Source organism: Amycolatopsis sp. NPDC049688 (assembly GCF_040674975.1).
Lineage (GTDB): Bacteria > Actinomycetota > Actinomycetes > Mycobacteriales > Pseudonocardiaceae > Amycolatopsis.
The window spans coordinates 166,985-263,813 of record NZ_JBFANY010000012.1; the positions used below are offsets into that span (position 1 = coordinate 166,985).

Annotated in this window: 101 protein-coding genes (1 of these 101 only partly in view); 51 read left to right on the forward strand and 50 right to left on the reverse strand. The window is 71.9% G+C overall.

What is annotated here, in order from left to right:
- Positions 1-245 carry the final stretch of an ABC transporter ATP-binding protein gene (locus AB0J55_RS31905; protein ID WP_364256782.1) on the forward strand. It extends 502 nt beyond the left edge of the window, so the window shows 245 of its 747 coding nt (coding positions 503-747); its start codon lies off the left edge, out of view; its stop codon occupies positions 243-245.
- On the opposite strand, the gene AB0J55_RS31910 is transcribed toward AB0J55_RS31905, so the two are convergent.
- Genes AB0J55_RS31910 through AB0J55_RS31920 form a run of 3 tightly spaced genes read right to left on the reverse strand, consistent with a single transcriptional unit; the run spans position 231 to position 4,779 of the window.
- On the reverse strand, positions 231-1,316 hold the full coding sequence (locus AB0J55_RS31910; RefSeq protein WP_364256785.1) for a glycosyltransferase family 1 protein: 1,086 nt from the start codon (positions 1,314-1,316) through the stop codon (positions 231-233). The genes AB0J55_RS31905 and AB0J55_RS31910 overlap by 15 nt on opposite strands.
- Positions 1,309-3,810 carry a glycosyltransferase gene (locus AB0J55_RS31915; RefSeq protein ID WP_364256787.1) on the reverse strand — a complete coding sequence of 834 codons (2,502 nt, stop codon included), beginning with the start codon at positions 3,808-3,810 and terminating at the stop codon, positions 1,309-1,311. Before AB0J55_RS31915 ends, AB0J55_RS31910 begins: the two co-directional genes overlap by 8 nt.
- A gap of 33 nt (positions 3,811-3,843) precedes the next feature.
- The gene (locus tag AB0J55_RS31920) at positions 3,844-4,779 is read right to left on the reverse strand and encodes a glycosyltransferase family 2 protein (RefSeq protein ID WP_364256790.1); all 936 of its coding nucleotides are present in this window, start codon (positions 4,777-4,779) and stop codon (positions 3,844-3,846) included.
- A gap of 9 nt (positions 4,780-4,788) precedes the next feature.
- Here AB0J55_RS31920 and AB0J55_RS31925 point away from each other — a divergent pair, with 9 nt between their 5' ends.
- The 3 genes from AB0J55_RS31925 (at position 4,789) to AB0J55_RS31935 (ending at position 8,216) form a co-directional block, all read left to right on the forward strand.
- Positions 4,789-5,865 (forward strand): glycosyltransferase family 1 protein, encoded by a 1,077-nt coding sequence (locus AB0J55_RS31925; RefSeq protein WP_364256793.1) that lies wholly within the window; start codon positions 4,789-4,791, stop codon positions 5,863-5,865.
- Positions 5,866-6,027: 162 nt separating this feature from the next.
- Positions 6,028-7,158, forward strand: coding sequence for a glycosyltransferase family 1 protein (locus tag AB0J55_RS31930; RefSeq protein WP_364257068.1), 1,131 nt, complete (start codon positions 6,028-6,030; stop codon positions 7,156-7,158).
- Positions 7,159-7,355: 197 nt separating this feature from the next.
- Complete coding sequence (locus AB0J55_RS31935) at positions 7,356-8,216, forward strand: glycosyltransferase family 2 protein (RefSeq protein ID WP_364256796.1); 861 nt, start codon at positions 7,356-7,358, stop codon at positions 8,214-8,216.
- Here the strand turns inward: AB0J55_RS31935 and AB0J55_RS31940 are convergent.
- The gene (locus AB0J55_RS31940) at positions 8,213-8,665 is read right to left on the reverse strand and encodes a hypothetical protein (protein ID WP_364256798.1); all 453 of its coding nucleotides are present in this window, start codon (positions 8,663-8,665) and stop codon (positions 8,213-8,215) included. The genes AB0J55_RS31935 and AB0J55_RS31940 overlap by 4 nt on opposite strands.
- 141 nt (positions 8,666-8,806) lie before the next feature.
- On the opposite strand from AB0J55_RS31940, the gene AB0J55_RS31945 reads away from it, so the two are divergent.
- Both AB0J55_RS31945 and AB0J55_RS31950 read left to right on the forward strand, forming a co-directional pair.
- Complete coding sequence (locus tag AB0J55_RS31945) at positions 8,807-9,895, forward strand: NDP-sugar synthase (RefSeq protein WP_364256801.1); 1,089 nt, start codon at positions 8,807-8,809, stop codon at positions 9,893-9,895.
- 3 nt (positions 9,896-9,898) lie between these two features.
- The gene (locus tag AB0J55_RS31950; protein WP_364256804.1) at positions 9,899-10,795 is read left to right on the forward strand and encodes a DNA-3-methyladenine glycosylase 2 family protein; all 897 of its coding nucleotides are present in this window, start codon (positions 9,899-9,901) and stop codon (positions 10,793-10,795) included.
- A 181-nt stretch (positions 10,796-10,976) separates the two neighbouring features.
- On the opposite strand, the gene AB0J55_RS31955 is transcribed toward AB0J55_RS31950, so the two are convergent.
- The 7 genes from AB0J55_RS31955 to AB0J55_RS31985 are packed head-to-tail and all read right to left on the reverse strand — an operon-like array spanning position 10,977 to position 15,743.
- Positions 10,977-11,270 carry a hypothetical protein gene (locus AB0J55_RS31955; protein WP_364256807.1) on the reverse strand — a complete coding sequence of 98 codons (294 nt, stop codon included), beginning with the start codon at positions 11,268-11,270 and terminating at the stop codon, positions 10,977-10,979.
- Positions 11,270-11,635, reverse strand: coding sequence for a GntR family transcriptional regulator (locus AB0J55_RS31960; RefSeq protein ID WP_364256810.1), 366 nt, complete (start codon positions 11,633-11,635; stop codon positions 11,270-11,272). Before AB0J55_RS31960 ends, AB0J55_RS31955 begins: the two co-directional genes overlap by 1 nt.
- Positions 11,632-12,048, reverse strand: coding sequence for a hypothetical protein (locus tag AB0J55_RS31965; protein ID WP_364256813.1), 417 nt, complete (start codon positions 12,046-12,048; stop codon positions 11,632-11,634). Before AB0J55_RS31965 ends, AB0J55_RS31960 begins: the two co-directional genes overlap by 4 nt.
- A gap of 27 nt (positions 12,049-12,075) precedes the next feature.
- Positions 12,076-12,621, reverse strand: a complete 546-nt coding sequence (locus tag AB0J55_RS31970) for an NUDIX hydrolase (RefSeq protein WP_364256816.1) — start codon at positions 12,619-12,621, stop codon at positions 12,076-12,078.
- Positions 12,618-14,012 carry a coenzyme F420-0:L-glutamate ligase gene (locus AB0J55_RS31975; protein WP_364256819.1) on the reverse strand — a complete coding sequence of 465 codons (1,395 nt, stop codon included), beginning with the start codon at positions 14,010-14,012 and terminating at the stop codon, positions 12,618-12,620. Before AB0J55_RS31975 ends, AB0J55_RS31970 begins: the two co-directional genes overlap by 4 nt.
- A complete protein-coding gene (cofD, locus tag AB0J55_RS31980; protein ID WP_364256822.1) occupies positions 13,948-14,937 on the reverse strand; it encodes a 2-phospho-L-lactate transferase in 990 nt (329 codons plus the stop codon). The genes AB0J55_RS31975 and cofD overlap by 65 nt, the downstream gene beginning before the upstream one ends.
- Complete coding sequence (locus AB0J55_RS31985; RefSeq protein ID WP_364256825.1) at positions 14,934-15,743, reverse strand: GNAT family N-acetyltransferase; 810 nt, start codon at positions 15,741-15,743, stop codon at positions 14,934-14,936. The genes cofD and AB0J55_RS31985 overlap by 4 nt, the downstream gene beginning before the upstream one ends.
- Positions 15,744-15,796: 53 nt before the next feature.
- On the opposite strand from AB0J55_RS31985, the gene AB0J55_RS31990 reads away from it, so the two are divergent.
- The 4 genes from AB0J55_RS31990 to AB0J55_RS32005 all read left to right on the forward strand — a co-directional run bounded on the left by AB0J55_RS31990 (position 15,797) and on the right by AB0J55_RS32005 (position 17,850).
- Complete coding sequence (locus AB0J55_RS31990; protein ID WP_364257086.1) at positions 15,797-15,976, forward strand: hypothetical protein; 180 nt, start codon at positions 15,797-15,799, stop codon at positions 15,974-15,976.
- Positions 15,977-16,085: 109 nt separating this feature from the next.
- On the forward strand, positions 16,086-16,406 hold the full coding sequence (fdxA, locus tag AB0J55_RS31995) for a ferredoxin (RefSeq protein ID WP_003083029.1): 321 nt from the start codon (positions 16,086-16,088) through the stop codon (positions 16,404-16,406).
- Complete coding sequence (gene dapC / locus AB0J55_RS32000) at positions 16,403-17,497, forward strand: succinyldiaminopimelate transaminase (protein ID WP_364256828.1); 1,095 nt, start codon at positions 16,403-16,405, stop codon at positions 17,495-17,497. The genes fdxA and dapC overlap by 4 nt, the downstream gene beginning before the upstream one ends.
- A gap of 41 nt (positions 17,498-17,538) precedes the next feature.
- The gene (locus AB0J55_RS32005) at positions 17,539-17,850 is read left to right on the forward strand and encodes an antibiotic biosynthesis monooxygenase (protein WP_364256831.1); all 312 of its coding nucleotides are present in this window, start codon (positions 17,539-17,541) and stop codon (positions 17,848-17,850) included.
- Here the strand turns inward: AB0J55_RS32005 and AB0J55_RS32010 are convergent.
- The gene (locus AB0J55_RS32010; protein WP_364256834.1) at positions 17,844-18,488 is read right to left on the reverse strand and encodes a TetR/AcrR family transcriptional regulator; all 645 of its coding nucleotides are present in this window, start codon (positions 18,486-18,488) and stop codon (positions 17,844-17,846) included. The two genes, AB0J55_RS32005 and AB0J55_RS32010, sit on opposite strands and share 7 nt — an antisense overlap.
- A 44-nt stretch (positions 18,489-18,532) precedes the next feature.
- On the opposite strand from AB0J55_RS32010, the gene AB0J55_RS32015 reads away from it, so the two are divergent.
- Complete coding sequence (locus AB0J55_RS32015) at positions 18,533-19,939, forward strand: FAD-dependent monooxygenase (protein ID WP_364256837.1); 1,407 nt, start codon at positions 18,533-18,535, stop codon at positions 19,937-19,939.
- 213 nt (positions 19,940-20,152) lie between these two features.
- On the opposite strand, the gene AB0J55_RS32020 is transcribed toward AB0J55_RS32015, so the two are convergent.
- Genes AB0J55_RS32020 through AB0J55_RS32030 form a run of 3 tightly spaced genes read right to left on the reverse strand, consistent with a single transcriptional unit; the run spans position 20,153 to position 22,533 of the window.
- Positions 20,153-21,082 carry a CHAD domain-containing protein gene (locus AB0J55_RS32020; protein WP_364256840.1) on the reverse strand — a complete coding sequence of 310 codons (930 nt, stop codon included), beginning with the start codon at positions 21,080-21,082 and terminating at the stop codon, positions 20,153-20,155.
- A gap of 28 nt (positions 21,083-21,110) precedes the next feature.
- Entirely contained in the window at positions 21,111-22,094 is a 984-nt protein-coding gene (gene dapD, locus AB0J55_RS32025) for a 2,3,4,5-tetrahydropyridine-2,6-dicarboxylate N-succinyltransferase (RefSeq protein ID WP_364256843.1), read from the reverse strand.
- Positions 22,095-22,122: 28 nt separating this feature from the next.
- Positions 22,123-22,533: a hypothetical protein gene (locus AB0J55_RS32030; protein WP_364257071.1), complete on the reverse strand. Its 411-nt coding sequence runs from the start codon at positions 22,531-22,533 to the stop codon at positions 22,123-22,125.
- 44 nt (positions 22,534-22,577) lie between these two features.
- On the opposite strand from AB0J55_RS32030, the gene dapE reads away from it, so the two are divergent.
- The 3 genes from dapE to AB0J55_RS32045 all read left to right on the forward strand — a co-directional run bounded on the left by dapE (position 22,578) and on the right by AB0J55_RS32045 (position 25,697).
- On the forward strand, positions 22,578-23,648 hold the full coding sequence (gene dapE / locus AB0J55_RS32035) for a succinyl-diaminopimelate desuccinylase (RefSeq protein WP_364256846.1): 1,071 nt from the start codon (positions 22,578-22,580) through the stop codon (positions 23,646-23,648).
- A gap of 126 nt (positions 23,649-23,774) precedes the next feature.
- A complete protein-coding gene (locus AB0J55_RS32040) occupies positions 23,775-24,572 on the forward strand; it encodes a DUF3152 domain-containing protein (protein WP_364256849.1) in 798 nt (265 codons plus the stop codon).
- Positions 24,573-24,593: 21 nt separating this feature from the next.
- Positions 24,594-25,697 (forward strand): NADAR family protein, encoded by a 1,104-nt coding sequence (locus AB0J55_RS32045; protein ID WP_364256851.1) that lies wholly within the window; start codon positions 24,594-24,596, stop codon positions 25,695-25,697.
- Positions 25,698-25,740: 43 nt separating this feature from the next.
- Here AB0J55_RS32045 and AB0J55_RS32050 read toward each other — a convergent pair whose 3' ends face one another.
- The 9 genes from AB0J55_RS32050 to AB0J55_RS32090 all read right to left on the reverse strand — a co-directional run bounded on the left by AB0J55_RS32050 (position 25,741) and on the right by AB0J55_RS32090 (position 38,443).
- Positions 25,741-26,784: a chitinase gene (locus AB0J55_RS32050; protein WP_364256853.1), complete on the reverse strand. Its 1,044-nt coding sequence runs from the start codon at positions 26,782-26,784 to the stop codon at positions 25,741-25,743.
- 137 nt (positions 26,785-26,921) lie between these two features.
- Positions 26,922-28,526, reverse strand: a complete 1,605-nt coding sequence (locus AB0J55_RS32055; protein ID WP_364256856.1) for a M28 family metallopeptidase — start codon at positions 28,524-28,526, stop codon at positions 26,922-26,924.
- Positions 28,527-28,611: 85 nt separating this feature from the next.
- Positions 28,612-30,876, reverse strand: a complete 2,265-nt coding sequence (locus AB0J55_RS32060; protein ID WP_364256859.1) for a M4 family metallopeptidase — start codon at positions 30,874-30,876, stop codon at positions 28,612-28,614.
- A gap of 309 nt (positions 30,877-31,185) precedes the next feature.
- A complete protein-coding gene (locus AB0J55_RS32065) occupies positions 31,186-32,451 on the reverse strand; it encodes a helix-turn-helix transcriptional regulator (protein ID WP_364256862.1) in 1,266 nt (421 codons plus the stop codon).
- Between the two features lie 69 nt (positions 32,452-32,520).
- Positions 32,521-34,551, reverse strand: a complete 2,031-nt coding sequence (locus AB0J55_RS32070; RefSeq protein WP_364256865.1) for a M4 family metallopeptidase — start codon at positions 34,549-34,551, stop codon at positions 32,521-32,523.
- Between the two features lie 250 nt (positions 34,552-34,801).
- Positions 34,802-36,085, reverse strand: coding sequence for a helix-turn-helix domain-containing protein (locus AB0J55_RS32075; RefSeq protein ID WP_364256868.1), 1,284 nt, complete (start codon positions 36,083-36,085; stop codon positions 34,802-34,804).
- Between the two features lie 98 nt (positions 36,086-36,183).
- A complete protein-coding gene (locus AB0J55_RS32080) occupies positions 36,184-37,005 on the reverse strand; it encodes a class I SAM-dependent methyltransferase (RefSeq protein ID WP_364256871.1) in 822 nt (273 codons plus the stop codon).
- 8 nt (positions 37,006-37,013) lie between these two features.
- On the reverse strand, positions 37,014-37,466 hold the full coding sequence (locus AB0J55_RS32085; protein WP_364256874.1) for a transcriptional regulator: 453 nt from the start codon (positions 37,464-37,466) through the stop codon (positions 37,014-37,016).
- Positions 37,467-37,492: 26 nt separating this feature from the next.
- Positions 37,493-38,443 carry an alpha/beta fold hydrolase gene (locus AB0J55_RS32090; RefSeq protein ID WP_364256877.1) on the reverse strand — a complete coding sequence of 317 codons (951 nt, stop codon included), beginning with the start codon at positions 38,441-38,443 and terminating at the stop codon, positions 37,493-37,495.
- Between the two features lie 205 nt (positions 38,444-38,648).
- Here AB0J55_RS32090 and AB0J55_RS32095 point away from each other — a divergent pair, with 205 nt between their 5' ends.
- Positions 38,649-39,434, forward strand: coding sequence for a TIGR00730 family Rossman fold protein (locus tag AB0J55_RS32095; RefSeq protein ID WP_361085418.1), 786 nt, complete (start codon positions 38,649-38,651; stop codon positions 39,432-39,434).
- Positions 39,434-40,018 (forward strand): TIGR00730 family Rossman fold protein, encoded by a 585-nt coding sequence (locus AB0J55_RS32100; protein ID WP_364256879.1) that lies wholly within the window; start codon positions 39,434-39,436, stop codon positions 40,016-40,018. Before AB0J55_RS32095 ends, AB0J55_RS32100 begins: the two co-directional genes overlap by 1 nt.
- Here AB0J55_RS32100 and AB0J55_RS32105 read toward each other — a convergent pair.
- Positions 40,015-40,689 (reverse strand): lysophospholipid acyltransferase family protein, encoded by a 675-nt coding sequence (locus AB0J55_RS32105; protein WP_364256882.1) that lies wholly within the window; start codon positions 40,687-40,689, stop codon positions 40,015-40,017. The two genes, AB0J55_RS32100 and AB0J55_RS32105, sit on opposite strands and share 4 nt — an antisense overlap.
- Positions 40,690-40,740: 51 nt before the next feature.
- Between AB0J55_RS32105 and AB0J55_RS32110 the strand changes: the two genes are divergently transcribed.
- Positions 40,741-41,643: a glucosyl-3-phosphoglycerate synthase gene (locus AB0J55_RS32110; RefSeq protein WP_364256885.1), complete on the forward strand. Its 903-nt coding sequence runs from the start codon at positions 40,741-40,743 to the stop codon at positions 41,641-41,643.
- Here AB0J55_RS32110 and cydC read toward each other — a convergent pair.
- The 4 genes from cydC to AB0J55_RS32130 are packed head-to-tail and all read right to left on the reverse strand — an operon-like array spanning position 41,579 to position 46,855.
- A complete protein-coding gene (gene cydC / locus AB0J55_RS32115) occupies positions 41,579-43,159 on the reverse strand; it encodes a thiol reductant ABC exporter subunit CydC (RefSeq protein ID WP_364256888.1) in 1,581 nt (526 codons plus the stop codon). The genes AB0J55_RS32110 and cydC overlap by 65 nt on opposite strands.
- Positions 43,156-44,712: a thiol reductant ABC exporter subunit CydD gene (gene cydD / locus AB0J55_RS32120; RefSeq protein ID WP_364256891.1), complete on the reverse strand. Its 1,557-nt coding sequence runs from the start codon at positions 44,710-44,712 to the stop codon at positions 43,156-43,158. The genes cydC and cydD overlap by 4 nt, the downstream gene beginning before the upstream one ends.
- Before the next feature lie 10 nt (positions 44,713-44,722).
- Complete coding sequence (locus tag AB0J55_RS32125) at positions 44,723-45,691, reverse strand: cytochrome d ubiquinol oxidase subunit II (RefSeq protein WP_364256894.1); 969 nt, start codon at positions 45,689-45,691, stop codon at positions 44,723-44,725.
- 3 nt (positions 45,692-45,694) lie between these two features.
- Positions 45,695-46,855 (reverse strand): cytochrome ubiquinol oxidase subunit I, encoded by a 1,161-nt coding sequence (locus tag AB0J55_RS32130; RefSeq protein WP_364256897.1) that lies wholly within the window; start codon positions 46,853-46,855, stop codon positions 45,695-45,697.
- Positions 46,856-46,915: 60 nt separating this feature from the next.
- On the opposite strand from AB0J55_RS32130, the gene AB0J55_RS32135 reads away from it, so the two are divergent.
- From AB0J55_RS32135 to AB0J55_RS32155, 5 genes are read left to right on the forward strand one after another with little or no spacing between them, the layout of a single operon-like run.
- A complete protein-coding gene (locus AB0J55_RS32135; RefSeq protein ID WP_364256900.1) occupies positions 46,916-47,233 on the forward strand; it encodes a helix-turn-helix transcriptional regulator in 318 nt (105 codons plus the stop codon).
- Positions 47,230-47,898, forward strand: a complete 669-nt coding sequence (locus AB0J55_RS32140) for a permease prefix domain 1-containing protein (protein ID WP_364256903.1) — start codon at positions 47,230-47,232, stop codon at positions 47,896-47,898. Before AB0J55_RS32135 ends, AB0J55_RS32140 begins: the two co-directional genes overlap by 4 nt.
- Positions 47,895-48,218: a DivIVA domain-containing protein gene (locus tag AB0J55_RS32145; protein ID WP_364256906.1), complete on the forward strand. Its 324-nt coding sequence runs from the start codon at positions 47,895-47,897 to the stop codon at positions 48,216-48,218. Before AB0J55_RS32140 ends, AB0J55_RS32145 begins: the two co-directional genes overlap by 4 nt.
- Positions 48,215-48,673 carry an SRPBCC family protein gene (locus AB0J55_RS32150; protein ID WP_364256909.1) on the forward strand — a complete coding sequence of 153 codons (459 nt, stop codon included), beginning with the start codon at positions 48,215-48,217 and terminating at the stop codon, positions 48,671-48,673. Before AB0J55_RS32145 ends, AB0J55_RS32150 begins: the two co-directional genes overlap by 4 nt.
- Entirely contained in the window at positions 48,666-49,229 is a 564-nt protein-coding gene (locus AB0J55_RS32155; protein ID WP_364256912.1) for a DNA-3-methyladenine glycosylase I, read from the forward strand. Before AB0J55_RS32150 ends, AB0J55_RS32155 begins: the two co-directional genes overlap by 8 nt.
- A 41-nt stretch (positions 49,230-49,270) precedes the next feature.
- Here the strand turns inward: AB0J55_RS32155 and AB0J55_RS32160 are convergent, their stop codons facing one another.
- A complete protein-coding gene (locus AB0J55_RS32160) occupies positions 49,271-50,065 on the reverse strand; it encodes an enoyl-CoA hydratase-related protein (RefSeq protein WP_364256915.1) in 795 nt (264 codons plus the stop codon).
- A 199-nt stretch (positions 50,066-50,264) separates the two neighbouring features.
- Between AB0J55_RS32160 and AB0J55_RS32165 the strand changes: the two genes are divergently transcribed.
- Both AB0J55_RS32165 and AB0J55_RS32170 read left to right on the forward strand, forming a co-directional pair.
- Positions 50,265-50,432, forward strand: coding sequence for a DUF3117 domain-containing protein (locus AB0J55_RS32165; RefSeq protein ID WP_013222969.1), 168 nt, complete (start codon positions 50,265-50,267; stop codon positions 50,430-50,432).
- 90 nt (positions 50,433-50,522) lie between these two features.
- The gene (locus tag AB0J55_RS32170; RefSeq protein WP_364256918.1) at positions 50,523-51,974 is read left to right on the forward strand and encodes a M17 family metallopeptidase; all 1,452 of its coding nucleotides are present in this window, start codon (positions 50,523-50,525) and stop codon (positions 51,972-51,974) included.
- A gap of 94 nt (positions 51,975-52,068) precedes the next feature.
- Here the strand turns inward: AB0J55_RS32170 and AB0J55_RS32175 are convergent, their stop codons facing one another.
- Positions 52,069-52,965: a LysR family transcriptional regulator gene (locus AB0J55_RS32175; protein WP_364256921.1), complete on the reverse strand. Its 897-nt coding sequence runs from the start codon at positions 52,963-52,965 to the stop codon at positions 52,069-52,071.
- 62 nt (positions 52,966-53,027) lie between these two features.
- On the opposite strand from AB0J55_RS32175, the gene AB0J55_RS32180 reads away from it, so the two are divergent.
- Positions 53,028-54,206 carry an MFS transporter gene (locus AB0J55_RS32180; protein ID WP_364256924.1) on the forward strand — a complete coding sequence of 393 codons (1,179 nt, stop codon included), beginning with the start codon at positions 53,028-53,030 and terminating at the stop codon, positions 54,204-54,206.
- 3 nt (positions 54,207-54,209) lie between these two features.
- Here the strand turns inward: AB0J55_RS32180 and AB0J55_RS32185 are convergent, their stop codons facing one another.
- On the reverse strand, positions 54,210-54,854 hold the full coding sequence (locus AB0J55_RS32185; RefSeq protein ID WP_364256927.1) for an O-methyltransferase: 645 nt from the start codon (positions 54,852-54,854) through the stop codon (positions 54,210-54,212).
- Between the two features lie 211 nt (positions 54,855-55,065).
- Between AB0J55_RS32185 and sigE the strand changes: the two genes are divergently transcribed.
- Together sigE and AB0J55_RS32195 are read left to right on the forward strand one after the other, a co-directional pair.
- On the forward strand, positions 55,066-55,656 hold the full coding sequence (gene sigE / locus AB0J55_RS32190) for an RNA polymerase sigma factor SigE (RefSeq protein ID WP_364257074.1): 591 nt from the start codon (positions 55,066-55,068) through the stop codon (positions 55,654-55,656).
- Positions 55,653-56,303, forward strand: a complete 651-nt coding sequence (locus AB0J55_RS32195; protein ID WP_364256930.1) for a hypothetical protein — start codon at positions 55,653-55,655, stop codon at positions 56,301-56,303. Before sigE ends, AB0J55_RS32195 begins: the two co-directional genes overlap by 4 nt.
- 102 nt (positions 56,304-56,405) lie before the next feature.
- Here AB0J55_RS32195 and AB0J55_RS32200 read toward each other — a convergent pair whose 3' ends face one another.
- Together AB0J55_RS32200 and AB0J55_RS32205 are read right to left on the reverse strand one after the other, a co-directional pair.
- Positions 56,406-57,623, reverse strand: a complete 1,218-nt coding sequence (locus AB0J55_RS32200; RefSeq protein WP_364256933.1) for a DUF6596 domain-containing protein — start codon at positions 57,621-57,623, stop codon at positions 56,406-56,408.
- Positions 57,620-58,012, reverse strand: coding sequence for a YciI family protein (locus AB0J55_RS32205; RefSeq protein ID WP_364257077.1), 393 nt, complete (start codon positions 58,010-58,012; stop codon positions 57,620-57,622). The genes AB0J55_RS32200 and AB0J55_RS32205 overlap by 4 nt, the downstream gene beginning before the upstream one ends.
- Positions 58,013-58,250: 238 nt before the next feature.
- Here AB0J55_RS32205 and AB0J55_RS32210 point away from each other — a divergent pair, with 238 nt between their 5' ends.
- Both AB0J55_RS32210 and tatB read left to right on the forward strand, forming a co-directional pair.
- The gene (locus AB0J55_RS32210; RefSeq protein ID WP_364256936.1) at positions 58,251-59,768 is read left to right on the forward strand and encodes a trypsin-like peptidase domain-containing protein; all 1,518 of its coding nucleotides are present in this window, start codon (positions 58,251-58,253) and stop codon (positions 59,766-59,768) included.
- Between the two features lie 76 nt (positions 59,769-59,844).
- Positions 59,845-60,291, forward strand: coding sequence for a Sec-independent protein translocase protein TatB (gene tatB, locus AB0J55_RS32215; protein WP_364256939.1), 447 nt, complete (start codon positions 59,845-59,847; stop codon positions 60,289-60,291).
- Positions 60,292-60,478: 187 nt separating this feature from the next.
- Here tatB and AB0J55_RS32220 read toward each other — a convergent pair whose 3' ends face one another.
- From AB0J55_RS32220 to AB0J55_RS32235, 4 genes are read right to left on the reverse strand one after another with little or no spacing between them, the layout of a single operon-like run.
- Positions 60,479-61,624, reverse strand: coding sequence for a P-loop NTPase (locus tag AB0J55_RS32220; protein ID WP_364256942.1), 1,146 nt, complete (start codon positions 61,622-61,624; stop codon positions 60,479-60,481).
- Positions 61,625-61,634: 10 nt separating this feature from the next.
- Positions 61,635-62,135: a DUF1003 domain-containing protein gene (locus AB0J55_RS32225; protein ID WP_364256945.1), complete on the reverse strand. Its 501-nt coding sequence runs from the start codon at positions 62,133-62,135 to the stop codon at positions 61,635-61,637.
- Positions 62,128-63,405, reverse strand: coding sequence for a CBS domain-containing protein (locus tag AB0J55_RS32230; RefSeq protein WP_364256948.1), 1,278 nt, complete (start codon positions 63,403-63,405; stop codon positions 62,128-62,130). The genes AB0J55_RS32225 and AB0J55_RS32230 overlap by 8 nt, the downstream gene beginning before the upstream one ends.
- A 10-nt stretch (positions 63,406-63,415) precedes the next feature.
- Complete coding sequence (locus AB0J55_RS32235) at positions 63,416-64,390, reverse strand: aminoglycoside phosphotransferase family protein (RefSeq protein WP_364256951.1); 975 nt, start codon at positions 64,388-64,390, stop codon at positions 63,416-63,418.
- Between the two features lie 92 nt (positions 64,391-64,482).
- Here AB0J55_RS32235 and AB0J55_RS32240 point away from each other — a divergent pair, with 92 nt between their 5' ends.
- The gene (locus tag AB0J55_RS32240) at positions 64,483-65,340 is read left to right on the forward strand and encodes a slipin family protein (RefSeq protein ID WP_364256954.1); all 858 of its coding nucleotides are present in this window, start codon (positions 64,483-64,485) and stop codon (positions 65,338-65,340) included.
- Here AB0J55_RS32240 and AB0J55_RS32245 read toward each other — a convergent pair.
- Positions 65,337-66,125, reverse strand: coding sequence for a DUF4190 domain-containing protein (locus tag AB0J55_RS32245; RefSeq protein ID WP_364256957.1), 789 nt, complete (start codon positions 66,123-66,125; stop codon positions 65,337-65,339). The genes AB0J55_RS32240 and AB0J55_RS32245 overlap by 4 nt on opposite strands.
- Before the next feature lie 175 nt (positions 66,126-66,300).
- Here AB0J55_RS32245 and AB0J55_RS32250 point away from each other — a divergent pair, with 175 nt between their 5' ends.
- The 6 genes from AB0J55_RS32250 (at position 66,301) to ugpC (ending at position 72,690) form a co-directional block, all read left to right on the forward strand.
- On the forward strand, positions 66,301-67,497 hold the full coding sequence (locus tag AB0J55_RS32250) for an acyl-CoA dehydrogenase family protein (protein WP_364256960.1): 1,197 nt from the start codon (positions 66,301-66,303) through the stop codon (positions 67,495-67,497).
- 81 nt (positions 67,498-67,578) lie between these two features.
- Positions 67,579-68,136: a general stress protein gene (locus AB0J55_RS32255; protein ID WP_364256963.1), complete on the forward strand. Its 558-nt coding sequence runs from the start codon at positions 67,579-67,581 to the stop codon at positions 68,134-68,136.
- A 244-nt stretch (positions 68,137-68,380) separates the two neighbouring features.
- The gene (locus AB0J55_RS32260) at positions 68,381-69,703 is read left to right on the forward strand and encodes an ABC transporter substrate-binding protein (RefSeq protein WP_364256966.1); all 1,323 of its coding nucleotides are present in this window, start codon (positions 68,381-68,383) and stop codon (positions 69,701-69,703) included.
- Complete coding sequence (locus tag AB0J55_RS32265; protein WP_364256969.1) at positions 69,700-70,671, forward strand: sugar ABC transporter permease; 972 nt, start codon at positions 69,700-69,702, stop codon at positions 70,669-70,671. The genes AB0J55_RS32260 and AB0J55_RS32265 overlap by 4 nt, the downstream gene beginning before the upstream one ends.
- The gene (locus AB0J55_RS32270) at positions 70,671-71,510 is read left to right on the forward strand and encodes a carbohydrate ABC transporter permease (RefSeq protein ID WP_364256972.1); all 840 of its coding nucleotides are present in this window, start codon (positions 70,671-70,673) and stop codon (positions 71,508-71,510) included. Before AB0J55_RS32265 ends, AB0J55_RS32270 begins: the two co-directional genes overlap by 1 nt.
- 4 nt (positions 71,511-71,514) lie before the next feature.
- Complete coding sequence (gene ugpC / locus AB0J55_RS32275) at positions 71,515-72,690, forward strand: sn-glycerol-3-phosphate ABC transporter ATP-binding protein UgpC (RefSeq protein WP_364256975.1); 1,176 nt, start codon at positions 71,515-71,517, stop codon at positions 72,688-72,690.
- A 62-nt stretch (positions 72,691-72,752) separates the two neighbouring features.
- On the opposite strand, the gene AB0J55_RS32280 is transcribed toward ugpC, so the two are convergent.
- On the reverse strand, positions 72,753-73,640 hold the full coding sequence (locus AB0J55_RS32280) for a hypothetical protein (RefSeq protein WP_364256978.1): 888 nt from the start codon (positions 73,638-73,640) through the stop codon (positions 72,753-72,755).
- A gap of 252 nt (positions 73,641-73,892) precedes the next feature.
- Between AB0J55_RS32280 and AB0J55_RS32285 the strand changes: the two genes are divergently transcribed.
- Positions 73,893-74,087, forward strand: coding sequence for a PspC domain-containing protein (locus AB0J55_RS32285; protein ID WP_364256981.1), 195 nt, complete (start codon positions 73,893-73,895; stop codon positions 74,085-74,087).
- A 54-nt stretch (positions 74,088-74,141) separates the two neighbouring features.
- Here AB0J55_RS32285 and AB0J55_RS32290 read toward each other — a convergent pair whose 3' ends face one another.
- Positions 74,142-74,807: a TetR/AcrR family transcriptional regulator gene (locus AB0J55_RS32290; RefSeq protein WP_364256984.1), complete on the reverse strand. Its 666-nt coding sequence runs from the start codon at positions 74,805-74,807 to the stop codon at positions 74,142-74,144.
- Positions 74,808-74,925: 118 nt separating this feature from the next.
- Here AB0J55_RS32290 and AB0J55_RS32295 point away from each other — a divergent pair, with 118 nt between their 5' ends.
- On the forward strand, positions 74,926-76,425 hold the full coding sequence (locus AB0J55_RS32295; RefSeq protein ID WP_364256987.1) for an MFS transporter: 1,500 nt from the start codon (positions 74,926-74,928) through the stop codon (positions 76,423-76,425).
- Positions 76,426-76,455: 30 nt separating this feature from the next.
- On the opposite strand, the gene AB0J55_RS32300 is transcribed toward AB0J55_RS32295, so the two are convergent.
- The 3 genes from AB0J55_RS32300 to AB0J55_RS32310 are packed head-to-tail and all read right to left on the reverse strand — an operon-like array spanning position 76,456 to position 79,090.
- Positions 76,456-77,115, reverse strand: coding sequence for a response regulator transcription factor (locus tag AB0J55_RS32300; RefSeq protein ID WP_364256990.1), 660 nt, complete (start codon positions 77,113-77,115; stop codon positions 76,456-76,458).
- Positions 77,112-78,257 (reverse strand): histidine kinase, encoded by a 1,146-nt coding sequence (locus tag AB0J55_RS32305; protein WP_364256993.1) that lies wholly within the window; start codon positions 78,255-78,257, stop codon positions 77,112-77,114. The genes AB0J55_RS32300 and AB0J55_RS32305 overlap by 4 nt, the downstream gene beginning before the upstream one ends.
- Complete coding sequence (locus AB0J55_RS32310) at positions 78,254-79,090, reverse strand: CPBP family intramembrane glutamic endopeptidase (RefSeq protein WP_364256996.1); 837 nt, start codon at positions 79,088-79,090, stop codon at positions 78,254-78,256. Before AB0J55_RS32310 ends, AB0J55_RS32305 begins: the two co-directional genes overlap by 4 nt.
- A 180-nt stretch (positions 79,091-79,270) precedes the next feature.
- Between AB0J55_RS32310 and AB0J55_RS32315 the strand changes: the two genes are divergently transcribed.
- Positions 79,271-79,765 (forward strand): SigE family RNA polymerase sigma factor, encoded by a 495-nt coding sequence (locus AB0J55_RS32315; protein WP_364256999.1) that lies wholly within the window; start codon positions 79,271-79,273, stop codon positions 79,763-79,765.
- Positions 79,766-80,509, forward strand: a complete 744-nt coding sequence (locus AB0J55_RS32320) for a hypothetical protein (protein ID WP_364257002.1) — start codon at positions 79,766-79,768, stop codon at positions 80,507-80,509.
- Here the strand turns inward: AB0J55_RS32320 and AB0J55_RS32325 are convergent.
- From AB0J55_RS32325 to corA, 3 genes are all read right to left on the reverse strand, one after another.
- The gene (locus AB0J55_RS32325; protein ID WP_364257005.1) at positions 80,506-81,345 is read right to left on the reverse strand and encodes a chromosome partitioning protein ParB; all 840 of its coding nucleotides are present in this window, start codon (positions 81,343-81,345) and stop codon (positions 80,506-80,508) included. The genes AB0J55_RS32320 and AB0J55_RS32325 overlap by 4 nt on opposite strands.
- Positions 81,342-81,992: a metallophosphoesterase gene (locus tag AB0J55_RS32330; protein ID WP_364257008.1), complete on the reverse strand. Its 651-nt coding sequence runs from the start codon at positions 81,990-81,992 to the stop codon at positions 81,342-81,344. Before AB0J55_RS32330 ends, AB0J55_RS32325 begins: the two co-directional genes overlap by 4 nt.
- A 172-nt stretch (positions 81,993-82,164) precedes the next feature.
- Positions 82,165-83,247: a magnesium/cobalt transporter CorA gene (gene corA / locus AB0J55_RS32335; protein WP_364257011.1), complete on the reverse strand. Its 1,083-nt coding sequence runs from the start codon at positions 83,245-83,247 to the stop codon at positions 82,165-82,167.
- Positions 83,248-83,561: 314 nt separating this feature from the next.
- Here corA and AB0J55_RS32340 point away from each other — a divergent pair, with 314 nt between their 5' ends.
- Positions 83,562-84,065 (forward strand): MaoC family dehydratase, encoded by a 504-nt coding sequence (locus AB0J55_RS32340; RefSeq protein ID WP_364257014.1) that lies wholly within the window; start codon positions 83,562-83,564, stop codon positions 84,063-84,065.
- A gap of 7 nt (positions 84,066-84,072) precedes the next feature.
- Positions 84,073-85,167: a DUF2332 domain-containing protein gene (locus AB0J55_RS32345; protein ID WP_364257017.1), complete on the forward strand. Its 1,095-nt coding sequence runs from the start codon at positions 84,073-84,075 to the stop codon at positions 85,165-85,167.
- On the opposite strand, the gene AB0J55_RS32350 is transcribed toward AB0J55_RS32345, so the two are convergent.
- On the reverse strand, positions 85,168-85,581 hold the full coding sequence (locus AB0J55_RS32350) for an NUDIX domain-containing protein (RefSeq protein WP_364257020.1): 414 nt from the start codon (positions 85,579-85,581) through the stop codon (positions 85,168-85,170).
- Between the two features lie 186 nt (positions 85,582-85,767).
- Between AB0J55_RS32350 and AB0J55_RS32355 the strand changes: the two genes are divergently transcribed.
- The 7 genes from AB0J55_RS32355 (at position 85,768) to AB0J55_RS32385 (ending at position 92,121) form a co-directional block, all read left to right on the forward strand.
- Positions 85,768-85,932 carry a hypothetical protein gene (locus AB0J55_RS32355; protein WP_162146229.1) on the forward strand — a complete coding sequence of 55 codons (165 nt, stop codon included), beginning with the start codon at positions 85,768-85,770 and terminating at the stop codon, positions 85,930-85,932.
- A 21-nt stretch (positions 85,933-85,953) separates the two neighbouring features.
- Positions 85,954-86,514, forward strand: coding sequence for a PH domain-containing protein (locus AB0J55_RS32360; protein WP_003095467.1), 561 nt, complete (start codon positions 85,954-85,956; stop codon positions 86,512-86,514).
- Between the two features lie 38 nt (positions 86,515-86,552).
- Entirely contained in the window at positions 86,553-87,425 is an 873-nt protein-coding gene (locus tag AB0J55_RS32365; protein ID WP_364257024.1) for a PHP domain-containing protein, read from the forward strand.
- 1 nt (position 87,426) lies between these two features.
- On the forward strand, positions 87,427-88,056 hold the full coding sequence (locus AB0J55_RS32370; protein WP_364257027.1) for a MarC family protein: 630 nt from the start codon (positions 87,427-87,429) through the stop codon (positions 88,054-88,056).
- 124 nt (positions 88,057-88,180) lie between these two features.
- Positions 88,181-90,643, forward strand: a complete 2,463-nt coding sequence (locus AB0J55_RS32375; protein ID WP_364257030.1) for an alpha-L-rhamnosidase C-terminal domain-containing protein — start codon at positions 88,181-88,183, stop codon at positions 90,641-90,643.
- A 146-nt stretch (positions 90,644-90,789) separates the two neighbouring features.
- Positions 90,790-91,641 carry a PD-(D/E)XK nuclease family protein gene (locus AB0J55_RS32380; protein WP_364257080.1) on the forward strand — a complete coding sequence of 284 codons (852 nt, stop codon included), beginning with the start codon at positions 90,790-90,792 and terminating at the stop codon, positions 91,639-91,641.
- A gap of 12 nt (positions 91,642-91,653) precedes the next feature.
- Positions 91,654-92,121 (forward strand): hypothetical protein, encoded by a 468-nt coding sequence (locus tag AB0J55_RS32385; protein ID WP_364257033.1) that lies wholly within the window; start codon positions 91,654-91,656, stop codon positions 92,119-92,121.
- 222 nt (positions 92,122-92,343) lie between these two features.
- Here the strand turns inward: AB0J55_RS32385 and AB0J55_RS32390 are convergent, their stop codons facing one another.
- Together AB0J55_RS32390 and AB0J55_RS32395 are read right to left on the reverse strand one after the other, a co-directional pair.
- Positions 92,344-93,657 (reverse strand): hypothetical protein, encoded by a 1,314-nt coding sequence (locus AB0J55_RS32390; protein WP_364257036.1) that lies wholly within the window; start codon positions 93,655-93,657, stop codon positions 92,344-92,346.
- 25 nt (positions 93,658-93,682) lie between these two features.
- On the reverse strand, positions 93,683-95,278 hold the full coding sequence (locus tag AB0J55_RS32395; RefSeq protein WP_364257083.1) for a DEAD/DEAH box helicase: 1,596 nt from the start codon (positions 95,276-95,278) through the stop codon (positions 93,683-93,685).
- Positions 95,279-95,695: 417 nt separating this feature from the next.
- Here AB0J55_RS32395 and AB0J55_RS32400 point away from each other — a divergent pair, with 417 nt between their 5' ends.
- Together AB0J55_RS32400 and AB0J55_RS32405 are read left to right on the forward strand one after the other, a co-directional pair.
- Positions 95,696-96,349 carry a ferritin-like fold-containing protein gene (locus tag AB0J55_RS32400; protein WP_364257039.1) on the forward strand — a complete coding sequence of 218 codons (654 nt, stop codon included), beginning with the start codon at positions 95,696-95,698 and terminating at the stop codon, positions 96,347-96,349.
- Between the two features lie 119 nt (positions 96,350-96,468).
- Positions 96,469-96,699: a DUF3107 domain-containing protein gene (locus AB0J55_RS32405; protein WP_013223016.1), complete on the forward strand. Its 231-nt coding sequence runs from the start codon at positions 96,469-96,471 to the stop codon at positions 96,697-96,699.
- Positions 96,700-96,829: the final 130 nt, after the last annotated feature.

Below are 96,829 nucleotides of genomic sequence, written 5' to 3' on the forward strand. Positions count from 1 at the left end.
TCGACCCCGAAATCCTCATCCTCGACGAAGGCCTCGGCGCGATCGACGCGGCCTTCCTCGCCAAGGCCCGCGAACGCCTGGTGGACCTCGCCCGCCGGTCCGGGATCCTCGTCTTCGCTTCGCATTCCGACGAGCTGCTCAGGGAGTTGTGCACCGACGCGGTGTGGATGGACGAAGGCCGGATCCGCGGGGCCGGCCCGCTCGAGGAGGTCCTGGCTGCCTACAAGGGATCAGTGCCGTCCTGAGGCCAGCCGGTACGCGCCGACCGTCAGCTCCGCGCACGTCCGCCAGGTGAAGTTCGCCGCGTGGGCTCGCCTCGATGCCGAGGTCGCCACCGCGTGCGGGTCCGTCACCGCCGTTCGCAGGGCCTCCGCCAGGCCGTCCACGTCGCCGTACGGGACCAGGCTGGCGCACTCGCCCGCCACCTCGCGCAGGGCCGGGATGTCCGTGCAGACCACCGGGACGTCCGAGGCCATCGCCTCCAGCACCGGCAGGCCGAAGCCCTCGTCGCGGGACGGCAGCACCAGCGCCGACGCGCCCGCGACCACCGTGCGCAGGTCCACATCGGACAGATAGCCGGTCTGGGACCGCCGGGGGCCGCGGGGGAACGGGCCCGGGCCCGCGAACACCAGGTCCGGCAGGTCCGGGGCCGCGTCGTGGGCGCGGGTCAGCCAGTCCAGGCCCTTGCGCGGCCCGGCCGCTCCGGCGAACAACAGGTAGCGCGACGGCAGGCCGAGGCGGGCCCGGCGCTCGTCGTCCGGGGGACGCGCGGTGAACCACGCCGGGTTCACGCCCAGCGGGGTCACCACGATCTTCTCGCGGGAGACGTCCAGGCGCTCCGCCACCGCGTCGGCCACCGCCGACGTCGGGGTGCAGATGACGTTCGCGCGGCGGGCGCCGCGGCGGACCAGCTCCGGCAGGCCGCGGTCGCTCGGGGCGAGCTCCGCGGGGTTGTCCAGGAAGGCCAGGTCGTGGATCGTCACCACGCCCGCCGCGCGGAACCGGCCCGGCAGCACGAAGTTCGTGCCGTGCACCACGTCGGTGGGGCCGGCGAACAGCTCCACCGGCGGGAAGTCCGACCGCAGCCACGCCGCCCGCAGCAGGCGCGCCGCCACCGGCATCCCGCGCGCCCGGGCGCCGTACGGGAGCACGTGCCGCAGCCGCCGCCAGCCGCGCAGCGTGAACGCCACCGCGCGTATGTCGACCTCCGGGATCGACACCAGTTCTTCGCTCAGCGCGGCCGTGTACCGGCCGATCCCGGTGCGCGCACCGAGTAGGGGAGTGCCGTCGAGGAGGACGCTCAGTGACCTAGCCACGGCGGAGCCGTTGCTTCGCGACCTTCAGCGCGCGGCCGGCGACGCGCCGCGCCAGCTCCGACGCGCCGCCCGCGGCGAGGTACTCGCGCACCAGGTCGACGTCCCGCCGCAGCATCGCCCGGCCGCGCACCGCCGGCGTCGTCACCAGATCCGCCGACCCGGGCAGCCGGTCGGCCGCCGGCCGCGGGTCGCGGCAGAACTCGACCAGCGGCTTCAGCGCTTCCGGCCACGCGAACCGCTGTGCGACGACGGCGAGCCGTTCGACGCAGCCCGCGGCGAACTCCTCGTCGTACAACGCCTTCTCGAGCGCGTCCGCCAGCGCGGCGTCGTCTTCGGCCGGGACGACCACGCCGAGCCGCTCGGCCCGGACCAGGTCGGCGAAGGCGTCGCCGTCGGTGGTGACGATCGGCAGCCCCGCCCACAGGTAGTCGAGGACGCGGGTGCGGAACGCGAACGTCGTCTCGACGTGCTCGTAGTGCGTCGTGACGCCGCAGTTCGCGTCGAGCAGCCAGTTCTGGCGCTCGTGGTAGGGCACCCACTGCTCGTTGAAGTAGACGTGCTTGCCGGTCAGCCCCAGCGAGTCCGCCAGCCGGATCGTCCGCGTGCCGATGTCCATCTCGGCGACCTCGGGGTTCGGGTGTTTCATACCCAGGAACACGAGCCGGACGTCGCCGCGGTTGCGGCGCAGCCGGTCGATCGCGCGGACCAGCGTCAACGGGTCGAACCAGCTGTACACCCCGCCCGCCCAGAGCACGACGTGGTCGGTGCCGCCGATGCCGAGCGACGAGCGCAGGCCCGGCCCGGTGCGCACCGGCGGCTCGGCCGGCAGGCCGAAGGGGACGACCGCGAGCAGCGACTGCGTCGTCGGGTCGGCGTCGTAGAGCCGCGGCGAAAGCCGGCCCATCGCGGCGAGGTGGCCGAGCCAGAAGTGCCGCTGCCGTTCGGACGCGCAGAGGAAGAAGTCGCCGCGTTCGAGCTGGGCGTCCAGGACGCGCGTGACGCCCGCGAGGTCGGCCGCGCGCTTGTCGTCCGCGACGCCCTTGCCCTGCTCCAGCAGCTCGAGGTGCATCGGGTCGTACAGGTCGGCGACGACGATCTTGCCGCTGTGCTGCTTCTTCAGCGAGGGCGCCAGTTCGAGCACGTGCCCCTGCAGGACGACGACGTCGGCCCAGGCGATCGGCGCGTCGAGCTCGCGGAACTTGCCCGCGCTGACCCGGAACGGCGCCGGCGGCGGGGTCGCCAGGGGGTTGGTCGTGACGAGGTGGACGTCGTGCTCCGCGGCCAGGGCCAGCGCGATGTTCCAGGCGCGGATCGCCGGGCCCGCCATCCGCTCGGTGAGCGCGTCGCCGGTGAGCACGAGGATCTTCCGGCGCTGCCCGAACGCCTTGGCGATGCCGAACGCCTCGACGAGGATGTCGTGCGCGGCCAGGTAGCGCGGGAGCGGGTAGGCGGGCTCCAACGCCTTGCGCAGCAACGGAAGCAGGTCAGCGTCGGTGCGGACGCGGGCGGCCTGCTCGGCCGCGCGGGACTCCGCCAGCGACGGCAGCTGCTCGACGAACTGGTCGATGGCCAGCAGCCCGGCGAGCGTCGTGCGCGGGATGGCGACGTCGCCGGATTCGATCGGGCCGACGCCGTGTTCGAGGTCCAGCTGGGTCGGGTCGAGCTCACCGCGGGCGGTGGCACGGCGCACGGCCAGCGCGAGCGCCGCGGGCAGCGCGCGGGCCAGGGTCTCGTCGGAGAGGTTCTTGTACAGCGCGGCCAGGGCGTTGCGCTCCAGGAGGAACGTCTCGCGGCCGGTCTCGGGGGCGTCGACCGACGCCATCGTGGCGTGGTGGCGGTGATACGTCAGCGACTCCGGGACGTACCGGACGCGCCAGCCGCGGAGGTTGAGCCGCCAGCCGAGGTCGACGTCCTCGTAGAACATGAAGAACCGCTCGTCGAAGCCGCCGAGCTCGGCGAACACGCTCGCCCGGACGAACAGCGCCGAGCCGGTGCCGAACAGGACGTCCTTCGCGACCTCGTGCTCCGCGGCCGGGACGTCGGCCAGTGGCGAGCCGGCGTGGCGCTTGTAGCCCATGCCGAACCAGGTCAGGCCGCCGTCGACGAAGTCGGTGCCGGTGCCGTCCCAGTCGAGGACCTTGCTGGCCACGGCGGCGACCCCGGGCTGGGCGCGCAGCTCGGCGACCGCGGCGGAGACCCAGCCGGGCGCCGGGCGGGCGTCGTTGTTGAGAAAGGCGAGGACGGTTCCCTTGGCGTGCCTCGCGCCGAGGTTGCAGCCGCCGGCGAAGCCGGTGTTACGGCCGGCCTCGATCACCCGGGCCCCGGGAACGGCTTCGCGGATGCGCGCGGCCTCGTCCGAGTTGTCGACGCAGAGCAGCTCGAGCTCGGGGTAGTCGTGCTCGGCGAGCGCGCGCAGGCAGGTGATCGTGTCGTCGGCGCCGTGGTAGTTGACCACGATCACCGAGACGAGCGGTTGCGGATCCCCCTGCGCCAAAGCCAGCTCCTCGTCGTCGATCCTGGCGCAAGCTTAAAGGCCCGCCCATGCCTCCCAGACCGCGCCTCGGCCGAGCGCCGCCCGGCGGGTGATCTTGCGGCGCATCCGCAACGTCGCTGGTAGCCGCAGGGCCACCTCGGCGAGCACCCGGCAGCGCAGGCCGAACCGGAAGTTGGCCGCGGCAGGGCGCCCGGGGCGCAGCGGCAGCACGGCGGTGAGCGCCGCGAACCTGATCAGCTGTTTCACGGCGACGTCGCGGGGTGCGCAGCGCAGCAGCATGAGCAGCCGGTTGCGCTCGTTCCAGCGATGGAACAGGGGCGAGCCCAGTTCGCTGCTGACGCCGTGGGCGTGCCGGACGCGGGCGTCCGGTGCCGCGACGACGTCCCACCCGGCCAGCCGCAGCCGCCACGCCGTGTCGGTGTCCTCGTAATAACAGAAGAATCCGGCCGGAACGCCGTGCACGCTCTTCAAGGCGTCGGTGCGCAGCAGGGCCGCTCCGCCGCAAAAGCCGAACACCTCGCCGGCGGGCTCGGTGACGTCGGCGCCGTGGCCGTCGGCGGTCAGCCGGACGCCGGCGGACTGCGTGCCGCCGTCGGGCCGCACGAGCAGCGAGGTCGCCGCGGCGGCCAGCGGCGCCTTCTCCAGGGTGTCCTCCAGCGTGGCGAGCCAGTCCGGCGCCGGTTCGGCGTCGTCGTTCAGCCACGCCATGAACGGCGTCCCGACTGTTTCGAGGGCCACGGCGAGCGCGCCCGCGTAGCCGGTGTTGCGCGGGAGGCGGAGCACTTCCGGGCGCGAGGGATGGGCCGCGAGCAGGGCGGCGGTGCCGTCGTCGGAGGCGTTGTCCACCACGAGCGTCCGATGTGGACGCGTCTGCGCGGCGAGCGCGTCGAGGCAGGCCGTGACGTGCGGGGCACCCCGCCAGGTCACGACTACCACCGTGGTGGCGGGATTGACGGTCACGTCCCGCACAATAGCCGCGTGCCCGAACTGGTCGTGCTCGCCGAGCAGCTCCTCGCGCCCGTGCCCGGTGGCACCGGGCGCTACACGGCCGAGCTGCTCCCCGCGCTCGCGAAGACCGCGCCGCCGGGCTGGACGGTGTCCAGCGTCGTCGCGCGGCATGCCGACGTGGCCGCGGCCCGGCTGGACGGCGTCGACGGGCCGCGGGTGCTGCGGATCCCGCCGCGCGCGCTGGTCGCCGCGTGGCAGCTGGGCCTGCGCTGGTGGCCGGGCGGCGACGCGGTGCACGCGCCGACGCCGTTCGCGCCACCGCGCGCCCCGGCCGGGAAGACGCTGAGCGTGACCGTGCACGACACCGTGCCGTGGACGCACCCCGAGACGCTCACCGCGCGCGGCGTGAGCTGGCACCGGTCGATGATCGCGCGGGCTGCGCGAAGGGCGTCCGGGCTGGTCGTGCCGACGCGGGCGGTCGCCGACGAGCTGGCCGTGCTGATCGACGTCGACGTCCCGGTGCGGGTGGTCCCGCACGGCGTGCGGGTGCCCCAGGGCTCGGCCGAGCTGGACCTCCCGGTGCAGTACGTGCTGGCGGTCGGCACGATCGAGCCGCGCAAGGGCATCGACGTGCTGGTCGACGCGGTCGCGGCGCTGGACGGCACGGCGCTGGTGCTGGCCGGCCAGCCGGGCTGGGGCGGCGTCGACCCGGTGGCGCTGGCGGCCGAGCGCGGCCTGCCGGCCGACCGGCTGCGGGTGCTGGGAAAGGTGACGGACGCCCAGCTGGCGACCGCGCTGCGCCGGGCGGACGTGCTGGCCGTACCCAGCCTCGCCGAGGGATTCGGGCTGGGCCTGATCGAGGCGATGGCGGCCGGGGTCCCGGTGGTGCACACCGACGTCCCGGCGCTGGCCGAGGTGGCGGGCGGCGCGGGGGTGATGGTGCCGCGCGGGGACGCGGCGGCGCTGGCGAAGGCGCTGCGCGAGGTGCTGGGGTCGCCGTCGCTGGCCGCGGACCTGGTCCGGTCGGGCCGGGAGCGGGCGCGGACGTTCACGTGGCGTCGCGCGGCGGAAGCCGTCTGGGCGATCCACCGCCGCGCGCACGAGTGAACCTTGTTCTGGTCAGGCCGGCGCTGCGGACCGCCGCCCGGCCGCCTGCAGTGATCTCCGGCGCCGGCCGACGGCTGAACCTGCCTCCTGCCCGGTTTGCCAGTTCCTCACCAACGCGCGGGGGTGCCGCCGTACTCTGCTGGGGTGAGCGATGACCCCCGGGTGCTGATCGACGCGACCGCGGTGCCCGCGGACCGCGGCGGGGTCGGCCGGTACGTGGATTCGCTCGTCGCCGCCCTCGACGCGGACGGGGCGCGGATCACCGTGGTCTGCCAGCCCCGCGACCTGCAGCTTTACGATCGGCTGGCGCCACGCTCCCGCGTCGTGCCCGCCTCGCCGGCAACGACCACCCGCACGGCCCGGCTGACCTGGGAACAGGCGACCCTGCCGCGCCTGGCCCGCCGCCTCGGCGCGGACGTGGTGCATTCACCGCACTACACGATGCCCCTCGCGACGTCGGCGGCCTCGGTGGTGACGCTGCACGACGCGACGTTCTTCACCGACGCGGTGCTGCACTCGTCGGTGAAGGCCCGCTTCTTCCGCGCGTGGACGGCGACGGCGTTGCGGCGCGCGACGCTGTGCGTGGTGCCCTCGGCGGCGACGGCCACGGAGCTGGCCCGCGTCGGCCCGGTGCGGCACGCTTCCCTGGAAGTGATTCACCACGGCGTCGACAGCGAGCGCTTCCACCCGCCGTCGCCGGCCGAGGTCGCGGCGGCGCGGGCCGCGATCGGCCTGGGCCGGACCCCGTACGTGGCGTTCCTGGGCGCGCTGGAGCCGCGGAAGAACGTGCCGGCGCTGATCCGCGGCTTCGCCCGCGCGGTCGCCGGCCGCCGGGACGCCCCGGCGCTCGTCCTGGCGGGCCAGCCGGGCTGGGACACGCAGGTGGAGCGGGCCCTGGACGCGGTCCCGCACCGGCTGCGCGTGATCCGGGCGGGGTACCTGCCGTTCGGCACGCTGGCCGGCTTCCTGGGCGGAGCGGAGCTGGTGGCGTACCCGTCACTGGGCGAGGGGTTCGGGCTCCCGGTCCTGGAGGCGATGGCGTGCGGCGCGTGCGTGCTGACGACGCGCCGGCTGTCACTACCGGAGGTGGGCGGCGACGCGGTGGCGTACTGCGGCGTGGGCGCCGGCGACGTGGCGGCGGCGCTGGGTGAGCTGCTGGACGACCCGGGCCGCCGGGCCGAGCTGGCGACGGCGGCGCAGCAGCGCGCGAAGGAGTTCTCGTGGGCCACGACGGCGGAACGGCACCGGGAGGCGTACGCCAAGGCCTGGTCCCGCCACCTCCGCACCCGCTGAACCGTGATCGAAGGGTCGACACGCGTGATTGGAGGGTCGACACGCGTGATTGGAGGGTCGACACGGTGGCGACCGGCCCGCGGGGTGTGTCGACCTCGCAATCACGCGTGTCGGCTTCCTGATCACGCGAGTCGACCGTTCCGTCACGGGCTGCGGGGTGGCGGGGTTGCCCTGCGTGACGAGTGGACAATGGCCGGGTGACTGAGCATTCCCGCTATGGCGACGATGTCGGCGTCGTGACCGTGACCTACTTCTCCGAGGACACCATCGAGCGGTTCCTCGACACCCTCGAGAAGGCCACCGAGCGCGAGGTGAAGGTGGTCGTCGCGGACAACGCGTCCGTTGAAGGGGCCCTCGAGCGGGTTGTCGCCGGCCGGAAGAACGTGCAGCTGCTCACCATCGGGGAGAACGTCGGCTACGGGACCGCCGCCAACCGGGGCGTGGCCGAGCTCGACGACTCCTTCGGCTGGGTCGTCGTCGTCAACCCGGACCTCGAATGGGAGCCCGGGTCGCTCGACGCGCTGCTGGAGGTCACCAAGCGGTGGCCGCGCGGGGGTGCCTTCGGGCCGCTCATCCACGATCTCGACGGCACCGTCTACCCCTCGGCGCGGCTGCTGCCGTCCTTCGGGCGCGGGATCGGGCACGCCGTCTTCGCGAAGGTCTGGCCCGGCAACCCCTGGACCAGGCAGTACCGGCAGGAGACCGGCGCCCCGGCCGAGCGCGTCTCGGGCTGGCTGTCCGGCTCGTGCCAGCTGTTCCGCCGGGAAGCCTTCGACTCCGTCGGCGGCTTCGACACGCGCTACTTCATGTACTTCGAGGACGTCGACCTCGGCGACCGGCTCGCCAAGGCGGGCTGGCTGAACATCTACGCGCCGTCCTCGCGGGTGACGCACGAAGGCGGGCACTCGACGTCGCAGGCGTCGAAGAAGATGCTGGCCGCGCACCACGCCAGCGCCTACCGCTACCTCGCCGACCGCCACCAGGGGCTCGCCTGGAAGCCGGTGCTGGCCGCCGTGAAGCTCGGCCTCGCGCTGCGGCTGAAGCTGGAAACCCGCTAGATCCCGTCGAGCCGGCGCGAAAGGTCGGACTTGCCGATGTTCTGCGTCACCGTCGGCACCAGGCCGGTGTCCTCCGGATCGGGCTCCTTCAGCGGGCTCGTGATCTGCTCGGCCTGGGGCCGGCGGGACAGCGGGGCCGGCATCGGCGTGGTCGGCGACGGCGTGCTCAGCGGCGTCGTCTGCTGCGGCCGCCGTCCGGCCTGGACCTCCATCCGCCGGGTCGGCGAAGAGCCGGCCAGCGGGTGGTCGTTCTCCTCGATCAGCGACGCCGGCAGCTGCGTGGTCGTGTCGGGGTCGCGGCTGCGGTCGAGCCCGTCGATCTGCGCGCGCGGGATCTGCTGGGTGTTCGACGAGTCCATCGGTGACGTCGCGCTGTCGGGTGTCACGACGAACACACCGCGCGCCTGGGCTCGTGCGAGCAGGGCGTCCGCCCGATCGCGGGGGTCCATCCCCTCGGCCTCCCGACTGACCCGGGGCCCTCTGGGGAAAGGCCCGCCTGTTTCCTGTCTAGGGTAGGCCCTCCGGGCGACCTCCGTCAGGGTTTCCCGCGGCTTGTCGCTCAGCGGTGCGTGATAAAAGAGGAGATTTCCGTGACGTCCGAGGTCCGAACCGACGCTGTCGACGCCGTCGTGCTGGTCGGGGGCAAAGGCACGCGCCTCCGGCCGTTGACCCTGTCGGCGCCGAAGCCGATGCTGCCCACGGCCGGGACGCCCTATTTGAGCCACCTGTTCTCCCGCATCCGCGAGGCCGGGATCCGGCACGTCGTGCTGGGCACGAGCTACCGGGCGGAGGTGTTCGAGGAGTACTTCGGCGACGGCAAGTCGATCGGTCTCGAGCTCGAGTACGTGGTCGAGGAGGAGCCGCTCGACACCGCGGGCGCGATCCGGAACGTCTACGACAAGCTGCGCGCGGAGCAGGTGATCGTCTTCAACGGCGACATCCTCTCCGGCGCGGACCTCGGCGAGCAGCTGCGCGTCCACCGCGAATCCGGGGCCGACGTCACCCTGCACCTGCAGCGCGTGCCGGACCCGAGCCGGTTCGGGTCGGTGCCGACCGACGAGACCGGCCGCGTCCAGGCGTTCCTCGAGAAGACGCCGAACCCGCCGACCGACCAGATCAACGCCGGCTGCTACGTCTTCCGCCGCCCGGTGATCGAGGCCATTCCGGCCGGGCGCCGCGTGTCGGTGGAGCGCGAGACGTTCCCGCAGCTGCTGGAGCAGGGCGCGCACATCCAGGGGTTCGTCGACGCCTCCTACTGGCTGGACGTCGGCACGCCGGAGGCGTTCGTGCGCGGCTCGGCCGACCTCGTGCGCGGCCTGGCGCCGACGTCGGCGCTGCCCGGCCGTCCCGGTGACTTCCTGGTGCTCGACGGCGCGTCGGTGGCGGAGGACGCCCAGCTGTCCGGCGGTTCGACGATCGGCGTCGCCGCCGTGGTCGGCTCGGGCGCGAAGATCGACGGCTCGGTCCTGTTCGACGGCGCGGCCGTCTCCGAGGGCGCGGTGGTCGAGCGCTCGGTGCTGGGCCACGGTGCCCGCGTCGGGGCCGGCGCGGTGCTGCGCGGGGTGGTGCTGGGCGACGGCGTGTCCGTCGGGGCGGGCTGCGAGCTGCTGGAAGGCGCCCGGGTCTGGCCGGACGTCGTCCTGCCCGACGGTTCCGTCCGCTTCTCGAGCGACGCTTAGCCGATGTTCTGGCGTCCCGCGTTCGAAGTCGACCTGGACCGGGTCCTGCGTCCGCTGAAGCGCGGGCGCGGGTCGCTCAACATCTTCACCGACGAGCGTGGCATCACCTGGCTGGCGACGAACACCGTGGACGGCCAGGGAACGCTGGCGCTGCGCCGCCACACGGACGGCCGCATCGAGGCGGCGGCCTGGGGCGACGCGAAGGACCGCCTGCTCAGCGGCGTGCCGGCCCTGCTCGGCGCGGACGACGACGACTCGGGCTTCGTCGCGCACCACGACGTCGTGGCGCGGGCGCGCCGGGCGGTCCCGGGCCTGCGGCTCGGCGCGACGGGGACGGTGTGGGACTGGCTGGTGCTGGCGGTGCTGGAGCAGAAGGTGGCGGGCAAGGAGGCGATCCGCTCGTGGGCCGAGCTGTGCCGCCGCTTCGGGTCCCCCGCGCCGGGCCCGGCCCCCGCACGGCTGCGCGTGCCGCCGACGCCGACGCAGATCCGGGCGCTGCCGGACTGGCACTGGCACCGGGCGGGCGTCGACATCAAGCGCCGGACGGCCCTGTTCAACGCGGCGGGCATGGCCCACCACCTGGAGCACGCGGTTTCGCTCGGCGGGCTCGCGGGCCGGCATTGGCTGCGCCAGGTGCCGGGGATCGGGGTGTGGACGGCGGCGGAGATCGCGCAGCGCGCGTGGGGCGACCCGGACGCGGTGAGCTTCGGCGACTACAACATCCCGTCGATGGTGGGGAACGCGGTGCTGGGCCGCAAAATCGACGACGCCGGGATGGCGGAGGTGCTGGCACCGTATGCGCCGCAGCGGCAGCGGGCGGTGCGGTACCTGGAGGCGGCCGGCCACCGGCGGCCGCGGTTCGGGCCGCGGATCGAACTGCGGGACTACCGCGCGATGTGAGGGCGGCTACACGGCTGGCAGGTGCGCGGGGCCGGGGGATCGAGCCGCGCCTGGCTTGGCGGCCGTGCGGCTCACGTGGCCGGGAGAGCCGCACGCTGCGGCAGCCCCGCCTACCGGGAGCCCGGCCCTGCACCGCGCAGGCCGCCGGAGTACTGCGCGCCGGCCGAAGGGGACCTTTCCCTTACTGCTGCGGGGGATAGCCGCCCGGCGGGGGCGGGTACGGCGGCTGGCCCGGGTACGGCGGCTGCTGGCCGGGGTAGCCCTGCTGCCCCGGATACCCCTGCTGCGGCGGGTACCCCGGCGGCTGCTGCCCCGGAAACCCTTGCTGCGGCGGATATCCCGGCTGCTGGTACCCCGGGTACGGCGGCGGGTACGGCGGCGGCTTCGGCTTGTTCGCATTCACCACGGCCAGCACCACGGCGACGATCCCGCCGATGACCACCAGCAGGATCAGCAGCGTCAGGACGCTGAGCATCAGCCGTTCCCCTCGTCGAGTGCCGCGCGGACGATCGACAGCGCCTCCGCGTCGTCGAGGCCGAGCCTACGGGTGGTCTTCGCGTACTCCGCCGCCGCCTGCTGGGCTCGGCGGCGGGTCTGGTCGCCCGCCGCCGCCACGAAGCTGCCTGCGCGGCCGCGGGTCTCGATCAGGCCCGCCTCCTCCAGCTCGCGGTACGCCCTCGCCACCGTGTTCGGGGCGATGCCCAGGTCGGCCGCGAGCTGCCGGACCGTGGGCAGCTTCGTGCCCACGGCCAGGCTCCGGTCGTTGATCCGCGTCGCGAGCCCCGACCGGACCTGCTCGTACGGCGGGACCGGCGAACCGCTGTCGAAGGGGACGATCACCAGCTCTGCGGACCCGCTCCCGGCCCCGGCAACTGCTGTTGCGGGAACGACGGCCCCTGCGGCGCGTACTGCTGCGGCGCCGGCGGGTAACCCGGCTGCTGCTGCGGGAACCCCTGCGACGGCGGCGCGAACCCCGGTGGCGGGGACCCCGGCGGCGGCGCGAACCCAGGCTGCGCATAACCCTGCGGCGGTGGCGCGAAGCCCTGCTGCGGCGGGAAGTTCGGGTTCGGCGGGAACTGCCTGCCCCGCTTCATCGCCTCTTCGCGGCGCATCTTCGACACCCGGACGATCACCGCGATGACGAACACGATGATGCCCAGGACGATCAGCCCGAGCACGATGTACCCGAACACGCCGGTGTCGCCGCCACCGCCGGAGTGGTAGTGCACCCGCTCCGGGAACTGTGTAGCCATGTGGTCCCTCCCTGTCCGCGGACCAGGTTATCGCCCGGCACCGACAGGAACTGCTGCTTTCACCAGATCGGCGAGATCCTCCGACCCCGCCGGGAGCGCGTTCACCGGCCACCACCGCAGGTCATCGGACTCGTCGCTGCGCACCGGCGACGCGCCCGGTGGAGCGTGAACCGCGAACCGGACGTCGAAGTGGCGCGTCGGCACGCCCAGCGAGCAGGTGATCGGGTGGACGTCCAGGTGCACCGGCTCGGGCGAGAGCCGCAGCCCGGACATCCCCGACTCCTCGGTCGCCTCCCGCAGCGCCGCGCCGGCCAGCGACGCGTCCGACGGCTCGCAGTGGCCGCCGAGCTGCAGCCAGCGGCCGACCCGCGGGTGCAGCGTCAGCAGCACCCGCGTGCCGGTGTGGTCCAGCACCACCGCCGACGCCGTCAGGTGCCCGGCCTCGCAAGAGCGCTGACAAGCGTCCTCGCGCGCGGCCAGGAACCCGAGGAACGCCTGCCGCAGCGACTCCTGGGACGCGACAGCAGGCCGCCACGACGAAAGCGTCGCGACGGCGTCCGCGTGCAGGCTCACAGCTCCAGCAGCCCTTCCCCGGCCAGCGCCGGGCCCCGCGGCTCCGGCTCGGTGAGCGGGACGCCGATGGCCACCGAGCCCAGCGGCTGCCAGCGCTCGTCGAGGCCCAGGACGTCACGGACGACGTCCGCGGCGAAGATCGTCGACCCGATCCAGCACGACCCCAGGCCCTCGGCCGCCAGTGCGACCAGCAGGCCCTGCACCGCCGCCCCGCCGGCCACGGTGAACATGGTCTTCTCGCAGTCGTTGCGGCGGTCGTCGCGGTAGGTGTGCGCGCCGTCCGGCACCAGGAACGGGATGACGATTTCGGGCGCCCGGTACAGGATGTCGCCGCGGCTGAGCCGCTTCGCGATCTGCTCGTAGGTGAACTCGTCGGACTCGAGGTCGGCCTGCCACGACTCGCGCATCGCGTCGAGCAGCTTCTTCCGGACGCCGGAGTCGCGCAGCCAGACGAACCGCACCGGGTGCGTGTGGTGCGGCGCGGGGGCGGTCAGCGCGGAGCCCACCGCCCGGCGGATCGAGGTGGGGGAGACCGGCTCGTCCGCGAACTGCCGCACCGAACGGCGCGCCGGGACGGCTTCCCGGCGGCCCTGCGCGACGGCTTCGTTGGCGCCCAGCCGGAACAGGTCCTCTTCCAGCGGGCGGATCAGGTCCCGCGCGGTCGAGCCGTCGTCCTCGATGCGGATCCCGCGGACGACCGCGACCGGCGTCCCGCCCAGCTTGCCCTTGACCAGGTCGGCGGCCGCGGCGAGCTCGTCGGCGACGGCGACCTCGGTGACCGCCAGCTCGTTGCCCTGCCCGTCGACCGCCCCGCGGTAGGCGTGCAGCACGCGCAGCCCGGAGGAGCCGATGGCGGCGTCGGTCTGCCCGACCCGCCAGGCGCGGCCCATGGTGTCGGTGACGACGACGGCGACCTCGACGCCGAGCCGTTCCCGCAGCCCGTTGCGCAGCGCCAGCGCCGAGGCGTCCGGGTCGGCGGGCAGCAGCGCGACCTCGTCACCGGCCACATTGGACGCGTCGATGCCGGACGCGGCCTGCACGATCCCCAGGTGGTTCTGGGTGATCACGGTGCGGGCGATCCGCGCGACGATCCGCACGGCCTCCTGCTCGACGAGCTTCCGGCGTTCGGCGTCGCGGGCCTCGGGGTCCGACGGCACGCGCACGAGCCTGCCCTCGGCCTTGGAGACGATCTTGCTGGTCACGACCAGGACGTCGCCGGAACGCAGCCAGGGCGCGGCGGCCGCGATCGCGCCGGTCAGGTCGTCGCCCGGGCGGAACTCCGGCAGCCCGGTGACGGGCAGGATCTCCAGCTTGGGGGAAGCGTGGTCACTCAACGGGGGCTCCAGCCAGTTCGAGGGCGGCGCGGGCCATCGCCGCGGTCGCGTCCACATCGGACATCAGCAGCGGGACGTCGCGGACGGTCACGCCCGGCACGTCGGCGGTCTCACCCTCGGCGATCAGCCAGCCGTCCAGCACGCCGCCGTCCTGGCGCGAGCCGTAGTGCCGGCCGACGGCCTCCGCCGACGTCTCGACGCCGATCGCGGTCAGGCACGCGTCGGCCATCCCGCGCAGCGCCTTGCCACCGATGATCGGCGACACCCCGACCACGCCGGCGGACGTCTTGCGCAGGGCGTCCCGGACGCCCGGCACGCCCAGCACGGTGCCCACCGACACGACCGGGTTCGACGGCGCGAACAGCACGGCGTCGGCCTCCTTGATCGCGTCCAGCACACCCGGCGCCGGCTTGGCCTCCTCGGCCCCGACCGCGACGATCGAGTGGGCCTTCGGCTCGGCGCGGTAGCGCACCCACCACTCCTGGAAGTGGATCGCCTTCTGCTGGCCGTCCTGCTCCGGGTCGTCGATCACGACGTGCGTCTCGACGCGGTCGTCGGACATCGGCAGCAGCCGGACACCGGGCTGCCAGCGGTCGCACAGGGCCTCGGTCACCGCCGAGAGCGGGTAGCCCGCGCGCAGCATCCGCGACCGGATCAGGTGGGTGGCGATGTCCTTGTCGCCGAGCCCGAACCAGTCCGGGTCGGCGCCGTAGGCCGCCAGCTCCTCCTTGACCACCCAGGTCTCGCCCGCGTGCCCCCAGCCGCGTTCGGAGTCGATCCCGCCACCGAGGGTGTACATGCAGGTGTCCAGGTCAGGACAGATCCGGAGGCCGTGCATCCAGACGTCGTCGCCGGTGTTGACCAGCGCCGTCACCTCGTGCTCCGACTCGGAGGCACCCTCGGGTGCCATGCCCAGCGCTGCCTTGACACCCAGCAGGAAGCGGGCCCCGCCCACTCCGCCGACCACTACCACGATCTTCACGACGTCGAATCCTTGCACGAGCCGGGTGCGGGCACCCAGTACCGGTATCTGTGGTGCGGGGCGTAGCCGAGCCCCGCGTAGAGCGCGAGCGCGCCCGAATTCCCCTCCGCGACCTGCAACACCGCGTGGGGCGTCCCGTGTTCCACGCCCCACGTCTGCACGGCGCCCATCAGCGCCGACGCCAGCCCGCGGCGGCGGAAGCCCGGGGCGACTTCGAGGCGGCCGACGTGCAGCCAGTCGTCGACCAGCGCGCCGCGGACGACCCCGGCGACGCCGTCGTCGACCGTTGCCACCCCGTAGCCGACCTTCCCGCCGGCCAGGACCTGCCGCGCGGCCGGGGAGTCCTCACCCGGGCGCAGGGTGAGCTCCCACCAGCCGGGCGGCGGTTCGTCGTGGACGGCGAAGCGCGGGGCGGTGACATCCGGGCCTTCGGCCCGAGCCGGGGGCTCCGCCACCCGGAACCCCCGCAAGCGTGCGGCCGTGGTCAGCGGGGCGGTGAAGACGGCGACCTCGTGGCCGGCGCCGTGGTGGGTCGCCGGCACCCAGCCCGTGGCCGCGATCGCGCGCTCGTTCGGGCTGTCGCGGACGACCTGGACCATAGGGGCGATCCCCCTATCGTGGGCGAAGTCACACACCGCGCGCAGGGCGTCGCCGATCGGGCGACCGGCGTCGCCGACCGCAAGTGCGCTGTTCGCGCGGCCGGTGAACCCGTCCGCCCAGCGCAGGGACCACTCACCTAGGGGTTCCTCGACCAGTGGCGGCCATGCTCTGCTGCAGGTGGTTTCGAGCCTTTCGGGGGCGTTCACCGCTAGATTGTGACGGAGGCGGTGAAAGTCGCGGGAGCGGATTTCTTCTGGAGGTGGCGGTGGGCATCCAGCGCAAGGACGAGCGGCACAACGAGAAGCTCGTCGACGAGATCTCCGAAGGGTTCAACCGGGCCGTGGGGGAGCAGAAGAGCGAGGACGAGGCCCCCAAGCCCCGCTTCGTCATCACCGGTGACGCCCGGGCCACCCCGCCCTCGCGCCGCCGGGACCGGTGAGCCCCATACCCGGGGTATGGCTAAGGCTTGCCTCACCGACCGAACGGGTGCCGACGCCGCGTAATGTCGGCACGGACTGGCTGTTTGCAGAGAAAAGCAGGAGTGCGCAGTGACCTACGTGATCGCCGAGCCCTGCGTCGACGTGCTCGACAAGGCGTGTATCGACGAGTGCCCCGTGGACTGCATCTACGAGGGCGAGCGGATGCTGTACATCCACCCCGACGAGTGCGTCGACTGCGGCGCCTGCGAGCCGGTCTGCCCGGTCGAGGCGATCTACTACGAGGACGACGTCCCGGACAACTGGTCGGACTACACCAAGGCCAACGTCGACTTCTTCGACGAGCTGGGCTCGCCCGGCGGGGCGTCCAAGGTGGGCAAGACCGCGCACGACCCGGCCTTCATCAAGGCGCTGCCCCCGCAGGGCGAATGAGCCCGGTCGCGCTGCCCGACTTCCCCTGGGATTCGCTCGCCGAGGTCAAGGCCACGGCGCAGGCGCATCCCGGCGGGGTCGTCGACCTCTCCATCGGCACGCCGGTCGACCCGGTCCCGGACCGCATCCGCGAGGCGCTCGCGTCGGTCTCGGAAATCCCGGGCTACCCGACCACGCACGGCATCCCGGCCCTCCGGGAAGCCGCGCGCGGTGCGCTTTCGCGACGGCACGGCGTCGACGGCATCGAGCCGGACGCCGTCCTGCCGACGATCGGGTCCAAAGAGGCCGTGGCCTGGCTGCCGCGGCTGCTCGGCTTCGGCCCCGGTGACGTCGTCGTCATCCCGGAACTGGCGTACCCGACGTACGAGGTCGGGGCGCTGCTGGCGGGCGCGTCGATCCTGCGGACCGACGGCCTGACCGCGCTCGGCCCGCAGAAGCCGGCGATGATCTGGCTGAACTCGCCGTCCAACCCGACCGGCAAGGTGCTGCCCGTCGAGCACCTGCGCAAGGTCGTCGAGTGGGCGCGCGAGCGGGACGTCGTCGTGGTCTCCGACGAGTGCTACCTGGCGCTCGGCTGGGAGACCGACCCCCTGTCGGTGCTGCACCCGGACGTCTGCGACGGCCGGACCGACGGGCTGATCGCGGTGCACTCGCTGTCGAAGTCGGCGAACCTGGCCAGCTACCGCGCCGGGTTCCTGACCGGCGACCCCCGGCTGATCAAGCGGCTGCTCGACGTCCGCAAGCACGCGGGCATGATCGTGCCGCGCCCGGTCCAGGAGGCGATGGTCGCCGCACTGGCCGACGACGAGGCCCTGGAAGTCCAGCGCGAGCGCTACGCCCGCCGCCGGCTCGTGCTGCGGAAGGCGCTGCAGGACAACAGCTTCCGCATCGACCACTCCGAAGCCGGGCTCTACCTCTGGGCCACCCGCGACGAAACTGCCACCGCGACGGTCCAGTGGCTGGCCGAGCGCGGGATCCTGGTCGCGCCCGGGACGTTCTACGGCCCGAAGGGCGGCAAGCACGTCCGCGTCGCGCTGACCGCGACGGACGAGCGCGTGGACGCCGCTGTGGAGCGGCTGACCGCGGGCTGAGCCGTCCGGAACTGTCGGTGGCCCCGGCTACGGTGTCGACCATGACCATGACGATCGAACTGGCGCGCTTCAAGGTCGACGAAAGCGCCGTCACGCAGCTGGTGGCGGAGCGCCCGGCGATGGTCGAGGCGATGCGCCGCCGGTTCCCCGGCTGTCTCGCCGCCTACCTGACCAGGGAAGAAGACGGCGGCTGGCTCGACATCGTGCTGTGGCGCAGCCGGGCCGACGCCGAGGAGTCGGCCCGGCTGATCACCACGGTGCCGGAGTGCGCCGCCTGGTTCCGGCACATCGCCGAATCCTCGGGACTGCGGCACGTCGAAGTCGTGGACTCCTGGCCGGAGCCCGGTCAGTAGTCCCGGCCGGTCAGGCCCCGGTAGACGAACCGGGTGAGCATGTCGACCGCCTCTTCGTCCGACGGCGGCGTCCAGCCCGTCGGCACGCCGTGCAGCCAGCTCGCCGCGAAGGCGTCCACGAGGTTGTAGATGAGCATGCCGCAGCGGTCCGGGGTCGCCGGCAGCCGCAGGCCGGCGCGGGTGATGTGGGCGAGGTGGTCGTCGAGGTCGGCGGCCTGCGACGCACCGAACTGGGCCAGCGTCCGGGCGAAGGACTCGCTGACCATCGCCGCCTGGCGCAGCGCCAGCATGGTCGCGGCGTTGTCCCGGTAGAAGTCCCAGTACTGCTTGACGTGCCAGCGCACGGCGCCCGGATCGCTGAAGTCGGCCAGGTGGTCCTCGCTGTCGGCGCTCTCGTCGCCTGAGGCCGCGATGTCGGCCAGCAGCGCCTCGAGCAGCTCTTCCTTGCCCGCGAAGTGGTTGTAGAACGACCCCGCGGCGCGGCCCGCCTCGGCGGTGATGTCCGTGATCTTCGTGTTCAGGTAGCCCTTCCGGGCGAAGACGCGCTTGGCCGCGGCCTTGAGCGCGCTCTCCGTCTCCGCGGCCTTCTCCCTGCGGTTCACCGCCACCTCCTTGACAGGGGACGCTAGCAGCGCCATTCTGAATCCAGATTCACTGAATCACAATTCACTGGGAGGACGGCATGGACACACGGGTGCTGATCGCGGGAGCGGGGCCGACCGGGCTGACGCTGGCCATCGAGCTGGCGCGGCGGGACGTCCCCGTGCGGATCGTCGACAAGGCGTCGGAGTACTTCGTCGGCTCGCGCGGCGACGGGATGCAGCCGCGCACGCTGGAGGTGTTCGAGGATCTGGGCGTGCTCGACGCGGTGCTGGCCGCGGGCATGGCCCCGGTCCCGATGAAGATCCACCTCGGCGGCGAGGTGGTCGGCGAGCGGGTGATGTTCGACCCGGTCGAGCCGACGCCGACGACGCCGTACCCGACCGGCTGGTTCCTCGGCCAGTCGCAGACCGAGGGCATCCTGCGCGACCGGCTGGCCGAGTTCGGCGTGCACGTCGAGCTGAACACCGCGCTGACCGGCTTCGAGCAGGACGGCGACGGCGTCACGGCGACCCTGAGCACGGGGGAGACGGTGCGTGCGGAGCACCTGGTCGGCGCGGACGGCGGCAAGAGCTTCGTGCGCAAGACGCTGGGCATCGCGTTCGAGGGCACGACCGACGAGTCGATCCGGATGCTGCTCGGCGACGTCGTGGCCGAGGGCATCGACCGCAACTACGGCCACTGGTTCGCGACGCCGGACGAGCCGATGAACGGCATGATGTTCAGCCCGCTGCCGGGGACGCCGCACTTCCAGTTCGGTGCCTCGCTCGGTGACGGCGAGACCGACGTCGAAACGGCGTTGCCCGCGGTCCAGGCCCGGCTCGACGTGCTCAGCGGCGGCACGGTCAAGCTGTCCGGCCTGGCGTGGTCGACGGTGTGGCGGCCGAACGTCCGCCTGGCGGCCCGCTTCCGCGACGGCCGCGTGTTCCTGGCCGGCGACGCGGCGCACGTCCACCCGCCGACGGGCGGGCAGGGCCTGAACACCGGGATCCAGGACGGCTACAACCTGGGCTGGAAGCTCGCGGACGGTGCACCGGAGCTGCTGGACAGCTACGAGATCGAGCGGCGCACGGTCGCGGCGAGGGTCCTGGGGGTGACGGCCGGGCTGCTGCAGAAGTACGTCGACGGCGACGAGGACGCCCACCGGCGCGGGGAGGACACCCAGCAGCTGGACATCAGTTACCGAGGCGGGCCGCTGTCGCCGGAGGGGACCGGGCAGCTGCGGCCGGGGGACCGGGCGCCGGACGCGCCGCTGGTGGACGCGAACGGCAAGCGGGTGCGGCTGTTCGAGCTGTTCCGCGGCCCGCACGCGACGGAGCTGCTGTTCGGGGCGGGGGCGACTTCGGGCTACCGGATCCTGCCGGCGGGCAGCGTGGCGACGGGGACGGACCTGGTCGATGAGGGCGGCCACGCGTACGCGGCTTACGAGGCTGAAGGCGGCCGCCGGGTGCTGATCCGCCCGGACGGCTACGTGTGGTCGATGTCGTGAGTGGTAAGGCGAGTTAGAACGCGCTTTTCCACTCACGACCGGGGGAGGGGCCGCGCGGTGGGCGGGGTCGGGCTGAGGGGCGGATGGGCATCCGGGGCACGGAAGGCGGGGGCGGAGTTGCGTGTGTGGCGGGGGCGGGAGCGGGGCGAGTGGGGGCGGGGGCGAGTGGGTGGGGCGCGGGCGGAGCGGCCGCGAGTGGTGGCCGTGCCTGGCTCAGGCGTGGAGGGCCTTGGCGGCCGCGTCCACCGCCTTCCAGGACTTCCGCCAGGTCGCCCGGGCCTCCGCGCGGCGGGCCAGCTCGCGCTCGGCTATCCGGCCCGCGACGAACCCGACCGGGCCGTCCGCCGAGTCCAGGACCGACCGCATCCGCTCGGCCGCGATCACCGCGTCCTGGTGGTCGCCCAGCACCGTCTGGAAGTGCTTCGTCGCCTTCAGCAGCGCCTTGATCCGCGCCGCCTGCTTCTTCTTCGCCGATGTCTGGGCCAGCTCGGCCGCGTAGCGCAGCTTCTTGCCGTGGATGCGCAGCGCGTGCAGGTCGTCGTCCGGTGGGTCGGCCGGCAGGGCGCCGACCGCCTTCGCGAGCTTGCGGTGCGGCTTCGCGAGGCCGGTCACCAGGTTGTGCGGGGCCTCCTCGGGGACCTCCTCGGCCCGCGTCAGCAGGCTCACCTCGCGCAGCAGCGCCGAATACCGCGCACTGGACAGCGCGCGGGTCAGGCGCCGCTTCGCCGCGGCGCGCTCGGTGACGAACTTCGAGACCAGGCGGCGGCCCGCCGCCTGGTCCCGGACCTCGAAGTCGGCGATGACCTCGCGCAGGTGCCCGATCAGCACGTCGTAGTCCCGCACCTCGCCGAGGGACTGGCCGAGCCAGCCCAGCTCCGCGCGCACCGGCTCGGCGCCGTCGCCGACCAGCGAGCCGGACAGCTTCAGCACGCTGCGCATCCGCCGCAGGGCCACGCGCATCTGGTGCAGGTCCTCCGGATCCGCCCCCGAGCGCGTGCCGGGTTCGTGCGCGAGCAGGGCGCGGATCTCCCGGTCGAGCTTGGCGCGGACGTGGTGGACCGCCGGATCGGCCGGGCGCACCTCGACCGGGAGCTCCGGCAGGCCCAGCTCGACCGGCGTGCGAGGCAACGATTCGGTGGTCACACCGTGAATACTAGGTGAACAACCAGCCTCAGTCGTTGGCGTGCAGGGCCGCGTTCAGCTCGACGCCGGCACCGGTCCGCGGCACGACCTCGACCGCGCCCGTGCCCGAGTTGCGCCGGAAGACCGCGCCCGAGATGCCGTTGAGCTCGCGGGCCTTGACGACCTTGCCCTCGACGACGACCTTCGTGCCCGCCGTGACGTACAGCCCCGCCTCGACGACCGAGTCGTCGCCGAGCGAGATCCCGACGCCGCCGTTCGCGCCGATCAGGCAGCGCTCGCCGAGGGAGATCGTCTCCTTGCCGCCGCCCGAGAGCGTGCCCATGATCGACGCGCCGCCGCCGACGTCCGAGCCGTCGCCCACGACCACGCCGGCCGAGATCCGGCCCTCGACCATCGACGCGCCGAGCGTGCCGGCGTTGAAGTTGACGAAGCCCTCGTGCATCACGGTCGTGCCGGACGCCAGGTGCGCGCCGAGCCGGACGCGGTCGGCGTCACCGATCCGGACGCCGGACGGCATCACGTAGTCGACCATGCGCGGGAACTTGTCGACGCTGTAGACGGTCACCGGGCCGCGCGCCCGCAGCCGCAGCCGGGTCGTCTCGAAGCCTTCGACCGGGCACGGGCCGTGGTTGGTCCACACGACGTTGGCCAGCAGGCCGAACATGCCGTCGAGGTTCTGGCCGTGCGGGCGGACCAGGCGGTGCGAGAGCAGGTGCAGCCGCAGGTACATGTCGTGGGTGTCCGCGGGCGCGTCGGCCAGCCGGGCGATCGTGGTGCGCACGGCGACGACCTCGACCCCGCGGTCGGTGTCCGGGCCGAGCAGGGCCGCGGCGGCCTCGCCGAGCAGCTCCTTGGCCTCGTCCGCGCTCAGCCGCTCCGTGCCGGCGGTGCCACCGTCGATCAGCTTCGGGTGCGGGTACCAGGTGTCGAGGACCGTCCCGTCGGTGGTGACGGTGGCCAGCCCGACGCCGCTGGCGCCGGTCGTTTCGGGGTTCGGGCTCTGCTCGCTCACGGCCTTCACCGTAGTGGAGTGACGCGGATCAACCACTCGTGGGCCGCGCGTCTACCTGCTTCTTCAGGCCCGCGAGGGCACCGGCGATGTCGACGAGCGCCTGCGAGCACGGACCGCCCGCGGCCGGCACGGTCGTGCAGCCCGCGCTGCGGAACGACCCGACCGCCTGCTCCAGCTTGGCGGCCTCGGCGACCAGCTGCGGGTCGCGGTCGTCGGCGCGCTTGCGGGCCGCGCCGGGCACGTTCGCGACCTCCGTGACGTACTTCTCACAGCCCTTCGGCAGCTGCGTGCGCGGGCTGGCGTAGCACTGGTCCGCGGACAGCGCGTCCAGCTTCGTCGGGAGCGCGTCCGGGCCGGGCTCGCCCGCCTGCGGCTTCGGCGCCGGGCCGGCCTCGTTCCCGCAGGCCGACAGGACCAGGACCAGCACCGCGCCACCCACAGTGACTCCGAACCTACGCACACCCCCACGGTAGCGTGCGGAGCATGAGCCTCGACCTGCACGCCGACCCCGTGGACCTGACCGCAGCGCTGGTGGACACCTTCAGCGTGTCCGGCGCCGAGGCCGAGATCGCGACGGCGGTGCAGGAAGCGCTGCAGGCGCAGGCCCCGCACCTCGAGGTCGTCCGCAACGGTGACGCCGTCCTCGCGCGGACGAACCTCGGCCGCGGGTCGCGGGTCGTGCTCGCCGGGCACCTGGACACCGTGCCGGAGAACGGCAACCTGCCTTCGCGCCGCGAAGGCACCGGTGACGAGGAGTTCCTGCACGGCCTCGGCACGGTCGACATGAAGGGCGGCGACGCGGTCTTCCTGCACTTGGCGGCGACGCTGCCTTCGCCGAAGCACGACGTGACGTTCATCTTCTACGACAACGAAGAGGTCGAGGCGGTCAAGAACGGCCTCGGCCGGATCGAGCGGGAGCTGCCGGAGTGGCTGGCGGGCGACCTGGCGATCGTCGGCGAGCCGTCGAACGGCGTGATCGAGGCCGGCTGCCAGGGCACCATGCGCGTCGAGCTGCGGCTGCCGGGAAAGCGGGCGCACACCGCGCGGGCGTGGATGGGCGAGAACGCGATCCACGCGCTCGCCGAGCCGCTGCGGCGGCTGGCGGAGTACACGCCGCGGATCGTCGACATCGACGGGCTGACCTACCGCGAAGGCCTCCAGGCGACGTCGATCAGCGGCGGCGTGGCGGGCAACGTGGTCCCGGACGCGGCGGTGCTGACGGTGAACCACCGCTTCGCCCCGGACCGCGACCCGGCGGCGGCCGAACGTCACCTGCGCGAGGTGTTCGACGGTTTCGCACTGTCCGTTGTGGACCTGTCCCCGGGCGCGCTGCCGGGCCTGTCGGCCCCGGCGGCGGCGGAACTGGTGGCGGCGGCCGGCGGCCGCGCGGCGGCGAAGCTGGGCTGGACGGACGTGGCGCGGTTCGCGGCGCGGGGCATGCCGGCGGTGAACTTCGGCCCGGGCAACCCGACGTTGGCACACACGAAGCAGGAGAACGTCCGGACGGCGGAGATCCGCCAGGTCACCGAGGTGCTGCGCAAGTTCCTGAGCTGAGTCCTGTGGTCGTCGTCACACCCGGGGGTCCTGAACTGCGGTGACGCTCCGCCACCGCAGGTCACCGCAACTTTTCCCGCCCGCGGCCCGTATGTCCTTCTGAAGCCGCGCACCCCGGGAGGACCCATGCCGAAAACCGCGAGACGGGCCGCGGCTGCCGCCGTGCTCGCCCTGGCGGTGGGCGGGTGCGGGGCGGAACGGCAGCCCGTGGCCGCGCCGGCGGCCGGGCCGATCCTCACCGCCATCGGGGACGCCACCGCGGTCCCGCCGCCGCCGGACGAGCGGGCTCCGGTGACGCAGGCCGCGCCCGCCGAGGCGGCGATCAGCTTCCCGCGGACCGGGTCCGGCCAGTGGATGTTCACCCCCGGCAGCGACGAGGTCGCCGGGAAGTCGGGCCGGCTGATGCGGTACCGGATCGCCGTCGAGACCGACATCGACGGCGTCGGGCCCGCCGAGTTCGCCAAGAGCATCCGGGCCATCCTCGGCGACCCGCGCGGCTGGACCGCCGGCGGGCAGTGGCGGCTGCAGCAGGCCGGCCCGGCCGACAGCGCCGACTTCACCATCTACCTGGCCACCCCGGCCAGCCGCGACAAGCTGTGCGGCGGCACGCCGGACAGCTACACCTCCTGCCGCAACGGCAGCAACGTCGTGCTCAACGTCGCCCGCTGGGCCAACGCCGTGCCGAACTACGGCGCCCCGCTGGACGTCTACCGGCAGTACATGGTCACCCACGAAACCGGGCACCGGCTCGGCCAGGGCCACGAACTGTGCCCCGGCCCCGGCAAGCCGGCGCCGGTGATGGAGCAGCAGACGCTGGGGCTGCACGGCTGCGTCCCGAACCCGTGGCCGTTCCCGGACGGTGCCCGCGAATACGCCGGCCCACCGGGCGAGTACAACGACCCGATTCCCGCCGGCGACTCCTGATCTGCCGTTAGGCTCGCCGGCATGCCTGACAGCACTCCGACTTCGCGCGTGGTCGGCGGCGATGTCGTCGAGGGGCGGCAACGTCTCGTCTTCGTCCGCAACAATGGTCATTACGCGCTCGGCCCGCTCGCCGTGTTCGCGGACGGTGCCGTCCGCTGGCGGTACGAATCGACTGATTTCGAGGGTCTCCGCGCCGCGTTCGACGACGGCACGCTGACCCTGAGCCCGCCCGAGGGCGCACCGCTCGTCATCACCGGCACGGCCACGGGAACCGTGCCGGCACTGGAGTCGTGGCTGACCCCGGAGCTGGTGATCGGCGAGCTCGCCGACGAGGTGGACGACCTCAACGACCGGCCGGACTCCTCCGGGCGCTGCCGGAACGCGCTGGCGGTGTATGCCGCGGATCCGACGCCGGCGAACCTCGAGATCGTCCGGGAGGCGTACCACGCCGTGCCCGAGCACCGCCGGATCTTCATGCTCGGCGACATGGACCAGAACGACGTCCCGGTGCGGATCCTGCTCGCCGAGGAGGGCGAGACGATTCCGGCTCGGCGCCCGGACCGGACGCTCACGGTGACCCCGGAGAACCGGAAGTGGGCGCTCGGCTACTTCCGGCGGAGCGAGGCCGGTGTCGCCCGAGACCGGGTACGGCGGGTGGCGGACGGACCGGAGACGACCATTCCGCTGGTCGTGGGCGGGCACGTCTACCCGAGCGGCTGGCCCGATCCGGCGGGCCTGGAGGTCCTGCAGATCGACTACCCGGCGACGGTGGTCCACGGCGGCCGGGAGTACGCGAGCGTCATGCACGCCTACTGGGCGCTGTCCACCGACGACGCCGGTTGGCACGACCGGATCGCCGCCGCCTCCAGCGGCGTCGACGCCCGGCGCCTCGGCGAGGAGGCGCCCCGGCGGGCGGCCTGGCCGGCGGCCCGGCTGGGCGTGATGGCCGCGTTGCTGCGGGACAAGTTCGAGCGTCACCCGGCGATCGCGGCGACGTTGCTGGACACGGGCGACGCCCGCCTGCTCTACGGCGACTGGGCTTCGAAGTACTGGAGCTCCGGCGGCGCCAACTGGCTGGGCCGGCTCCTGGAACTCGTCCGCTCCGAGCTGGCCGCCGACTCGTGAGTGGGAAACAGTGTTCTAACCCTGTTTCCCACTCACGAGCGCGTCAGCGGCCCTGCAGGGACTTGACGTTGTTGCCGAACGTCCAGCCCTTCGAGCCGTCCCAGTTGATCGACCAGTCCATCAGGCCCTTCAAACCCGGAACCGACCGCCACGCCTGGGAAACCAGGCTCGGCGACATGTACCCGCCGCCCGCGCCCGGCTGGGCCGGCAGGCCGGGGACCTGCTTGTCGTAGGGCACGCGGATCGTGGTGCCCTGCACGACGAGGCCGTTGTTCAGGCACTGCGTCTGGACGGTGAAGCCCTGCACGGTCCCGGCCTGGTACGAATCGCCGGCGCAGCCGTACATGGATCCGTTGTAGTACTGCATGTTCAGCCACCACAGGCGGCCGTTGTCCGCGTACTTCTTGATGATCGGCAGGTACGCGCCCCAGATCGAGCCGTAGGTGATGCTGCCGCCGGTCACGTACGCGGTCTCGGGCGCCATCGTGAGCCCGAAGTTCGACGGCATCTGCGCGAGCACGCCGTCGATGATCCGGATCAGGTTCGCCTGCGACGCCGAGAGCGTCTTGATGTTGCCGCTGTTGGTCAGCCCGGTCTCGATGTCGATGTCGATCCCGTCGAAGTTGTACTTCTTCAGGATGGGCACGACCGTGGCGACGAACCGGTCGGCCACCGCCGAGGAGGACAGGTCGATCCCGGCGGCCGCGCCGCCGATGGACAGCAGGATCGTCGCGCCCGCATCCTTGGCGGCGCACATCTCGGCGGGGGTGGACACCTTGACCCCGGCGTCCATCCCGTTCTCCCACAACACCGTCCCGTCGGACCGGATGACCGGGAAGGCGGCGTTGACGACGTTGTACCCGTGCTGGGCCATGCGGCTGTCGGTGATCGGGATCCAGCCCATCCCGGGGTGGACGCCGTTCGCGGCGCCGTCCCAGTTTTCCCAGTATCCCTGGAGGACCTTGCCCGCGGGACGCGATTTCACCGCGCACGTGTCGGCCTGCACCGCCCCCTGGGCGGGGACCGGCACGAACAGCGGGATGGCCAGCGCGGCGGCCAGCAGGGTTCCGAACAAGCGACCGGGCATACCGGCTCCCATCGTCGTTGAAGGGCGAACGCGGCGTGTCCGCCCAACATAAGCGCCGCGGGGAACCGGTGACTACCTACGAACGGGTGGTCTAGACAACTCCGGGGGCGTCCCGCAGGACGCCCCCGAGCAGTGCGTCAGACGGTCAGCGTCCAGGAGGAGAGGTAACCGGTGTCGGCCGGGCCGACGTCCCGCAGCCGCAGCTGCCAGGCGCCGTTCGCGGCCTCCGAGGAGGCGTTGACGGTGTAGGTCGTGTCGAGGTTCGGCGTCGAGTCGCTGCTGGAGTTCTTCAGCCGGTACGCCGTGCCGTCGGGGGCGACCAGGTCGATGACGAGGTCACCGCGGTAGGTGTGGGTGATGTGCACCTCGACCTTCGTGGTGCCGGACGCGTTGCGCGCGCAGCCGGCCACGTTCGCGGTGCTGTTCACCGCGGCACCCGGGTAGTCCGGGATGTCCAGCCGGGCCGGGTTGGTCACCGGACCGCACGTCGAGCTGCCGACGCCGAGGGAGAACGACGCCGTGTGGTCGGCACTCGCGCCGTCCGCGGTCACCGTGACCGGGAAGGTGCCGGTCGGGGTCGAAGCCGACGTCGTGATGGTCAGCGTCGAGCTGCCGCCGGACTGCACGGTGGCCGGGCTGAAGGACGCCGTCGCCCCCGCGGGCAGTCCCGAGGCCGACAGTGAGATCGACTGCGCCGAGCCGGACGTCGTCGCGGTGTTCACGGCCACCTGGAGTGACTGTCCCGGTTGGACGGTGCCGGACGCCGGGTTCAGCGAAACGGAGAAGTCGTTGCCCTGCGCCGGGGCGACAGCCAGCTTCCACAACGCGTACCCGATGGCGTCGGAGTTCTTCTCCAGCGGCGGGTCCGGGATGTTCGCCGTGGTGTCGCAGGCGCGGTGGTAGCAGTTGTCGAACGGCGACCCGGCGGTGCCGCCCCACTTCTGCGCCTGCGCCGAGCTCTTGATGTCGCCGGCGCCGGTGGCCAGGCCGCCGACCGGGATGCCCGCGCTCTTGAAGGACGCGTGGTCGGACCGGCCGTCGCCTTCGCTGTCGCCCTCGGTCTGGATGCCGATGGAGGCGAAGTACTCGTCGAAGATCGCCTTGACCGAAGCGACGTCGTCGTAGACGAAGTAGCCCCAGTTCTTCGAGCCGATCATGTCGAAGTTGAGGTAGGTCTTGATCTTCGTGCGCTCGGTGCTCGGCAGGTTGTTGACGTAGTACTTGGAGCCGACCAGGCCGGACTCTTCGTCGGCCCACCAGCCGAACCGGACGCGCTTGGCCATCGCCGGGTTCGTCCGGGCCAGCGTCAGCGCGACTTCGAGGATCGACGCGCTGCCCGAGCCGTTGTCGTTGATGCCGGGGCCGGCGCTCACGCTGTCGAGGTGCGCGCCGAGCATGATGACCTGGCTCGCGTCACCCTGCGGCCACTCGGCGATCAGGTTCTGCGACTGCCCGAGGCAGCTGGTGCAGGTCTGCCGGGTCGTGGTGTACCCGGCGTTCTTCAGCAGGTTTTCCACATAGGACACCGATGCCGCGTACCCGCCGCCGCGGGCCGAGCGGGTGCCTCCGTTGTTGTTGGCGATGGTCTGCAGCTGGTTGAGGTGGGCCTTGATGTTGGCCAGCGAGATGTCCGGCGCGGCGAGCGCCGCGGCGGGTGCGGCGGTGGCCGCCGGCGCGCTGACGACGCCCAGCACGGCGGCGAGGGCGGTGACCCCGGCGCCGAGTCGTGTCTTCCACTTCATGGCGGTGAATTCCTTCGGTGGGGGTTGGGGACAACGCCCGTGAAGGCCGCACCTGGCGGGTGCGGCCTTCACGGGGTGGGGAGTGCTACACGGTCAACGTCCAGGAGGACAGGTAACCGGTGTCGGCCGGGCCGACGTCTCGGATGCGGAGCTGCCACGCGCCGTTCGCGGCTTCCGAAGAAGCGTTGACGGTGTAGGTGGTGTCGAGGTTCGGGGTGGCGTCGCTGCTGGAGTTCTTCAGCCGGTAGGCGGTGCCGTCCGGCGCGACCAGGTCGATGACCAGGTCACCGCGGTAGGTGTGGGTGATGTGCACCTCGACCTTGGTGGTGCCGGACGCGTTGCGGGCGCAGCCGGAGACGGTGCCGGTGCTGCTGACCGCGCTCGCCGGGTAGTCCGGGATGTCGAGGCGGGTCGAGTTGGTCACCGGGGCGCACGACCCGGTGGTGCCCACGCTCAGCGTGTACGTCGCCGTGTGGTCGGTGCTGGCCCCGTCGGCGGTGATGGTGACCGGGAAGCTGCCGGCCGGGGTCGACGCGGAGGTCGCTATGGTCAGCGTCGAGGAGCCACCGGAGGAGATCGTGGCCGGGTTGAACGTCGCGGTCGCGCCGGCGGGCAGGCCCGAGGCGGACAGCGTGATCGACTGGGCCGCGCCCGAGGTGATCGCGGTGCTGATCGTGGTGGTCGCCGAGGCGCCCGGCTGAACGGAACCCGAAGCCGGGTTCAGCGCGACCGAGAAGTCCGGCCCGCCACCGCTGCACGAGGTGGGCTCACCGGTGGCGGCGGTGACGGAGACGGCGTCCCACGCGGCCTTGGTGGCGTTGTACTCGGTGCAGCTGCCCGGGAAGAGCGCGATCGCGGCTTCGAGGGTCGCCTTGCGGGCGGCCTTGTGGTTCCACGACGAGGTCTTCTTCAGCAGGCCGTTGTAGAAGATCTTGCCGGCCTTCTGGATGCCGACGCCGGTGACGCTGGAGTTGTTGCACGTCGGGCTGGCCGGCTTGCCGCCACCCGGGTTCGAGCCCTCGGCCAGCAGGTAGAACCAGTGGTTCTGCGGGCCGGCCGCCGCGTGCACCTCGGTGCTCGGGATCGACGACGAGTAGCAGTTCGGGTCGCCGACCTTGGACGGCTGGTACATGTAGCGGATCGGGCCCTGGCCGACCAGGTTGACGCCCTCGCCGACCTCGTAGTCCGGGGTGTCCTTGGCGTTGTTGGCGTACGCCTCGGTCAGCGCGCCGAAGATGTCACCGGTCGACTCGTTCATGCCGCCGTTCTCGTTGCCGGAACCGGCACCGCCCGGAGTGAACTGGAAGATGCCGTGCCCGAATTCGTGGCCGACGACGTCCATCGAGGTGGCCTGGCGCTGGTTGTCCTGCGAGTGGCCGAAGTGCGTCGACGAGCCGTTCCAGTACGCGTTGACGTCGGACAGGCCGACCGAAGCCGGGTAGCCGGTGCCGCTGCCGTTGATGCCGTTGCGGCCGAGCCAGTCGGCGAGCATCTTCCACTCGGTCTGGACGCTGTAGAGCACGTCGACGCAGCCGGTCTCGAGGTCCGTGCCGGAGCCGTTGCCCCAGTTGTTGTCCGGTCCACTGTAGACAGAACCGCCCTCGCGGCCGCAGCTGATGCCGGTGCGGCCCGGGTCGCGCATCGTGTACGTGCTGCCGGACTGCGTCGTGTCGATGGAGACGTTCCCGACGTAGTAGCTGTTGCCGGTGCCGGCCACGTTCACCGTGGCGGGCTGGGCCTGCGTGCGAGCGTCCGAGGCGAACGTCTTCACGTCGTCCCGCTTGTCGAGCACCGCGCCGGTCGCCGCGTCGACGAACACGTGCAGGTTGCTCGGCGCCGTGGCGGTGCGCCCGGCGACGACGACCTCGTAGGCCAGCTTCGGGCTCGCCCCGGCCAGCACCACCTTCTCCGGCGTGCTCACACTGTCCACAGTGGGCAGTTGAGCGCGCGCGGTGGCGGCGGCCTTCGCCGCGTCGAGGGGCGCCTGCGTCCCGACGGTGATCGGGGCGGTGGCCGCGGCTTCGGTGCCGCGGACGCGCCCGGCGCCGTCGGCGACGACGACCGCGTCCCCGCCCACGACCCGCAGGCCCTGGTAGGTCCGCTGGTAGGCGCCGTAGAAGAGGCCACCGCCGCCGGCGGTGAGGCCGACGCGCTGGAACGATTCGGCCGGGCCGCGGCGCAGGGCGTCGAGACCGCTGGCGGCCGCCTGGTCGGCGGCGCGGGCGGCCGCCGCTTCCGGGGCGGCGGGCTGTGCTGCGGGCGCTGCGCTCGCCGGGGCCACCGGTAACGCGAGCGTCATGGCGAGCCCGGCGGCAGCCGCCAAGCCCGTGCTGAACCCACGATGGGTCATCGAGGTCTTCCTTCCATGAAGGCAGAATCGAGGTCCGGTAAGGGAAAGGGGAGACGTGTCCGGCGGGCTAACTGCAGGTATGCGTCCGGACGCATCCGAGTAAAGGATCAGCACATCCGCCGCGTCAATGCGCCGAACGGACCAACGGCACGTTCCGGATTATCGAATCAATTCGTACAAACCCCGCCGCAACAGGGGATTCTCGCCGTGTTCCGTCCCGGAACGACTTTCGTAGGGATTGTCCGGGACACCATCCGAACGCCGGACGATCTCGATCACCGGGATTCGTTGGTACGGATCGGAATCGCTTCAGCCGTCTTCCGCGCCCAGCGCGATCAGCCCGTTCCGCAGCACGTCCGCCGCTTCCGTCTGCTTCCCCGTCTCGCCGAGCAGCTCGCTCAACGGCCGCAGCGCGCGCACCAGTAGCCCGCGCGCGCCCAGCCCGGTGGCGAGCTCGACGGCCGCCCGCAGGTCCTCGGCCGCGCGCCGGGCGTCGCCGCGGGCCCTGGCCAGCGACCCCAGCTGCAGGCGCAGCTCCGCGGCCAGCGGCGTGCCCGCCACGACGGCCGGGCGGACCTGGTCGAGCAACGCGGCCGCGGTCTCCAGCCGGCCCGCCGCGAGGTACTCCCCGGCGAGCTCGACGGTGATCGCCGGGACGTCGTCCGGCCACGCCGTCTCCCGGGCCGCGCCGAGGTCGGCCAGCGCGCCCTCGACGTCACCCGCGCGGCCGCGGACCCGGGCCCTGGCCAGCAGGCAGTACGCCATCGCCGGGTGCAGCGCCCGTTCCTGCATCAGGTCGTAGGCCGCCGCGACCGACGCGGCCGCGTCGGCGAACCGGTCCGCCGCCAGGTGACTGCGGCACACTTCGACGTGGCTGCGGGTCAGTTCCGCGAGCACCGCCGGGCCGCCCCGGGTGAGCCGCAGCGCCGAGCCGGCGTACTCGGCCGCCCGCTCCAGGTCGCCCTGGCGCAGGTGCCGCTCGGCCAGGCAGGCCCGCAGCGTCAGCAGGATGGACGGCTGCGGGTAGCCGTCGCGCAGCAGCTCGGCGTGGCAGGTTTCCAGCAGGTGCACCGAATACTGCACCTCGCCCCAGGCGGACAGCACGGCCGCGCGCAGCGGGACGACCATCGCCCGCACCGGCGGCGGCTCATCCGACAGCGCCGTTTCGGCGTCCGCGACGTACTTGGTGCGGACGTCGCCGGTCGAGTACCCGGCCAGCCACAGCAGCGCGATCCCGGCCTGCCGCGGCCGGTCGAGGCGTTCGGCGCGGCGCCGGATCCGCTGCATCCGCGGGGTCGCGCGGCGGGCGTCGCCGGCCAGGAACCGTTCCGCCGTTTCGATCAGTTCGAGGTCCAGCTCGATCAGCTCACGCGGCGACCGGCCGCCGAGCAGCTCGCCCGGGTCGATGCCCAGCTGCTGGGCGAAGAACCGCAGGGCGTCGCCCGACGGCGTCCGGGCGCCGGTCTCGACCGACGACACGTACGCCGCCGAGTACTGCGGCCCGGCGAGCTCGCGCTGCGTGAGGCCGCGTTCGGTGCGCAGCTCACGCAGGCGTTCGCCGACGCTCTCGCTCACACAGCCCGCCTTTCCACCGGTTCAGGGTAGGCCGCGCGGTGGCGTGGTCCACCACCGCGCGGCCGGGTTTCAGCAGGCGCCGCTGTCGCTCCACACGGCCCAGGAGCCGGGCGCACCGGGCTCGGCCCCGGTCGAGTACCACAGCGACGTCCACTTGTGACCGTTGTGGCCGACGACGTCGTTGGGCACGTACGCCTTCGCGGAGTCCCACTCGGCGAGCCCGTCGCAGCCGGTCGGCGGCGGGCCGCCGCTGCCGACGGTCAGCGTGAACTGCGCGGAGTGGTCGGCGTCGGTGCCGTCGCCGCTGACCGTCACCTGGCTGGTGCCCTCCGGCGTGGTCGCCGACGTGGTGATGGTCAGCGTCGCCGAGCCGCCGGAGGAGATGCTCGCCGGGCTGATCGTCGCCTTCGCGCCCTCAGGCAGGCCGGACGCCACCAGCTGCACGGTCTGGGCGTTGCCCGAGGTGATCCGGGTGGTCACCGTGGTGGTCGCCGTCTGTCCGGGTTGGACGGTCGCCGACGTCGGCGAAAGCGTCAGCGAGTAGTCGTTGCCGGCGGGCGGCTGGCCACTGCAGGTCGGCTCACCGCTGACCGCGGGGACGCTCACCGCGTCCCAGGCCGCCTTGGTCGAGGCGAACTCGGTGCAGCTGCCCGGGAACAGCGCGATCGCGGCCTCGAGGGTGGCCTTGCGGGCCGCCCGGTGGTTCCACGACGAGGTCTTCTTCAGGAGGCCGTTGTAGAAGATCTTGCCGGCCTTCTGGATGCCGATGCCGGTCACGGCCGAGCCGTTGCACGTCGGGCTGGCCGGCGAGGCGTTGCTGCCCTGCGAGAGCAGGTAGAACCAGTGGTTCTGCGGGCCCGCGGCCGCGTGCACCTCGGTGCTCGGGATCGACGACGAGTAGCAGTTCGGGTCGCCGACCTGGCTGGGGTTGTACATGTAGCGGATCGGGCCGTTGCCGACCAGGTTGACGCCCTCGCCGACGGTGAAGTCCGGCCGGTCCACCGGGTTGCCGGCGTAGAACTCGGTCAGCGCGCCGAAGATGTCGCCGGTGGACTCGTTGAGCCCGCCGTTCTCGTTGCCCGAACCCGCGCCGCCCGGCGTGGTCTGGAAGATCGCGTGGCCGAATTCGTGGCCGACGACGTCCATCGGCGTCGCCTGGCGGCGGTTGTCCTGGGAGTGCCCGAAGTGCGTCGAGGAGCCGTCCCAGTAGGCGTTGACGTCGTTGAGGCCGACGCTGGCGCGGAACCCGCCGCCTGCCCCGTCGATGCCGTTGCGGCCGAGCCAGTCGCCGAGCATCTTCCACTCGGTCTGGACGCTGTAGAGCGCGTCGACGCAGGCGGTCTCCAGGTCGGTGCCGGAGCCGTTGCCCCAGGTGTTGCTGCTCTTCGTGAAGATCGAGCCGCCCTCGCGGCCGCAGGCGATGCCGCGGCGTCCGGGGTCGGTCATGGAGTAGGAGCCGCCGGAGCCGGACGTGTCGATCGGGACGGTGCCGGCGTAGTAGGAGTTGCCGGTGCCGGCTTCGCGGACGTCGTCGCGGGTGTCGAGGACGGCGCCGGTCGCGCTGTCGACGAACACGTGCAGGTGGGTCGGCTTGGTGCGGGCGTGGCCGCTGACCACGACCTCGTAGGCCAGCTTCGGGGCGTCCCCGGCCAGCACGACCAGCTTCGGCGGGGTGGTGTTGTCCACCTTGGACACCTGGGCGGTGGCGATCTTCGTGGCCTGCTCGGCCCGGAGCGTGGCCTGCGTGCCGACGGTGATCGGGGCGGTGACCGCGGCTTCGGTGCCGCGGACCCGGCCGGCGCCGTCGGCGACGACCACCGCGTCGCCGCCGACGACCGGCAGGCCGTGGTAGGTGCGCTGGTAGGAGGCGTAGTAGAGCCCGCCGCCACCCGGGGTGACTCCGGTGCGGACGAAGGCCTCCCCGGCACCCTTCGCGAGCCGGTCGGCGCCGGTGAGGGCGGCCTGGTCGGCGGCGCGGGCGGCGAGCGCCTCGGGCGGGGTGGCGGCGGGAGGTGCGGGAGCGGCGGCGGCCGGGATCGCCGGCACCGCGAAGGTCAGGGCCAGGCCGGCGATCGCCGCCAGCCCTCGTGGGGATCTCATGGGGAACCTTTCCGGGGACCGGGAGGAGTGTGCCCGGAGTAATAACTGCTGTTATTGCGCCGGACGCGTCCGAGTAAAGGTTCCGCCCGCGGGCGGGTCAATGGGCCGAACGGCGCAGCGGGCCGGCTCGGCGATCGCGTTGCTCGGGGCAAACGGGCAGGTCAGCGCACTGACAGTGACTGGTCTGAACCAATTCACCGACTTTAGTAGGAAAGTTGCTTTGGTTCGGACCACCGAGCTCGCTGGTCCGCTACCCCTCGCCCGCGGCCGAGTCGAGGCCGCGGCGGTACGCCTCGATGGCGTCCTCGAGATGACCACGTTGTCGGAGCGCGTCGCCGAGCCGCAGGGCCGTCGAAACCGCCGCGCCGTGCAGGGACGCCCCGGTCTGGATCCCGAACGCTTCGCGCAGCAGCCGGGTCGCCGTCTCCAGGTCGCCCCGGGCCTGGGCGACCTGCCCGAGCAGGCTCGTCGCCTCGCCGAGCGATTCGACGTCGCGGGACAGCAGTTCGCGGACGCCGGAGACGAGCGCCGCGGCCTCCTCCGGGGCACCCTGCCGGAGCCGGACCTCGGCCAGTTCGAGCGTCGCCCCGGCGAAGCCCTCCTCCGCGCCGATCGCCGCGAGCTGGTCGCGGGCCGCCGTCAGCTCCGCGCGGGCCTCGTCGAGGCGGCCGAGGTGGCGCAGCAGGTAGCCGCGGGCCCAGCGGCAGCGGGCCGCGTCGCGGTCGAACCCGGCCGAGGCGAACAGCCGGCACGCCTCGGTCAGGTCCTCGTCCGCCCGGTCCGCGCGGCCGATCGCCTGCCAGACCTGCGACGCCTGCCGGTGGAACCGCGCGACGAAGTCCGGCCGCGTCGCCGCCCGGGCCAGCCGCCGCCCGTCCTCGGCCGCGCGGCGGGCCCGGTGCAGGCCGCCCATCTCCATCAAGGGGTGGATCAGGGCGGTGAGCAGGCACAGCTCGGCGTCCGGGTCCAGCGGGCGCCCGGCCAGTTCGGCTTCGATCCGCGCGATCGCCGGGCCCGGGTCGCCGTTCTGGAACCGGCAGTTCGCCCACCGGTGCACGATCATCGCCCGCAGCCACGGCGGCGCCGTGCCGGCCAGCTCCTCCGCGTGCTCCAAGGCCCGCTGTGCGCCCGAGACGTCGAACAGCTGCCACTTCACCTCGGCCTGGCAGAACCGCGCGTAGCACTCGACGTCGTCGAGGTGGTAGCCCGCGGCCTGCTTCGCCACGTCGGCGAACCGCGCCTCCGCCTCGGCGACGCGGCCCTGTTCCAGGTCGCGGTAGCCCTCGTCCAGGGCGGCGCGCAGCTCGTCGGCGACACCCGGCGGACGGCCGAACCGCAGCTCGTCCACGGTGAGGCCGAGCCGTTGCGCCAGGTAGGCCAGCATCTCTTCCGACGGCGGGCGGCTGCCGGTCTCCACCTTCGCCAGGAAGCCCCGGTCGTAACCCGGCTCGGCCAGCTCGCGCTGGGTCCAGCCGCGGCCGGTGCGCAGCCGCCGGATCCGCGCGCCGAGCGGTTCGGCGGGTGCGCTGGTCATCTCCTTACGGTAGGTCATCGGCGCGGGGACCGGGAAAACCGCCGACGGGTACGCCGGGACAGCGCTTTCTCCCCGGCCACCGTGCCGTTCCGCCGGCGTCAGAACCGGTAGCGGAGGATGCGCGCGCCCTGGCGGGACAGCGCGGTGCTGCGGGCCACCAGGCGCGTAAGGGCCCGTACCGGCTGCGGGAACGCGGCCACTTCCGGGGCTCGGGTGAGGAGCTGCTCCTCGGTGAGGGTGAGGCCGGCGTCCCAGCGTTCCGGTTCGTGCGGGTCGTCGAAGCCCTGGGCGGCGCCGATACCGAGGGCCTTGATCGCGGGGTGGTACTTCATCGCCCACGCGGCGAAGCGGGTGTAGCCATTCAGCGCGAGTTCGCCGGACCGAAGCCGGTCGGTCAGCCGGCGGACCATGGTCCGGAACGAGTCGCCGGGCAGGAACGGCAGCAGGCCGTCGGCCACGATCACGGCGGGTCGGTCATCAGGCAGGGTCCGGACCCAGCCGGGCTCGGTGACGTCGGCGGCCACCGGGTGCGCCGGGTCCGGGAGGTACCGCTGCCGGAGGTCCAGGACTTCCGGGAAGTCGACGTCGTACCAGGCGACGCCGTCGGGTGGCGCGCAGCGGGACCACCGGGTGTCGAGGCCGCAGCCCAGGTCGACGACGACCGCATCGGGGTGCGCGGCGACGAACCGGCGGACGACGTCGTCCAGCTTCCTCGCGCGCAGCGCGGTACTGGTGACGAGGCTCGGCTTGAGCTTCAGCTTCGCGAAGTCGTAGCCGGTGTCCTCGGCGATCCGGGCGGCGAGGGCCGCGGACCGGGTGTCGCCGAGGATCGGGGCCGGTGCCGTGCTGTCGAGTGCTCGGGCGTACAGGGTGAGCAGCAGTGTTTCCTGGACCGGGTCCAGGCGGAGCGGGTCCGGCATGGGAGTTCCTAGTGGTTCGGGGGATTGCGGGCGGCGATGTCCCGCAGCCAGGTCAGCGATTCCCGGGCCGCCTTGATGCGCTCGGTGCCGGGTCCTTCGTGGCCGGTGATGGCGAAGCCCTCGTCGGCGATGTCGCCGAACGCGCTGAGGCTGTCGAGCTTGCGTTGGACGACCTTGTGCCAGGCGTCGTCCTCGATGCGGTAGTAGGCGGTGCGGTCGCCGGGGTGGCGGACCTTGCGCACCAGCCCGATGGTGGTGAGCAGGCGCATGTTGGAGGTGAGCGACGCCCGGCTGGCCTGGATCGTGTCGGCGATCGCGCCCGCCGACTGCTCGGGCGGGTCGCAGATCATGAGCCAGCCGAGGACGCGCCCGGTGATCGGGGGCAGCCCCCACTCCTCCACGCAGAAGGTGGCCACCCGTTCCACCCACCGCATGAGCCGGTCCTGCCGGTCGTCGCCCATGGCGCCTCACTCCCTGTGTCCGCTGCTCACCGTTTCATAGCGGCGACGGACTCGGCGGTGGGTGCCGGGGTGGTGGTCGCCAGGCGGGTCCGGCGCAGGTAGCGGTCGAACCACTCGACGGCCAGCGCCATGGCCTCCTCGAGACCGGGACCGGTGTAGAGGCCGAGCACGTCGTAGGGCAGGACTTCCAGCCGCTTGGGCTCCCCGGCCTTGGCGAAGGCGGTCTGGGCTTCGTCGAGCATGTGGTACGGGTCGTGGCCGCCGTTGGCGATCATCAGCAGCGGCGTCGGCGCGAGCCGGTCGATGAGGTTCTCCGGGGCGAACGTGAGCAGGTGCTCGGTGGAGTCGAGGGTCTTTTCGTTGCGGTAGGTGGGGTACAGCTCGAGCGAGAGGTCCTGGGCGCCCTTGGCGTTCTCGTGGTCCAGGTTCAGGTGCGGGACCCGGGCGCTCTCGCCGGTTTCGTAGCGGCGTTGCCAGTCCTCGCTGAGCCGTTCGCGCAGCGCGTGCAGCCCGTTCCGGCCGAGCAGCCGTTCCAGGTACCGCCAGCCGTTCCACACGCTCGGGCTCTGCACGACGACGCACCGGGCGCGCCGGTCGAGCACGGCGGCCTGGACGGCGACCGAGCCGCCGATGCTGACGCCCCACAGGCCGATGCGTTCCGGCTGCACCTCCGGCCGGGTCTGCAGGTAGGAGATCGCGCTGCGGAAGTCCTCCACCTGCCGCTCGGGGTAGTCCAGCCCGCGCGGCTCGCCTTCGCTCGACCCGACGGTCCGGTAGTCGATGGCCAGCACGACGAAGCCCGCCGCCACGAAGTAAGGCGCGAAGTAGGCGAGGGCCTCCTTCACCATCACGCCGCTGTGCCCGAGCACCAGCGCGGGGGCCGGTGCGTCCGCGGACACCGCGTCCGGCACGTAGAGGTCGCCCGCGCAGCGAGTGCCCAGGCTGGTGAACGTCACGGATTCCGGCGGCATGGTCATGACCGCCGGTCCTTGCTACTATTTTCAGTCACGACTGAAATATATGGCAAGTTGTCCGGCGTTGTCCAGCGGCGACCGGGACCATCCACAGTGGAGGGAATGATCCGGTGCCCGGGGTTCACGGCCCGGCCACCCGCTCGCCACCGGCGTCCCCGCCACGGCGTTGCCGCCCTTTCCGCCGGCGGTCAGGCCGTAACATGGCGTAGTGAGCGAACAGTCTGAATGGCCGGACGGCCAGTACCCCGAACGCCCGGTGGAGCGGCACAAGGGCCCGGTCGTGCTGCGCCGCGACCGCCGCGACCAGGGCAGCACCACCGACCAGCGGCTCCTGGACTCGCGCGGCCCGAGCGACTGGGTGCACACCGACCCGTGGCGCGTGCTGCGGATCCAGGCCGAGTTCGTCGAGGGCTTCGGCGCCCTCGCCGAGGTCCCGCGCGCGGTCACCGTGTTCGGCTCGGCCCGCACCAAGCGCGACAACCCGGAGTACGAGCTCGGCCGCAAGATCGGCGGCGCGCTGGCCAACGCCGGGTTCGCGGTGATGACCGGCGGCGGCCCGGGCGCGATGGAGGCGGTCAACCGCGGTGCGGCCGAGGCCGGCGGCTTCTCCGTCGGGCTCGGCATCGAGCTGCCGTTCGAGCAGGGCCTGAACCCGTGGGTCGACCTCGGCGTCAACTTCCGCTACTTCTTCGCCCGCAAGACGATGTTCATCAAGTATTCGCAGGCCTTCATCTGCCTGCCCGGCGGCTTCGGCACGCTCGACGAGCTGTTCGAGGCGCTGACCCTGGTGCAGACGAAGAAGGTCACGAAGTTCCCGGTGGTGCTGTTCGGCAGCGCCTACTGGGGCGGCCTCTACGAGTGGATCAAGAACTCGGTGCTGGCCGAGGGCAAGATCAGTCCGCACGACCTCGACCTGCTGTACGTCACCGACGACATCGACGACGCCGTCCGCGTGGTCCAGGAGTCCTACCAGGCGTGGGAGGACACGCACTGATGCGGCGGATCTGTGTCTTCTGCGGCTCGTCGATGGGCTTCTCGCCGCGGTACGCGGAGCAGGCGGCCGCCCTCGGCAAGCTGCTGGCCCAGCGCGGTATCGGCCTGGTCTACGGCGGTGCGAGCGTCGGCACGATGGGCGTGGTCGCCGACGCCGCGCTGGCCGCGGGCGGCGAGGTGATCGGCGTGATCCCGGAGGCGCTGTCGTCGGTCGAGATCGCCCACGCGGGCCTGTCCGAGCTGCACGTGGTGGCGGACATGCACGAGCGCAAGGCCAAGATGGCGGCCCTGTCCGACGGCTTCCTGGCCCTGCCGGGCGGCGCGGGCACGCTGGAGGAGCTGTTCGAGGTCTGGACGTGGGCCCAGCTCGGCCTGCACGGCAAGCCGATCGGCCTGGTCGACGTCGACGGGTACTACGCGCCGCTGATGACCTTCGCCGACCACATGGTGGCGGAGGGGTTCGTCAAGGAGGACTACCGGCAGCTGCTGCTCACCGACGCCGACCCGGCCGCGCTGCTGGACCGGTTCGAGACCTACGAACCGCCCGCCCCGCCGAAGTGGGCGAAGGAACCGCCGGGCATTTAGGCCACGCCCTCGCTCGGGCGCTTGTGGTAGGTGTCGACGTATTCCTGGCCCGAAAGCTCCAGGATCGCGTACATCACCTCGTCGGTGACCGACCGGCGGATCGCCGGCGCGTAGTCCTGGCCTTCGTAGCGCGAAAAGTCCATCGGCTTGCCGAACGTGATGCCGATCTTCGCCAGGCGGGGGATCTTCGCGCCGCCGGGCTGGAGCTTCTCGGTGCCGGTCAGCGCGACCGGCACCACCTTCGCGCCGGTCGCCAGGGCCAGCGCCGCGACGCCGGTGTGGCCGCGGTGGAGCCGGCCGTCCAGGGAGCGGGTGCCCTCCGGGTAGATCGCGAACACGCCGCCCGCGTCGAGCACCTTGCGCGCCGCCTCCAGGGCCGCCAGCCCGGCCTGGGCGTTGCCGCGCTCGACCGGGACGTACCCGAGGCCGCCGAGGAACCCGGCCAGCGCCCGGCCCTTGAGGCCCTTGCCGGCGAAGTACTCCGCCTTGCCGAGGAACTTGACCTGCCGGGGCGTCGCGAAGGTGATGACGCCGGTGTCGAGCGCCGCCCGGTGGTTGGCCGCCAGGAGCACCGGGCCCGTGGCAGGCACGTTCTCCACGCCGTGCACTTCGGGCCGGTACACGGCCCTGGCCAGCGGCCCCAGCACGAACCGGACAAGCAGCGCGATCAAGAGGTCCTCCTCCTCGGTGGCGGTGTCACCAGCATGGCACGATCGTTACTCGTGAGTTGGTTCGAGCGGCGTACGTGGCAGGAGCCCGGGTGGACGCCCGGGGACATCCTGGCCGCGAAGGGTGACCGGACGGTTTCGGTCGTGCTACCGGCCCTGGACGAAGAGCGGACCGTGGGTGACGTGGTCGCCTCGGTCCGGCCGCTGCTCGGTTCGGTCGTCGACGAGCTGATCGTCATGGACTCGGGTTCCACGGACGCCACGGCGCAAACCGCCGAAGCCGCGGGCGCGCGGGTGGTCCGGCGCGAGGACGTCCTGCCGGAGCTGCCGCCGGTGCCCGGCAAGGGCGAGGTGCTGTGGCGGTCGCTGGCCGCGACCAGCGGCGACTTCGTCGTGTTCCTCGACTCCGACCTGGTCGATCCGGACCCGGCGTTCGTGCCGTCCCTGCTCGGGCCGCTGGTTTCGGAACCGGGCGTCCACCTGGTCAAGGGCTTCTACCGCCGTCCGCTGCGGCTGGAGAGCACCGGCGGCGGCCGGGTCACCGAGCTGCTCGCCCGGCCGGTCCTCTCGGCGCTGCGTCCGGCGCTCGGCGGCCTGGTCCAGCCCCTCGGCGGCGAGTACGCGGGCACGCGCGAGTTCCTCGAGTCGGTGCCGTTCGCCGCCGGCTACGGCGTCGAGATCGGGCTGCTGCTCGACGCCGAGGCGCGGTACGGCCTCGACGGGCTCGCGCAGGTCAACCTCGGCGTCCGCAAGCACCGGAACCGGTCGCTGCGCCAGCTGGGCGTGATGTCCCGGCAGATCCTCGGCACGGCCCTGGACCGCTGCGGCGTCGCGGCGGCGGACGCGCCGTTCACGCAGTTCGTGCCGGTCGACGAGGAGTGGCTGCCGGACGTCACGGACGTCCGGGTGGCCGACCGCCCGCCGATGCGGGAAGTGCTCGCCCGTCCTCGAGGGTGAGCACCTCGTCGAAGCCGTCGACGTGCTCGGGGCGGTGGGTGACGAGGACCACGCTGCCCTTCGCCTGCGCGAGGACCCGCTCGAGGACGGCGTCCCCGTGGGCCGGGTCGAGGCCTTCCACGGGCTCGTCGAGCACGAGAACCGGCGGCGCGGCCAGCACGGCCCGGGCGAGCACCAGCCGCTGACGCTGACCGCCGGACAGCGCCTCGCCGTCCGGCCCGGTGTCGCGGTCGAGGTCCAGGTCGAAGCCGGCGGTGTCGCAGGCGGCCCGGAGCTCTTCGTCGGTCGCGTCTTCCTTCGCGAGCAGCAGGTTTTCGCGGACGGTCGTGTGGAAGACGTGGGCGTCGGCCTCGGCGCCCGAGATGACCTCCGACAGGTCGGCGTACTCGGTGAGCGGGTGGCCGTCGAGGGTGACCCGGCCTTCGGTGGGGGTTGCGCTGCCGAGCAGGAGACGCAGGACGGTCGTCTTCCCGGCCCCGCTGGGGCCGAGGATGCCGACGCGCTTGCCGGGCGGCAGGTCGAGGTCGAGACTGCGCAGCGCCGGCGGCCGGCCGGGGTGGCGGAGGCCGGCGTTTTCGAGCCGGAAATGGCCTTCGGCCACGGTGCGGGTCCCGGCGGGGACGGCGGGTTCGCTCAGCACGGCCCGCACGCGCGCGGCGGAGGCGCGGATCTCCGGCACCCGCCGCGCGGCGCCGATCAGCGGCAGGACGACTTCGAAGGCCGTCACGGCGGCCAGGGTGAGGGCCGCGGTCACCGGCACGGAGGCGTGGCAGAGCAGTCCGACGGCGACGGCGGTGACAAGCTGGACCAACACCCCGGCGGCGGTGGGGAGGGCCGACGTCCCTTCACCCCGGGTGAGCTCGTCGACGACCCGGGTCGCCTTCTGCTTCTGCTCTTCGAGCGCCCCGGCCGCGACGAGCTCGCGGTGCCCGGTGACGAGTTCGACGGCCCGTTCGGCGAGTTCGGCTCGTTTCGGGGCGTTCTCCCGCGCCGCCCGGCCGGTGGCGCGGATGACGAGCCACGGCAAGAGAACGCCGGCGACGAGCAGCCCACCGGCCAGCACGACGGCGGCCTGGGCGGACGCGGTGGCGGTGACGGCGACCGCGGCGACGCCCACGACGGCGGCCACCCCGGCGGGCAGCAGCCACCGCAGGACGGCGTCCTGCAGAGCGTCCACATCGGACACGAGCCGGGTGACGAGGTCGCCGCCGGAGTACCCGGTCCCGGGCACGAGGGCCTGGTAGATGCGGGCGCGGAGGTCGCCGAGCCAGCGCAGGACGACTTCGTGCCCGGCGAGCCGTTCGGCGTACCGCAGACCACCGCGGAGCAGGGCGAGCGTCCGGACGGCGACGATGGCGAGGGTGAGAGCGCCGAGCGGAGGCCGTTCGGCGGCCCGCAGCAACAGCCAGGCGGCGGTGGCCATGAGCGCGAGGGCGGCGAGTTCGGCGCCGGCGCCGAGCAGGGCGGCGCGGAGGAGGCGGAGGCAGTCCCTTGTGGACACACCCAAGGCGGTCATGCCGTCACCGCCGTGAGAACCCGGCCGGCGCGCAGCTCCACCACCCGCTCGGCCAGCGCGACCATCGCCGGCCGGTGCGCCACCAGCACCGCCGTCCGGCCCGGCAGCAACCGGCGGGCCGCCGACAGCACCACGTCCTCCGTCCGGGAGTCCAGCCGCGCCGTCGGCTCGTCCAGCAGCACCAGACCCGCCGACGTCCGCGCCAGCGCCCTGGCCAGTCCGACCCGCTGCCGCTGGCCCGCCGACAGCGCCTCACCCAGCTCGCCCACCGGCGTCGAAAAGCCCCCGGGCAACCCCGCCGCCACCGAATCCAAGGCCGCCGCCCGGGCCGCCGCGGGGACGTCGGCCGACGGGTCACCGAGGGCCACGTTCGAGGCCAGCGTTCCCCGGAACAACGTCGGCCGCTGGGGGACCCACGCCACGTCGGCCAGCCAGTCCGGCGACGACAGCGAACGCAGGTCCACCCCGTCCACCAGGACACGTCCCGACGTGGGCGTCACGAAGCCCAGCAACACGGAAAGGACCGTGCTCTTGCCCGCACCGCTCGGTCCCACCAGGGCGATCCGTGAACCGGCCGGCACCACCAGGTCCACATCGGACAGAGCCGGCACCCCGTCGTAGGCCACCGAAACCCGGTCGAAAACCACGGAAGGCGCGCCTCGCCGTCGCGTCAAGACCGCCGTCCGGGATGACACCACGGGCGCCGCCAAAGCCTCCCGCAACGCCGTCAACCCTTCCGCCGCCGCGTGGAACTTCGTTCCTGCCGCCCGCAGCGGCAGGTACGCCTCCGGGGTCAGCAGCAGGATCAGCAACGCCGGGCGCGCCGCCATGGCGCCCGAAAGCAACCGGAATCCGATCGGCACCGCCACCAGCGCCACCGACAACGTCGCCACCAGTTCCAGCACCAGCGCCGACAGGAACGCCACCCGCAGCGTCTTCACGGTCGCGTCGGCATGGGCGGACGCCATCGACCGCACCGCCGAAGCCTGCGACGCCGCCCGGCCGAACACCTTCGCCGTCCCAAGGCCCCGGACGGCGTCCAGGAAGTGGCCGCCCAGCTTGGTCAGCAACTGCCACTGCGCCGAAGCCCGGCTGTGCTTCCCGACCAGGACCGCGAACACCGGGATCAGCGGCAGGGTCAGCACGACCACGAGCGCGGCCGCCAGGTCCGTCGTGAACAGCCGCACGACCACCGCCACCGGCACGACCGCCGACACCACCAGCGACGGCAGGTACCCGGTCAGGTAGCTGTCCGTGGCGTCGACGCCGCGCGTGATCTGCGTCGCGACCACCCCGGCCCGGTCCGAAATGGACGAAAGCAACCGGCGGCGCAGGGCATTCCGGACCGAGGCCGCGAACCGCCCGCCGGCGAAACCGTGGCCCCAGGCCAGGACCACCCGCCCCGCGACGGCCACGACCAGGAACCAGGAAACCCCGCCGCCGGTGAGCAGGGTGGCGAGCCCCTCCGCCTGGAGGAGCACCGCCGCCGCGGTGAGCACCGCGAGCAGGCCGAGAACGAACAGGTACCGCCGGAGTCCGGGCAGCGCAGGCACGGTGTCCCCCCTAGAAGTGCAGCAGCGAGTGCTGGTCGACGGGACCGCGGTGGGCGCGCCAGGTCAGCCACTGCACCACCAGCAGCACCAGCAGCGACGGCGGCGCGAACCAGGCCAGCACGGCGAACGTCTCCGGCGCCGTCGCCGCCTGCGCGAGCGTCAGCGTGTCCTGCGCCGACACCAGCACGGCCGGGAATCGCACGGTGCCGGCGAGCAGCGCCGGGCAGGCCGAAAGCACCATCGACCCGACGAGCGTGAGCCGGTACCGCCGCACGGCCAACCCGAGGCGCATGACAGCGAAGGCCGCGAAGGCCAGGAGGGCCGCCCCGGCACCGAGCACCGAACCGCCGTCGAGCGCGAAGTAGCCCCATACCGAGGCGATCACGAGGAAGGCGAACACCGGCGGCGAGAAGGCACGAGCCAGCCGCACCGCGCGGCCGGTCAGCTCGGCCGGCGCGCGCACCGCCAGGAAAGCCGCGCCCTGCAGGCAGAACAACGCGACGAACCCGAGGCCCCACAGCACCGCGTACGGGTTGAAGAGCGCGAGCACGTCGCCGACCGGCGGCAGCCCGATGACCAGGTTGCCGAGGAACAGGCCCCACGACAGCGCCGTCACCAGCGCGCCGCCGACGATGCCCGCCGTCCACGCGCCGCGCCGGGCGTCCGGGCGGCGGCTGCGCAGCTGCATCGACGCCGTGAACGTGACCAGGCCGAGCAGCAGCGTCACGACCAGGACGTACGCCCCGGCGAACACCCGGCCCTCCAGGTGCGGGAACGCGCCGAACAGCAGGCCGACCGCGGCCACCAGCCACACCTCGTTGGCCAGGAAGAACGGCCCGAGCGCGCCGAGCAGCCGCCGTCGCCGCCGCTCGCCGGATTCGAACCCGGGCAGCAGCATCCCGACGCCGTAGTCGTACCCCGCCAACGCAAAGTAGCCGCAGGTCAGCAGGCCGAGTAAGCACCACCAGAAGGTCACCATCGGTCAGACTCCGCTCAGGACGGGCAGTTCGGCGGGCTCGCCGGCCGGTTCCGGGCCGCGCTTGGCGACCCGCGCCATGAGCACCCAGTCGGCCACCGCGAGCCCGGCGAACAGCAGGGTGAAAGCGATGAAGGAGAACAGGATCTGGCCCGCCGGGACGCCCGCGACGGCGTCGGCGGTCCGCAGCTTCCCCCAGACCAGCCACGGCTGACGGCCGAGCTCGCGCACCAGCCAGCCAAGGATGGCGGCCACGAACGGCAGCGGGATCGCCGCGACCATCAGGTAGTGCAGGAACCGGGCCTTCGTGAGCCAGTTCCGGATCAGCAGCAGGGTGCCCAGCAGCGCGCAGAGGAACATGACGAACCCGAGCATGATCATCATGCCGAGCGGCAGCCCGACCCCGCCGGTCTTCAGCTTGTCCGGCTGGTACTTCGCGAGCTCCCCGAACTGCGCGAAGCCCTGGTTCACCACGAAGATCGAGCCGGCCAGCGCGGTGACCACGCCGAGGCGCATCGACCGGCGGAAGAACTCGACCTCGGTGGTGCACTTGAGGAAGTGCCACGCGCTGACGCCGACGACGAAGAACCCGCCGGTCACCAGCGCGGCGCCGAGCACGTGCGGCAGCGACGCGGCCAGCGCCGGGTTGGCGAACAGCGCGCCGAAGTCGTCGAGGCGCAGCGTGCCGTGCTCGAGGTGGCTGCCGACCGGGTTCTGCAGGAACGAGTTCGCCAGCATGATGAACAGCGCCGACGCGTACGCGGTCAGCGTGACCAGCCAGATCAGCGCCAGGTGCAGCCCCTTCGGCAGGCGGCCGAAGCCGAAGATCCACAGGCCGAGGAAGGTCGACTCCAGGAAGAACGCGACCAGCGTCTCGATGGCCAGCGGTGCGCCGAAGACGTCGCCGGCGAACGCCGACAGCCCGGTCCAGGTCAGCCCGAACTGGAACTCCATCACGATGCCGGTGACGATGCCCAGCGCGTAGTTGATCACGTACAGGCGGCCCCAGAAGCGCGTCATCCGCAGGAGCTCGGGCTTGCCGCCGAACGTCCAGCGCGTCTGCGCCACGGCCACCAGCGTGACCAACCCCAGCGTGAGCAGCACGAACAGGAAGTGGAACGAAGTCGTCGTCGCGAACTGGAGTCTCGCGATCGGAAGGGCGTTCATGTAGACAGGCTACACATAGGCTGGCTACATGTAGCAAGACGACGTGTAGACTGCATACCCATGAAGGCGGACACCCTGCGCGGGCACCTCGACGCGTTGCTGCTGGCCGTGCTCGACGGCCGGAAACTGCACGGCTACGCGATCATCGAGGCGCTCCAGCTGCGCAGCGACGGCGCGCTCGACCTGCCGACCGGCACCGTGTACCCGGCACTGCGCCGGCTCGAGCGGGCCGGCTGGCTGGCCAGCGAGTGGGACGTCGTGTCCGGCCGCAAGCGCCGCACGTACCGGCTGACCCGCTCCGGCGAGCAGGCGCTGGCCGCCGAACGCGCGGACTGGCGGGAGTTCACCGCGGTCATCGGGGGAGTGCTGGAAGCATGATCGACGAGTACCTGGGGGAGCTGGACCGCAGGCTGCACGGCTGCGGCCGGTTCAAGGCCGACCTGCTGGAAGAGGCGCGCGACGGGCTGCACGACGCCGCCGACGCCTACCGCGCGGGCGGCTGGAGCGACGAGGACGCGCAGCGCCGGGCGGTCGCCGACTTCGGCCCGGCGGCCGTCGTCGCCCGCGACTACCAGGCCGAGCTGGGCATGCTCAGCGGTGTTCGCACGCTGTGGAAGCTCGTGCTGGGCGTCCCGGCGATGCAGATCGCGTGGGACTACGCGCGGATCCTCACCTTCGGCGAGTGGACGAAACTTTCGACGCCGACCCCGGAGTGGTACCGCGTGATCGCGCACGCCACGCACGGTGCCGTGTTCGTCGTGCCGGTGATCGGGGTGATCGCCCTGGTCGGCATCCGGTGGCTGTCCCGCCGGCTCGACGCCGTCCGGCTCGCCCGGTTCTGCGGCGCGCTGATCGCGCTGGCGGTCGGCATCAACCTCGCCTCGGTGGGGCTGGTGATCGGCTCGACCGGCCTCGTCGACGTCTCGCGGCTGTTCCTGAGCGTTCCCTGCGTCCTGCTGATGGTGGCCTGGGTGCTCCTTTCCGTCCGGCTCGTCGTGCTCGCGAGACGATCCTGGGGTGGGTATGCCACGATCGTCGCGTGACGACCGCGCTGATCTACCTCGTAGTCATGCTGCTGGTGGCGGCCGTGGTGTTCCTGCTCGCCGCGGTGGTGTTCGGCCGGGGTGAGGAGCTCGCCCCGCTGCCGCCGGGCAGTTCGCCCACGCGGCTGCCCGCCGAGGACATCACCGGCGAGGACCTGGCCGACGTCCGCTTCCAGCTGGTGTTCCGCGGCTACAAGATGTCCGAAGTGGACTGGGTGGTGCGACGGCTCGGCGTCGAGATCGACGAGCTGCGCGCCCGGGTCGCCGAGCTGGAGCAGCGCGAGCAGGAGCGGGAGAGCTCGCCCGAAGGCACCTCGTGACTGATCTGATCCTCTCGGTCGACGTCCGCGCCCCGGCCGGGACGACCTGGCTCGCGCTCACCGATTGGACCCGCCAGGGCGAGTGGATGCTCGGCACCGAGGTCGAGGTCGTCGAGGGCAACGGCCGCAGCGTCGGGTCGCGGCTTTCGGCGTTCACCGGGGTGGCCGGCATCGGCTTCACCGACACCATGGAGATCACCAGCTGGGAGCCGCCGGTGCGGTGCGCGGTCCGGCACCTCGGCAGCGTCGTGCAGGGCACGGGCACGTTCCAGGTGGTGCCCAAGGGCGCGACGCGCTCGACGTTCGTCTGGGCCGAGCACCTGCGGCTGCCGTTCGGGCCACTGGGCAGGCTCGGCTGGCCGGTCGTGCGGCCGGCGTTCGCGCTGGGGGTGCGCCAGTCGCTGCGGCGGTTCGCGCGGTTCGCGGAGGACTATTCGGTGGGTGGGGATGAGTGAGCTTCTCGGCGCCGACGGCGTCGCGCGGTGCAGCTGGGGCAATTCGGCACCGGACTACATCGAGTACCACGACACGGAGTGGGGTGTCCCGCTCCACGGGCAGGACGAGCTGTACGAGCGGCTCTGCCTGGAGTCGTTCCAGTCGGGGCTGTCGTGGATCACGATCCTGCGCAAGCGCGAGGGGTTCCGGAAGGCGTTCAAGCAGTTCAAGCCGGCGAAGGTGGCCAAGTTCGGCGACGCCGACGTCGAGCGGCTGATGCAGGACGCGTCGATCGTGCGGAACCGGGCGAAGATCCTGGCCGCGATCAAGAACGCTCAGGCCATCGCCTCGCTGGACCAGCCGCTGGACGAGCTGCTGTGGTCGTTCGCGCCCGCGTCGCACAAGCGTCCCGCGACGATGGCGGACGTCCCGGCGATCACGGACGAGTCCAAGGCGATGGCGAAGGAACTGAAGAAGCGCGGCTTCGTCTTCCTCGGCCCGACGACCTGCTACGCGCTCATGCAGGCGACCGGCATGGTCGACGACCACGTCTCCGGCTGCTTCCGCGCCTCGTGAGTGAGAAACAGTGTTAGAACACTGTTTCTCACTCACGAGGGTCACTTGCCCTGGAAGGTGGGCTTGCGCTTGCCGACGAAGGCTTCCACGGCTTCGGCGTGGTCAGCCGTCGCGCCGAGTGCCGTCTGGGCGGCGTCCTCGGCGTCGAGGGCTTCCTCGAACGTCGACTGCGCGGCCAGGTTGAGCACGCTCTTGATCTTCGCGTAGGCGACGGTCGGGCCGGCCGCGAGCTTCGCCGCCACCTGCTGCGCGCGGCCGGCGAGCTCCTCGTCCGGGACGACCTCGCCGACCAGGCCGAGCCGCAGCGCCTCGGCCGCGTCGACCGTCCGGGCCAGCAGCATCAGCTCGGCGGCGCGGCCGTAGCCGACCAGCCGCTGCAGCGTCCAGGACGCGCCCGAGTCCGGGCCCAGCCCGACGTTGGCGAAGGCCATCAGGAACGACGACGACTCGGCGGCGATCCGCAGGTCGCTGGCGTAGGCGAAGGCGGCCCCGGCACCGGCGGCGGTGCCGTTGACGGCGGCGATCACCGGCTTCTCCATCGCCACGATCGCCTTGACGATCGGGTTGTAGTGCTCCTTCACGGTGTGTAGCGGGGCGGGGTCACCCGCTTGCAGCAGTCCCACGTGCTCCTTCAGGTCCTGGCCGGCGCAGAACGCCTTGCCCGAACCGGTCAGCACGACCGCGCGGACTCCCTCGTCGCCGGACGCCTCGCGCAGCGCCGCGAGCAGTGCTTCCTTCAGCTCCACGGTCAGCGAGTTGTACGCCTGCGGCCGGTTGAGGGTGAGGGTGCGCACCCCGTCGGCGTCGGCGGTCAACAGGACGTCGGATGTGGTCACGTCTTCTCCTTGCGCGGAAAACTTCGGTCGGCCGAGAGTCTTTCACCTCGCGCGGGCCGCATACCAGCACCGATACGGCGGCAAAAGATCCCCTCCGCTGATGCGCCCGGCCGCTGATGAGGGACAATGGACACCAGACCCGGCTGGCTTTCACGCGAGCGCGACCCGGGCGCGCCGGTTGAGACGGAGGGAGCACGCTATGGCGGCCATGAAGCCCCGGACCGGAGATGGTCCCCTCGAAGTGACTAAGGAGGGGCGGGGCCTCGTGATGCGCGTACCGCTCGAGGGTGGTGGGCGACTCGTCGTCGAACTCTCCGCGGAAGAAGCGAAGGACCTCGGCGCCGCACTGGCGGAGGTCACCGGCTGAGCCTGCCTTCCCGAACCGTCCTTCCGTCGCACCCCGGTCTCCCTTCGGAGGCCGGGGTCGCGGTTCCTCTGCGCCCGAAGGTTGCTCACTGTGCGTAATCCGCTACCGCCCGTTCCGGCTACCCTGCTCGACATCGAGGTCGCGACGGAGTTCCGCCGCGGCGTCCCGGCGGCCCGGCTGGTGGCCGCGCCCGACAACGATGACGTCGAGCCCTTGGAGATCGAGGGCGTCCGGATCAGCGGCAAGGCGGGTGACGTCCAGACGGTTCCCGGCGCCGGCCCGCGCTGGGTGGCGGGGCTGGGCGACGGCGAGCCGAAGCAGTACCGCAAGACCGGCGCGGCGCTGGTCCGTTCCGTGCACTCGTCGCTGGCCGAGGACGTCGACCACGGCGGCAAGCCGTTCCGCGCGGTCCAGCTGGAGCTGCCCGAGGAGGCGTCCGGCGAGCACGTGACCGAGCTGGTGCTGGGCCTGCTCCTCGGCGGCTACCGGTTCAAGGTGACCGGCGAGGACCCGAAGCCGGTGGTGCGGACCATCCGGCTCGTGTCCGAGGACCCGGCGCTGCCTTCGCTGGTCGAGCGGGCTTCGGCGCTGGCCGCGGCGACGGCGCTGACCCGCGACCTCGCGAACACGCCGTCCAACGTGAAGACGCCGGCGTGGCTGGCCGACACGGCCGCCCGCGTGGCCGGCCCGCGCGTCGAGGTGACGGTGCGGGACGAGAAGTGGCTGGCGGCGGAGGGCTTCGGCGGCGTCCTGGCCGTCGGCGGCGGTTCGGCGCGGCCGCCGCGACTGGTCGAGATGACGTACCAGCCGGCGGGCGCGTCCCCGCACCTGCTGCTGGTGGGCAAGGGCATCACGTTCGACACGGGCGGCCTGTCGATCAAGCCGGCCGACGGCATGCACCTGATGCGCACGGACATGGCGGGCGGCGCGGCGGTGATCGCGGCGACCCGCGCGATCGCGGCGCTGGGGCTGCCGGTCCGGGTGACGGCGCTGGTCCCGTGCGCGGAGAACCACGTCTCGGGCTCGTCGTACCGCCCGGGCGACATCGTCCGCCACTACGGCGGCAAGACGACCGAGGTGGGCAACACGGACGCGGAGGGCCGGATGGTCCTGGCCGACGCGCTGGCGTACGGCATCCGCAAGTTCGCCCCGGACTACGTGGTGGACGCGGCGACGTTGACGGGCGCGATGAAGGTGTCCCTGGGCCTGCGCACGGGCGGGCTGTTCGCGTCGGACTCCTCGCTGGCGGCCGCGGTGATCTCGGCGGGCGCCCGGGTGGGCGAGGCCTGGTGGCGGATGCCGCTGGTGGAGGACTACGCGGAGAACGTCCGCGGCGAGTTCGGCGACGTCCGCCAGACCCCGGGCGGCCCGGGCGGCATCACGGCGGCGTTGTTCCTGCGCGAGTTCACGGCGGGGCTGCCGTGGGCGCACCTGGACATCGCGGGCCCGGCGCGGTCGGAGAAGAACTACGACGAGGTGGTCCCGGGCGCGACGGGCTTCGCGGCGCGGACGCTGGTGGAGCTGGCGGCGTCGCTGGGCTGAGCTCCCAGTTGCCCACAGTTCGGCTGGGCTGTGGAGTGGAGCATCGCGCACCTCCTGGAGATCGACGCGGCTCGCGCGGCCTACGACGCCGCCGTCAGCGCTGCCCGGCCAGGACGTGGTCGCGGAAGCCAGTGACCGCCGGGGTCATCGGCTCCTCCGCCCGCCACACCAGCCCGATCGTCCGGTAGGGCGGCGGCGACAGCGGTACCTCCGCCACGCCCGCCGGGCTGCCCGGGCCGAAGCGCGGCAGCAGCGCCACCCCCAGGCCCGCCGCCACCAGGCCGCGAACGGTGTCCGACTCCTGGCCCTCGAACGCGATCCGCGGCGTGAAGCCCGCTGCCGCGCAGAGCTCGTCCGTCAGCGTCCGCACGCCGTACCCCTGCTCCAGCAGCACGAACTCCTCGTCCGCCAGCTCGGCCACGCGCACCGACTCCCGGCCGGCCAGCCGGTGGCCCGCCGGGACCGACAGCAGGATCTCCTCGTCCACCAGGCCCGCGCAGGCCAGCGCCGGAACGGCCGGCAGCGGCGCCACCAGCGCGAGGTCGAGTTCGCCGCCCACCAGCCGGTCGACCATGTCCTGCCGCGAGCCCTGCACCAGCGTGAACCGCACCCCCGGGTAGCGCGCCCGGTACCCGCGCAGCAGCGAAGGCACCAGTGACCGCCCGAGCAGGTGCAGGAACCCCAGCACGACGTGCCCCGACTCCGGCGATACCTCTTCGCGCGCCAGCCGGACACCGGTGTCGACCGCCGCCATCCCGCGTTCGGCCGCCTCGGCCAGGAGTTCGGCCACGCGGGTCAGCCGGATGCCGCGGCCGTCGGGCACGGTCAGCGGCGCCCCGAGCGCGTCGGCCAGCGCGGCGAGCCGGCGGCTGACCGTCGGCTGCGGCACGCCCAGCAGCTCGGCCGCGCGTGTGACGTTCCTCGTCTCTCGGAGCGCGGCGAGCAACGGCAGGTGCGGCACGACCTGCGCGGACAGCGAGTCATACGTCATCGCATCGATTCTGCCGCATGGCTGCATTGGACGTATTGATTAGCGCTGCTTACTTTCGGGTGGTGACCTCCACCCGCCGAGTCAAGACCGCCGTCGCCGCGGCGGGGATCTCCTCGTTCGCCCTGCTCTACGCGCCGCAGCCGGTGCTGCCGCAGCTCGCCGCGCAGTACCACCTCGATCCCGGCGGCGCGGCGCTCGCGGTCAGCGTCGCGACCGGTGCGCTCGCCGTCGCCGTCCTGCCGATCGCGGCGCTGTCCGAGGTGATCGGACGGCGTCCGGTGATCCTGACGTCGGTCATCGCGTCGGTCGTGCTCGGGCTGCTGCTGCCGCTGATGCCGACGTATCCGGCGTTGCTGGTGCTGCGCGCGCTTCAGGGCGTGGCGATCGCCGGGTTTCCGGGGGTGGCGGCCGCGTACCTGGCCGAACGCCTCGGGCGCGCGGGTGTCGCGGCTGCGGTCGGCGCGATGATCGCGGGGAACACGATCGGCGGCATGCTCGGGCGGCTGGCCAGCGGGTTCAGTGCCGGTCCGCTCGGGTGGCGGGGTGCGCTGTTGGCCGTCGCGGCGGTGGGGGCGGTGTGCTCGGCGGTCACGGTCCTGACGCTGCCGCCGGGGCGTCGTGCGGGGCGTGCCGGGGGCGTCGGACGGGGGTTGCTGACGGCGTTGAGCAAGCCGGTGCTGCTGGCCCAGTACGCGGTGGCGTTGCTGGCGATGGGATCGTTCGTCGCGCTGTACAACGCAGCCGGGTTCCGGCTGACCGGCCACCCCCTCGACCTGTCGCCGGCGATCGCGTCCCTGGTGTTCCTGGCGTACGCGACCGGCTCGGTGTCCTCGGCGGCGGCCGGGCGGCTGGTGGCCCGGGTGGGGCGGCGGCGGGCCTTGATCGGCGCGTTGCTGCTGACGGCGGCCGGGGCGACGCTGACGCTGCCGGACTCGTTGCCGCTGGTCATCGCGGGTTTCTTGGTGCTGACGTGCGCGTTCTTCGCGGCCCACGCGGTGGCCAACGGCTGGGCGGCGGCGGACGCGCCGGAGAACGCGCGCGGCCAGGTGGGCGGCACGTACACGGCGACGTACTACCTGGGCAGCAGCGTCGGCGGGGCGGCCGGGGCGTGGGTTTACGGACACGCCGGCTGGCCGTGGCTGGTCGCTGTCGTGGCGGTGTGGCTGCTGCTCGCGGTGGCGGCGGTGGGAGCCGGGACGCGGGTGCGGGCGGAGCGGCTCGAGCTGGTGAGGGCCGGCTGAGACTCAGGTAGCCGCGCCCACCAGCAGGCCGCCGCCCACCGGGAGCAGGGCCGGGACCAGGCGTTCGTCCTCCCGGAACGCCCGGGCCACCTCCCGCAGCGCCATTGTCTCCGGATCGCGGTGGGCCGGGTCGATCACCCGGCCGCCCGCCAGCACGTTGTGGAACGCGATGATCCCGCCGCGCCGCAGCAGCGAAACGCCCAGCTCGTAGCACCCCGGGTACTCGATGTGCGCCGAGTCGACGAACACCAGGTCGTAGCCACCCGGGGTCAGCCGCTGCAGCACGTCCAGCGCGCGCCCGATGATCAAGCGCGTCCGGCCCGGGGCGAACCCGGCCTCGCGGAACGTCGTGCGCGCTGCTCGCTGGTACTCCGGCTCGACGTCGATGCTGGTCAGGACGCCGTCCGGGGCCATTCCGCGCAGCAGGCTCAGGCCGCTCACCCCCGCGCCCGTGCCCACCTCGACGACCGCCTTCGCGCGCAGCGTCGCGGCCAGGAAACGCAACGTCGCGCCCGCACCCTCGCTCAGGGGGGTGCAGCCCAGGTCCTCGGCCCGTGCTCGGGCCGCGGACAGCACCTCGTCGTCGGGCAGGTACCCGTCGACGAACCCGGAATCGGCCGGTGCGGCCGCAGGGGTGGGCGTGTTCACGCACGGAGGTTAGCGTTGGTTGTCGATAAATCCGCGCAGGCTCCCTGGTAAGCACCCGGGAAGAAGTTCTCAGCCTGCTCTCAGTCCAGTCTCACTAGAACCATAAGGAACCCGGAGAGACTGAAATCCGACCACACGGGAACACCGTGCCGAAGGCCCGCGTTGGGTGGAGCAGACAGGAGAAACGCAGATGGAGGTGCCTGCTCCCGCTATGCAGAACGCCGTTGCCGATGCCGGGGCCCAGCCGGTGACCCTGGACGAGGCGACCTGGACGCCGCCGTCCTGGGACGAGGTCGTGCGCGAACACGGTGACCGCGTCTACCGGCTCGCCTACCGCCTGACCGGCAACACCCACGACGCCGAGGACCTGACGCAGGAGACCTTCATCCGGGTGTTCCGCTCGCTGGCGTCCTACAAGCCCGGCACGTTCGAGGGCTGGCTGCACCGGATCACCACCAACCTGTTCCTGGACATGGCCCGCCGCCGCTCGCGCGTGCGGATGGAAGGCCTGCCCGACGACACCGACCGCATCGTGGGCGACGACCCGAGCCCCGAGCAGGTCTACTCGGACACCCACCTGGACCCGGACCTGCAGGCGGCGCTCGACGAGCTGCCCCCGGAGTTCCGCGCCGCCGTCGTGCTGTGCGACGTCGAGGGGCTGTCCTACGAGGAGATCGGCGCCACCCTGGGCGTCAAGCTGGGCACCGTCCGCAGCCGCATCCACCGCGGCCGTCAGGCGCTGCGCGCTTCGCTGGAGCGCCGTCGCGCCTACGCACCGCAGTCTGCGAAGGTGACGGTATGACCGCACCGCGAGGCTGGGGACTCCCCGAGTCGCACCTGCTGCCGGACGTCGTGGTGGCGTTCGTCGACGGCGAACTGACCCACGGCGCCCGCGACCGCGCGGCGTCGCACATCACCCGCTGCCCGGCGTGCGCCGCCGAGGTGCGCGCGCAGCGGCAGACCGGCGAGACGATCCGCCGCGCCGGAGCGCCGTCGATGTCGGCGGGGTTCCTGGCGAGCCTGCAGTCCATTCCCGAGCACACCGAGCTGCCGAGCAGCCCGGACAACCTGGCGATCACCGCGGACGGCCAGCTGGTCGCGGTCCAGCGCCCCGATCGGGTCGCCGGCCTGCGCGACGCGGGCGTCCTGGGCGGCGTGGCACCGCTGGGTTCGTCGGCCCCGCTGGGCCAGTCCCCGAACGTCCTGGGCGGCGGCCGCTTCAAGCGCCGCGCGGCGCAGGGCGCGGGCGTGGTGGTGTCCGGCCTGGTGCTGAGCGCACTGGCCCTGGTGGGCACGTCGGCCGACGGCGACGGCACGCCGGAGACGGGCGGCGGGGCGCCGCAGCCGGCGAACCTGCTGCCGGCCCAGATGGCGGTGCCGCAGCAACCGGCCGCCGTTTCGACGGCGCCGAGCACGACCCCGGTGGCGGTGCCGGCCGGCATCCGCTGAGCGCAGCCCCGCCCTCCCTGGTCCGGTGACCACCGAGAGTCGAGCTGATCCACGGGATGGCCTTGCCGGCCGAGGGCAGCGAGCTGAAGGACCCGCCGCGCTTCACCCGCCTGCTGGCCGGCCGTCTCGCGCACACCTTGTGGCGCGGGCCTGGAGATAACGCTGCTGAGGCAGGCTCATGGTGAGGCGGGCGGCGTGTTCGTAGGACACCCGGGCCGCCTCGCGGTCGCCGGACATTTCGAGCAGGTGCGCGCGGACCGAGTGCAGCCGGTGGTCCTTGGCCAGCGTTGTCTGCAGTGGGCCGAGCAGGTCCAGCCCGGCCTGGGGACTGTCGGCCATCGCGACCGCGACGACGTGGTTGAGCCGTACCACCGCGTTGTCGTTGATGCGCAGCAGTACTTCGTACAGGGCTTTGATCTGCGGCCAGTCGGTGTCCGCGGACGTGGGTGCCTCGTCGTGGACGGCGGCGATGGCGGCCTGCAACTGGTACGGGCCGGTCGGCCCGTGGGGAAGCGCGCCGCTGAGCAACGCGACGCCCTCGGTGATGAACCCGGTGTTCCACCGGCTCCGGTCTTGTTCGTCCATCGGGATCATGCCGCCGTCCGGGCCCGTGCGGGCCGGCCGGCGGGCGTCGACCAGCAGCATGAGCGCCAGCAGCCCGGTGACCTCGGGGTCCTCGGGCAGCAGGCGGTGCACGATCCGGGTCAGCCGGATCGCCTCGGTGGACAACTCGGTGCGGTGCAGGTCCGGGCCGGCCGTGGTGGCGTAGCCCTCGTTGAAGATCAGGTACAGCACGTGCAGGACGGCGCCGAGCCGTTCGCCGCGGTCGGCCGGCATGCCGAAGGGGATGCCGCTGTCCTTGACGGCCTGCTTGGCGCGGGTGATCCGCCGGGTCATCGTCGACTCCGGTACCAGGAACGCGCGGGCGATCTCGGCCGTGGTGAGACCGCCGACCGCGCGGAGCGTCAGCGCGATCTGGGACGCCGGGGACAACGCCGGGTGACAGCACAGGAACAGCAGGATCAGTGTGTCGTCGAAGTCCGCAACGGGTCCGGTGGGGACCGGCCGCTGGTCGAGTTCGCGGCGGTGCCGGGCCTGCTCCGCCCGCAGCAGGTCGGTGAGCCGGCGCGACGCGGCCGTGATCAGCCAGGCCTTCGGGTTGTCCGGGACCCCCTCGGCCGGCCACTGCCGGGCGGCCGCGATCAACGCCTCCTGCACGGCGTCCTCGGCGGTGTCGAAATGGCCGTAGCGCCGGACGACCGCGCCGAGGACCTGCGGCGCCAGCTCACGCAGCAGGCCCTCGGCGAAACGGTCGTTCACTCCAGCGACTCGGCCGCGGACCCGGCGATCGGCCGGATGTCCACGTGCAGGTCGTGCACGAACGTGGCGCCTGCCGGGTGGGGGGTGTTGACGAGTCGGGCGGCGATCTCGGTGGCCCGGTCGTAGCTGACGCAGTCGACGATGGTGTATCCGCCGAGCACCTCCTGGGTCTCCGCGTAGGGCCCGTCGGTGACCACCGGGACGCCGTCCTTGAGCGAGACCCGCCGCGCGTGGACGGGCGGGGTGAGGCCGTGCGCGTCGACGAACTCACCGGACTCGACCAGGTCGTTGTTCCACTTCGCCATGAACTGGTGCAGCGCGGCCGCGTCCTGGGGGGACCAGCCGGCCATCATGTCCAGGTCCTGCTGGGTCAACGACAACATGATCATGTACTTCACGTTCGTGTCCTCTCCACTGGGAACCATTCAGCGGAGACGTCGGAGTCGAGCCGCCGGTCCGGACACGAAGTCTAGTGACGGGGACCACGGTTGATCCCCGACGAAAACCGCCGCTGACGGCGGTGGGCAACCGACCCAAGAAACAGCCACTTCACCCGCCGACCGGCAGACTCGGAGCACTGGGCTTGGGTATCGTCACGCCCAGCCACCTGATCTTCTGCACCGGGGAATGATGACCGAGCCGAACGTGAATCCCGAGCAGCCCGGCGCGCGCGAAGCCGACCGGCTGGGCCCGCGGCCGCTCGCGCGGCCGGCCGTCGATCCGGCGCAGGCCGCCGTGTTCGGCAGGCCGCAGGGGGTCGACGGGGCGTTCGACAAGCTCTACACCCCGCAGAAGACCAACGGCGTCAACCTCGCCCCGCCCGCGCCCGAATCGCTCGCCGAGGCGTTCCGGCGGCCGCCCGGGGCCGAGGGGGTCCTGCTCGAACGTCCGCGGGAAGCCACCGGTGACGCGCCGGACGCCGAGCCGCCGCTGTGGACCGGCACCCGTGATCCGTGGCGCGATCCCGGGGCCGCCGCGGTGCTCTCCGGGCCCGCCGTGCCCGCCGAAGACGACGAGAAGCCCGTCAAACGGCCGCCCGGGGCGCTGCTCAGCCTGCCCGAGGTGCTCTTCGGGCGGCGCGTGCAGCCGAAGGCGCTCGTCCTGCTCGGCGTCGTCGCGCTGCTCGTCGGCGCGGCCGGCGGCTTCGTCGGCTGGTGGGTCGGCGACACCGGCACCGAGCTCACCGGCTCCGCCACCATCTCCGAAGCCGAAGCGGGCAAGGAACGGCCGGCCGGCTCGGTCGCCGACATCGCCAAGCGCGTCGCGCCCGCCGTCGTCTCGCTCGAGGTGTACAAGCCCGGCGCCGAATCCGGGGAGCAGGGCTCCGGCGTCATGATCGACCCGCAGGGCTACGTCCTCACCAACGAGCACGTCATCGCCTCCGCCGCCGCGGACCCGGGCGTCAAGGTCACCGCCGTCTTCATCGACGGCACCCGCACCGAGGCCAAGCTGGTCGGCGCGGACCAGAAGACCGACCTCGCCGTCGTGAAGGTGAACGTCACCAACCCGACCGTGCTGCAGATCGGCAAGTCCGCGGACCTGCAGGTCGGCGACACGGTGATGGCGATCGGCTCGCCGCTGGCCCTGCAGAATTCGGTGACCGCGGGCATCGTCAGCGCCCTGAACCGGCCGATCACCGCGGGCGGCGACAACGGCGCCCCGCCGGTGACCTACGAGGCCATCCAGACCGACGCCGCGATCAACCACGGCAACTCGGGCGGCGCTCTCGTCGACTCCACCGGCGCGCTGGTCGGCATCAACTCGTCGATCCGCTCGGCCGGCGCGGACGGCGGCAGCATCGGCATCGGCTTCGCCATCCCGAGCGACTACGCGATCAAGATCGCCAAGGCCCTGATCAAGGACGGCAAGGTCCAGCACGCCGACATCGGCATCAACGCGTCCTCGACGGTCGCGGGCTCGTCGACGATGGGCGCCCAGGTGAAGAACGTCGCCCCGGGCGGCCCAGCGGCGAACGCGGGCATCAAGGAGGGCGACGTGATCACGAAGATCGGCAACCGCCTCGTACGCGACTCCGCGGAGTTGACGGTCGCGGTCCGCGCGCACGACGTCGGCGAAGTGGTCCCGGTGTCCCTCGCCCGCGACGGCGCGAGCTTCGTCGTGGACGTAACCCTGGCTTCCGACTGAGTTCCCGCGTTCGGCCTGCCGCCGCGCAGGCCGGGACGGGTAACCTGAGCGGGTAGGTTCCGAGCGGAGGTAGACGGTGTTCGACAGTGTCGGATGGGGGGAAATCCTCGTCCTCATCATCGCCGGTCTCTTCATCCTCGGCCCGGAACGGCTGCCGGAGGCAGCATCCTGGCTCGCGAAGAGCGTGCGCAAGGTCCGCGAGTTCGCCACGGGCGCAAAGGAGCAGCTCCGCGAGGAGATGGGCCCGGAGTTCGACCAGCTGCGCAAGCCCCTGGAGGACCTGCGCGGCCTGCGCAACTTCGACCCGAAGCGAGTGGTGACCCAGCACCTCTTCGACGGCGACGCAGACCCCCTGGGCCTCAAGGGCATCACAAACGGCAGCCCCAACCTGACCGGAACCAACGGGACCAACGGCTCGAACGGAACCAACGGCTCAAACGGCTACCTGGCCGGCCAGACCCAGTCCGCCCCAGAGCCCCTGAAGCCAGGCGAGCGCCCCCCAATAGACCCGGACGCCACGTAAAAAAAGGCGAGCCGCCCGAGCAAACCGCACCACGGCGCCACCGAGGCCCTCCCGCAACCCCGATCCGAAGCCAGAACACGGCCGGTAGTACCGGGTCAAGGCACGCTTTCCCGCCTTGACGCGGTGCTACCGGCCGTAGTCACAATCGAGCTTCGGGGTGGAGAAAACAGAACTCCCCAAGGGCCGCTCAGCGGCCCGCAGGAGTCACGTTCAGCATCATCCCCGCCAACCCACGAGCCTTAACGGTCAGCTTCTTAGCCGCATCCTTCAGCACAACCGCAGCCGGAGCCTCAGGATCGGAAAGCACCAACGGCTCCCCCGCATCACCCTGGGCAACCATCCGCGGGTCCATCGGCACCTGACCGAGCAGCGGAACCTCCGACCCGATCGACTTCGTCAGCGAATCAGCCACGGTCTGACCCCCACCGGACCCGAACAGCTCCAGCCGCGACCCATCCGCCTGCTCCAGCCACGACATGTTCTCGATGACCCCGGCCACCCGCTGCCGCGTCTGCAACGCGATCGCCCCGGCCCGCTCGGCCACCTCGGCGGCAGCCTGCTGCGGAGTCGTCACCACCAGAATCTCCGCGTTCGGAATCAGCTGAGCCACCGAGATCGCGATGTCACCAGTACCCGGCGGAAGGTCCAGCAGCAGGATGTCCAGATCCCCCCAGAACACATCAGCCAGGAACTGCTGCAACGCCCGGTGCAGCATCGGCCCCCGCCACACCACCGGCGTGTTCCCCGGCGTGAACATCCCGATCGAGATCACCTTCACACCGTGAGCCTGCGGCGGCATGATCATCGTGTCGACCTTGGTCGGCTTCTCACGCGCACCCAGCATCCGCGGAATCGAGTGGCCGTAGATATCCGCGTCCACGACACCCACCGACAGCCCACGCGCGGCCATCGCCGCCGCCAGGTTCACCGTCACCGACGACTTGCCCACGCCACCCTTGCCCGACGCCACGCAGTACACCCGCGTCATCGACCCCGGCTGCGCGAACGGAATCACCGGCTCGGCAGCATCCCCGCGCAGCGACTTCCGCAGCTCGGACCGCTGCTCGTCACTCATGACGTCGAGCTCCACGCGAACGTCCACGACGCCCGGGAGCTTCGAAACCGCGTCGCGAGTGTCGTTGGTCAGCGTCGCCTTCAGGGGACACCCGGCCACCGTCAGGTAGATCCCGACGGTCACCACGCCGTCGGCACCGACGACCACGTCCTTGACCATCCCCAGGTCCGTGATGGGTTTCCGGATCTCGGGATCTTGCACGCTCTTCAGCGCGCTGCGGACATCGTCGACGCTGGGGAGCTGCTGCGTACTGGTCACCCCATCCATGTTACGTACCGGTAGGGGTCCGGGACTTCTTGGGCTTTACGTCCAGGTCCTCCCGCAGCCGGTCCAGCTCGCTGCGCAGGTAGTCGCGCGTCGCCACCTCGCCGATCGCCAGCCGCAGCGCCGCCAGCTCGCGGGCCAGGTACTCCGTGTCCGCCTTCGTCTGCGCCGCCCGGTTCCGGTCCTCTTCCAGGGAGACGCGGTCGCGGTCGTCCTGGCGGTTCTGCGCCAGCAGGATCAACGGTGCCGCGTACGCCGCCTGCGTCGAAAACGCCAGGTTGAGCAGGATGAACGGGTACGGGTCCCACTGCAGCGACACCGCCGTGATGTTCAGCACGACCCAGACGATCACGATCAGCGTCTGCCAGAACAGGTACTTGCCGGTGCCCAGGAACCGGGCCAGCCGTTCGGAGAGCCGGCCGAAGGTGTCCGGGTCGATGTTCAGCCTGAACCGGTTCTGGCCGCGGGGCTGGTCGAGCCGCCGTCCCGAAGTCGGCTCAGGCACGGTCTTCCTCCAAGGTGTCGTGCAGCCCGGTCTCCCGCCAGTCCTCGGGCAGCAGGTGGTCGAGGACGTCGTCGACGGTGACCGCGCCGATCAGGTGGTCCTCGGTGTCGACGACCGGCCCGCAGGTCAGGTTGTAGGCCGCGAAGTACCGCGTGACCTCGGCCAGCGACGCCCCCGGTTTCAGCGGCGGCAGGCCGGTGTCGACGGCGCTGGCGACCAGCTCCGCCGGCGGCTCGCGGAGCAGCCGCTGGAAGTGCACCACGCCGACGTACCGCCCGGTCGGCGTCGCGGTCGGCGGGCGGCAGACGAACACCATGCTGGCCAGCGCCGGCGGCAGCTCGGCGTTGCGGATGTGGGCCAGCGCCTCCGCGATCGTCGTGTCCGGGGTCAGCACCACCGGCTCCGGCGTCATCAGGCCGCCCGCGGTGTCGGACGAGTACTCCAGCAGCCGCCGGACCGGCGCGGACTCCTCCGGCTCCATCAGCTCCAGCAGCCGGCTCTGGTCGGCCGGCGCCAGCTCGGCCAGCAGGTCGGCGGCGTCGTCCGGGTTCATCGCCTCCAGGACGTCGGCCGCGCGCTCCTCGGCCAGGTAGGCCAGCAGTTCCTTCTGGTCGTCGTCCGGCAGTTCCTCGATGACGTCGGCGAGGCGCTCGTCGTCCATCGCGTCGGCGACCTCGTGCCGCCGCTTGAGCGGCAGGTCCCGGACGGTCGCGGCGATGTCCGCCGGGCGCATGGTGTCGAACAGCATGAGCAGCTGGCCGGCGCCCTGCGGCTGGACGGCGAGGTCGGACAGGCCCAGCCCGGCCACCTCCGACCACGGCAGCACCTGCATCGCCGACCGGCGGCGGCCCAGCCCGACCCGCCGCTCCCGGATGGCGAGCTTCGCCAGCACCCAGTCGCGGGTGCGGGTCGGCTCCATCCCGGCGTCGACGACGGTGATCCGGGTGCCGGACCCGGCCAGCGACGCGTGCGCGTCGAGCAGCTGGCCGAGCACCAGGACCTCGTTGGGCCGCTGGTTGAACTGGCGCATGTTGACCGAGCCGGTGGCGAGCGTCACCGCCGTCGGCTCGATCGAGGTGACCCGCAGCATCGGGACGAAGACGCGCCGCCGCGTGGTCAGTTCGACGACCAGGCCGAGGATCCGCGGCGGCTGGGCGTCCAGCCGCAGCCCGGCGACCAGGTCGCGGACCCGGCCGATCGACTCGCCGTCCGGGCCGAATACCGGCAACCCGGACAGCTGAGCTGCGAAAACCCTGTTGACCCCGGCCATGCCGCTGACACTATCGGCTGGCTGCCCAGGGAGCGATTTCCGCCACCGGAATCGTTTCGGGGGTCCGGGTGGCGGAGCCCCCGGCCCGGGGCGAAGCCCCGGATGTCACTGTGAGAAAGGCCGGGTCGTCGCTGTCCTCGCCGGACTCCGTGTACTCCTCGAGCATCCAGATCCAGTTCTGCACGGCCCGCACGAGCGTCCACGCCCGCGCCTTCTCCGCGTCCAGCTCCTGCGAGGCGACGATCAGCGCGAACCGTTCGTCCAGTGTGGACTCGGTGAAGCGGTTCCAGAACAGCGGGACGACGCCCCACTCGAGGTCGCCGGCCAGCGGCTTCGGGTCGATCACCAGCCACGGCTCGCGCGTCCCGGCCAGCACGTTCTGGAAGTGGAGATCCTCGTTCACCAGCAGTTCCTCCGCCGACGGCCCGAGTTCGCGGCAGATCGCGACGGCGTCGTCGACGAGCCGCTTCTCGAAGGGCCCGCCGAGGTCCGCCCAGCGACGGGGGAGTTCCTCGGTCAGCCGCGCCGCCTCGGACCGCAGCCGCCGCCGCATCGACGCCGGTGCGGGGACGGCCAGGCGCCGCGCGAGGCCGCCGATGAGCGGGATCGCCGAGCGCAGCGGAAGGTCGTCGAGGGTGCGCCCGGCGTCGAGCCGTTCGAGCAGCAGGACGCCGTCCTCCGGCGCGGAGTCCAGCAGCAGCACCGCACCCCGACCGGCCCATGTGGACAGTGCGAGCGGCTCGTCGGCGGACTCCGCGTCGCGCCAGCCCAGCTTCAGCACCACCGGCGTGCCGTCGGGCAGGCGCGCGGGCTGGACCACGCCGACGTAGCCGTGCATCGCCTCGCCCTCGAACGTCAGGTTCCACTTCCGGGCGTACTCCGCGGCGAGGTCCGGCAGGGCCGCCAGCCACGGGACGGCGCCGTCGCCGAGCACGCGCGGCGCCCGGGCGGCGAACAGCGGGGGGATGCGAAGGCCGGTCACCACCCCAGCCTGGCAGCCGCGCCGAGCGCATTTCGTCGGCCCCCCGGCGGGCGTACGCTGGGCTTTCAGGGGGAAACGCAACCCCGGGAGCAGCCATGGTGGTGGAGATTCTCAGCGCCGTCGTCATCGCGGGCGGGGCCTGGCTCGCGTCCAGCCTGCGGGTGGTGAAGCAGTACGAACGCGGGCTCGTCTACCGGTTCGGCCGGGTGCGGTCGCGGGTGCGGGAACCGGGACTGGCGGTGCTCGTGCCGTTCGTCGACCGGATCCAGAAGGTCAACATGCAGATCGTGACCATGCCGGTCCCGGCCCAGGACGGCATCACCAGGGACAACGTCACGGTCCGGGTCGACGCGGTCGTCTACTTCAAGGTCATCGACCCGGTCGTCGCCGCGGTCAACGTCCAGGACTACCGGTCGGCGGTCGGCCAGGTCGCGCAGACGTCGCTGCGCTCGATCATCGGCAAGAGCGACCTCGACGACCTGCTCTCCAATCGCGAGCGCCTCAACGAGGGCCTGGAGCTGATGATCGACAGCCCGGCGCTGGACTGGGGCATCCACATCGACCGCGTCGAGATCAAGGACGTGGCGCTGCCGGAGGCGATGAAGCGCTCGATGTCGCGGCAGGCCGAGGCGGAGCGGGAACGGCGCGCGCGCGTCATCTCCGCCGACGGTGAGCTCCAGGCGTCGCACAAGCTCGCGCAGGCCGCGGCGACGATGGCCGACACCCCCTCGGCGTTGCAGCTGCGGCTGCTGGAGACCGTCGTGCAGGTGTCGTCGGAGAAGAACTCGACGCTGGTGCTGCCGTTCCCGGTGGAGCTGCTGCGGTTCCTCGACGCGCAGACGCCGAAGCCCGCGCCGCCGCCCGAACCGGCGGCCGAGCCGAAGCCGGAGGTGAACGGCCACGCGACGCCGTCGCCGCGCAGCCCCGGCGACGCGGTGCTGCCGGCGGACTAGCTGGGGAGAGTGCCGTCGGCGCCCAGGACGATCAGGGTGGTGAAGAACCCGATCCAGAGCGCGATGACGACGTAGCCGACGATCACGGCGGCCGTGGCCAGGCCGCGGCCGCCCGCTTCGCCGCGGTTGGTCTTGCTCAGCGCGATGTGGCCCATGACGAGCCCGGCGAGCGCGGTGACCCCGGAGCAGAAGCCGAGGATCGAGCACACCAGTGCGCCGATCGCCAGCGCGTTGTCCTGCCCGCGCGGGGCCGCGGCATAGGGCTGACCGTAGGGCAGGGGCTGCGCGTACGGCGAGGTGTACGGCTGTCCGTACGCCGGCGGGTACGGCTGCTGCTGGTAGGGCTGACCGGGCGGCGCGTACGGCGTGCCGGGGATGTGGGCGGCCGGGGTTTCGTAGGCACCGGGCGGCAGCTGACCGGGGAACTCCGCAGGGGTTCCGTACGGGCTGGACGGCTCGGCGGCAGGGGTGCCGTACGAGCTGGGCGGTACCTGCCCGGGCTGTTCGGCGGCGACGGTCGTGTCGGCGGCGGGGATCGCGCCGGGCGGCACCTGCCCGGGCTGTTCGGCGGAGGCGGCCGGGTCCGCGGCGGCCGGGGTGTCCGCGACCGGGCTTTCCGCGACGGTGGGCGTGTCCGTCGCGGGCGCTTCGGCGATGGTGGCGTCGCCGGCGGGCGGGTCGTACTTCTCCGGCGCGTAGGACGCCGCTTCCGCGGCCGGTGGCGGGTCGTAGGCCGCGGCCGGGTCGGCGGCCGGGCGGTCCTTGTCCCCGGAACTGTCGGTCATGGCGGCTCCCCCTCGTGCGTGTGGGGACCACGTTAGCCGGGAGCCGCCGCGGACGTCCCGGCCCGGCGGGGTTCGCCGGAGCGTGAGCGCCCTCATAGCAGCGCCGGGCGTTTCGGGTCATACTCACCGGTAACCCAGCGCCGGGAGCGGCGTCGTATCCGGAAAGGGAGCCGTGATGGCCCGTCTCGCCCAGACCGCCGGCCTGACCGACGTGCAGTCGGAGATCCTCGCGACCGTCCGCCAGTTCGTGGACAAGGAGGTCATCCCGCACGCGCAGGAGCTCGAGCACGCCGACACCTACCCCGCCGACATCGTCGAGGGCATGAAGGAGATGGGCCTGTTCGGGATCACCATCCCGGAGGAGTACGGCGGGCTCGGCGAGTCGCTGCTGACCTACGCGCTGGTCGTCGAGGAGATCGCGCGGGGCTGGATGAGCGTGTCCGGCGTGATCAACACCCACTTCATCGTCGCGCACATGATCTCCCGCCACGGCACGGCCGCGCAGAAGCAGCACTTCCTGCCCCGGATGGCCACCGGCGAGGTCCGCGGCTCGTTCTCGATGTCCGAGCCCGACCTCGGGTCGGACGTCGCCGCGATCAAGACCAAGGCGAAGAAGAGCGGCGACGGCTACGTCATCGACGGCTCGAAGATGTGGCTGACCAACGGCGGCTCGTCCAACCTGATCGCGCTGCTGGTCAAGACCGACGAAGGTGCGGAGAAGCCGCACCAGAACCTGACCACGTTCCTGGTCGAGAAGCCGGAGGGCTTCGGCGAGGTGGCGCCCGGGCTGACCATCCCCGGCAAGATCGACAAGATGGGCTACAAGGGCGTCGACACGACCGAAGCGGTCTTCGACGGCTACGAGATCGGCGCCGACATGGTCCTCGGCGAGGCGCCCGGCAAGGGCTTCGCGTACATGATGGACGGTGTCGAGGTCGGCCGCGTGAACGTCGCCGCACGCGCCTGCGGCATCGCGATCCGGGCGTTCGAGCTGGCGGTGGAGTACGCGCAGCAGCGCAAGACGTTCGGCAAGGCGATCGCCGAGCACCAGGCCGTCGCGTTCAAGCTGGCCGAGATGGCGACCAAGGTCGAGGCCGCGCACCTGATGATGGTGAACGCGGCCCGCCTCAAGGACTCCGGTGCCCGCAACGACGTCGAGGCCGGGATGGCGAAGCTGATCGCGTCCGAGTACTGCGCCGAGGTCACGCAGGACGCGTTCCGGATCCACGGCGGTTACGGGTACTCGAAGGAGTACGAGATCGAGCGGCTCATGCGCGAGGCGCCGTTCCTGCTCATCGGCGAGGGCACCAGCGAAATCCAGAAGACGATCATCAGCCGCGGCCTGCTGCGGGAGTACAAGTCGCGGTCCTGAGCACGTTTGTCGCCCTGTCGACAAACGGCCGCCCGGCCTTTCGGGGTAAGCGGCTCGCACGGTCCGGGTGTTCTTGACAAGATGGACACCCGGACCCACGAGTGTGCAGGTGATGATGTGAGTAGTCCCTTTGGCGGGGGCCGGGCGCCCGGTGGCCTGCCGCGGCTGCCGACGCCGCCGACCGGCTGGCCGATCGGGTCGTACGCGACCTACGGCGAGGCGCAGCAGGCGGTCGACTTCCTCGCCGAGAGCGAGTTCTCCGTCGGTGACGTCACGATCGTCGGCGTCGACCTGATGCTCGTCGAGCGCGTGATCGGGCGGCTCACCTGGGGTCGCGTGCTCGGCACCGGCGCGGTGTCCGGCGCGTGGTTCGGCCTCTTCGCGGGGCTGCTGCTGGGGTTGTTCGTCAACCAGGGCTTCGCGTTGCAGGTGCTGACCGGGGTCGTGCTCGGCGTGCTGTCCGGGCTGATGTTCGCGGCGATCGGGTACAGCATGTCGCGGGGCCGCCGCCGGGACTTCTCCTCGGCGAGCCAGCTCGTCGCCGGCCGCTACGACGTCCTGTGCCAGCCGCGCTCCGCCGAGCAGGGCCGGGAACTGCTGGCCAAGCTGGCGCTCAAACCGCCGTCGGCCAACCCCTAGAAAACCCCTCTCCTACCAGGGAAAAATCACGATTCGACGCGCGGTGGGCTGAATCGTTACCGATACTGCTTGCGGGGTGTGATCGCCCGGCATAAGTTGTCCGACACCAGTCGGGCGGCCTCGCCCAACCAGCGCGGCGGCCCGAGCACTAGCACGTCGGGGTGCTGGCGCGGTTTCGCCTCATCGCGTCGCGGTGCCCACCGGGTACCGCGGTAACCGGCGTGCACGCGGGTGAGGAGGCCTTATGGGGAAGAGGATCGGCGCGGGCAAACGGGGACGCTCGCCCGGCCGCACCGCAGTCCTGCTGGGGGCAGGGGCATTGGTGACCGGCATGCTGGCCGGGTGCGGGACGAGTTCCGGACTGAAGATCAACATCTACATGTCGCCCGAGGACAACTTCCAGAAAGTGGTGGACGGCTGCAACCAGAAGGCGGCCGGCAAGTACGAGATCGTCTACAACAAGCTCCCGCGCGGGGCGGACGACCAGCGGCTGCAGATGGCACGCCGGCTGGCGGCGGGTGACACCGCCATGGACATCCTGGGCCTCGACGTCACGTGGGTCTCGGAGTTCGCCGAAGCCGGCTGGGCCGAGGAGTGGACCGGCCAGAACAAGGCGGAGGCGTCGCAGGGCGTCCTGCAGGGCCCGCTGGACACCGCGACCCACAACGGGAAGCTCTACGCGGCCACGAAGAACACCAACGTCCAGCTGCTCTGGTACGACGACCGGGTCTCGCCGCGGCCGCCGGCGACCTGGGACGAGATGATGCAGAAGTCCCAGGAGCTCAAGGGGCAGGGCAAGCCCTACGAGATCGTGTTCACCGGCGCGCAGTACGAGGGCCTGGTCGTCTTCTACAACACGCTGGTCGCCTCGATGGGCGGGCACATCCTGTCCGACGACGGCAAGTCCGTCGTGATGGACGACGGGGCCGTGAAGGCGCTGGAACTGCTCAAGAAGGCCGCGACCTCGGGGCTCACCGACCCGTCGCTGAGCAACATGAAGGAAGACGACATCCGGCAGGCGTTCCAGCGCGGCCAGGCCGCGTTCCAGCTCAACTGGCCGTACGTCTACGCCGCCTACGCCAAGGACAAGAAGGCGGACCTGCCGCACTTCAAGTGGGCGGTCTACCCCGCGGCACAGGCCGGGATGCCCGCGCGGACCACGATCGGCGGGTTCGACCTGGCGGTGAGCACGTACTCGCAGCACAAGCCGGAGGCGTTCGAGGCGGCGCTGTGCCTGCGCAGCCCGGAGAGCCAGAAGATCTCCGCGATCAACGACGGCGTGCCGCCGAGCATCGAATCGGTGTACCACAACGACGTTCCGCTCGACCCGAGCAAGCCGGCGTCCGCCGACAATCCGAACATGGCGATCCAGTACCCGATGCGGGAGGCCATCCTCGCCGCGCTCAAGACGGCCGCGGTGCGCCCGCTGACCCCGGCGTACCAGAACGCCTCGACGGTCATCTCGAAGATCCTTTCGCCGCCGTCGGACATCGACCCGCAGGCCACCGCGGCCAAGCTGCGGGAGCAGCTCGGTGACGCGCTCCAGTCGAAGGGAGTGATCCCGTGACCGTCCAGGACTCGACCCCGGCCGACACCACCGGGGCCACGGTCGCCGGGGAGGCGACGTCGCACAAGAAGGGCAAACCCGCCCTCTCCGAAGGGAAGAAGGCCGAGCGGCGGCTCGGGCTGTGGCTGTGCGCGCCCGCGTTCATCGTGATGATCGCGGTCACCGGCTACCCGATCCTCTACTCGATCTGGCTGTCGCTGCAGCGGTACGACCTGCGGTTCCCGGCGCAGCAGCAGTTCGTCGGCTTCGACAACTACGGCGCCGTGCTGTCCAGTTCGTACTGGTGGACGGCGTTCGGCACCACGATGTTCCTGACCGTCGTGTCGGTGGCCATCGAGTTCGTGCTCGGCATGGCGCTGGCGCTGATCATGCACCGGACGCTCGTCGGCCGCGGCCTGGTCCGCACCGTCGCGCTGATCCCGTACGGCATCGTCACGGTCGTCGCGGCGTTCTCGTGGTACTACGCGTGGACGCCGAAGACCGGTTACCTGGCGAACATGCTCGCCTCGGACGCGGCCCCGCTCACCGAGCAGTGGCCGTCGCTGTTCATCATCATCGGCGCCGAGGTGTGGAAGACCACGCCGTTCATGGCGCTGCTGCTGATGGCCGGTCTGGCGCTGGTGCCGGACGACCTGCTCAAGGCGGCGGCGATGGACGGCGCGAGCGCGTGGCAGCGGTTCACGAAGGTGATGCTGCCGGTGATGAAGCCGGCGATCCTGGTGGCGCTGCTGTTCCGCACGCTCGACGCGTTCCGCATCTTCGACAACATCTACGTGCTCACCAACGGCGCGCAGGACACCGGGTCGGTGTCGATGCAGACCTATGACAACCTGGTCAAGGGGCTCAACCTCGGCATCGGGTCGACGATGGCGGTGCTGATCTTCATCACGGTGGCGATCATCGCGTTCATCTTCATCAAGGTGTTCGGCACGGCCGCACCGGGTTCGGACGACGGGGGTAAGCGCTGATGGCGATGGGAACCGTGACGACGGGCCGCAAGGTCAGGTGGGGCCTGGTCGACATCCTCGTGCTGGTGTTCGCGCTGGTGCCGGTGCTCTGGGTGGTGTCGCTGTCGTTCAAGACCAAGGACACGATCACCGACGGGTCGTTCGTCCCGCAGTCGTGGACCTGGCAGAACTACGCGGACATCTTCCAGACGTCGGAGTTCCTGCTGGCGCTGGTCAACTCGATCGGCATCGCGATCATCTCGACCGTGATCGCGGTGGTGCTGGGCACGATGGCCGCGTACGCGGTCGCCCGGCTCGACTTCCCCGGCAAGCAGGTGCTCGTCGGGCTGTCGCTGCTGATCGCGATGTTCCCGCAGGTGTCGCTGGTGACGCCGCTGTTCAACATCGAGCGGAACATCGGGCTGTTCGACACGTGGCCGGGGCTGATCCTGCCCTACATCACGTTCGCGCTGCCGCTGTCGATCTACACGCTGTCGGCGTTCTTCCGGGAAATCCCGTGGGAGCTGGAAAAGGCGGCGAAGATGGACGGCGCCACCCCGGCGCAGGCGTTCCGGAAGGTGATCGCGCCGCTGGCCGCGCCGGGCGTGTTCACCACGGCGATCCTGGTGTTCATCTTCTGCTGGAACGACTTCCTGTTCGCCATCTCGCTGACGTCGACCACGGCGTCGCGCACGGTGCCGGCGGCGCTGTCGTTCTTCACCGGGTCCTCGCAGTTCGAGGACCCGACCGGGCAGGTGTGCGCGGCCGCGGTCGTGATCACCATCCCGATCATTGTGTTCGTCTTGTTCTTCCAGCGTCGCATCGTGGCGGGGCTGACCTCCGGTGCGGTGAAGGGGTAGCGCTATGGCAGAGATCGTGCTCGACAAGGTGTCGAAGAAGTACCCCGACGGCGCCCTCGCTGTGTCCGAAGTGGACATCACCGTGGCCGACGGCGAGTTCATCATCCTGGTCGGCCCGTCCGGCTGCGGGAAGTCGACGACGCTGAACATGGTGGCCGGCCTGGAGGACATCTCCTCCGGCGAGCTGCGCATCGACGGCCAGCGCGTCAACGAGAAGGCGCCGAAGGACCGGGACATCGCGATGGTGTTCCAGTCCTACGCGCTCTACCCGCACATGAGCGTCCGGGAGAACATGGCCTTCCCGCTGCGGCTGGCCAAGGTCGACGACAAGACCGTGCGGGCGAAGGTGGAGGAGGCGGCGACGATCCTCGACCTGACCGCGCACCTGGACCGCAAGCCGGCCAACCTCTCCGGTGGCCAGCGCCAGCGCGTCGCGATGGGCCGGGCGATCGTCCGGAGCCCGAAGGCGTTCCTGATGGACGAGCCGCTGTCCAACCTGGACGCCAAGCTGCGCGGCCAGATGCGGACGTCGGTGTCGAAGATCCAGAAGCAGCTCGGCACGACCACGCTGTACGTGACGCACGACCAGACCGAGGCCATGACCCTGGGCGACCGGGTCGTGGTGCTGCGGGCCGGGTACGTGCAGCAGATCGGCTCGCCGCAGTTCCTCTACGACAACCCGGCGAACCTGTTCGTGGCCGGGTTCATCGGCTCGCCGTCGATGAACTTCGTCCCGGCGACGCTGGAGAACAACGAGCTGCGCAGCGCGCTGGGCACGACGCCGCTGACCGACCGGGTCCGGCGGCTGGTGGAGCGGGCGAACGCGCCCCGCGAGGTGATCGTCGGCATCCGGCCGGAGCACTTCGAGGACGCGGCGCTGGTCGCCGACAAGAGCGGCGGCGGGACGTTCACCGCGCACATCGACGTGCTCGAGTCGATGGGTTCGGAGAAGTTCGCCCACTTCACGCTGGAGGGCGAGACGGCGACGTCCGAGGAGCTGGCGGAGCTGGCCGCGGACAGCGGTTCGTCCGACGTCCCGGGCGCGGAGTCCCAGATCGTGGCCCGCCTCTCGGCCGAATCGTCGGCGGCGGAGAACGCCGATCTCGAGATCTGGTACGACGCGGACAAGATCAAGCTGTTCGACCCGTCCAACGGCAAGAACCTCACCTACGAGGACTGACCCTGCCGCCGCGGTCGTGAGTGAGAAACGGTGTTCTAACACTGTTTCTCACTCACGACCGGTCAGCGGGCCGGGAGGCGGGGGAAGATCGAGCCGGCCGCGGTGCGGGCCAGGGCGCACGTGCCGTCGCCCGCGGTGCCTGCCGTTTCGACGACGCTGATCTCGGCCAGCTCGCGCCGGCCGGGCAGGCCGGGGGCCGGCTGGGTCGTGTCGGCCAGGCAGAACGCGCCCGACAGCCGGACGCGGGCGTCGCGGCCGCCGAGCTTCTCGACCGGGCCCGCCGGTTCCGTCGTCTCCACCGTCAGCTTGAAGCTCACCTTGCCGCGGATGCAGCTGTGCCCGGACAGGCCGGTCGTCGGCTGGCTCTTCGGGCCCGCGGCGGCGTCGAGATCGTGGTTGTCGAGCGGGACGCACGGCGCCACCCGGCCCCACGAGCCGTCCGGGAACGTCAGCCTGCCGACCTTGTGCGCGGTGATCGCGCCCAGCGCCGAGCCGACGGCGGCGTCCGCCACGTCGCAGCGGCCGTCCTGGTCGGTGCCGTCGTCGGTGACCGACAGGTCGAGCCGGTTGCCGTCGGCGAAGGTGATGGCGCGGGTGCAGGCGCTGCGGTCGTTGAACATCGACTGCTGGATCGCCACGCCGTCCGGTACCGGGCCGGGGTAGTCGTAGGGCTTGATGTTCGGGTCGGAGTCGAAGGCCAGCGGCCCGACGAGGATCGTCCGCGCGCCGGCCTGGGCGTGGCAGCTCTCGAACGTCGGGACGGCGGACGTCACCCCGGGCACGGTCAGCAGGCTGCAGTAGTCGACGCTGCCGAAGTCCCCGAGCGCGTCGGCGGCGGTCAGCGGCGTGGGCCCGGAATTCTGCTCGGGCGCGGCCTGGGTGGCGGCGCAGCCACCGGTGAGCAGGGCGCAGAGCATCGCGACGGCCAAGCTTTTCGGACGCGGGTACACGGGGTGCAAGTATCACCACATCGCGCGGAAAAACCAGCCCTGACGGGGACATCTCTCAATATTCTCCGGATCGCTCCGGGCGAACCCGCTGTTCAGGCGGATTTCGGAGCCTCGGCCCGGGTTTCGCCGGTCTCCTGAACGTTTTTCGCCTTTGCCGTCCCCTAAGGGAGCGATCCATCCCGCGAGCGATGCGGAAGCGGGTACTCCGGTGGTGAAGTGGTGGTATCGGAAATTCGAGGAAAGGGAAAGACGATGAGCGCACCGGTCACCCAAAGGCTGTCCCGTCCGCGTCACGGCCGCATGATCGGCGGCGTTTGTGCTGGCCTGGCCCAGCGGTACGGGATGAAGGCCGGGACCGTCCGGCTGCTGGCCGTGCTGTCGTGCCTGCTGCCCGGGCCGCAGTTCGTGGCTTACCTGATCCTGTGGGCGGTCATCCCGTCCGAGTGACGCGTCCGGGGGCGCCGGTGATCGGCGAGGCGATCACCGGCGCACCGCTGTGCGTCACGGGCGCCAGCAGGACATCGCTTCGTCCACTTCGTCGATCCCCAGTGGCGGCCTCGGCAGCTTCGACGGCTTGCCCGGCTGCGCTCGCAGGCCGTCCAGCAACATCGCCAGGCAGCGGCGCCACAGGTCCGGCTCCACCGCCGAGGTGAACTCGATCACCGAGCCGATCATCATGTGCAGCAGCGGCGTGTCCGTCGGGGAGAAGTCGGGGCGCAGGCCGCCCGCCTCCTTGGCCCGCTCGACCAGCTGTGTGATCAACGGCACCAACCGGGCTTTTTCCTCGGCCACGTGCTCGTGGCCGAACTTGTTCGACAGCATGATCTCGCGCAGCCCGCGGTCGCCCGAGTGAAGCTCGATCGACTTCCAGGTGAAGTCGACGAACGCCTGCCACGGGTCCGAAGCCTTCAGTGCTTGCTCCGCGAGATCGCCGATTTCCTCCATCCGCTCGGCGAACATCGCTTCGACCAGGTGTTCCTTGCTGGGGAAGCGGCGGTACACCGTGCCGACGCCGAGGCCGGCGTGGTGGGCGATGTCGTCCAGCGTGGCTTCGAGCCCGCGCCGGCCGAACACCTCGCGGGCCGACGCGAGGATGCGACGGCGGTTGAGTTCAGCGTCACGCCGCAGCGGCCGCGCCGGTGCGGCGGGACCAGCGTCCCGTGCCATGCCTCCAGTCTAACCCGAGAAGTAGAGGCGCCCTCTCCGGTTCTTGTGTACCTTGGGGCGAGTAAGGGGAGATACCTACTCCACATAATCTTCTGATCACGTTCTGTGAGGACCCTCCATGTCCGAGTCCACACTCGCCGTCGCGCCGTCGGGGGACACGCGCGCCGTCGAAAACCCCCACCACAGCAGACGCTGGCTGATCCTGGTGATGATCGGCATCGCGCAGCTGATGGTCGTGCTGGACGCGACCGTCGTGAACATCGCGCTGCCGTCCGCCCAGGTCGACCTGGGCTTCTCCAACGACGCCCGGCAGTGGGTCGTCACCGCGTACGCGCTCGCCTTCGGCAGTCTCCTGCTGCTCGGCGGCCGGCTCGCGGACCTCTTCGGCCGCAAGAACACCCTCCTCGTCGGCCTGGCCGGCTTCGCCGCGGTGTCCGCGCTCGGCGGCTTCGCGACCAACATCGAGATGCTGCTGGTCGCCCGGGCGGCACAGGGCGTGTTCGGCGCGCTGCTCGCGCCCGCCACGCTTTCGCTGCTGACCACGACGTTCACCGACCCGAAGGAGCGCGGCCGCGCGTTCGGCGTGTTCGGCGCCATCGGCGGTGGCGGCGCCGCGGTCGGGCTGCTGCTCGGCGGCGTGCTCACCGAGTACCTCGACTGGCGCTGGTGCATGTTCGTGAACATCATCTTCGCGGTCGTCGCGTTCGTGGGCAGCTCGGTCCTGCTGCGCAACCAGAAGGACGACGGCCCGCGGCCGAAGCTCGACCTGCCCGGCACGGTGACGGCGTCGGCCGGTCTCTTCGCGCTGGTCTACGGCTTCGCCAACGCCGAGTCGGACTCGTGGTCGGCGGTGTCGGTCTGGGGCTTCCTGGCCGCCGGCGTGGTGCTGCTGGGCGTGTTCGTGTGGCTGCAGCAGCGCGTCGAACACCCGCTGCTGCCGCTGCGCGTGCTGCTCGACCGGGACCGCGGCGGCTCGTACCTGGCGATGTTCCTGCTCGCCATCGGCATGTTCGCGATCTTCCTGTTCCTGACCTTCTACGTGCAGCAGAACCTGCAGTTCACGCCGATCCAGAGCGGCGTCGGGTTCCTGCCGATGGTGGCGACGCTGATGCTGGCCGCCACCACGGCGACGGCCGTGCTGCTGCCGCGGGTCGGCCCGCGGCCGCTGGTGCCGACCGGCATGGCGATCGCCGCCGGCGGCCTGTTCTGGCTGAGCGGGATCGGCCTCGACAGCACGTACGCCTCCGGCGTGCTGGGCCCGCTGCTCGTGATGGGCTTCGGCATCGGCCTGGCGATGGCGCCGGCGATGAGCGTCGCGACGTTCGGCGTCGAGGCGCACGACGCCGGTGTCGCGTCGGCCGCGGTGAACACGATGCAGCAGGTCGGTGGCTCGATCGGCACGGCCCTGCTTTCGACGCTCGCCGGCAACGCGGCGACCGCCTACCTCGCGGGCAAGGTCCCGACGCCGCAGCTGGCGGCCGAGGCGGCGATCGAGAGCTACACGACGGCGTTCACCTGGGCCGCGGTCATCTTCGTGGCGGGTGCGGTGCTCAGCGGCCTGCTGCTGCGCCCGGGTGTCCCGAAGGGCGAAGCGGCGCCGGGCGCCGTGCACATCTGATGGTTCCTGGTGACGTGACCGGTCTTCCGGTCACGTCACCAGGCCGTGGCGGTAGGCGTAGACGACGGCCTGGACGCGGTCGCGCAGCTGCAGCTTGGTCAGGATGCGCGACACGAACGTCTTCACGGTTTCCTGGCTGATCACGAGCCTCGCCGCGATTTCGCTGTTGGAAAGCCCGTCCGCGATGAGGCGGAGCACCTCCAGTTCGCGGGGCGTCAGCGGGACGTCGGGCGCGGCGTCCGGGGCGGGCCGGATCCGGGCCGCGTGCCGGCCGACCAGCTGGCGCGTCACGTCCGGGTCCAGCAGCGCCGCGCCGGTGGCGACGGTCCGGATCCCGTGCAGCAGCCGGTCCGGCGGCGCGTCCTTGAGCAGGAACCCGCTCGCGCCGGCGCGCAGGGCCTCGTAGACGTACTCGTCGAGGTTGAACGTCGTCAGCACCAGCACCTTGACCGGGTGCGGGACCCCGGCCCCGGCCAGCAGGCGGGTGGCCTCGATGCCGTCGAGCACCGGCATCCGCACGTCCATCACCACGACGTCCGGGTGCAGCCGCGCGGCGAGGTCGACCGCGGCGCGCCCGTCGCCGCACTCGCCGACGACCTCGAAATCGGGCTGGGCGCCGATGATCGTCACCAGCCCGGTGCGGATGAGCATCTGGTCGTCGCAGACGAGGACCCGGATCGGCGCGGTCACGGCCGGCTCCCGGTGGGGATCCGGGCCCGCACGACGAAGCCGGCGCCGTCGCGTGCGCCCGCGCTGAAGTCCCCGCCCAGCACCCCGACCCGTTCGCGCAGGCCCGCGAGGCCGCGCCCGCTCCCGCCGGGTGACACGCTCCCGGAACCCGCCGTGCCGATCTCCACCTCGATCTCCCGTTCCCCGTGGCACACGCGGACCGTCGTGCGGCTGCCGCGGGCGTGCTTGAGGGCGTTCGTCAGCGCTTCCTGCACGACCCGGTAGACCACCAGCTCGGCGCTGCAGGCGGACTCGGCCGGGGTGCCCTCCTCGGTGAACTCCACCGGCTGCCCGGCCTGGCGCGCGTGGTCGACGAGCGGCCGGAGCCCGCCCGGCGGCGGCGTGGCGGCTTCGGGACCGTGGCCGGGGTTGAGCAGGTCCAGCAGGTGCCGCAGGTCGCCGATGGCCCGGCGGCCGGTGCCGGTGATCGCGGTCAGCGTCTCCTCCAGGCGTTCGGGGGCGGCGGTGAGGTACCGGGCGGCCTCGGCCTGCACGACCATCGCCGTGACGTGGTGGGTGACGACGTCGTGCAGCTCGCGGGCGATGCGGGTCCGTTCGGCGGCGAGCGTGGCCTCCGCGACGCGGCGGCGCCGGTCGGCCTCCGCCGCGCGGGTGGAGCGCAGCCAGACGCCGATGCCCCACGCGAAGGCCAGCAGCAGGTAGAACGTGACGTACTCGACCACCGGCTCGGAACCGAGCCGGCGGAGGACGACCGACAGGAGCACGTACGCCGCGGAAAACCCCACCGCGGCGGTGCGCCGGCGCCGGTCCAGGTGGGTACCGGCGCTCACCAGCGCGACGGCCAGCGCGGTGCCGGCGGGCGAGTGGTAGCCGCGGAGCTGGTCGAGCGCGAAGCCGAGCGACACCAGGGCGAGGCACAGCGCCGGCCACCGCCGTCGCCCGGCGAGCGGGAGGGTTTCGAGCAGGAGCACCCCGATGGCCGGGACGTCCAGCGGCCGCGCCGGCACGCCGCCCAGCTCCGTCCCGTGGTTCTGCAGGGCCGGCAGGAACGCCGTCGCCAGGAACAGCAGGGCGAGCGGGAGGTCCCGGACCACGAGGCCGAGCCGGCGCCAGCGCGCCAGGAGCGGCCGGAGATCGATCACTGGGCGAGTGTAGTGACGCTGTCGACCCGCCCGGCCCGCTTGCGGCGGGGCACCAGGCGGCCGCGGCGGTGGGCCAGCCACAGGAACGCCGCCGTCCCCAGGGAGCAGAAGAGCACCGAGTACAGGCTGCCTTCCGGGCCGAAGCTGCCACCGGTGATCACCGCCGGGCCCGACGTCACGGCGTCCAGCAGGCCCTGCGGGGTGCCGTTGCCCGAGACCTCCGTGCCGAAGAGTCCGGCCGCGGCGAAGTTCCAGCCGAAGTGCAGCCCGATCGGCAGCCACAGCCGGCGCGTCGCGACGTACGCGGCGGTCAGCATGCCGCCGGCCTCGATCGCGATGGCGAGCGCGCCCCACAGGCTGGCGTGCGGGTTGACCAGGTGCACCAGGCCGAACAGCACCCCGGTGAGCACCAGCGCGAGCACGGTGCCCGTGCGCTCTTCGACGATCCGGAACAGGACGCCGCGGAACAGCAGTTCCTCGGTCACCGCGGCGGCGGCCATGAAGCCGAGCAGGCCCACCGCACCCGGCACGGTGCCCCAGCCACGGACCTCGTAGTCCCCGAGCAGGGCGATGTTCGCGATGACGATGCCGAACAGGGCGACCCCGACCAGCACCCCGCGGCCGACGGCGAGCCCCGCCCCCGGGCCGCTCAGCTCGGTGACCGGCCGCTGTTCGGTCCGCCGCACCACCCAGCGGTAGACGACCACCGTCAGCACCGCGGTGACGACACCGAAGACGAGCGTCAGCCACGGATTCCCCTGCACCGCCGAGACGACTTGACTGCCCGCGAACGCGACCGCCGCGACCGCGAGAAACTGCCAGACCAGCCTCATGAAAACGCTCCTTCGCCATTCCGCGGCCGATGTCCCGCGGCTGTGACGAACGCTAGGGATCCGGCGGCCGGGAATCGTCCCCTCGCGGTGGACACCTGCGGGTAGCTCGCACGGGGGACAGTTGAACCTTTCCGGCCCTCCGCGCACTAGAGAGACTGAGGACGGGCGAAGGAGGGCCGCGTGGGGCCGTCGAGAGACCTCGATTTCAGCGAGTACTTCGCCGCGCGCGTCCAGCGTTTCCGGCGGGTGGCCTTCGCACTCTGCGGCGACTGGCACGGCGCGGAGGACCTGGTGCAGGCGATGTTCGTCCAGCTGTACCGGCGCTGGCGGCGCGTCCGCCCGGACACGGCCGACGCGTACGCGCGCCGCATCCTGCTGAACCTGTTCCTGGCCGGGCGGCGGAGGTCCGGGCGGGAGTACGTGACCCCGCTGGTGCCGGAGACGGAGTCCCCACCGGGCCGGGACACGCCGTTGCGCCTCGACGTCGAGCGCGCGCTGGCCGGGTTGACGCCCCGGCAGCGCGCGATGGTCGTGTTGCGGTTCCTCGAAGACCTCCCGGTGACCGAGGTGGCGGCGCTGCTCGGCGTCGCCGAAGGAACGGTCAAGTCCCAGACGGCCCGCGGGGTCGAGGCCCTGCGCGCGGCCCTGCCGGCGCCGACCGCCGAGGAGTGGTGAATGGAAGAGATCCGGTCCTTGCTGACGGCGTACGTGACGGAAGGCGAGCCCCCGATCGGCCTGTCCGGCGAAGGGATTCTTTCGGCGGCGCGGCTGGCGCGCCGCCGTCAGCTGCTGACGGGAGCGGCGGCGCTGGCGGTGGTGGCGCTGGCCCTGGGCCTGGCGGTCGTGGTGCTCCCGCACCGGAGCGGGGTGGCGACCGCGCCCTGCCCGACGGCTTCGGACACCCGCGCGGCCCTGGTCGACCGGCTGAGCTGCGTGGTGGGCCGCGCGGTGCGCCGGCTGCTGCCGCCGGACGCGCAGATCACCCGGTTGACGATCCCGGGGGAAGTACCGCCGGCGGACCCGTTCCGCCTGATCGCCGACCCGGCCGGGGACGAGCCCCGGGACGCGTTGTTCCACATGGGGGTCCGGGTGACCGATGCCCGGGGGACCGGGTCGGTGTACGTCCTGATGGTGCCCAGCCGCAATTCGGGCGGCCCGCCGTGCAACGAACGGGGGGAGATCGTCTGCCGCAGGGAACCGGCCCCGCAGGGCTTGCTGTGGCTGTCGACGCTGCGTGCCGGCGACACCTTGACCCACCGCGTGGCCCTGGCGACGCCGGACGCGGTCGTGCAGTTCTGGTCGAACGACAGCGGGGTGCTGGAGCAGGCGGGGGTTTCGCTGCCGAAGCAGCGTCCGGAGCCGGCTTTGACCTTGGAGCAGGTGCGGGAACTGGCGTTGACGCCGGGGTTGAACTTCTAGTGCGGCCGGGACCGCAGGGCCTCGATGACCTCGTCGTCCCAGCGGTGCGTCCGGATCAGCCGGTACCGTTCCGCCGCCACCCACATGTACGCCTCGGCGTCCGTCCGGTCACCGATCAGGCCCGCCTGGCGCAGCATCGCCACCACCGGGCCGAACTCCTCCTCGAACCAGCGCTGCGCCACGCTCGCCCGGTCGCAGAACTTGCCCTCGTCCTGCATCAGCCGGAAGCCCCACGCCTCCACGTGCTCGCCCAGCCTCGCGTAGTCCCACGGGTCCGACACGATCACCGACGCCCGTGCGTGGCCGGTCAGGGGGACCCGCTCGAGGAACAGCCGCCGGTAGTCCTTGACGATCAGGTCGCCGCGGTGGCGGATGCCGCCCGGGTCCAGTTTGGTGCGGACCACCGTCACCGATGCTTCTATTGTGGACAGTCCCTGGGCGAGGGCGACCGAGACCCGGTGGTGGCCGTCGATGATGAAGTGCAGCTCGCCGACGCGGTAGACCTCGATCGGCGGGATCTCCTCGCCGCGGCGGGCGGCCAGGGCCAAGCGCTCCCAGCGCTCGCGGACGCGGGCGGACGTCGGGCGGAAGCGGCGGTCGAAGTCGCGGCTGCGGTCGACGGTGCCCACGATCGAGTCCAGTTTGATCACCCGCAGCCCGATCCGGTGCTCGCCGAGGTACCCGAGCGCCTCCACCACCTCGTGGAACGGCAGCATGATGTTGACGTCGTCGGGCTCGCGGCGCAGCCACGTCGAAAGCCGCGAGAGCACCTGGCCCCGGCGCGCGCGGAGGAAGTCGTTTTCCGCGTCGGCGCGGGGAAACCCCGTCTCTTTCATGAGAACTCCATGATCCGGTGGCCCACCACGTTGCGGATCCGCGTCGAGCCGACGACCCGGTCCGGCACCGGCTCGCCGTGCGGGTGGATGTGCCCGTGCAGCAGCCACTTCGGGCGCAGCACCTCGATGGTCCGGTGCAGGCACGCGAACCCGCGGTGCGGCGGGTCCGCCCGGTCGCCCAGGTCCAGCGGCGGCGAATGCGTCAGCAGGACGTCGACGTCCTTGCCGTCCCGGCGCCGCCGCCACCGGGCGCGGCGCACCAGGCCGCGGGCCCGGCGGGCCTGCTGGCGCTGCGTCCACTGGTTCGGCCCGTCGTTGTAGCGGATCGAACCGCCGAGCCCGGCGAACCGGAGGCCGGCGACGTCGACGACCCGGCCGTCGGCGTTGATGCCGCCCGCCGGGCCCGGCCAGACCGTCGGGAAACCGTCCTTCATGGACAGCCCGCCGTAGCGCGTGTAGCCGCTCAGGTCCGGGTCGTGGTTGCCCGGCACGAACACGCACGGTGCGTCGAGCGCGCTGGCCAGGAACGCCAGGTAGTCGTAGGGGAGGTCGCCGGCGCCGATGACGAGGTCGACGGAGACGGCGCGGACCGCGTCGGTCCACAACCGCTCGTCGACCTCGTCGGAGACGACCAGCGCTTTCGGCATGCGCCCAGGATAGGACGCCGCGCCGTTATTTCATCCCGTGCGCGAAGCCCGGGTCGGCGACGATGACGAAAGTGATCACGAAAATCCACACGAGGCTGAGCGCGAGCGCCCAGAACTTCAGGTTGGACAGCATCCTGGACATGACGAACACTCCGATGGGGAAGAGGGGGACCTAGAGCCAGCCGTTCTTCCGGAATATTCGGTACAGCAACAGGCAGATCCCGAGGATGACCGTGATCACCAGCGGGTACCCGAACTTCCAGTGCAGCTCGGGCAGGTAGTCGAAGTTCATCCCGTAGATGCCCGCGATCATCGTCGGCACGGTGATGATCGCCGCCCACGACGTGATCTTGCGCATATCGGTGTTCTGCTGCAGGGAAATCTTCGCGACCGTCGCGTCCACGAGCGTGGACAGCAGTTCGTCGAACGCCGCCACCCGCTCGGACACCGTCGTGAGGTGGTCGGCGACGTCGCGGAAGTACGAGCGGACCTCGTCCGGCACCAGCCGCGTGTAGCCCTCGGCCAGGCGCTGCACCGGCGTCGCCAGCGGCATCACCGCGCGGCGCAGCTCGAGGACCTCCCGCTTCATCAGGTAGATCTGCTCGGCGCTGATCTGCGACCGGGGCGCGAAGACCTGCGCCTCCATCTCGTCGATGTCGTTCTCGATCCGGCCCGTGACGTCGAGGTAGTGGTCGACGACGTGGTCGGCGATCGCGTGCACGACCGCGGCCGGCCCCAGCTGCAGGCGCTCCGGGTCCTCGTCCAGCTCGCGGCGCAGGCGCGCCAGGCCCGAGTGGTTCCCGTGGCGCACGGTGATCACGAAGTCGCGGCCGAGGAACACCATCAGCTCGCCGGTTTCGACGATCTCGTTCGCCGTGGTGGGGGACTCGTGCTCGACGTACCGCACGGTCTTGACCACCAGGAACAGCGTGTCGTCGTAGCGCTCCAGCTTCGGCCGCTGGTGCGCTTCGAGCGCGTCCTCGACCGCCAGCTCGTGCAGCCCGAACGTGTCCGCGACGCCCTGGATCTGCTGGGCGTCCGGCTCGTGCAGGCCGATCCAGACGAACCCCTCGTGCCGCTTCCGGACCTCTTTGATCGCCTCGGAGTGGCTCCAGCGGCCGGGCAGGCGCTCACCGGCGACGTACACGGCACAGTCGACGACGTACGCGGACAGCGGCACCGGGACCGGGCGGACCGGGACGGTGCCCTTGTTGCCGCGGCCGCGCAGGCCGCCGAGCGAGGGAATGGCAGGCATGGGATCTCCTGGTGTCGTGCGTGGTCGTGCGAGACGACGGACCAGGGCGGGAACTGTCCGCCCGGCGACACACCAGCGTTCCCGGGAAGAGAAGGCCTACCAGGAGATGAGCCGGCCGGCGGGTGTGGTGGGAACGCTGGGACTACTAGGGAGCGGACTATCGCCACTACTCATCGAGTTCCTCACCTCCTCCGGGCCGGTGCAACGTGGCGGGGCTCGCGTTGACGCGCGAACACCGATGGTTGAGGGTACTCCTCACTACGGATGCGTGTCGTACCAGGCTCACGCGGTGTTACGCGACGGGAGAGTGACGAGTGCAGTTCGGCCGGTATTTCGAGGAGTTCGAGGTCGGTGCGGTCTACAAGCACTGGCCGGGCAAAACGGTCACCGAATACGACGACCATCTGTTCTGCCTGATCACCATGAACCACCACCCGCTGCACCTCGACGCGCACTACGCGGAAGAGACCACCGACTTCGGCAAGAACGTCGTCGTCGGCAACTACGTCTACTCGCTGCTGCTCGGCATGTCCGTGCCGGACGTTTCCGGCAAGGCGATCGCGAACCTCGAGGTCGAATCCCTCAAGCACGTCAAGCCGACCTTCCACGGCGACACGATCTACGGCGAGACCGAGGTCCTCGACAAGACGCCGTCGAAGTCCAAGGACGACCGCGGTGTCGTGTACGTCGAGACGCGCGGTTACAAGCAGGACGGCACGATCGTGTGCACCTTCCGGCGCAAGGTGATGGTGCCGAAGCGCTCGTACGGGGAGACTCGGGGCGGGGAGCAGCCGGGCCGGCCGGTGCCGCACGAATGAGGCTCTGATGGACCTGGACGGGATCAAGGCGGTACTCCGCACGTTCGCGGAAGTCGAGGCGCGCGGGGTCTCGCCGCTGTACGAGCACCTGGCGCTGCAGGCGGCCTCGGACGACGACGTCGCCGGGCTGCTCGCCTCGGCCCGCGACGGCGAGGTGCGGGGAACGCTGCTGATGGCGACCGCGCACCGGCTGGTGCAGGCCGACCCGATCCACCCGCTGTCGCGGTACTACCCGTCGCTGGGCGGGTTCGACGGCGTGGATTCCGACACCTGGCCGCTGTTCCGCTCGTTCCTGCTGGAACGCGCGGACAAGGCCCGTGCCCTGATCTCCTCGCGTTATACGCAGACGAACGAGGTCCGGCGGGCCGCCCTGCTCTACCCGGGTGTGGCGCGGGCGGCTCGCGAGGCGGGCGGGAAGGTCTCGTTGCTGGAGGTCGGCTGCAGCGCGGGCCTGCTGCTGGGCCTGGACCGGTTCGGCTACCGCTACCAGTGCGACGGCGGCGACCAGCTGACGGCGGGGCCGGCCAAGTCCGCGGTGGGGCTGCACTGCGCCCTGGACCTGGCCCCGGGCGCGGTGGTGCCGAAGCTGCCGAAGAAGCTGGCCGTGCTCGACCGGGCGGGCCTCGACCGGGCCCCGGTGGACCTGTCGGACGAGGACGAGCTGGCGTGGCTGGAGGCGTGCGTCTGGGCGGACCAGCCGGACCGGATCCGGCTGCTGCGCACGGCGGCGGCCGAGCAGGTCAAGCACCGCCCGCGGCTGATCACCGGGGACGGGGTCGACGACCTCGCCTCGGCGGCCGCGTCACTGGAGGGGCCGCTGGTGGTGATCACGAGCCACGCGCTGGCGTACTTCCCGGCGGAGAAGCGGTCCGCGTTCGTCGCCGAACTCGCCTCGCTGGCTGCCTCGCGGCCGGTCTGGTGGGTCTCGGAGGAGTTCTACGGCTCGGGGCTGGAGACGGTGCTGCCCGGCCGCGACGACCTCGCGGGCGCGGACGGCCTGGCGACGCTGGGCGTGGTGCGGTGGGAGGAGGGCAAGCCGGAGGCGCACGCGCTGGCGCGGACCGCCCCGCACGGGCAGCGGATGACCTGGTTGCCGCTGTAGTCAGGCTCGCGGCAGGGCGTTCCAGTCACGCAGCGTCACGTAGAGCCGGTCCACCAGCGCCCCGGCCGCCTCCAGGCGCGCAAGGTCTGCCGCATCGGACCAACGGGCGTCCGATGCGTCGTCACCAGCGGTGAGAATGCCGCCCCCGACCTCGCAGGCGTAGTCGAAAATCTCGTAGCGTCCCCGCCGCACGGAACCCACCAGTGTGCCCGGAATCACGTCCAGGCCCGTCTCCTCCGCCAGTTCCCGGACTACCGCCGTTTCGTCCGTTTCGCCCGGTTCGACTCGGCCACCCGGCAGCGACCATTGCCCCGAACCGGGGTCGTTCCGGCGCCGGATGAGCAGCAAACGGCCGTATGCGTCGAACACGATGCCGCCGACACAGCGGATCGTGGTGCTGGTGAGGCCCTCCATGTCCCGAAGGGTAGACCTAACCCCCTTGAAAACGGCTGTCCTGTACACGGAGAGTAGCCGTGCGGTACACTTCGGACCGCGTGCTGACCCAAGCGCGGGACTTTCCTCCCGTGTGCCTGTTCAGTGCGGTACAACGTAAAAACAGCTGTTGTCCGGTGTCACCGTAAGAGACGGGATTTGATCGCGGTGAACGTGAAGAAGATTGCGGGCCTCGCCGGTATCGCGTTGGTGCTGTTCTTCGTCATCGCCCAGCCTGGGCAGGCCGCCGGCCTCGTCGGCAACATCATCGACTTCCTGCGCAGCTCGGCCGAATCGGTGATCACCTTCGTCAGCAACGTGTTCAAGGGCTGATCGCGGGGTTACCCTCGAACCATGTTCGCGCCACGCGACCCCGACGAGTACCTCCTCGACACCGAGCGGCGGGTCATCCGGATCCGCCGCCACTGGGCGGTGCTCCTGTGGGACACCTTCGAGGCGGCCGCGCTGCTGGCCGTCTGCGTGCTGGTGTCCTACCTGCTGCCGCCGGCGCTGTACATCGGCCAGAACATCCTCTGGTACGTCGCGCTGCTCGTCGTCCTGCGGTTCGCCTACGTGGTGATGGAGTGGTGGGTCGAGCGCCTGGTGGTCACCGACAAGCGGTTCGTCATGACCACCGGGGTGTTCACCACCAAGGTGCTGATGATGCCGATCAGCAAGGTCACCGACCTCAGCTACGTCCGCACGGCGACCGGCCGCATGATGGGCTACGGCACGATGGTGGTCGAGTCCGCCGGTCAGATCCAGGCGCTGAACAAGATCGACTTCCTGCCGCGGCCGGAGGAGTTCTACGACACGATCTCGGAACTGGTCTTCGGCGACAAGCAGAAGCAGGCCGAGCGCTTCTCCATGATCAAGGCCCAGCGGGCGGCCCGCGGCAAGAAGCCCGTCGGCTGACGTCCCCGCCGCGCGTGTGACGCAGCGCATCGTCGACAATGGACACGATGCGCATCGACCTGCACGCCCACTCCACCGCTTCCGACGGCACCGACTCGCCGGCCGGGCTCGTCGCCGCAGCCGCGAAAGCCGGGCTCGACGTCGTCGCGATCACCGACCACGACACCACCGCGGGCTGGGCGCCCGCCTCCGAAGCGGTGTCACCCGGCCTGACCCTGGTCCCCGGCGCCGAGCTCTCCACGGTGTCGATCGACCCCGACACGGGCCGCCAGATCAGCGTCCACCTGCTCGCCTACCTCTTCGACCCGACGTCGGAGCCCGTCGTCATCGAGCAGACCCGGCTGCGCCTCGAGCGCCGCACGCGGCTGCGCCGGATGGCCGAGCGGATGGCCGCCGACGGTCTCCCGATCGACATCGACGAGATCTTCGGCCTGCTGCCCGAGGACTCGCCGCCGGGGCGCCCCCACCTGGCGCAGGCGCTGGTCCGGGCCGGGCTGGTCAAGTCCGTCGACGAGGCCTTCGCCGACTACCTGAGCCCCCGCCGCGGCTACTACGTCGCCCGTCGCGACACGCCGGTCGAAGAAGCCGTCGACATGATCGCCGCGGCCGGCGGCGTCACCGTCGTCGCGCACCCCTTCGCCTTCAGCCGCGGCGCCACGATCAGTGAGGACACCCTCGCCGGTCTGGCCGCCCGCGGGCTCACCGGCGTCGAGGCCGACCACCCGAACCACGACGAGCCGACGCGGGCCCGCGTTCGCGAGCTGGCCGCCGAGCTCGGGCTCGTCTTCACCGGGTCCAGCGACTACCACGGCACGAACAAGACGATCGCCCTCGGCGAGTGCACCACCGACCCGGGGCAGTTCGAGGAACTCGTTTCGCGGGCGACGGGGTTCCAGGTCGTGAAGGGCTGACATGGCCATCGCCGACTTCTTCGACGCGCGCCTGTTCATGAGCGCGACGATCACCCTGATCGTCATCATGGACCCGCCCGGCACCGTGCCGGTGTTCCTCAGCCTCGTCGGCCGCAAGCCGATGGCGACCCGGGCGCGCGCCGCCCGGCAGGCCGTCCTGGTGTCCCTGCTGGTCATCAGCCTGTTCGCGGTCGCGGGCCAGGCGATCCTGGCCTACCTGGGCATCGGCATCCCCGCGCTGCAGGGCGCCGGCGGGCTGCTGCTCCTGCTGATCGCGCTGCAGCTGCTCACCAGCAACGGCCACGAGCCCGAGGCGGCGGCCGACGACGTCAACGTCGCGCTGGTGCCGCTCGGCACGCCGCTGCTGGCCGGGCCGGGCGCGATCGCCGCGACGATCGTGTTCGTCCGGCAGGCCGACGGGCACCCCGGCGCGTACATCGCCCTGGCGCTGGCGATCGTCACCGTGCACCTGGTGATCTACCTCTGCATGCGCTACTCCGGTCTCGTCATCCGGCTGATCAAGGAAAGTGGCATCACGCTGCTGGCCAAGGTGGCCGGCCTGCTGCTCGCGGCCATCGCCGTGGAGCTCGTCGCGAACTCGGTCCGCGGGTTCATCTCCGGCGCCGGCTGAGGCCGCCACCCGGGTTGTCCTGCCGGACAGGATGCGCCCGGTTCGTTGACATCGTTGGCACCGCTCCCGCAGCCTGGAGCTCAGCTCAGCGGTTGAAACGATTCAACTCCTTGCGGAGGCCTCGATGAAGTGGCTCAGAGCAGTCCTGCCGGTCACGGTGCTGGTGGCGAGCGGCGTGGTCGCCGCGCCCGCTGGCGCGGCGCCCGGCTGGCAGAAGTACGTCGTCGCCCCTTCGAGCCGGGACGTCCGGCCGGTACGGGTGCTGTCCACCACCGGGGACGTCACGAACCCGAACGGCCTGCTCGGCCGGGGTGTCGCGGTGCTGAAGCGGCAGGCGCCGCCGCCCAAGCCGGTGTGGCCGGCCGGGACCACGGCGGCCGCGTCGTCGTTCCACGCGCCGAACAACGGCGGCAACGGCCAGCCCCGGACCTACGACCCCGGCAACGCCGTCGACGGCAACACCGAGACGTTCTGGAACGACGACACGATCGGTGCCTACCCCGACGTCCTGACGATCACCGCCGGGGCGCCGGTCGCGCTGCCCGGTGTCACCGTGCTGTCCAATGTGGACGGCGTGCCACAGGACTTCACGGTCGAGGTGCTGGACGCGGGCGCCTGGCGGGTGGCCGCGTCCGTGACCGGGAACACCGCCGTGCAGCGGGCGGTCACCTTCGACCGGCCGGTGACGACCGCGCAGGTCCGGATCACCGTGACCAGGGACCAGAACACGCCGTCCGGCGAGTTCAGCCGCGTCGCCGAGGTGTGGCCCGGCGTGGTCGCCGATCCGCCCGTGCCCACCGCCGTCGTCGACTTCGGCAAGGTCGTCGCCGGGTACCCGAAGATCGCCTTCGCGGGCGCGTCGGCGAACCACCCCGGTATCCGGGTGTCGACCTCGGAGACCCAGCAGTACCTCGGCGAGCGCTCCGACTTTTCGCGCTCGGACTTCTCGGGCGGCCCGGGCAGTGACCAGATCGCCGTGCCCGCGACACCGACGGTCTGGCGGGACACCAAGGGCTGCGCCTCGGGGAACCAGGTGTGCGCGGACGGCCTGCGTGGCTTCCGCTACCTGCGGATCAGCCTCGACGCGCTCGCCTCGGACGCGCCGCTGACGCAGCCGTCCGGCGAGGTGCGCATCAGCGGCGTCTCGCTCGACTTCACGCCGTTCCTCGGCACGCCGTCGACCTACCGCGGCTGGTTCGAGTCGTCCGACGAAGACCTGAATCGCTACTGGTACGCGGCGTCCTACACGAACGAGCTGGGCATGGACACCTTCCGGGAGTCCGATGTGGACCCTCGCGGCGCGTTCTCGCCTTCGCTGGACGGGAAGCTGGTGCTGCACGACGGCGCGAAGCGCGACCGTGATCCGTACGTCGGCGATGTCGCGGTGTCCGGCCTGACGCAGTACCTGACGCACCAGGACGGCACGGCAGCTCGGAATGTTCTTGCCGACCTGGCCGACCACCAGCGCGCCGACGGCTGGATCCCGCCCGCGTCGATCAACAATTACACGCTGCCGCTGTTCGACTATCCGCTCTGGTGGGTGACGTCGAGCTGGGACTACGTGCTCTACACGGGCGACACCGCGTACGCGTCTTCGTACTACCCGCACCTCGTGAAGACGCTCGACAGCTGGTACCCGTCGGTCACCGATTCGCGCGGGTTGCTCGCGAAGGGGCTTAACGGCACCGGCGGCTACGGCGACTACGCGTTTCTGCCGCGTACGGGCGAAGTGACGTACTACAACGCGTTGTACGTCCGGGCACTTCAGGGTGCTGCCGGTCTGGCGCGCGCGACGGGGCACGCGGCCGACGCCGAGCGGTGGCTTTCGCGTGCTTCGGGCGTCGCGGCGGCGGTGAACGCTCACCTGTGGGATCCGGCGGCGGGCGCGTACCTCGACTCGGCGACGGGCGCGGTGCGGCACGGTCAGGACGGCAACAGCCACGCTGTGTTGGCCGGTATCGCCTCTCCGGCGCAGGCCACTTCGGCGCTCGCGCGGCTCGCGGCGGGCGCGCTGCCGTACGGGAACCCGTTCATGGACAACGACACTCTCGTCTCTGACGGCACGAAGCGCGTGTACGCGTTCACGTCGTTCCCTGAGCTGCAGGCGCGGTTCCGGACCGGGCAGGCGGCGTCCGCGATCGACCAGATCAAGCGGATGTACGGCTGGATGGCCACGCACGACCCGGGCATCACGGCGTGGGAGGGCATCGGCGAGGGCGGTTCGCACTACGAGCAGGGGTACACGTCGGCCGCGCACGGCTGGTCGACCGGGGTCGTGCCGGCGCTGACGAACGAGCTGCTGGGTGTCTCGCCGACGTCGCCGGGCTTCGCCACCTGGACGGTTTCGCCGCATCCGGGCTCGGTTTCGTGGGCGCGCGGAGCGGTGCCGACGCCGAAGGGCGCGTTGTCGGCTTCGTGGTCGCAGCAGGGTTCGGTGTTCTCGCTGACGGTTTCCGCGCCGCGAGGGACTTCGGGCTCGCTGGTGGTGCCCTCGGGCCGGCTGGTGGTGCTGGACGGGCGTCCGCTGCGGGCGGCGGGTCCGCTGACCGTTTCCGGTGGCACGCACACGGTGCTGGTGGTGCGGTGAACCGGCTTTCCGCGCGGGGCGAGTTCGCCCCGCGCGGAAAGTGGCAGTGACATCTGGGGCTTCGCCCCAAGTCAGGGGCTCCGCCACCCGAACCCCCGAAAAAAGTGTCGGTGGTAGTGCGTAGCGTGGCACCCGTGAAGGAGCAAATGGGCTTCGACTTCGGCGTCGCGCAACCGGTGCGGCTCACGAAGGTCTCGCCGGCGCGGCTGGCGACCTTCGACGACTGCCCGCGCCGGTACCGCCTCGCGTACCTCGAACGGCCGACACCGCAGCGCACCGGGCCGTGGGCGCACAGCACGCTCGGGGCGGTGGTGCACAACGCCCTGCGGGCGCTGTTCGACCTGCCGGTGCTGAAGCGCGTGCCGCAACGGGCGGTGGCGCTGGTGGCGGAGTTCTGGAAGGACGCGGGCTTCGAGACCGAGGAGCAGGCGGCGCGGTACCGGGCGCGCGCGAAGGGGTGGGTGGCGGAGTACGTCGAGGACAACGACGTCTCGCACGACCCGGTGGGCTTGGAGCGCTGGGTGTCGGCGCCGGTGTCGGCCACGCCGGGGGAGCGGCCGTCGATGATCATCGAGGGCCGTGCGGACCGGATCGACGCCCGGGACGGCGCGCTGGTCATCGTGGACTACAAGACGGGCCGCCGGCCACCGGACGAGTACGAGGCCCGGGCGTCACAGGCCTTGGCGTTGTACGCGGTGGCGGCGGCGCGGACGTTGCGGATGCCGTGCACGACGGTGGAGCTGCACCACCTCCCGACGGGCACGATCGCGGCGGCGGAACACACGCCGGAGAGCCTGCAGCGGCACCTGCAACGCGCGGGCGAGACCGCCGGTGATCTCCGCCTGGCCACGGATACCCTGGAGGCGGGCGGCGACGGGGACGTGCTGTTCCCACCCCGCCCGGACCGCCGCTGCGCCTGGTGCGACTTCAGGCCGAGCTGCGCGGCGGGGCAGGAAGCGGCCCCGCAGGCGCAGCCGTGGGACCTGCTCGCGCCCTGAACGGGAGGGAACGTGGCTTCACCGGACACCGACGAACTGTCGACGATCCCGCTGCCGACCCCGGAGGAGGGCAAGACCGAGCCGGAGGCAGTTTCGCCAGTACCGGCGGCGCGAACCGAGCCCGGCCGGGCGGCGGCGGTGCCCGAGGAACGGGCCGAGCCCGAGCGGATCGAGCCGGAGGACACGGCCCCTGCGGCCCCTGTCCGGCAGCGCGGCCGTTGGTGGCGCGGATTCACCGGCTCACTGGCGGCGGGGTTGACGGTCCTCGCGGTCGGGGTGCTCGCGGTGGCGGCCATCTGCCTGTTCACCGGCGCGCCGGGCCCCGGCCCGACCCTGCTGATCGGCCACCCGATCGCCGCCGGGCTGGCCCTGGTGGCTCAGCGGGTCGCCGACCGCCGCAACGGGCCCGCGGCTGCGGGAGCCGGGGTGGCGGTGGTCCTGTTCACGGTCTCCGCGCTGATCCTCTTCTGGCTCACCTGACCCCGCCCCCAATCACGCGAGATGTCTGCTCAATCACGCGTGATGCCCCTCTGATCACAAGTGATGCCTGCTCAATCACGCGAGATGCCGCTCCTCGCCGGTCGGCCCCACCTCGCGCCGCCTGGCCGGGCGTGATCAAACGGGCATCGCTCGTGATCCGGCGGGCATCTTGCGTGATCCGGGGGGCATCTTGCGTGACTGGCGGGGCATCACGGCTCTCGGTTACTTCAAAGCCGCCAGGGTCGTGCCTCGCTGCTCCAGCAGCACCGGGCCTGCCGCCGCCAGGCGGACCGGGCCCGTGTAGCCGCGGCGGTCCACGCCTACCGTGCGGATCGTCGAACCGTCGTTCTCGTTCAGCACCGCCAGGCCGCCCTTGATCGGGACCACCAGCTGCTGCGCGAACGTGATCCCCGGCCCGGAAGCGCTGCTCAACGTCCACCGCGGCGCCAGGTCGTCCCGGGACAACGCCACCACCTTCGAGCCGCTGAACCAGTACATGTTCGCCGCCGTCTGGGTGGTCGCCTCGACACCTGCCGGGGGGTCGGCCGCGAGGTCGCCCGCCGGGACGTCCAGGGGGTACGCCGCTCGCTGGGTTCCGTCGCCGTTGTAGACCACCAGGAGCTTCTGGTCCGGCAGCACCACCGCCGCCAGGTCGCCCGACATCGCCACCACGCGGGCCCGCTTGCCCGCCAGCACCGAACTGAACGCGACCTGCGGCTCGTCGTCCTTCTCCGGGGCTGCCTTGTACACGGACAGGCGGTCCGCCGGGTCGCCCGGGCAGCGCTCGATCACGCCGATCTTGCCCGAGGCCGCCGCCACCGTGCCGTACGTGCAGCCCGTCCGGGGCTGCTTGCCCGCGTTGACCAGCGCCGGGACCTGGCCGTACTCCGCGCTCTGCACCAGGTCGTCGCGCCAGGTCGTGAGGAGCTTCTTGCCCGTCGCCGTCACGTGGGAGCCGTCGTCGACCAGCTGGGTGCCCAGCTCCGCGTTGCCGTTGCGCTGGGCCGTGATGCGGCCCGTCGCCGGGTCCAGCTGGGTGACTTCGCTGCAGTTCACCGACTTGTGGTAGACGGCGTTCAGCCGCCCCCACACCGAGTCCAGGCTGCACAACGGCAGGTCACGCGTGTAGTGCCAGCGGATCTGGCCGGTCAGCGGGTCGCGGGCGGCGACCTCGCCGCCGTCCGCGGTGGCGACCGAGTCGCCCGCCACCACCGGGACCGGCGTCGCGGCGCTGGGGGCGCTCCAGATCTCCGCCACCGACCCCGGCACCTTGTCCGGCGCCGCGGGCAACGGCGGAGGCGGGTCCGCCTTGGTCCGGTCGGTGGCCGCGCTGTCGCTCGTGACGCCGATGACCAGCGCGACCGCCACCACCCCGACCGCGATCAGCGCGGCGGCCACCCGGTCGCGCCCGCGGTTCCAAGGCGAACGACGCGCCTTGACCCGCGGGGCGGGCGGGGTGCTCTCGGGAGTGTCCTCGAGTACGTCCTCGGACCCGTAGGCAGGCGTCTCTTCAGCCGCCTTCTCGCCGTCGCTCACGTACCCGACCCCCGATGGAGAAGCCTCAGTCTGCCGACGCAGGTGTATCAGACGTGGCGGCCGGACGGCGACGGCGGCGTCGGCGAGCCGGGCGCTCGGCGTTCTCGCCGGCCTCCTTCTCGACGGCCGGACCGGTCGCCTCCGGAGCGTTGCCGGTGCGGGTGCGCCGGCGCGTCCGGGTGCGGCCCTCGGAAGAAGCCGGAGCCTCGTCCGAAGCCGCGGCCGCGTTGTCCGCCGCCTCGATCGCCTCGGCCGCCCGCGAGCCGCCGCGGGTCCGCTTGCGCGGGGCCCGGGTGCGCTTGCGCGGCGCTTCTTCCGAGGCGGGCTCGCCGCGACGACGGCCGCGCTTCTTGCCGCCCAGGTCCTCTTCCTCCTCGGCGGCCAGGCCCGCGCGGGTCCGCTTGGCCAGCGGCAGCCGCCCGGTGGTGCCCTCCGGGATGCCCAGGTCCTCGTACAGGTGCTTGGACGACGAGTACGTCTCCACCGGCTCCGGCATGTCGAGGCCGAGAGCGTCGGAGATCAGCTTCCAGCGCGGCTCCTCGTCCCAGTCGACGAGGGTGACGGCGACACCGGTGCGCCCGGCGCGGCCGGTGCGGCCGATCCGGTGGACGTAGGTCTTCTCGTCGTCCGGGCACTGGTAGTTGATCACGTGGGTGACGTCGTCGATGTCGATGCCGCGGGCCGCGACGTCGGTGGCGACCAGCACGTCGACCTTGCCGGAGCGGAACGCGCGCAGCGCCTGCTCGCGGGCGCCCTGGCCGAGGTCGCCGTGCACGGCGGCGGCCGCGAAGCCGCGCTCGACCAGGTCGTCGGCCACCTTCTGCGCGGTGCGCTTGGTGCGGCTGAAGATCATCGTCAGGCCCCGGCCCTCGGCCTGCAGCACGCGGGCGACGACCTCGCCCTTGTCCATCGAGTGCGCCCGGTAGACGAACTGGGCGGTGCGCTCGTGGATCGCGCCGGCGTCGTTCTCCTCGGCGCGGATGTGCGTCGGCTGGCGCAGGAACGTGCGGGCCAGCGTGATGATCGGGCCGGGCATGGTGGCCGAGAACAGCATCGTCTGCCGCTCGTCCGGCACCATCCGCAGGATGCGCTCGATGTCGGGCAGGAAGCCCAGGTCGAGCATCTCGTCGGCCTCGTCGAGCACCAGGCCGCGGACCTTGCCCAGCACCAGGTGCTGCTGCTCGGCCAGGTCGAGCAGGCGGCCCGGGGTGCCGATCACGACGTCGACGCCCTTGCGCAGCGCCTCGATCTGCGGCTCGTACGGGCGGCCGCCGTAGATGGCCAGGGTGCGGATGCCCAGGTGCTTGCCGGCGCCCTTGAGGTCGTTGGCGACCTGGATGCACAGCTCGCGGGTCGGCACCACGACGAGCACCTGCGGGGTGCCGTCGCCGGGGACCTGCACGCGGTGCAGCAGCGGGACGCCGAAGCCGAGGGTCTTGCCCATGCCGGTGCGGGCCTGGCCGATGAGGTCGTCGCCGGCCATGGCCAGCGGCAGCGTCAGGGCCTGGATGGCGAACGTCCGCTCGATGCCGGCCTCGCCCAGGGCCTTGACGATCTCCGGCTTGACACCGAAGGACGCGAAGGTCGGGGCCTCGGGCTCGACCTCGACGCCCGCCTGCAGCGGGTGCGACGTGTCGAGCGCGGCCGGGCCGGTCTCGCTGTGTTCCAGCGCGACGGCGGGGGGCTGTTCGGTTGTGGGAATTTCTGCGGTCAGGGTGATCGCCTCTCTCGTGACCAGCGCGCACAGCCGTGGGTCCGCTCGACACTCGACCGGGAGTAAACCCTGGTCCCTGGCGCTGGTCTGGCAGCGCGGAACCGGTCCGTCCCGGGAATGCCGGAAGAGGCGTGCACGCACATTGCAGTACGTCGGCAAGCCACGTGACCTGCCTGTTTCCCGACGCCGGTATGGCGTACGGAAGCTTGATCTCGGACGCCAGTGTACCTGGTCAGCAGTTTTTCGACAGTACCCGGCGCGCCGGAACCCGTGTGATCGGTCTCGTCCCGACACGTCCGGGTGCTTCGGCGATACCCTGCCCCCGTGACCGAGCCGAAAGAGATCAGCGAAGGCGTAGTCGACCTTCTCGGTGTGATCGCCTATGGCGAACTGTCCGCGTTCGACCGGCTGGCGGAGGACGCGCGCAACGCCCCGACCCTGGCCGGGCGGGCCGCGCTGGCGGCGATGGCGGCCGCCGAGATCGGTCACTACGGCCAGCTCGCCAAGCACGTGGCCGCGAACGGCGTCGAGATCGAGGACGCGATGGCGCCGTTCGTGAACCACATCGACGCCTGGCACGCTTCGACGCCCCCGAAGTCGTACCTGGAGTCGCTGGTCAAGGCCTACGTGGGTGACGGGCTGGCCGCCGACCTCTACCGGGAGATCGCCAGCTGGCTCGACCCGGAGACCAAGGAACTGGTGCTGACCGTGCTGGCCGACACCGGCCACTCGGCCTTCGCCGAGCGCGAGGTCGCGGCCGGCATCGAGGCCGACCCCAAGACCCGCGACAAGCTCGCCCTGTGGGGGCGCCGCCTGCTGGGCGAGGCCCTGACCCAGGCCCAGTACGTCGTCGCCGAGCGCGACGGGCTGGCCGAGCTCATCATCGCCGGCTCGGGCGACCTCTCCGGAATTGCCGCGCTGTTCCGGCGGTTGCAACAGGGGCACACGAAGCGCATGCAGGCGCTCGGCCTGGGCTGAACCCGATGGAGTACCCGGAAGTGACGACGCGGTCGGGCGCGGACATGCGCCACCGGAACGAGCCGGTTCGGTTAGCCTTGGCCGGCACATCCCTTACGAATTTCCAGCGGAGGTCCCACGTGGAGGTCAAGATCGGCATCAAGGACACGCCGCGCGAGCTGGTGGTGTCCAGTGGCCAGTCTCCCGAAGAGGTGGAGAAGCTGGTCGCCGAGGCCCTGACGGCCGGTGACGGGCTCTTCCGCATCAACGACGAGAAGGGGCGCAAGTACATCGTCCCCTCCGACCGCATCGCGTACGTCGAGATCGCCCCCTCGGACGTCCGCAAGGTCGGCTTCGGCGTCGGCGACTGACTCGGTCGTCCCCGTCGTGGGGGGGTTTGGGGGTTTGTTATAGGGGGTAGAAAAAAGAACCACCCGGGGGGGGGGGGGCCGGGTGGGCGGGGGGTGGGGGGTTTGTTGGTGTGTGGGGTTTTTGGAGGCG

What these genes read in the sequence shown, in the direction of transcription:
- AB0J55_RS32080 (WP_364256871.1), bottom strand. Translation starts at nt 37,005, where the DNA reads ATGCCGGACCCGCTCCGCCTGGACCCGGTCCAGGAAACACTGCTGCTC.
- AB0J55_RS32245 (WP_364256957.1), bottom strand. Translation starts at nt 66,125, where the DNA reads ATGACCGACAGTTCCGGGGACAAGGACCGCCCGGCCGCCGACCCGGCC.
- AB0J55_RS32370 (WP_364257027.1), top strand. Translation starts at nt 87,427, where the DNA reads ATGGCCATCGCCGACTTCTTCGACGCGCGCCTGTTCATGAGCGCGACG.
- AB0J55_RS32320 (WP_364257002.1), top strand. Translation starts at nt 79,766, where the DNA reads ATGGAAGAGATCCGGTCCTTGCTGACGGCGTACGTGACGGAAGGCGAG.
- AB0J55_RS32155 (WP_364256912.1), top strand. Translation starts at nt 48,666, where the DNA reads ATGAGTGAGCTTCTCGGCGCCGACGGCGTCGCGCGGTGCAGCTGGGGC.
- AB0J55_RS32195 (WP_364256930.1), top strand. Translation starts at nt 55,653, where the DNA reads ATGACCGCACCGCGAGGCTGGGGACTCCCCGAGTCGCACCTGCTGCCG.
- AB0J55_RS32285 (WP_364256981.1), top strand. Translation starts at nt 73,893, where the DNA reads ATGAGCGCACCGGTCACCCAAAGGCTGTCCCGTCCGCGTCACGGCCGC.
- AB0J55_RS32060 (WP_364256859.1), bottom strand. Translation starts at nt 30,876, where the DNA reads ATGACCCATCGTGGGTTCAGCACGGGCTTGGCGGCTGCCGCCGGGCTC.
- AB0J55_RS31975 (WP_364256819.1), bottom strand. Translation starts at nt 14,012, where the DNA reads ATGTGGACGCGACCGCGGCGATGGCCCGCGCCGCCCTCGAACTGGCTG.
- AB0J55_RS32040 (WP_364256849.1), top strand. Translation starts at nt 23,775, where the DNA reads ATGCCGAAAACCGCGAGACGGGCCGCGGCTGCCGCCGTGCTCGCCCTG.
- AB0J55_RS32350 (WP_364257020.1), bottom strand. Translation starts at nt 85,581, where the DNA reads ATGGAGGGCCTCACCAGCACCACGATCCGCTGTGTCGGCGGCATCGTG.
- AB0J55_RS32250 (WP_364256960.1), top strand. Translation starts at nt 66,301, where the DNA reads ATGGCCCGTCTCGCCCAGACCGCCGGCCTGACCGACGTGCAGTCGGAG.
- AB0J55_RS32075 (WP_364256868.1), bottom strand. Translation starts at nt 36,085, where the DNA reads ATGACCAGCGCACCCGCCGAACCGCTCGGCGCGCGGATCCGGCGGCTG.
- AB0J55_RS32205 (WP_364257077.1), bottom strand. Translation starts at nt 58,012, where the DNA reads ATGATCATGTTGTCGTTGACCCAGCAGGACCTGGACATGATGGCCGGC.
- AB0J55_RS32140 (WP_364256903.1), top strand. Translation starts at nt 47,230, where the DNA reads ATGATCGACGAGTACCTGGGGGAGCTGGACCGCAGGCTGCACGGCTGC.
- AB0J55_RS32310 (WP_364256996.1), bottom strand. Translation starts at nt 79,090, where the DNA reads ATGAGGCTGGTCTGGCAGTTTCTCGCGGTCGCGGCGGTCGCGTTCGCG.
- AB0J55_RS31940 (WP_364256798.1), bottom strand. Translation starts at nt 8,665, where the DNA reads ATGGACCCCCGCGATCGGGCGGACGCCCTGCTCGCACGAGCCCAGGCG.
- AB0J55_RS32325 (WP_364257005.1), bottom strand. Translation starts at nt 81,345, where the DNA reads ATGAAAGAGACGGGGTTTCCCCGCGCCGACGCGGAAAACGACTTCCTC.
- AB0J55_RS32130 (WP_364256897.1), bottom strand. Translation starts at nt 46,855, where the DNA reads ATGAACGCCCTTCCGATCGCGAGACTCCAGTTCGCGACGACGACTTCG.
- AB0J55_RS32375 (WP_364257030.1), top strand. Translation starts at nt 88,181, where the DNA reads ATGAAGTGGCTCAGAGCAGTCCTGCCGGTCACGGTGCTGGTGGCGAGC.
- AB0J55_RS32005 (WP_364256831.1), top strand. Translation starts at nt 17,539, where the DNA reads ATGACCATGACGATCGAACTGGCGCGCTTCAAGGTCGACGAAAGCGCC.
- ugpC (WP_364256975.1), top strand. Translation starts at nt 71,515, where the DNA reads ATGGCAGAGATCGTGCTCGACAAGGTGTCGAAGAAGTACCCCGACGGC.
- AB0J55_RS31965 (WP_364256813.1), bottom strand. Translation starts at nt 12,048, where the DNA reads ATGGCTACACAGTTCCCGGAGCGGGTGCACTACCACTCCGGCGGTGGC.
- cydC (WP_364256888.1), bottom strand. Translation starts at nt 43,159, where the DNA reads ATGACCGCCTTGGGTGTGTCCACAAGGGACTGCCTCCGCCTCCTCCGC.
- AB0J55_RS32045 (WP_364256851.1), top strand. Translation starts at nt 24,594, where the DNA reads ATGCCTGACAGCACTCCGACTTCGCGCGTGGTCGGCGGCGATGTCGTC.
- AB0J55_RS32100 (WP_364256879.1), top strand. Translation starts at nt 39,434, where the DNA reads ATGCGGCGGATCTGTGTCTTCTGCGGCTCGTCGATGGGCTTCTCGCCG.
- AB0J55_RS32015 (WP_364256837.1), top strand. Translation starts at nt 18,533, where the DNA reads ATGGACACACGGGTGCTGATCGCGGGAGCGGGGCCGACCGGGCTGACG.
- AB0J55_RS32090 (WP_364256877.1), bottom strand. Translation starts at nt 38,443, where the DNA reads ATGACCATGCCGCCGGAATCCGTGACGTTCACCAGCCTGGGCACTCGC.
- AB0J55_RS32070 (WP_364256865.1), bottom strand. Translation starts at nt 34,551, where the DNA reads ATGAGATCCCCACGAGGGCTGGCGGCGATCGCCGGCCTGGCCCTGACC.
- AB0J55_RS31950 (WP_364256804.1), top strand. Translation starts at nt 9,899, where the DNA reads ATGTTCTGGCGTCCCGCGTTCGAAGTCGACCTGGACCGGGTCCTGCGT.
- AB0J55_RS31955 (WP_364256807.1), bottom strand. Translation starts at nt 11,270, where the DNA reads ATGCTCAGCGTCCTGACGCTGCTGATCCTGCTGGTGGTCATCGGCGGG.
- AB0J55_RS32295 (WP_364256987.1), top strand. Translation starts at nt 74,926, where the DNA reads ATGTCCGAGTCCACACTCGCCGTCGCGCCGTCGGGGGACACGCGCGCC.
- sigE (WP_364257074.1), top strand. Translation starts at nt 55,066, where the DNA reads ATGCAGAACGCCGTTGCCGATGCCGGGGCCCAGCCGGTGACCCTGGAC.
- AB0J55_RS32135 (WP_364256900.1), top strand. Translation starts at nt 46,916, where the DNA reads ATGAAGGCGGACACCCTGCGCGGGCACCTCGACGCGTTGCTGCTGGCC.
- AB0J55_RS32125 (WP_364256894.1), bottom strand. Translation starts at nt 45,691, where the DNA reads ATGGTGACCTTCTGGTGGTGCTTACTCGGCCTGCTGACCTGCGGCTAC.
- AB0J55_RS32085 (WP_364256874.1), bottom strand. Translation starts at nt 37,466, where the DNA reads ATGGGCGACGACCGGCAGGACCGGCTCATGCGGTGGGTGGAACGGGTG.
- AB0J55_RS32255 (WP_364256963.1), top strand. Translation starts at nt 67,579, where the DNA reads ATGGACACCCGGACCCACGAGTGTGCAGGTGATGATGTGAGTAGTCCC.
- AB0J55_RS32270 (WP_364256972.1), top strand. Translation starts at nt 70,671, where the DNA reads ATGGCGATGGGAACCGTGACGACGGGCCGCAAGGTCAGGTGGGGCCTG.
- AB0J55_RS32010 (WP_364256834.1), bottom strand. Translation starts at nt 18,488, where the DNA reads ATGGCGCTGCTAGCGTCCCCTGTCAAGGAGGTGGCGGTGAACCGCAGG.
- AB0J55_RS32230 (WP_364256948.1), bottom strand. Translation starts at nt 63,405, where the DNA reads ATGGCCGGGGTCAACAGGGTTTTCGCAGCTCAGCTGTCCGGGTTGCCG.
- AB0J55_RS32055 (WP_364256856.1), bottom strand. Translation starts at nt 28,526, where the DNA reads ATGAAGTGGAAGACACGACTCGGCGCCGGGGTCACCGCCCTCGCCGCC.
- dapC (WP_364256828.1), top strand. Translation starts at nt 16,403, where the DNA reads ATGAGCCCGGTCGCGCTGCCCGACTTCCCCTGGGATTCGCTCGCCGAG.
- AB0J55_RS32240 (WP_364256954.1), top strand. Translation starts at nt 64,483, where the DNA reads ATGGTGGTGGAGATTCTCAGCGCCGTCGTCATCGCGGGCGGGGCCTGG.
- AB0J55_RS32290 (WP_364256984.1), bottom strand. Translation starts at nt 74,807, where the DNA reads ATGGCACGGGACGCTGGTCCCGCCGCACCGGCGCGGCCGCTGCGGCGT.
- AB0J55_RS32380 (WP_364257080.1), top strand. Translation starts at nt 90,790, where the DNA reads ATGGGCTTCGACTTCGGCGTCGCGCAACCGGTGCGGCTCACGAAGGTC.
- AB0J55_RS32365 (WP_364257024.1), top strand. Translation starts at nt 86,553, where the DNA reads ATGGACACGATGCGCATCGACCTGCACGCCCACTCCACCGCTTCCGAC.
- AB0J55_RS32360 (WP_003095467.1), top strand. Translation starts at nt 85,954, where the DNA reads ATGTTCGCGCCACGCGACCCCGACGAGTACCTCCTCGACACCGAGCGG.
- AB0J55_RS32260 (WP_364256966.1), top strand. Translation starts at nt 68,381, where the DNA reads ATGGGGAAGAGGATCGGCGCGGGCAAACGGGGACGCTCGCCCGGCCGC.
- AB0J55_RS32050 (WP_364256853.1), bottom strand. Translation starts at nt 26,784, where the DNA reads ATGCCCGGTCGCTTGTTCGGAACCCTGCTGGCCGCCGCGCTGGCCATC.
- AB0J55_RS32175 (WP_364256921.1), bottom strand. Translation starts at nt 52,965, where the DNA reads ATGACGTATGACTCGCTGTCCGCGCAGGTCGTGCCGCACCTGCCGTTG.
- AB0J55_RS32210 (WP_364256936.1), top strand. Translation starts at nt 58,251, where the DNA reads ATGATGACCGAGCCGAACGTGAATCCCGAGCAGCCCGGCGCGCGCGAA.
- dapE (WP_364256846.1), top strand. Translation starts at nt 22,578, where the DNA reads ATGAGCCTCGACCTGCACGCCGACCCCGTGGACCTGACCGCAGCGCTG.
- AB0J55_RS32165 (WP_013222969.1), top strand. Translation starts at nt 50,265, where the DNA reads ATGGCGGCCATGAAGCCCCGGACCGGAGATGGTCCCCTCGAAGTGACT.
- AB0J55_RS32330 (WP_364257008.1), bottom strand. Translation starts at nt 81,992, where the DNA reads ATGCCGAAAGCGCTGGTCGTCTCCGACGAGGTCGACGAGCGGTTGTGG.
- AB0J55_RS32345 (WP_364257017.1), top strand. Translation starts at nt 84,073, where the DNA reads ATGGACCTGGACGGGATCAAGGCGGTACTCCGCACGTTCGCGGAAGTC.
- corA (WP_364257011.1), bottom strand. Translation starts at nt 83,247, where the DNA reads ATGCCTGCCATTCCCTCGCTCGGCGGCCTGCGCGGCCGCGGCAACAAG.